We start from the raw sequence: 115343 nt of genomic DNA, 5'->3' as shown, positions 1-115343 counted from the left end.
TGGGCACATAGGACCGGTTCGAAAGCGAATTGATAAGCGCGCGGCGGTGCTCCTCATTCGCCTGCGCCTCTGCCGCGGTCAACCAGCCGGAGGCCGCGCAGCTTTCCTTCGCCTTGTGCTTCAGGGCCGGCACGCTCATGTCGGCGCACAGGCCGTCAGCGGCCGCCCATTCGATCCAGCTTTCGGCATAAATGGCGCCGCGCAAGTGGGTGTGAATGTCACCCCCTTTGGGGAACTCTTCCATGAATTGCCTGAGCCTGCCGTTTTCAGCTGCCCATGAAAGCGCCGTGCCCGCCATGCGGGCCTTCAGGGCGCGCTGGTCATCACCCTGCGCAGTCGCGGGTGTGGCCACCGCCAAAAGCATGCTGGCCAAAAGGCTGCCCTTCAAAAAGCGAACCACCTGCCCGGTCAGGGATTTTTTTCCATCACGCATTTTTTCCTCCCCAAAAGCTTGCCCAAAGTCGAACTACTCAATAGGCTCGCCAAAACTTTATCCCAATCAGGGATCAATGAACATAGGCACCCAGTGACAAGGTAGTCAGGCCATGGCCAAGCTGTATTTTTACTATTCCGCGATGAACGCAGGCAAATCCACAACCCTTTTGCAAAGCAGCTTCAACTACCGGGAACGCGGCATGAACACCATGCTGTTCACCGCCGCCATCGATAACCGTTTCGGCGAATGTGTCATTGCCTCGCGCATCGGCCTGGAAGCTGAAGCTCACATATTCGACACAAATCTTGACCTATTTGTCAAGATTACAAACCAGCTGAATGAAACCCCACTCCACTGTATTTTGGTGGACGAAGCCCAGTTCCTGACAAAGGACCAGGTGTTCCAACTGGCGAGCGTCGCCGACCGCCTGGGCATCCCTGTGCTTTGCTACGGTATTCGCACCGATTTTCAGGCCAATCTTTTTGAAGGCAGCCAATGGCTGCTGGCCATCGCGGACGAGCTTCATGAACTCAAGACCATTTGCAAGTGCGGCGCGAAAGCCACCATGAACATGCGGGTGGACGCAAAAGGCAATGCCGTGAAGGAAGGCGCTTCGATCGAGATTGGCGGCAACGACCGCTATATCGCGCTATGCCGCAAGCATTTTCACGAAAAACTGCGCGGCCCGCAACTTTGACATAACCCATAGTTGCAGCAATAACGCAGCATTCCTGCCATATTTTTTGCATCTGCAGTTAAACTTTTGTTCCAAAATATTGTAAAATACAGGATTCGAAAGCTAACAAAGTGTAATTGGCATACATTACTGACTAATATATCAATAAGGCTGCGGCTTTTCAGTCACACAACTGTAATATAGTTTTCAAAATTAACCTTATTTACGACTTTTCGTTACCCAGCAGCACCACCATCGGTTTTACTGCTGCTGTGGGGTCGAAATCACAAAAAAAATCGGCCCTATACCGGGGAGGATACACATATCTTCAGGCCTTAATCAGGCCTGCGTACGTTGCCGCCCCGGCCTTTGAGAGGAACAAATAAGGGAGATAAGGCAATGAAACAGTCAATTGCCCCTATGCGAAAGCTCCAGCTGCTTGCCGGCTGCGCTGCCGTCGCTGTAACTTTTTCTACACCAACCATCGCCCAAGACACGACAGTCGACGAATTTGAAGAAGTCGTGGTAACTGGTTCGCGCATTCGCCAGAACCCGCTTGAGGCACAAAACCCGGTTCAGATCCTGTCCGCTGCGGATATGGATGCATCCGGTCAGGTTTCCGTTGCAGATTTCCTGCAGCGCCTGCCGATTGCTGGTTCGGCCATCAACCGCACCAACAACTCGTCGGGTAACCTTGGCTTCCCGCCAGACGGTTCCGGCATCGGCGCCGGCGCCAGCCAGATTGACCTTCGCTACCTGACATCCAAGCGCGTTCTTGTGCTTGTTGATGGCAAGCGCTGGGTTCGCGGCTCCTCTGCCTCGGGTGTTTCGGGCGCAGTTGACCTGAACACCATTCCTGCAGGCATCATCAAGTCGATCGAAGTGCTGCAAGACGGTGCATCCACCATTTACGGTTCAGATGCCATCGCCGGCGTTGTCAACATCAAGACACGCGACGACTATGAAGGTATCAAGGGCTCGGCATATTACGGCCTTTATGATGAAGGTGACGGAAAGACACAGGAATATGACGTTTCCTGGGGGGCCCAGAATGACCGCGGGCGTGTCCTTATCGACGTAAGCTACACCAACCAGGGTGCGGTTGAAGCAGCAGACCGTGACATTTCGGCCTATGCTATTCCGTTTGAAAACCTGGGTGCATCTTCAGGCACGCCGCAAGCGCGCCTCGTGTTTGCCAACGACTGGGGCGATATTACCCTGAATGACGGCGTAACCGGCCTTCCAAACTTCGACCCGAACGATCCGACCGGTGCGGGCTCAGACTATCACGCCTTCACCCTGCAGGACCGTTTCAACTATTCGCCTTATAACAAGCTGTCCACGCCGAACGAGCGTGTGAACATCTTCGCCAAAGCCGAATACGACCTTACGGACACCATTACCCTGCGCACGACGGCGGCCTACAACAACCGTCAGTCCGTCAGCCAGGCAGCGCCAGAACCGCTGTTCTTCGGCCCTGGCGCAGGCGCGGGTTTCTGGATGGACAATATGGTTATCTCCGCAGATAACCCATACAACCCGTTCGGTGTTGATATTGACGAAACAAACTTTGTCTTTGGCGGCCGCCGTCCGATTGAGGCTGGCCCGCGTATCTTCCGCCAGAATGTTGATACTTGGTATGTGTCCTCCACGCTCGACGGTGACCTGAATGTCGGTGACCGGACCTGGTTCTGGGATATCAACGCCACCTGGTCGCAAAGCCAGGCAAACCAGCAGAAAACCGGTGCATTCAACGCCCGCAAACTGCAGGATGCCCTTGGTGATCCGGACGCATGCGCAGCCATTCCGGGCTGTGTGCCGTTCAACATCTTTGGCGGTCAGGGCGACGGCAGCGGCACGATCACACAAGCCATGCTTGACTATGTGACATTCGTCCAGAAGGACGAAAGCCGCCAGAAGCTGATCAACTATTCCGCCAACATCGGCGGTGATGTGGTTGACCTGCCTGCAGGCCCACTGGGTATGGCATTTGGTTGGGAATACCGCGAAGAAAAAGGCAGCTTCATTCCGGACAGCGTGGTTTCAAGCGGTGAAACCGCTGGTGTACCAGCAAGCCCGACTGAAGGCGAAATCCACGTGAAAGAATTCTACGGCGAGATCAACGTGCCGCTCCTTTCTGACGTGGCAATGGCCAAGAACCTGAGCCTAAACGGCGCTTTCCGCACCAGCGATTACAGCACCTCCGGCAGCAACACGGTGTTCAAAATCGGCACGGCATGGCAGGTGAATGACGACCTGACCGTCCGCGCCAACTGGTCTGAAGGTTTCCGCGCACCAAACATTGGTGAATTGTTCAACACCGGCTCACGGTTCGACAGCTCGATTACCGATCCATGTGACGTTGTTGCAAATGGCGGCACGCAGCACCCGAATTGTGCCGCACTTGGCGTTCCTGCAGACCACCAGCAGCCTAACGCGCAAATCAGCGTAACAACTGGCGGCAACCCGAACCTGACGCCTGAAACGGCTGAAACCTGGACCGCCGGCGTGACCTACAGCCCATCAGCGCTTGCTGACAGCATGGGCCTTGCGGGTATCACGTTTGAGGCCAACTATTACAACATCTCCATGGAAAATGTGATCCAGGCGCCAAACGCGGCTGACGTTCTCCAGGGCTGCGTTGAAACGCTGGCTGACGTGTTCTGTAACAATGTTCAGCGGACATCCACTGGTATCGTGACCCGGATCGATGGCATCCTGACGAACATTGCAGCCATCGACACCGACGGCTTCGACTGGTCGATCACCGCCGAAACCGAAGCTGCAGACTGGGGTCAGTTGCGCTTCAAATGGATGAACAGCCACCTGTTCAAGTTTGAAGAGTCTGTACCGAACGCGTCTGGCGGCATTGATGTCGTTGACCGCGCGGGCACCGAGCTGGGCTCGCCAGAGCGGGCTTACATCAAGTTCAAGTCTTCGCTGTTCATTGACTGGACCAAAGACCAGTGGACTGTGGGCACGACGTTCCGCTACCTCGGCAGCGTGGATGAAGGCTGTGGCGGTACTATCGGCGGCTTCGGCTTCACCCAGTACTGCACGAACGGCGCTGACGGTAACGAGCTCGGCAGCACCTTCTACACCGACCTGCAGGTTACTTACCGCCCAGAGTGGTTCGAAGGTGAAACTTCGATCACGCTTGGTGTTCAGAACCTCCTGGATCAGGACCCACCACTGTGTACAACATGTGACCTGAACAACTTCGACGGTACAGTGCATGCGCTGCCAGGCCGCTTCTTCTACGGCCGTGTAGCCTTCCAGTTCTAGGAACCGGAAAAGCCAAATAAAAAGGCGTCACCCTTCGGGGTGGCGCCTTTCTTTATTGTCTCACTGAAGCCGGTGTGTCAGACCTAGCCCTGTTCCCTTTGGTGTGTGGCTCAGTCCATCATCCTGCCTTTTAAGCGTTGTAGCCCAGGATCGATTTGACCTCGAGGAAGTCAGCAAAAGCATGATCACCCCACTCGCGCCCGTTGCCAGATTGCTTGTACCCGCCAAAGGGTGCCGAAATATCGCCGGCCGCACCGTTGATGTAAACCATGCCAGTGCGCATCCGCGCTGCCACTTTGCGGGCTCGCTCCACATCGGCGGAATAAACCGCGCCCGAAAGACCATAGATGCTGTCGTTCGCAATACGGATGGCGTCTTCTTCCGTGTCGTACCCAATGATCGAAAGCACAGGGCCGAACACTTCTTCGCGCGCGATCATCATGTCAGGTGTCACATCCGCGAACACGGTTGGCTTGACGAAGAAGCCTTCCTCACAGCCTTCCGGGCGGCCAGGGCCGCCAACTACAAGGCGCGCACCTTCATCAATCGCTTCCTGCATCATGACGCCAACCTTTTCGAACTGCTGGCCGTGGGCGATTGGGCCCATTGTGGTTTCTTCCTTGGTGGGGTCACCCGTAACCACGCTTGACGCAGCCTGATGCGCAATTGCAGCCGCTTCATCCATGCGGTCTTTCGGTACCAGCATGCGCGACAGCAGCGTGCAGGTCTGGCCGGTGTTGCGCATGGCCGAAAGCGTCTCGCGCGCCACTACCTCTTCAAGGTTTGCATCGTCCAGAATAATGTTCGCGGACTTGCCGCCCAGTTCTTGCGCAACCCGCTTGATGGTGGGCGCACTTGCCGCCTGCACAGCCGCCCCCATGCGGGTGGAACCGGTGACCGACATCATATCAATGCCCGGATGGGCCGACATGGCTTCGCCCACGCTTGGGCCTTCGCCGTATACAAGGTTATAGACACCCTTCGGTACGCCTGCGGCGTCCATGATTTCGGTAAACAGCTGTGCGCTATAAGGCGCCACTTCGCTTGGCTTCAGCACCATAGTGCAGCCGGTAGCGATAGCAGGCGCCACCTTGCAGGTAATCTGGTTGATCGGCCAGTTCCACGGCGTGATCATGCCCACCACGCCAATGGGTTCCTTGGCGATGCGGGTTGGGCCACGGTCTTCGTGAAATTCATAATTTTCCAGAACCCTGGCCGCCGTCATCAAATGGCCGAGGCCGCTTGGGGCATGCGCGCGTTCCGCAAGTGTCTTGGGCGCGCCCATCTCAAGCGTGATCACTTCGGCCATGTCGGCCATGCGTTTCTTATATTCCGCGATGATGGCGTTAAGGAGCTCCAGCCGCTCCTCACGGCTGGAGAATGCGAAGCTCTCGAATGCTTCACGCGCTGCGGCAACAGCCTTGTCCACGTCGGCGGCGTTCCCGAGGATCATCTCACCCGACTTTTTCGCTGTCGCCGGATTGATGAGGTCCCGTGTCCCAAATTCCGTGGGCTCTACCCACTGTCCACCGATATAATGTTTGTAAAGCTGGCGCATATCGCGTCTCCCTCATCTGAACTCTTGTTTGATCTGAAGGATAGATGGGCACGCGCCGAAGTCAAACAACCCTATGGGGGTATATTAAAATGGGCTTTTGCCGCTGCGGTCTGTCATCTTGTTCATGAACATCTTGCGCCAGCGGTTCGGCATCCAGCGCGACAGCCTGTCGGCCCAGCGCGCATCCTTACCAACAAGAATGCGGTACTCGCCGCGGTCTACACCGCCCAATATGATGGCCGCCGCCTGGTCCGGCGTGGTGATCGCCAGTTCCTGAAACCGCTCCTGCGTCTCACCCTCGGCGATATCCCCTTCGATATTATGAAGGTGCTTGCCCGAACGCACGATGTTGGTGTCCACCCCGCCGGGATGCACGGAATGTATCTGTACACCGGTGCCCTGAAGTTCATAAAAAAGGCTTTCATTGAAGCCCTTCACCGCGTGCTTGGCGGCACAATAGGCCGACTGGCTGGGGATGCCCACCAACCCAAACAGGCTTGAGATATTGACGATATGCCCGCGCCCGCGTTCCAGCATGCCGTCCAAAACCGCTTTGGTGCCATGCACAACGCCGTAGAAATTGATATTCATCACCCACTCAAGGTCGGCATATGTCATTTTTTCAACAGTATCGGAAAGGGATACGCCAGCGTTATTGAAGATAATGTCGATGCCGCCCATTTTGGCTTCGGCGTCCGCGACTGCGGCCTCGACCGCCCACCGGTCAGACACATCAACCTTGGCGGAATATACGTTCACCTGCGCGGCTTTCAGGCTAGCGGCTGCCTCCTCAAGAGCAGTCTCATTCACGTCTGTCAGATAAAGGGTTGCACCCCGTGCAGCGAGGGCGCGCGCAAGCGCCAGCCCGATCCCGGACGCGGCGCCAGTGATAAATGCCGTCTCAAGCTTGGCCATGATCTAATTCCCCCAATGATGTTCGAAGAAGGCGGCCATATCAGCGATGGCGCGCTTGCCTTCGGGCACAATCCCTGCCTGCATGTGCCAGACATGATGCATCTTCTGCCATACGTCCAGATGAACTGAAACACCAGCCGCCATAGCCTTTTCATGGAAGCGCGTGCTGTCTGACAGCAGGATTTCTTCCGAACCCACCTGCACTAGCGTGGGCGGCAGGCCTGCCTGATCGCCAAACAAGGGCGATGGACGCGGGTCTTCTGGGCCAAGCTCCCCGCTATAGACCTGCCCGGCGATTTTGATACCGTCAGCTTCCAGCATCACTTCCTTTTCGCGGTTGGCTTGGACACTTTCGCCCGAGCCGGTCACATCCAGCCACGGCGAAATCAGCGCCAGCGCGACTGGGTTTGTCCTATCGCTGTCCCGAATGGCATGGGTCGCCGCAAGCGTCAGCCCGCCGCCAGCGCTATCCCCCGCCATCGTGATGGGTACACCCGGATTGTTTTTCGAAATCCAGTCATAAGCTGCCAGCGCGTCATCGATGGCCGCCGGGCACTTGTGCTTGGGTGACAACCGATAATCCAGCAGGAACACGCGCGCCTTCATGGCACGTGACAGGCGCGCACCCAGGTCGCGATATTGTTTTGGCCCGCCCCAGACATACCCGCCACCATGATTGAACATCAGGATTCGATCTTCCCGTGCGCCCGGGACGCTGATCCATTCACCCTTGACCACGCCTTCATCCACGGTTTCAACAACAGCATCGGATGGTGCCCCCGGCATCTTGCTTTCCGAGGCCTTCAGCGCCACTTCAAAATGCTTGAGGCGCGCTTCCTGCGGCGCGTTCGCGAGTTCCCTGGGCCGGAATACAGCCCGTATTTTCCGGCGTACAAGCCAGGCTCTGATTGACATATGCTCTCCCCTTGCCTGCCCCGGTCAGCCCCCAATGGCGCTTTGAACAAGCCTCTTGCCAAGCATATTAATGATCTTCATTATGCAGTCAAACACTTCGGGACCCGCTCGGGGAATAGCCTGTGTCCATGAGAGTGCTCAAGATGCAGCTCACAGCTTTCCGTATGTTGCTGCCCACCGTGGACAGGCCACCAGAACAGTCGTTAAATCCAACAAGCGTTCAAATTATTCGCTTGCGTATATTAATGGTTTTCATTAATCAGAATGATTGGGGAAAGGTAACTGCGGGAGAACAGGGGTGAGCCGCCAGCAAGACGGTAAAGCAAAACGCGCCGATGCCACGAGGGCTGCGCTGATCAGCGCAGCTGAACGGCTGATTGCGGAAAAGGGCCTCGCGTCCGTTTCGACAAGAGAGATACTCCAAGAAGCCGGGCAACGCAACCAGTCTGCGCTGCAGTATCATTTTGGCTCCAAGGAAGGCCTGATGCGGGCCACCATCAGCGAGCGTACACGCCAGATCGACGAAAAGCGCCTGAACCTGATGAAAAGCTGGAAAGGCAAGCCCACCTTGGATGAGGTGTTGGAAGTGCTGATCCTGCCGCTGGCGGAGCTCGCGGAAGAGGAAATCGGCGGCAAGCACTATATCCTGTTCTTGTGCCAGGCCATCACCCAGCCCGACTGGGACCTGAGGCAAGCCATCAAGGACTTTGAACTGATCGGCCTCGGCAAGGCTTATGAATATTATGATGAATTGCTGGCTGACCTGCCAGAAGAAGCGCGCATCGTGCGCCAGGAAATCGCCTATGATGTGGCGATCCTGACGCTCAAGCGCTGGTGCATCCGCGAAATGGAACTGACGCCAAAGCAAATCACAAAGCTGGTGATCCATGCTAACAAGGCGATCCTGGAACCGCCAAAACGCTAGGCGCTAAACCGCCTTCACGGGGTCAACGAGGAAATTGGGGCTGGGTTTGCCGAAGAAATAGCCCTGGCCATAATCAACACCCATGTCGGTCAACAGCTTCGCATATTCCTGGGTTTCGACCCATTCACCCACCGTCACGATCCCAAGATCCCGGCAGAGCGAAACCATAGATCTAAGGTAGGCGCGGTCTTCACTGTTATTGATGGCGTCCCTGATATAGTCGCCGTCGATCTTGAGCGCATCGACCTTCAGCTTTTTCAGATACTGGAAGCCCGCAGCACCCGCGCCGAAGTCGTCCAGATAGACCTTGAAGCCGATGGTCCGCATTTCCTGAACGGCAGCCCCAAGCGCATCCAGGTCATGGATTTTAGCGGACTCGGTAATCTCCAGCGAAAGATACTGCTTCAGGTCCTTGTTGCCGCGCAGGAGCGAGATCAGTTCAAGCATGAATTCAGGGTTTGAAAGCGACCGGCCTGACAGGTTTACAGCAATGCCTGGCGCACCACCCTTTTTCAGCATTTCCCGGATCTTGCGCACAGCGCGCGTGACCACGGCATAGTCAAAATCGTCAATCAATCCGACATCCTCAGCGAAGCGGATCATTTCCCACTGACTTTTAATCATGGGCGGCAGCTCAAACCGCGTCAGCGCCTCAAAATGATGCACCGTGCTTTTCTTCAAATGCACGATCGGCTGGAACACCAGCGAGAAGGCCCCCTCTTCCAGCACCTTGCGGAAGGCTTTAACCCGCTCTGTGGTTTCACCGATCAGCGTTGCGCAATTCTTCTTGATATCCGCAATCGCCCCGCTGCCTGTGTCCCGCGCGAAATTCTGTAGGCTGAACACCAGCGCTTTCAGGTTATCCTCTTCGCTCAGGTTGGATTCTGAAGCATCAATGGTCGCCGAAGACAATTCCACCCCCGTGGCCTTCTGCAGCTGGGCTGCCAGATCCACTTTCTGGGTTTTCTTGTCCGTCTTGTCATGAACCAGCGCGAACTTGTCATCTGCCAGCATGGCTGCATGCGATCCGCCAACAGAGAATGATTTCAGGTATTCTTCAATCACCTTCTGTTTTTCCGGATCAATCGACTGGCCACCGCCAGCTTGCAGCACGGTCACCAGCATATTTTCCGCGGCGTCCGGGTTGCCTTCGAACAAGCCTTCAAGGCGCTCGAAGAACTGCTGTTTCTTGTCTTCCACTTTCTCGGGTGCCTGTTTGCCTTTTACGGCACCAATGCGATAAGGCTTGGACAGGACAGCATAGATGCGATCGTTCGCGGTGGGCAGTTTGGCGATGAAGACAGCATAGTCTTCCTTCTTTCCGTCTTCCTTGCCAATGGATACGGTGAAGGGCCCAAGCCGATTGGCGCCCGTCAGGGTTTTCGCTGCACTTTCAATAATGCCGCGGCCTTTTTCAGTCAGAAGGTTCAGGAAATTGGTCTTGCCACCGCTGGCCACAGCGCCCAGCGTGTTCTTAATCGCCCCGTCTGCGCTTTGGATATTGAACTCGAGATCCAGCTCAAGCAACAAATCGCCTACGCAAAACGCGTAACCCAGAAATCTACCCGGTACTTTGCTCATAAAAAGTCTTTAATACCCGTGACATACGTCACGCCAGTTACTTCCCCACCCCTTGTATCGCACAGATACGTTAGCAAAACGTAACGTAAATTCTTTTTAATTGCGACAATTAAAAAAGCAAAAAAGGAAGGTATTTTTCCCATATTTCAGGGACTTGGGCGTCATTAACAATATTGTCAAAATAGGAACACAAATGTATTGCTAAACCAAGGGCGAGAGGAAGACGGCCGTGTTACGCGGTTGTATTTTCGGCAAAGGAACCCGCTGTTCTCAGAGGGTGAAGGGGAGATTTTGATGAGCATTTTCGAAAAGGCCAGCGTTAACCGTCGCCATATACTCGGCGGCATTGGCGCGGGGCTTGGACTGGCCGCCGTGCGCAGCACCGGGGCAAGCGCCCAACCGGCGCACGGTTTCACCCACAATGTCGCAAGCGGCGATCCCCTTGAAGACCGGGTCATCCTCTGGACCCGTGTCCTGCCGAAAGGCGGCCCGGCAAGCAACGTGTCTGTCGACTATCAGGTGGCGACAGATGAAGGCTTTACCGACATTGTCAGCCAGGGCCAAACGCGCACCGGGCCGAAACAGGATTTTACGGTAAAGGTGGATGCACGCGGCCTTAAACCCGACACCCGCTATTATTACCGCTTTCTGGCGGAAGGACAGACGAGCCCGGTAGGCCGCACCCGCACCCTGCCCGGCCACGGCGCCCAACATGCCCGCATGGCCGTGATTTCCTGCTCCAACTACCCGCAGGGCTTCTTCAATGTTTATAGGGAACTCGCGGGCCGTGACGTAGACATGATCCTGCATCTTGGCGACTATATCTATGAATATGCCGATGGGGTCTATTCCAACGATGCGGCTGTCGCCCATGGCCGCGCCGTCAAGCCGAAGAATGAACTGGTAGCGATTGACGACTACCGCACCCGCTATGCGCTTTACCGGGCAGACCCTGACCTGCAGGCGGCCCATGCCGCCCACGCCTTCATCTGTGTGTGGGACGATCACGAGATCGCCAACAACACCTGGAAAGGCGGCGCGGAAAACCACAATGATGGTGAAGGTGCGTTTGAAGACCGCAAACAGGCCGCGGTACAGGCCTACCATGAATGGTTGCCGATCCGCGAGGGCGGCAAGGGCAAAGACCATATCAACCGCACGTTCGACATTGGCGGGCTCGCCAGCCTGATCATGCTTGATACCCGGCTTGTGGGGCGTGACAAGCAGCTGGACTATACCCAAGACCTGCCGATGACCACGATCCCGTTCGACTTTTCTGACAAAGCGAACCCGAAGGCAGTGCTGGATACTGATGCGCTGAAAGCGCTCCCGGAAGCCGCAGTCAAACATATCCCGGTGCCGTTCGATATGCGTGCTAAAAAGCCTGTGCCGATGACGGACTATGCCCAGATCAAGGCGCTTGACCCCAAAAAACTGCCGCAGGGCTTCAGCTACCTGCCAGACGTGGAAAAATTCCGGCGCGACATTCTGGGCGCTGAAGAGCGCACTATTTTGGGCACCAAACAGGAAGAATGGCTGACTGCCGAGTTCCAGAAATCCAGTGAAGCGGGCGTCCCCTGGCAGATCTTGGGCCAGCAATTGCTGATCGGCCGCGTAGGTATCCCCATGCTGACCGACGAGGATGTCGACTTTGAGAAGTCAAAGTTCATCAGCCGCGAACGCTTTGATGCCATCCGCATGCTGGGCAGCATGGGCATGCCGCTGAACCTGGATTTCTGGGATGGCTACCCGGCCTGCCGCGACAGGGTTTACGCATCGGTCAAGGCATATGCCAACAATGCCGTGTTCCTTTCTGGCGACACGCACAATGCCTGGTGCTTCGAGTTGACAGACAAAGACGGTGACAATGTCGCGGTTGAGTTTGCGACGCCAAGCGTCAGCTCGCCGGGCATGGAAGCCTATATCCCCGCCGACCCAGCGCGCGTGCGCGAGGAAACCATGAAGGCAAGCCCGGAACTGACATATTTCAACAGCAAGGACCGCGGCTGGCTTGAGCTGGACATCACGCCGGAGAGCATGTCTTCGACCTGGCATTATGTCTCAACGGTGCTAAGCCACGACTATAGCGTGAGAAAGGGGCCAACGCTGGTTACACGCGCGGGCAGCCACACGGTGACCATGGCAGCCTAATCGCTCACGTAAAGCAGGCATGAAAAAGGCGGGTTCTCCCCCGCCTTTTCTTTGTCTTATCCCTGGTGATCCTGATGTCTAATGGTCCTGGGCACCAGTTGCCCCGATGGGCACCCGGATGTCCTCCACCAGATGCTGGACTTCCTCAGGCGGCGCGGGCGTGAAGCGGTCCACGGTGAAAGCCACCGCGAAATTCAGCACCATGCCCACCATGCCAATGCCTTCAGGTGAAATGCCGAACAGCCAATGGTCAGCTGTGTTCATCTCAGGCGAAACAAATTTGAAGAACACGATATAGGCGGCCGTGAACAAAAGCCCCGCCAGCATGCCGGCGATGGCGCCTTCCTTGTTCATCTGTTTGGAGAAAATCCCCATCAGGATCGCCGGGAACAGGCTCGCGGCCGCCAGCCCGAAGGCAAAGGCCACCACCTGGGCCACAAAGGCCGGCGGGTTGATACCCAGGTATCCTGCAATCATGATCGCAACCGCCGCGGCAATGCGCGCCGCGCGCAGCTCCTGCATGTCGGAAATCTCCTTCATCCAGGTTTTCTTGAGAAGGTCGTGGCTGACAGCCGTGGATATCACCAAGAGGAGCCCGGCCGCGGTACTGAGAGCTGCCGCAAGCCCGCCTGCCGCCACCAGTGCGATCACCCAACCCGGCAACTTGGCGATTTCAGGGTTAGCGAGCACCATGATATCCCTATCCACATAGACCTCATTTGCGGTATCCGTGGTAGGGTTCACCAGCATACGCTCGCCGTGATCGCCGCGCTTGTCACCGTCGAACGCCGGTTTGCCGTCGAACGGCGCGCCCGGACGGTACTGTACCGCGCCGTCGCCATTCTTGTCCTGCCAGGCGATCAGGCCCAGATCTTCCCAGTTCTTGAACCACTGGGGCGTTTCGGCATACTCAGTCTCGTTGACCTCTAAAATGAAATTCAGCCGCGCAAACGCCCCCACCGCTGGCGCCGTGGTATAGAGAATGGCGATAAACACCAGCGCCCAGCCCGCAGAAATCCGCGCATCTGACGCTTTCGGGACGGTGAAGAAACGCACAAGAACGTGCGGAAGGCCTGCCGTGCCCACCATAAGCGCGGCTGTGATGGCGAACACATCGATCGTTGATTTGGTGCCGTCCGTATAGGCGGTGAAGCCAAGGTCGATGAGCGCGCTATCAAGCTTTTCCAGCACCGTGAGGCCGGAGCCGTCAGCAACCTCTGCACCCAACCCCAATTGCGGCACCGGGTTGCCTGTGATCAATAGCGAAATAAAGATGGCGGGCACGGTATAGGCGAAAATCATCACACAGTATTGCGCCACCTGCGTGTAGGTGATGCCCTTCATGCCGCCAAGCACCGCATACATGAACACAATCGCCATGCCGATGATCACACCCAGGTCCACCTCGACTTCCAGAAAGCGGGAAAACACGATGCCCACGCCGCGCATTTGCCCTGCCACATAGGTGAAGCTGATGAAAATCAGACACAGCACGGCCACAAGCCGCGCGGCATCGGAATAATAACGGTCGCCAATAAATTCGGGCACCGTGAACTTGCCGTATTTACGAAGATAGGGCGCGAGAAGAAGCGCCAGGAGCACATAGCCACCGGTCCAGCCCATCAGGTAAACCGACCCGTCATAGCCAAGGAAGGCAATCAATCCCGCCATGGAAATGAAAGACGCCGCGCTCATCCAGTCAGCTGCTGTCGCCATGCCGTTCAAGACCGGGTGCACGCCCGTGCCGGCGACATAAAATTCGCTGGTGTTGGCCACGCGCGACCACACGGCGATACCGATATAAAGCGCGAAGGACAGGCCCACGAACAAGTATGTCAGATTTTGTGCATCCATGGCCCTAGTCCCCCACGCCGAATTTTCGGTCCAGCGCACGCATGCGGAACGCATAAACGAATATCAGGACCACAAAGGTGAAGATGGACCCCTGCTGGGCGAACCAGAAACCAAGCTTGAAGCCGAACAATCGATATTGGTTGAGCCAGTCTTCCAGCAAGATGCCGAATCCGAAAGACACGACAAACCAGATCACCAACAGCATAGCGAGCAACTTCAAATTGGCCCGCCAATAGGCCTGGCGGTTCTGGCTTTCGCCACTGGGCATGTTTTCAGCCATATGCATTCCCTCCCCTGAATTGCCCGCACAGCTTGAAATATCGCATCCTCAAGGTCAATTTTTTGTTGGATTGTTAACCTATTGGCGTCAAGATCAGTGGGCGCTGAGGGGGCGACAATGTAGTTCGGTGTCGTGAACAGATTCAGACGTTTCAAAAGATCGCTGGCTTATTCCGCCCTTCTGGGGCTTGGCTGGCGCGTGGCCCTGGTTATCGGTTTCATCACCGTTGGCGGCTTCCTGATCATTAGCCGCGCGCTTGAGGACAACAAGCTTGAAGAGCTGGCCATCTTCATCCAGGAACGCGCTGAACGCGAAGGCGCAATTTTCCGAACCATCAGCAAGGCCCACACGCAGGCGGCCGCTTCCCTTCATCAGGCACTGGCCCAGGCCGACAATGAGGGACCGGACGAGACCGCATTCCTTGAGGCATTCGACCGCTATTTCCCGCTGCAGCCGGATGGTACGCGGCGTTCTGCCGATTTCCTGTTCGAAGGCGCACGCCAGGGCGTTACTGGCTGGATCAGCGGCATGGGCGCCTTCATCAAGAATGGCAAAGACCTGACAGTTGCAGACAAGCGGCTATTGATGACCGCGTTTGAAACCGCCTATCACGTAGGCCAGGCCCAATTCCAGGACTTGCCGAGCCTCTACTTCTTCACACCGAATAACGAGCTTCTCATTCATGCACCCTCGCGCGCCGACAGGCTGATGTTCTACCGCAAGGAAGCGCCCGCCTCTTTCGATTTCACGTCGCAGGAACTGGTGCAGATCACCTTGCCGGAGAATAACCCCGAAGGTGAAATGCGCTGCACTAGCCTGCGCCCCATTATTTACGACCAAACAGGCACAACCTGGACCACCGGCTGCCACACACCAGTTTACCTGAATGGCACCCATGTCGGCGCCTTTGGCAGCAGCATCCTTCTGGATAAACTGCTTGAAAATGCCATCGCCGATGTCCCCCTGGGCGCAACCAACATGATCATCACGGCTGACGGCAAGCTGATAGCCCACCCCAGCTTGACGAAACAGGGGGAAGCAAACGACCGCATGCTGGATATCCCCGCATCCGCCAACACCAACCTGAAGGCAATCTACAGCGCCATCCAGGAACACCCGGATGATGATGTTTTCGTCACTACCGTTGAGGCGACGGGTCACTATGTCGCCATTGGACGCATCAAGGGGCCTGATTGGTATTTCGTCACCGCTTACCCGCAGGACCTGATCCTGGCAAACGCGCGCGAGAACGCCACCATCCTCCTTTATGTCGGGTTCGTCGGCCTGCTGCTGGCGCTCGCAAGCCTGTTGGTTGCCATTCGGTCCGATATCGTCGCGCCGCTGAGGGCGCTGGTGCGCCATAATCAGAATATGGCCCGCGGCGATTTCAGCGCCACGCCGCCGACCATCGCAAAGGGCAGTGCTGGCAACGATGAGCTGGGGCAACTGGCCCGGTCTTCCGCCCGCATGGCCCGCCGCCTTTCTGAAGCCTTCAGCACGCTTGAGCAGCGCGTGGAAGAGCGCACGCACGACCTGGCCGCAGCCAAGACCCAGGCGGAGCGGGCCAACGCCGCCAAATCGGACTTCCTGGCAAATATGAGCCACGAGATACGGACCCCGCTGACAGGTATTGTCGGCATGCTGGATATCCTGTCTGGCGAACAGCTGCCGGAATCTGCACGCCCCTATGTCTCTATGGCCCGCCAATCAGCCGACATGATGCTGGAACTGGTCAACGACATTCTCGACTTGTCGCGCATTGAGGCAGGCAAGATGGTTCTCAAGCCAGAGCCCACGAACCTTGGCGGCCTATTGAACCGAACCGTCCTAAGCCTCGCACCCCTGGCTTCCCAGAAGGATCTTGAGCTCACCCTCAAGGATGACACGCCCAAAGACCTGTGGCTAAAGATAGACCAGAAGGCGCTCCGGCAAATCATGATCAACCTCATCGGTAACGCCATCAAGTTTACCGATAGCGGGTCTGTAATCATTTCCGCCAGCGCCCGGGCTGTCGAAGGCGGTCAGCAGTCAGTCACCCTGAATGTAAAGGATACGGGCAAAGGTATTCCGCGGGACGCCCAGGCCCGGCTGTTCGACCGGTTCGAAACTGTGAAGGAGAACCAGATCACCGGCAAATCCACCGGACTTGGCCTTGCGATCACTCGGGAGCTGGTGCAACTGATGAAAGGCTGGGTCGCCGTGGAAAGTGAGGTTGGCAAGGGATCGACCTTCGTTGTGAGCCTGCGCCTCGATGAAGCGGATGCACCTTTGGATGCTGGCCTGGATGCCGCCCCCGGTCAGGACCGTGACCTGACGGGCCTTAAGGTGGTCGCCGTGGACGACAACCCGGTGAACCGCGCGGTACTCAAGAAACTTTGCGAAAGCGAAGGCTTTGAGGTCAGTGTGCTGTCAAGCGGCGAGGAAATGATCAGCCGCATTGCCGCGCTCCAGAAAGAGGGTGCCCCACCGCCCGATATTTTCCTGATGGATATCAACATGCCCGGCAAGGACGGCATGGTAACCCTGCAGGAAATCCGCGCACTAGGCGGTTGGGCCCGGGATATACCGGCCATTGCCTTCACCGCCCACGCCGTGGTGGGCGTGGTTGATAACCTGAAGGCTGGCGGCATGCAGGGCTATGTGGGCAAACCCATCGACAGGAAAGCCTTCCTGGCGGAACTGCGCCGCTGCCTCAGCGAAGGCGTACGCTAGGCAGTCAGCTTGACGCCAACTCTGGAACTGAGGGCTTGCCATCTCTTGCCATTTTCCTGAAGCTAAGGCCCGACAGCAATTGACGAGCCGGACCATGGAAAGCCCCGAAGCCCTTGAAGCCTATCTCTATAAAAATATCCCAATCTCGCACGTCATGGGCGTTCGGGTGACCTTCGCCAGCGCAGAAAAGATATCGCTGACAGCACCGCTTGCGGCCAATATCAACCACAAGCGCACGGTCTTCGGTGGCAGCTTGCAGGCGGTTGCTACACTGGCCTGCTGGACGCTCTTGCACGTGAACCTGCGCGAGGACACAGACCCGTCGGAGATTGTAATCACGAACAGCAATATCGACTATGTTCGCCCCGTGACATCGGATTTCACAGCCACCGCCAGCCTGCCGGACGCCGCGCGCTGGCAGCAGTTCCTGAAGACATTCGACAGACACGGTCGCGCCCGTATCCAGATGACAGCCCATGTGATGCAGGATGAGGAAGTTGCGATTGATTACACAGGGACCTTCGCTGCACTCAAGACAGGCTGATCCACAGGCCATACCTCAAAAAAGTGAAGGCGGCAGCCGGGTTTGACCGGCTACCGCCATTCATAAGCACATGAAAGATGGGTTGGAAGGTCGGTCGTAAGCCCCAGACCGAAAGACATGTCCTGCCCGCTCTGCCGCCAAAGGAGGCGCCCACCACTGAATGGCAGCCAAACGAGCCCTTCACTTTCATGGCTTTGAGCCCGCCAGCCCCATTTGAGGCCGACATTCTCAACGCAACGCCAGCACGATATGCATTCCTGACTATTTGGTCAATAACCATTTTCGCATTTTTATTGCTTTTTTCGCGCCTTGCTATCGACGGGTACACACCATGCGGCATAAGGTGATATCGAGCACGCCATACGGGGGACTAATCATGAGCGGAAATCCACTTTCCGACGTTGACAGCTGGCTCTATCACCTGGGTGATACTGACACCGCGCGACTGCAGGAAATAGGCGACAGTACGGCCGGTATGGTGGTGATCGAATTCGCCAATTATGCTGATGTGGAAACGCCCTATACCGCCGCTGACCTAGACATCATGCGCGGGACGAATGACAAGCTGATCGTCTCTTACCTCAGCATTGGTGAAGCGGAAGATTACCGCTTTTATTGGGACGATCCCGATTTCATCGCCATCCGTGACAGTATCATCGAAAACGAAAACCCCGAATGGGTGGGCAACTTCAAAGCCCGCTATTGGTTGGATGACTGGCAACAGGTGATCTTCGACTATGTCGAACGCATCATCGACGGCGGCTTCAACGGCCTCTATCTGGATATCATAGACGGCTATGAATATTGGGAAGAGCTGGAGCCAGATGCAAACATTGATTACCGGCAGGAAATGGCAAACTTTGTCGCCGCCATCCGCGCCCACGCCGAAGCCTATCTGGCAGAAGTAGACCCCGACCGCACCTTTGTCGTCATCGGGCAGAATGGTGAAGAACTTCTGGAGAACAGCACCTATCTGAATGCCATCGATGGGGTCGGCAAGGAAGACCTGCAGTTCTACTATGAGAACACGAACCAGAGCGACTTCCACGTGCAGAGCGCCGAAAGCGTGGCCTACAGCCTGGCGCTGCTGACACTGGCGGAAAACGCAGGCAAGGAAGTCTTCCTGATCGAGTATCTGAACGGCACCCGCCAGCAGGCGTTCGAGGGTGTTCTTGAAGCGCTGGCCGAACAAATGGATGACCTTGGCATCCCGCTTTATGTGGCGGAAAGCCGGGCGCTGGATGAAGTGTTCCAACAGCCTGACTTTATCAGGATCGTCGATGATCTGGTTGGCAGTGAGGCGGGTGAGACGCTGCGCGGCGGCTTCGGTAAAGACGTCATCGACGCCCTTGGCGGCAATGACCAGATATGGGCTGGCCCTGCGGACGCAGGCGATGACCTTTTCATAGGCGGCGCGGGGTCTGACGTCATCGGCGGCGGCTCTGGCGACGATTTCCTGATCGGTGGCGGCGCGGATGACGGCAATGTTCTTGACTGGCTCACATCAAACGGCAATTCACTGGATGATGGCGCCGATATCCTGTTTGGCGGCAAGGGTAACGATACCCTTTTGGGCGGCGGCTGGGACGATGGCCTTGTAAACGACAACGGTATCTATGATGACGGCGAAGCCATCATTTCCGGCACGGCCGCCAACCAGATATGGGCAGGCCCCGGCCAGGATTTGCTGATTGGCGCAGCAGGCGATGACGAACTGGGCGGCGGCACAGGCGATGACACCATCTTTGGGCATGACGGCGATGACATGATCTATAGCGCGCTCGGGCTGGACCAATTGTTCGGCGGTGCGGGCGCGGACATATTGTTTGGCGGCGCGGGTGACTATGCGGACACGCTTTGGGGCGAAGCCGGCGATGACACACTGTTTGGCGGTGCGGGGGGCGACCGCCTTCAGGGCGGGCTGGGCGCGGACGAACTGTTCGGCGGCCCAGGCGACGATACGGTCCGGGGCGAAGGTGGTGCAGATGTCTTGTGGGCCGGTGCGGGCGATGACCTGCTGACCGGTGGTCTGGGCACCGACACCTTTGCGTTCGCAGCCAACAGTGGTGCTGACACAATCACGGATTTTGACCTGAGCAACGATGCGCTGGACCTGACGGCCATCACCACGCGCTTCGCAGACATCACAGCCCTTGAAACTGCAGCATCGGAGGTTTTGCAGGACAATCAAGAAGGCTTGTTGATCGACCTTGGCGCCAGCGGCAGTGTATTCCTTATCGGCCTCGTGCTTGATGATTTGGATACAATAAACGTGCTCTTGTGATCAGAAGCTGAAGCTGAGGCGCGCATACCAATAGCCGCCGTTAAAGCCAAATGGTGCAGCCCGGCGCGAATAGGTGAACACCCCTTCGGACGACAATATACCCGGCAGATCACCCGCCCCTGCCTGTCCGATCAGATTACGGTCCGGATACTGGCCCAGGATATTGTTGGCGCCGATGGTCGCAGTAACGCCGTGGCGTTCAAATTCATAGCTTACTTGCGCATCCAACACCCATTCCGCGCCGAAAGCCTGTACATTGCGCCCGTCGCCCGAAAGCTGGTCGCACGTCCCTTCGCAAATTCGGTAGCCACCAAAACGGTTGGCACGCAACAGTAGGCTGACAGGCCCGGTTTCATAAGTTGCTGCCAGCATCACACGGCTTTCCGGCTGCCAGTCCTGCAAAATGGAGATATCCTGCGGGGTGAACAAAGGTACCGCCAGCGTATCGCCAATGGTGGTGCGGATGCTGCCATCCTTGACCACCGTGCTGTTCCAGTTGGCCGCGAGCGAAAACTCAAGGCTGTCGTCCCCCGAAAGCGGCCAGTCATATACCGCCACTATATCCGCGCCCTTGGTGACCGTGTCAGCTGCATTGAAGAAGAACTGCCCGTTCGTAATGCCCATCCGGCTGCTGACATCCGGGAACAGGCGGGCAATATCCACGCTACCTGAAATGGCGATCCGGTCTTCGATATCGATATGATAATAGTCTGCCGTCAGCGTGAAGTTCGGCAGGGTCCAGACAAGCCCGGCGCTGACATTGATGGCTGTTTCTTCCTTCAACTGCGGCACACCGATGGCAACGGCAAGTGCGCTATCGTTCCGGAAGGTGCCCCGTTCCTGCGCAACGGTAAGGCCGCCGGCATCGACAAACTGTGTGGACACACTGTTGAAATATTTCTGCTGCACAGAAGGTGCCCGAAATCCCGTGGATAAAGCCCCGCGAAGCGCCAGCCCCTCTGTCAGCTTGACCCGGCTGGTCATCTTTCCAGTCAAGCGACTGCCGAAATCGTCATAGTGTTCGAACCGGGCAGCAGCTGACAGTCGCCAGACGGCAGTAACCGAAAGGTCCAGATCGCTATAGAGCGCGAAACTATCCCGTTTGCGGTCCACCGCATTATCGGGCGAAAAGCCACGGAACACCTGGAAACCCTGCTGGTAGCGAACGGGGGCCACGTCACAACCCGGGCAATTGGTATTATTAAGGCCGCCATCACTATAGGAAGCATGCTCCCCTGCCCTGATCTCATACCGGTCGCGCCGGTACTCCGCCCCCATTGCCAGCGTCACGTCCCTGCCCCCCAAGCTCCCTTCCCGAACAGCATCAAGCGACAGCACAGACTGGGAGAAAAGCAGGCTGCCTGCATCAGCTTCAAACGGGCTGTCAGCCCCCAGCGACGCATTCAGGCTGTTCTTGATGCGGTAGGCGAATTCGTTACGCCCATGGGCAAAACCCAAATCCACATGCCATCCTGCCAAGGACTTCAGCACCAACCCGCTTGCAGCGGATACATCAGTGATTTCGGTATTGATCAGGGGCAGGAAGCCGTCCGGATAAAGGCTTGCAACCGTGCGCTCTGGTTGGGTAACCCGCCTGTAAAACCCAGCCGACATGTTGTCGCGGTCGGAATAGGTCGCGAAGCCATACCAGTGGCCCACATCACCGAACGGGATTTCAGCATTGAAGACGGCGGCAAACTGTTCGCTTGCTGCGTCGCCAATGCGGAAATTCCGCCTGTCGAACGTATATTCGCGCGGGTCATAACAACTGGCTGGATCTGGCGTAGCAGCACAGTCGCTTTCGCCATTTGCGCCAAAATATTGCTGGTTCGCGCTCAACCCCGCCCGGTTCGTTGGCGCCCGGTCACGGTATTCAAGGCTCAGGTTCACGAAGCCACGGCTGCTGACCGGATAAGCGATGAAGCCGTTCACCGTCGTGGTATCACCGTCACCCGCATATGTTGCGCCCCTGCTGACGCTGATCCTGCCGCCTTCCCTGTCGCGCCTCAGGGCAAGGTTGATCACGCCGGCGATGGCGTCCGACCCATATTGTGCCGCCGCCCCGTCCCTGAGCACCTCAATGCGCCCCAGCGCTATGGCGGGTACAGCATTCATGTCGGTGCCTGCTGACCCACGCCCAACAGACGTGTTCACATGCACCAGTGCGCTGGCATGCCGCCGCCTGCCGTTCAGAAGCACCAATGTCTGGTCCGGGCTCATGCCCCGAAGCGTGGCCGGTCGGAGGGCGTCAGTGCCGTCCGACACGCTGGAACTGGAGAAATTGAAACTGGGCACAAGCATCTGCAGCATGCGTCCAGTCTCCGCCTGCCCTGTGGATGCAAGCGCTGTGGGTGAAAGAACATCAACAGGCACAGAGGTTGCCCCAACCGTACGCCCCCTGACGCGTGTCCCGATGCTGATGATCTCCTCAAACGAAGCCGGGGCAATGGATAGCTGGTCGATATCCTGTTGCCCCGCTGGTTTTTCTGGCCTCAAGGGAGGCTCCGGTTTCACTTTTTGCCGTCTGACGGTAACGGTATTGCCGCTTGAAAAATGATACTCGAGCCCGGTACCCAAAGTCAGCCGCACCAGGGCTTCTTCCGCTGTCATCGTGCCGGTTACGCCCCGGCTGGCCGGGATGTCCTCTGTATCTGCGGCAAGGATCAACTGAATCCGCGCCTGTTCTGAAAACTCAAGAAGCGCCTGCCGAAGCGGCTGAGGCGCAATATCAAACCGGATTTCCGGTGTATCATCCGCTGTTGCGGACACTGACATAACAAGCCCAAGTATCAGTATTACCATCAGCCGCAGCAGCCCATCCGAGCTACCAACCACGGCTGGTCTCAGGGTCATATGTGCCCTCCTTCCTTTATATGATTGCATAAATCTACCAATGGTTGAGACGAGTGCGCGATGGGATATGAGAATATTTTCACGTGCTCAGCCCACTTTCACGGTCAGAACTCAAACGCCATCCGCGCATAATAATAGCCACCCCGAATGCCCCAGGGCATAACCACCCACGGGTAGCGGAAGTTGCCAAAAGCACCGATCTGGCGCCCTTCAGATATCCAGCGCGACATATCATTGTTCACGAGCTCATCCGGGTAGGTATTGAATAGATTGTTGGCGCCAATGGCGAGCGTCAGGTTTTCCCCAACATCATAGGAAATCTCCAGATCCACGATGGCAGCTGTGCCCGCCTTCGTTGTGGGGCTGTAGTCAAGCCCCAGCACATCAACAGCAATGTCCTGCGGAATATTGTTGCCAAGCGGCGTATAGAAAGCCGATTCCGTATTGCCATAATAGTTCACCCGCAAAATTGCGCCGATCCGCCCTTTCCGATAATCCACCGTGCCTGCGGCGCGGAACCGGGGCTGACCACGTTCCACATTCACCCTTTCGGCAAAGGGAAAGAATTCGTCCTCCGACACACCTTCCGGGGCATTGATTTCCCGAATGGTTGTTTTGGTCAGGCTGAGCGAGCCTACAAAGTCAAGCGAAGCTCCGTCCTTCAGCGTCATCTCATAGCAGGCCACAAGATCGGCCCCCACTGTGCGGGTATCGATGCCGTTCGAGAAGAACGACCCCGCCTCTATGGGCCCCAGGTTAAGCCCTTCCGGGATCGGTAGGGTTGGCCCCAATACGATACGGTCGCGAATATCAATCCGGTAAGCGTCGATTGTTACATTCAGATCACTGTCTGGTTTCCACACAAGGCCAACAGACATGTTGGTGTTGGTCTCATGATCCAGCTTGTTCACCCCGTATGTGCGTGGGATGACATGGCCTTCGGGTGCCACCAGGGTCTGCGTAAGTCCTTCAGCACTGGTGTTGGTGATAACCGACGTAAAGGCCCGCTGCGCCAGCGCAGGCGCCCTGAAACCGGTGGATATTGCGCCCCTGAGCGCAAGCCCCTCTGCCGCCTGATACCGCGCGGACAATTTCCCGGTAATCTTGCTGCCGGTGCGACCGAAATTCTCATAGCGGGCCGCCGTGGTGAAAAACCAATTGTCGCCGGGCTCCCATTCCGTATCCACATAGAAAGCGTAGCTGGAGCGCCCAAGCTCCCCCGACACATCGGGGCTATAGCCCGGGAAGCCCTGGAACCCACATACCGCTGTCACCTCCGGGTCCAGAATAGACGGGGCAAATTCGCCATTTACCCTACCACAGCTGTAGGAGGCCTCGTCCCCCTGCTCAATCCCGTATAGCTCGTTCCTATATTCAAAGCCGTAGGCCAGGTTGAACGGAACATCACCGACCCAAGCCCGCCCTACCGCATCAAAGTTCGCTGTCAGCTGTTCGAACTCAAGCGCCCCTGAAAACCCTTCCGTGAAGCTATAATCCAACGGGTCCAGGCCGTTATAGAATGCCGCTGACGCCAGCGACACATTCACCGTATTTTCGGCCCCAAAGGCAAACCGCGTGCGGCCATAGGTGGCGCTCAGGTCATATTGCCAACCGTCGTCGGCATCGAAGCGGAAGCCCACGGCCTGACTGAAATCGCTGACATCCGTTCGCTGAAGCGGCAAAAAGCCTTCAGGGTAAAGCTGAGGCACAGACCGCGCAGCCTGATGGGCGTGGCGGTAAAATCCGCCGGACACGCCATTGCGGTCCATAAAGCCGCCAAAGGCATAAAGCTCGCCGCCACCGCGGCCCGGCAAGGCCATATTCCACATGACCGCCGTTGCATCCACATCGGTCTCACCAATGCGCATCACCACATCGCCCGTGATGGAGGATGGATCAGCCCGGTTGGTTGCCTTGCGGTCCTGATATTCTGCCGTCACATTGAAAAACCCACCAACCCCAAGCGGTAGTCCAGCAGTGCTGGACACGAAGAACGTGTCACCGTCGCCTTCGTAGGTCTGCCCCCAACTGGCGGCGCCCGAAAAGCCGTCGTCATAGTCCTTGAGGACGATATTCACAACGCCTGCAATGGCGTCGGACCCATATTGCGCTGCCGCCCCGTCACGCAGGATCTCAACCCGTTTGATCGCGCCCACCGGAATGGTGTTCATATCGGTGCCTACAGCTCCTTTGCCCACCGTATTCTGAACATTGACCCATGACTGGCTGTGGCGGCGCTTGCCATTGACCAGCACCAGAACCTGATCCGGCCCCAGCCCCCGCAGCGTGGCCGGGCGCACGATATCCGTTCCGTCTGAAATCGTGGTTTCCGTGAAATTAAAACTGGGCGCCAGCGCCTGTAACAGCCTCCCTGTCTGGGTATAGCCGTTCCGGTGCAGCGCCGCGGAGCCGATGACATCCACCGGCACGGCGGTTTCCGTAACAGTACGCGTGCGGTTTCGCGTGCCAACAGTTACCAGTTCTTCAAGATAGGGTTCTTCCGCCTCCTGGCGCTGGGACAGGGTCTGTTCTTCAGATTTGTCCTCACTCTTATTGGAATCAGCCGACACCGGAGCCACAGGAACCCCAAGGTGAACCTGCCGGCGCACGACAACCGTGTTTTCACCTGTGAAGCTGAAGCTGTACCCGGTTCCCGCCACAAGACTTTCCAGCGCCTCGGCCACGTCATGTAAACCCCGCAGGCTGCGACGCTGTGGGTCGGAAGCCATGTCACCGGGCAGAATGATCTGAATACCTGCCTGCTCTGAATAGGCGAGAAGGGCGTCCTGAAGGCGCTGGCTTCGAATATTGAATTCGACTGTGCGGGTGGCTTGGGGCTGGCCATCCTGATAAACCATAGCCAGGGAAGGTGCTGAAACGCCAAATGCTGCCGCGCCAAAGGCCGCAACAGCACTGATGGTCAGGACTTTACGCTGCCTGACCAAATTCGGCCCGGCGGTGCGCCCCCTAAACTTCATACGATCCTCCCGCTACTCTGGCAGCGCCAAAGCAACCTCGCCCGTATTCTCGGACGTCCCCACCTTGTTATCCTGATTTGTGCCAGCTGCCTACAGGATTATTGCAGCGGACTTATGTCCCGGCCTGTTCTTCATCAAACATCAAAATGGTGCTACCGCCCAAACGCACCACTTCAATGGGATAGCCCTGCTGCAGGCCTTCAAGCCAGGCGTCAACCTGGTCCGGATAGACTGTTCCGGTGAAACGCATCGTGCCAACAGCTTCATCCCCAATGGTGATTTCGTCCGTCAGATACCGGTTCAGCTCCTGAATAACGTCGGCGATCGGCCAGTCAACCATGGTCAACACACCCACGCGCCAGGACAGGCCCTCATGCACGTTGGCTTCAATGATTGGCATCATGCGGCCAGCAGGCGAATATGCCGTCTGGCGACCGGCGGTCACCAATGCCACTGGCTGCGTCACAGCGCTTGAGGCATCCCGGCCACGGCTGCGACCACGGTCAGCCGTATCGTCAATCGGGCGCACCGCAACCGTCCCTTCAAGCACCCGCACCTCGACATTAGTGTCAGACTTGCGAACATTGAAGACCGTACCAATAGCGGTCACACTGCCTTGGCCCGCGCGCACGATGAAAGGACGCTTCGGGTTCTTGGCAACCGTGAAGACAGCTTCGCCCTGATCCAGAGTGAGAGACCGATCTTCTTCAGAATAGGTTACCGACACAGAGCTACCTGCGCCCAATTCAACAATCGATCCGTCAGTCAGGTTGATAACGCGTTGCTGCCCGGCGGCAGTTTGATAGTGCAAGGTCCGCACAGCCTGCCCGCTTTCAGGCGAGCCCATGAGGAGGAAAGTGGCAACAAGAACCGCCGCGAAGGAAGCTGCAATAGCCCCCACCCAGGCGTACGCAGGCTTTTTGCGAACTGAAGGCTGTTCAGTCGCTGGCGCCACCATGGAAAGGATCGATCCACCCGCTGATGGATGAACCGCTACAGTTGCCTGCCCCTCCCCTGCTGCCATATCGGTTTCGGTCTGCGCCGCAAGATCCCGCCAGTCATCTGCCTGAGCTTCACCCAGAACACCCCAAAGGGTTTCCATGCGCGCGAACGCACGGCGATGGTCGCCATCTGCCGCCATCCAGCCTTGCCAGGCTTTCAGCTCCTCAGCTCCCATGGTGCCGTCCTGCAGGTCCAGATAATATTCTGCGGCCTGATCCAGCACTTTCTTCTCAATTTGGCGGCTCTTGGGCATCTACCAATATCCTTAACTCAAAGACTCCACGCATCCAGCTCGTCGCTCATCTTGTCTGAGCAGTGCACAAGCGCGCGTAACACATATTTTCTAATCATGCTCGATGTCAGGCCCATCTCCTGGGCGATGTCATCGTAGCTGCGGTTCTTGAACTTATACTCCACAAACGCGTGCCTGCATTTGGGCGGCAGCGTGGATACACACTCCAGAACCCTGGCAAGCGCCTGCTTGGCTGCGATCGAGCGCTCAGGCGTAAAGCCGAACATCTCATTGACCTGTTGCGGCGCTTCCTGATCCACATAGGACTGGGCAAGCCCCTTCCGCCGGATGCGGTCTATCGCAATATTCGTCGCCGTGCGGAACAAAAAGGCCCGCAGGAACCCGATGGTGCTGGTGTCGTCCAGCCGTAAAAGCCGGACATACGCTTCCTGCGCCACTTCCACCGCCTCCTCGTGCGACTTCAGGCGGCTGGTGAGATAGCGCACCAGTTCTTCATTATGGTTCTTGAAGAGCGCTTTGATTTCGTCCTGAGAGAGCGCGCGAGCGTCATCCGAAGGGCTTGCCCCTTCAGCTGTTTCCTGCTCGTCTTTCTGCCTCTCTGGCGACGTCATGAATGTCTCCTCAGATCAAGGACGCACAGCTTACCGAAATTGGGAATTTTTTTGACCCATTAATTTGATAGACGCCGAAAAACACAATCAAAACGTGTCCAAGAGCACATCTATAATAGAGCAACCCCCTCAATCTGTCATAAAAATGCAATATTTAACAATACCTTAACTTATCAAGATCAAGATTCTTGTCGTCCGGGTAACGCAATCTAACTTTGCGGCACACCAGTTTCGAGTGGGGAAACAGACCTTGGGGGATCGAGACAGGATACAGGCAAAATGTTTAATAAACTGGGATTCAAGACCGAAGTTAAAAGTACAAAAGCCAAATCAGAAGACAATGAAAACGCACTTGAGGAAGTGACTGAGACTAACGTCCTCGATTCACTGCCAAACAATATTATTGTGTGCGACCCTAAAACCGGGATCATCACCTATGCCAATCCGGCCAGCAGGGAAACCCTGCGCACGCTGGAGGACTATCTGCCCATCAAGGCAGATGATATTGTTGGCACCAGCATTGATGTCTTCCACAAACATCCAGAACACCAGCGAAACATCCTGGCTGACCCGAAAAACCTGCCCCACCGGGCGGTTATTTCGCTCGGCCCGGAAAAACTGGAACTTCGGGTCAATGCCATGCTGGACAACAATGGCAACTATCGCCGTGCTGTCCTGTCATGGAACAAGGTAACGGAGCGGGAGAAATTCCGGGCGGACGCTGACCGGCTCAAGCAGATGGTCGACAAGATGCCCATCAACGCCATGATGTGTGACCCGCATACGCTTGAGATGACCTATATGAACGAGGCCAGTCGCAAGACGCTTCAAGGGCTGCAGAAATATCTGCCGATCCAGGTAGACGACATCATCGGCCAAAGCATTGATGTGTTCCACAAGAACCCGGAGCACCAGCGCCGCATCCTGCGTGATCCGAAAAACCTGCCATTCAGCACCCACATCAAGCTGGGCCCTGAAACGCTGAACCTGCAGATTGCCGCCATCATGGGCGAAGACGGCAGTTATCTGGGCCCAATCGCGACATGGTCGGTCATCACAGCCCAGGTACAGGTTGAAGAAACAGTAGCCCAGTCAACCCAGGACGTTGCCGGCGAAACCGCATCGCTTGCGGACCAGGCCACGATGATGGCATCGATCGCTGAACAGAACATTGGCATCTCATCCAAAGTCGCGCACGCATCGAGTGAAGCGACAGACAATGTGCAAGCGGTTGCCGCAGCGACGGAAGAACTGGCAAATTCGATCGCCCAGATCGCAGACCAAGTTGCCCATGCCAGCAAGATTTCCGATAACGCAAGCGAAAAAGCCGAACAGGCCAATTCGGTCGGCCAGGAACTTTCCGAAGCGTCCGGCAAAATTTCCGATGTGGTTAAACTGATTAACGATATCGCTGACCAGACCAACCTCTTGGCGCTCAATGCCACCATCGAGGCAGCGCGTGCCGGCGAAGCAGGCAAAGGCTTTGCCGTTGTGGCAAGCGAAGTGAAAAGCCTCGCGACCCAGACCGCCAAGGCGACGGAAGATATCTCGCAGCAGGTGGAAGCCATCCAGGAACAGTCACGCCGCATGGTAGAAGCCATCAGTGAAATTTCCGGGATCATTGGCGAAGTATCTGCGATTGCCACCGAAATCGACGGCTCCACCAACCAGCAGGGCGCAGCCACGCAGGAAATTTCCCGAAGCGTGGACCAGGCGGCCCAGCGCACCCGCGAGGTGTCAGACAACATGGGTGAAGTGGAGCAGGCTTCCCGCAAAGCTGCTGATGTTGCCCAATCGGTTCAACAATCTGCGGACCGGCTGACCGAAGTTGCGCAAGGCCTGCAGAAAGAAGTGACCAACTGCCTGAAAAACATCAAATGATCACAGGCCTGATTATCTGAGAAAAGAAGCGGCGGGGCTTATGGCCCCGCCTTTTCTGCTATATGTCAGCATCATACGGATGGACGAAAAAGGGTGGCCATGAAACAGCTTGCATTGGCTTTAATGATTTTTTCATCAGGCGGCACCATAGCGGAATGCCCCACACTGCCCCCACTGCCGAAAGTGGATATTCAGGACCGCCACGAGGACATGATCTGCCGCGCGGCGGAAGTGGACTGGAGCGCGGTGACCCTGACAATTGCACAGCTAAAAAAAAGCCATCCAACATACAAAAGCATGTCCATCCGGGATTTCATTATCCAGACCTACTGCGCGGCTGAATATGATGAATATATCAGCCTCATCAAATACACCGCCACCCACAGCAAGTCTTATTCAAACGCGGCCAACACCATGCGCGCGGTCGCAGCTGCTCTGGGGCCGGACCTCCTTAGGGTCGATTACAACAATTGGACCCATATTGAATGGGCCATGGCAATGTTTGAAGAAAGCACGGATGACAGATATCTGGCCTTCTCCAACGTGGTGGAAAGTGAACTGAAACGACACGGTGTACAGCCTGACCGGATCAAGGCCTGCTCTGTAAGGTAAAATATGGGCGCGGAAAAGTGGGCGGAACAGCAAAGGCCAATACCGCCCAAGTCGTGGGTAAGCGAGAATTACCCTGAAAAATTCCGCGATTTAAAAATATCTGGTCAGGGCAGCTTCACGTGGCTGCCACGCCTGAAACCGTAAGGAAGATTGCCGTCATCCGTATTCATGAAAAATCGGCTTTCAACCTCACCATCCCAACTTTCACCAACCGGTGCGCCCTTAGCCTGCGTGGCGTCAAGGCGCTCGAGATCAAAACCCACGGCCAGCCCAAGCTGAAACCGTCTGAATAGCAGGCAATTCATATTCGTTTGGGCCCCAACCTTGCCCCGCCAATGACACGCCCAATATGATAGAAGGCAGGAGAAACGGGAGGACGCAGCAATGACGGAAAAAGGGACTGTAACCCAGGCACTGGCAAACAGGCGCAGTATTCGCGCCTTCAAGCCCGACCCCGTGCCGGAAGCCCTGTTGAATGAGGTTATTGAGGCAGCCCTTCAGGCCCCGTCATGGGGCAATGTGCAGCCCTACCGCGTGGCTGTGGCCTCTGGCGACACGGCGAAAGAGATCGCGGCTGAGCTGACAGCCCGCTTCAACACCGCTGCCAAGGTCCAGCGCGCGGGGCTATTTGCCAAGTTTGGCGCGCTTCTCAAAGGCGGCGTCAAGCCGGACGGCGACTATAACACCATCATGAAATACCCGGCTGAGCTGGGCGCGCGCTACCGCGACACCGGCCATGGCCTTTATGGCATGCTGGGCATCGAACGTCACGACAAGGCAGCGCGGCACGCCCAGATGGCCCGAAACTTCAGCTTCTTCGGCGCGCCCACGGCCCTGTTTGTTTTCTGTGAGGACAGCCTTGGGGCCTATGCCGCACTCGACACCGGCATTTTCATGCAGTCTCTGGCGCTGGCAGCCGAAGAACGCGGCCTTGGCACCTGCATGCAGGCAGCACTGGCCACCTGGGCCAGCCCGGTGAAAGCACGGTTCGAGATTCCGGAAAACTACAAGCTGATCTGCGGTATCTCGATCGGCTATAAGGCTGACGACAAGGTCAACAGCTTCGCACCCAAGCGCAGGCCGCTGGATGAAGTTCTCTTGAAGCCAAAGCGCTAAAAAGTAACGAGCCCGTCGCGAGACCAGTTGGCGAGCGTGAGGTTGGCCTCATGCGCCATGCGGATCGCAAAGGCCGTGGGCGCAGACAGGCACACAAGGGCCGGCACACCCACCGCCACGCATTTTTGCACCATCTCGTATGACGCGCGACTTGAGATCAGCACAAAACCTGCCTTCAGGTCTGCGCCATCCTTAAGGAGCGCACCTAGGAGCTTATCAAGCGCATTGTGCCGCCCGACATCCTCGCGAACAGCCGTGATATCGCCCGCTTCCGTCACCCATGCCGCACCATGGACAGACTTATTCAGTTCTCTCATTGGCTGCCGGGCGCGGAAGTCATCCACGGCCTTTCCGGCTACCTGCGGGTCAAGCTGTACGGGAGCGCTTGCGACAGGCCGAACCTTCTGGAACAGCTCTTCCATGCTATCAATACCGCATAAGCCACAGCCGGTGCGGCCGGTCATTGCCCGGCGGCCCTGCTTCAGCTTGAAGCGCTCAAGCGCGGCGTCATCCAGGGTGACCAGCAGGTCTATGCCCCGGTCTTTTTCCACCACTTCGATCTTGCGAATGTCCTCCGGGCTGCGGGCGATGCCCTCAGTTACAGTGAACCCAAGCGCAAAATCCTGAAGGTCTGCGGGCGACGCCAGCATCACCACATGATTGATGCCGCCGTATACCAACGCCACCGGCGCTTCTTCGGGCACATGCCAATGAACCGCAGCGTCCCCACACTGGCCGGTCACTTCAACGTCAACCGACCACCCGCGTTTGCTGGCATACGTCAGTGACACGCCCTACTCCGCCGCCGTGGGCGCTTTCACCCGCCGCATGGTCGGCGCTTCCGCCGCATAATGTTCCTGCCACGAAGACTTATGGTTCGCCAGCCCAACATCCACCGCCGTCACCTTATATTCGGGGCAACTGGTGGCCCAGTCACTGAGCTCGGTGGTCACCACATTGGTGCCGCTTTCCGGGTGGTGGAAGGTGGTGTAGACCACGCCCGGCGCCATACGTTCTGAGATTTCAGCCCGAAGCGTCGTCTCGCCTTTGCGTGATTTGACAGACACCCAGTCACCGGTCTGGATACCGCGCATTTCCGCGTCAGACGGGTGGATTTCCAGCACGTCTTCTTCCATCCAGCGGTTATTGTCGGTCCTGCGCGTCTGCGCGCCAACATTATACTGGCTGAGGATACGGCCGGTCGTCAGGATCAGCGGGAACTTGCGGTTCGTCTTTTCTTCCGTCGGCACATATTCCGTGACCACGAACAGGCCCTTGCCGCGCACGAAATGGTCCACATGCATCACCGGCGTGCCATCCGGGGCCTCGTCATTCACGGGCCACTGCAGGCTGCCGTCCCGGTCAAGACGGGCGAAGCTAACACCTGCAAACGTGGGGGTCAGCGCCGCGATCTCATCCATGATCTCAGCCGCACTCGAATATGGCATTGGGTACCCCATCGCTTCAGAAAGCTTCGCGGTCACCTGCCATTCTTCCATGCCGGTCTGGGTTTTCATCACTGGACGCACGCGGCCAAGGCGGCGTTCGGCGTTGATGAAAGTGCCGTCTTTTTCAAGGAAGCTGGTACCGGGCAGGAACACATGGGCGAAACGCGCGGTTTCATTCAGGAACAGGTCCTGCACCACTACGCAGTCCATGTTCCTCAGCGCTGCTTCCACATGAAGCGTGTTCGGGTCAGATTGCGCCACGTCTTCACCCTGAATGTAGATACCGCGATACTTGCCCGCATGGGCTTCATCAAACATACCGGGAATGCGAAGGCCGGGTTCGCCGTCCAGTCCCACACCCCAGTAATCTTCGAATGTTTTCCTGACCGCATCATCTGCCACAGGGCGATAGCCCGCAAATTCATGCGGGAAGGAACCCATATCGCACGAGCCCTGCACATTGTTCTGGCCGCGCATCGGGTTCACGCCTACGCCCGGGCGCCCGAAATTGCCGGTCGCCATCGCAAGGTTGGCCATGCCCATCACCATGGTGGACCCCTGGCTGTGTTCGGTTACGCCGAGGCCATAGTATATGGCCCCATTGCCGCCCGTGGCATAAAGCCGGGCCGCCGCACGGATATCGTCTGCGCTGATGCCCGCCACCTTGGCGACTTCCTCAGGCGAATTGACCGGATCAAGGATGAAGGCCTTCCATTCCTCGAATGCGTCCATTTCACAGCGCTCGCGCACGAAAACTTCATCATGCAGCCCTTCGGAGATAATCACATGCGCCAACGCGTTCACCACCGCCACATTGGTGCCGGGCTGCAGCGCCAGGTGATAGTCCGCCTTCACGTGCGGGGTTTCCACCAGGTCAATACGCCGGGGGTCGATCACGATGAGTTTCGCACCCTGGCGAAGCCGCCGTTTCATCTGGCTGCCGAACACTGGGTGGGCGTCCGTGGGGTTGGAGCCGATCACCATGATCACGTCGCAATGTTCGACGGAATCAAAGTTTTGCGTGCCTGCCGATGTGCCCAGCGTTTGCTTCAAGCCGTATCCGGTGGGCGAATGGCAAACCCGCGCGCAAGTATCCACATTGTTGTTGCCGAAGGCCGCGCGGACGATCTTCTGAACCAGCCAGACTTCCTCGTTGGTACAACGGCTGGAGGTGATCCCGCCGATAGCTTTCTTGCCGTACTTGGCCTGAATGTCCTTGAAGCGCTTCGCGGTGAATTCAAAGGCCTCATCCCACGGCACTTCGCGCCATTCGTCGGTGATATTTTCCCGGATCATCGGCTTGGTCACCCGGTCCTTGTGAGTGGCATAGCCCCAGGCGAACCGGCCCTTGACGCAGGAGTGGCCATGGTTGGCCTTGCCCGCTTTTTCCGGGATCATACGCACCACGCGGTCGCCCTTGATTTCCGCCTTGAAGCTGCAGCCAACGCCGCAGTAGGCGCAGGTGGTGATCACCGTGCGGTCAGGCACGCCGTGCTCGATCAGGTCATTTTCCGCGAGTGTGGCGGTTGGGCAGGCCTGCACGCAGGCCCCGCATGACACGCATTCCGAACTGAAGAAATCGTCTGTGCCGGTTGCCACGCGACTTTCGAACCCCCGTCCTTCGATGGTCAGCGCGAGCGTGCCCTGCACCTCATCACACGCCCGCACGCAGCGCGAGCAGACAATGCATTTGGATGGGTCATAGGTGAAGTAAGGCGTGCTTTCGTCTTTCGTCAGGTCCAGATGGTTCTCGCCTTCATAACCGTAGCGCACGTCCCTGAGCCCCACGGCACCCGCCATATCCTGCAGCTCACAGTCGCCGTTCGTGGGGCAGGTCAGACAGTCAAGCGGGTGGTCAGAGATATAGAGCTCCATCACCCCGCGCCTAAGGCGCGCCAGCCGGTCTGTCTGGGTATGCACCACCATGCCGTCTTCTGCATGCGTGGTGCAGCTTGAAGGCGTGCCCTTACGGCCGTCAATTTCCACAAGGCACAGGCGGCAACTGCCAAACTGCTTGACCATATCGGTCGCGCACAATTTGGGAATGGAAATCCCAGCCTCTGCCGCCGCGCGCATCACGCTGGTGCCCTTGGGCACAGTCACGTTGAAGCCGTCCACTTCCAGCGTCACAGTCTCGTCCGACTTGACCTCTGGGGTTCCGAAATCTGGTTCTTTCAGGAGCGCCATTTTATTCGCCTCCTTCCATGCTGATGTCTTTTTGGCCCCGGCCCACGGCCTCGGGGAAATATTCAAGGACACTTTTCACCGGCACGGGCGTCATGCCGCCCATCGCGCACAGGGAGCCGTCTTCCATGACCTCAAGAAGGTCTTCGATAAGCTCAAGATTGGTATCGACATCTTCGCCCGCAATCACCTTGGCCATGACTTCCGAGCCGCGGACCGCGCCAATCCGGCACGGCGTACATTTGCCGCAGCTTTCATGGGCGCAGAAATCGAAGGCATATTTGGCCTGTGCCGCCATATCGGCTGTGTCGTCAAACACCACTATACCACCATGGCCCACCCCAGCGCCAATTTTGCCGAAAGTTTCATAGTCCATCGGCATGTCGAACTTACCCACAGGGATATAGGCGCCCAAAGGCCCACCCACCTGCGCGGCCCTGACCGGACGGCCAGACCGGGTGCCGCCGCCGAAGTCATTCACCAGTTCCCCAAGCGTGACGCCGAAGGCTTTTTCCACAAGGCCGCCATGGGCCACATTGCCCGCAATCTGGAACGGCATGGTGCCGGTGGAGCGCCCCATTCCGAGGTCACGGTAATATGCCCCGCCTTTCGCCAGAATGGTCGGCACCGCACACAGGGAAATCACATTATGGACCAGCGTGGGCTTGCCGTTCAGGCCCTCAAGTGCCGGTATGGGCGGCTTGGCGCGCACCTGACCCCGCTTGCCTTCAAGGCTTTCCAGAAGCGATGTTTCCTCGCCGCAAATATAGGCGCCTGCGCCCATGAAAAGCTCCAGGTGGAAGGCCTTGCCAGACCCCAGCACGTCATCGCCCAAGAGCCCTTTCCAATAGGCCCGGTCGATGGCGGCAGCCAAAAGGCGTTTCGCCACCGGATACTCAGACCGCAAGTAGATATAGCCCTTGGTCGCGCCCACACCGAGGCCCGCGATCACCATGCCTTCAACGAGCAGAAGCGGGTCGCCTTCCATGATCATTCGGTCGGCGAAGGTGCCGCTGTCGCCCTCGTCCGCGTTGCAGACAATATATTTCTGGTCGGCGTCAGCGCCCCGCACAGTGTTCCATTTGATACCCGCCGGGAAAGCCGCACCGCCACGGCCACGAAGACCGGAGGTCATCACCTCTTCACAGATGGCCTCAGCAGACATGCCGATGGCTTTCTGAATGCCTTCAAGGCCGCCGTGGGCCGCGTAATCTTCCACCGAAAGCGGGTCCGTGATGCCGCAGCGCGCGAAAGTCAGGCGCTCCTGCAATTTCAGAAACGGAATCTCGTCGGTCAGGCCGTGGCACAGCGCATGCGCCCGGCCTTCCATCATGCCGTCGCGGATCAAGCCCTCAATGTCATCGGCTGTCACCGGGCCATAGGCCACGCGGCCCTCCGGCGTTTCGACTTCCACCAGCGGCTCAAGCCACGCCATGCCGCGGCTACCGTTACGGATGGGGGCAATACCGGTGATGGCTTCGATCTTTTCAGCGACAGCATCAGCGCCCATGGCCACCGCGGAACTGTCGAGCGGGACGTAAATCTTGCTCATGCCTCATCCTCCGCGAAAGCATCAAAGAGGCCCGCCGTCACCCTGCCCTTCAGCTCGCCGTCCACCATGGCGGCAGGGCCGGACGCGCACAGCCCCAGGCAATAGACAGCCTCAACCGTCACCCTACCGTCTGGCGTGGTCTCGCCCAGGCCGATACCCAGTTTTTCAAGCGCTGCAGCCGTCAGCGCGCGGCTGCCCACCGCCTGGCAGGCCTCAGCCTGGCAGATGCGGATCACATGCTTGCCCTTGGGTGCACGCGTGAAATCATCATAAAAGCTGATCACACCCTTCACCTCGGCCTTGGTGATATTGAAGGCCTTGGCAAGCTTTGGAACATTGGCGGCATCAATATAGCCGTCATGCTCCTGCAGCGCATTCAAGGCACGCATCAGGCCGCCGACCTCCCCCACATGGGCTGTGATCAGGTCATGGTTAACACGCTGTGACTGGCTCAAGTTTTCGGCCAATTCCGCCCCCTCTTGGTCTTCTTGATGCATTCTAGCATATCTTTTTTGGAAGGTGCGATTTGACGGAGGGCAAATCAATGAAAAAATTGTGCGGCCTCATTCCGCTATGGGAACCAACAGGACCGAATTGGAAGGAGGATCAGTCGGTTAAGAGGCGCGGGCTTCGGGCGCGTCCTCGACCGCGATGGTAATGCCCAGCTCCTGCGCCAGGGTTTTCATGTCATAGTCCGGCAGATCCGCCGAGACCACACGCACGTTCATGGCCTGCCACGTGGCGACAAGCTGGCTCATCATTTCCTTGCCGTCAAAATGCCCGGCGAGCTTTTTCATCATTGGTGGCGGCATCTCGATCATCCCGCCCTTCAGGCACTGAAGCGCTTCGGGCGCCACCACCGCGTCTCCGAAACGGTCGATCCAGATGGGGTGGCCGTTTGCCGCCAAACGGTTCAGCGCGTCCCAGTGCAGGCCACCGCGGCGCACGGGCGGCATACCCTTGATGCGGAAGCCGATGCGCGACGCGTCTTCGCCGTGACGCTCAAGCATGGCGGCAAGCTCTTCCTGAAAACGCTCCTGAATCATGGTGGACCGGCACAGCTCATAATAGTCCGGCTTTTCGCGTTCATCCGCTGGCTTCCTGACCCGCATGCGGATCAGGTCCTCCAGCTGTGCGAGGTCATGTTCGATCGATATATCAGGGTGGTCGGCCAGCACGATAATCTCATCCGGGCGCCTGATCTGGCCCTCAAGATTCACCTTGCCCTGTTGCAGCACTGCAATGGAAACCGACGCCACGTTGTCTGACACAGACCGCGGGCTGGTGCGATACTTGTAGCGCTTGATCGCTTCCTGAATCAGCTTCCTGTTATGCTCGATGCCGTCGATAACGCCGGTGAGCTTTTCAATGCCGTGCTCGTCTTCAATTTCGCCCACAAACACGCCGCGCGCCTGATGAAGCGCCTGGTGCAGTTTCTCGGGCGCCACATCACGGTCATCGATCGCCATGTTGGCTTTATTGAGCGCGAGCTTTTCCGGCGCGATATTCAGCCGCGCCGCCACATTCTGCATCTCAAGGTCGAAGGCTTCCTCGTCGAACCCACTGGCGGTCAGGAGGCCATAGGACGCTTCATCCAGCTTACCCACCTTGCCGCCAACCGCGTGCTTTTGCAGGTTGGCCTCAAATTCAGACCGTGCGCTGTCTTTCTCTTCGTCCGTCAGGCCCGCATCGCTGCCGTCCCTCAGGGCATCCATGCTGACCATCGTCAGGTCCAGGTCGCCTTCAAACGGGGACGCCAGCAGGTCCTCAACGAAATTGAAGAAGCTGTACATATCAGCGGCGGGTGCAGCGGCCTCTGCTGTCTGTGCTGCGTTCAGATCATCCGCGCGGCCAGGCTTGTAGAAGTCCAGGCGGCGCCCGCCTTCCGCCACAGTCACCAGCTTCATGTCGAAATTGATATAGCCGCCGGTCTTGAGCCGGAGCGGCACGCGCGGGAACACCACATTCTGGAAGATGGACACATCATCGCGGTCCAAGAGGCGCTCCACCCGGTCATGGGCGTCAGCAGGGAACAGGAAACTCAGCGGCTGCCTGAAAAGATCAACATCCTTCCACCGCATGATCGTCTTGAACTGATCATCCGCCTTGTCGATGTAGCTCTTTTTGACAAGGAATAAGCTGAATTCTGGCTCGCTCACAACGCCCTCGCCTACCTAAATACTTGATGTGCCTGATTTACTCTCTTTCCCTCATAACACACGGATTTTAAGGTCATGTAAAATATTGCTTCAAATTTGAATGAACTCAAAGCAACTCGATCAGGCATCAAAGCATCAGCTTGCCAGAAACTCAACGACGTCAGGGTCGGACAGAGCCGATTGGATCAGGCTATCGAGCGCAAGGCTCAACAGCTCCCTGTTCGTTGCCTGATCCGACGTGAATTTCAGCTTCCGGTCTTCCGTGGATTTGTATCGACGTTCGAAGGTCTTGCCGTCCTTGTCAAAACTTAGCTTCGCAACGGCGATGGCGTGTCCGTTCGTACCCAGCGTTGCGAATCTTTCCTTGGTAACTGGGTCGATCTGCTCTCGCTCGCCAATCAGATCGACACGCAACAGGTCGAATTTTATTTCCAGCGGCGTGCGGGAAGTGAAAAGCTTGTCTGCGATCAAAGCACTTCCCAGGCGATATTTTACATGGTCCATCACTGCCTGATTCAGCAGCAGTCGTTCATCGTAATTCTCATAAACTTTCTTGACGAAAGCACCGCGCTGAAACAGCGGATGCACGACAACCTCAATCACCGCATATTGGGCCGGTGCGGCAACATCAGCATCCGTATCTGCTGACCGCGCAGCCAAAGGGCTGGAAACTGCCACAAGCACAGCGGCAAACAAAAGTCCCAAAGATCTCATCTTGCATCCCCCACCTAATTGCAGTTGGCGACGCAAATAGCCACCAACCACCAGTGTTAAAGATACAACTATTAGATAGGGCTGTAAACGATGCGGAAAGGCAGCCTAATTGGCCGCCCGGGTCTTTTCCACATCTGCCCGGATGCGGGCTGAAATCTCCAGCACGCGGGCACGCAGGGCATCTTCATCGATGGTCAGCACCTTGCCGTCCTGCATCAGCACGTTACCGTCCACAATAGTGGTCACCACATCCTGCTGATCCGCCACATAGACAAGCTGCGACACCACATCATAAAGCGGCTGCATGCGAAGGCTGTCAATCGATACCTGGATCATGTCAGCCCGAAGGCCCGACTTCAGCACACCGGTCACACCTTCAAGCCCTGCGGCTTTGGCGCCCATGCGGGTTGCAAGGTCAAGCGCGGTCGCCGCCGGCAGCACCGTGGGGTCGGTTGCCACGCCCTTGTGAACAAGTGCCGCCAGATGGATTTCATCCCACATATTGAGGTTATTGTTGGATGCCGCGCCGTCTGTCGCCAACCCCACAGTCACACCCGCTTCCAGCAGCTTCGGCACGGGCGAAAAGCCGGCCCCGGTTTTCATGTTGGATGTGGGGTTGTGGATCGCGGCGAAGTTTTTGCCCGCCACAAGCTTCATGTCGCTGTCGGATGGCCAGACAACATGGGCCGCGATCACCTGTGCGTCCAGCATGCCAACATCCGACAGTTCTTCGATGGAGGTCTGCTGGTATTTGCCGCGGATTGTATCGAGCTCAGATTTATCTTCCGCAATATGGATCGAGATAGGCGCATCCAGCTCGATCGCCACTTTGGCAACGTCCGCCAGATGCTCTTTCGACACCGTATAGGGCGCGTGGGGCGCAAGCCCTGGGGTGATGCGGGCATTCTTGCCCTGCCAGTCGCGCACGAACTTGACACCAGCATTGAAGCTGTCATCCCAGCCCTTGAACCCAGGGCTCGGAAAGTCAATCATCGGCGCGGTGATCACAGCGCGCAGGCCGCATTTATCCACCACACCCGCGATCACTTCCGGGTAAAAATACATATCGACAAAGCTTGTCGTGCCACTCTGGATCATCTCCCAGCAGGCCAGTTCCGATCCCACCTTGATGAAGTCAGGGTCCACATAGCGGCCTTCCATGGGGAAGATATATTTGGTCAGCCATGTCATCAGCTCAAGGTCGTCTGCCATACCGCGGAACAGGGTCATGGCCGTATGCGTGTGCGCGTTCACAAGGCCCGGCATCAGCACCCGGCCCTCGCCCGCGATAACCTGATCGGATGTGTAAGCACCGGTGATTTCCGCGTCTGTGCCCACGGCCACTATCGCGCCGTCCTTGACCGCAACCGCACCTCCTTCGATCACGCCTTTTGCGTCATCCATGGTCACCAGATAGCTGCCATGAACGATCATATCTACGGGGGTCTTGTCCGAAGCTGCACTCATGAAAAGGCTTCCTTCAACTGTCATGAAAGCGGCGATCAAACCCGCCACTCTTGCCATTGTTTTCGCTATCATTCTCTGTCTCATCCTAGCCTGAAACCTGTGTCTCAATTGTTAACCCTAGCCCAGCGGTTAAGCCCCGCCAATCACTTGCGCGCCAATTTGCGCCACTGCGCCGGAGAGGCTTGGAACCAGCGCCGGAAAGCCCGCACAAAAGCCGCGGGTTCCGAATAGCCAAGCCTTATGGCGATATCCGAGACCGGCAATGCTGTTTCCTTCAGAAGGCGGCAGGCCTCGTTCCGCCGTACCTCTGTAAGCATATCCCGAAAGGCCGCCCCTTCCGCCGCCAGCGCCCGCTGCAGGCTGCGTTCAGACATGCCGACCGCCTTTGCCGCCGCTGTGATGCTGACGTCGGTGCCGTCAGAAAGCGCTTTCAGAAGGGTGGCCTTTACCTGCGCCAGCACGCCTTCCTTCTTTGGTATTTCCGCTTCCACATGGGCGCGCAGCATTTCATTGAGCGCAGGGTTGGCATCATTCATCGGCTGACTGAGGGCCGCCGCATCCCAGACAACTGCATGACGGCGACCGCCAAATGTAACCGGCGCGCCAAAAGCATCAACAAAGGCCTGGGGTTTGGGTGGGATTGGCCGGGTCAGGATCACTTGTTTGGGCTCCACACCCGGCGAAGCCCAGCGCGCAAACCTTACCATGGGCAGCAGAACGGCTTCTGACCGCACAAAGGGTGCGCGCCAGTCTGCCCGCAGCGGTTCATAGACAATGGCGCATTCGTCCGCCGCCTCTTCCATGTGAAGCTGTCCTGCCGCGCCCACATAAAAGGCCAGGTCACACGCAGCCTTGAGCGACTCGCCCACCGTTTTCGCGGTCACAAGAAGATGCCCAAGGGTGGAATAGCTGCTGTAGCGAACGCGCGCCCCAACCTTCAGGCCCAAAAGCCCGTCGCCCGATAGCTTTTCGGCGGCCACCCACAGGGCTTCAGCGGTCTCTTCGCCGACCCGCCCTTCCGCAAGGGGCGCGATCCCCGCGGCTTTATAAAGCGCGCCGGGTGCAACACCATATTCGGCGTGCATCACATCCACGAGCGTGGCCAGATAGCGGGTAAGGACGGTATCGTTCACTTGATCTTCTTGGCGTAAAATATCAATTTTTAGACGCCGACTGTCATTCACAAGGCAGCAATCGTCAAGTAGATTTACCGCGTCCTTTGGGAAGGGGACACTTTGGGAGGGATGGAAAAGCATGGACGCAAGCGCCATCAATGACGCCGTGATCACGCTGGAGCCGGGCACGCAGCTCGCGCTCGCCGTCTCTCTCGCCTTCACCATGTTCTCTGTGGCGCTGGGGCTCAAGACCGATGATTTCTCATTCCTCAGAACCCACAAGCGCAGCGTTTTCTATGGCCTGATGGCACAGATTATAGGCCTGCCGCTGGTCACACTCGCGATCCTCACGCTGTTCGAACCCATGGCGGGCATCGCCCTTGGTATGATCATCGTGGCCTGCTGCCCGGGTGGGAATGTATCCAACCTGTTCACGCGGCTCAGCCGGGGCGATGTGGCCTACAGCGTCTCGCTCACCACATGCTCCAGCCTGTTTTCAGCCGCCTTCCTGCCGCTTGCGATCCTTTTCTGGACCAGCCTTTATGGCCCCACGCGGGACCTTGTGGAAGCCATCCATCTGGACCGGCTGTCATTTGTGCTGAACACCAGCCTCACGCTTCTTGTGCCGCTCGGGTTCGGAATTGTGCTGTCACACTACCGGCCCAAGCTTGCCCACAAGCTGCAGCGCATGTGCCTGCCGCTCGCGGTCGCGGTGATTGTGGTGATTGTGGCCGTGGGGCTGGCGACCAACCTTGACCTTCTCAAGCATTTTGGCGACCAGATTTTGCCCTATGTGGCGCTTCACAACACGGCTGCTTTCATCCTTGGTGGGCTTGTTGGCATGTTTGGCCTCAGGACCCGTGCCGCCCGGCGCGCGCTGGTGTTCGAGATCGGCATCCAGAATTCAGGTCTCGGCCTTCTTATCATGCTCAGCCAGTTTGGCGGGCTTGGCTCCGGGGCGATGGTTCTCGCCACCTGGGGCATCTGGCATTTCATTGGCGGCTTTGCTGTTACCGGCCTGTTCCGGCTGGCGGACCGCATAACACACTATTCACCCCCTAAATTGCAGGAGGACACACATGGCATATGACCTGATCATCAAGGGCGGCACCATCTATGACGGCAACGGCGGCGAGCCCACCACGGGCGACGTGGCGGTCAAGGACGGCAAAATTGCCGCCATCGGTTTGGGCCTTGGAGAGGCCGAGCGCGTGATCGATGCCGCAGGCGCCATCGTCACCCCCGGTTTCCTTGACCTGCACACCCATTATGACGGCCAGGTTTCCTGGGACGCGGACCTCCAGCCCAGCGTCAACCACGGCGTGACCACCGCAGTGATGGGCAGCTGCGGCGTGGGCTTCGCGCCTGTCCTGCCAAAAGACCATGACCGCCTCGTGCGCCTGATGGAAGGGGTTGAGGACATCCCCGGCACCGCGCTGGCGGAAGGCCTCAGCTGGAACTGGGAAAGCTTCGCGGACTATATGGACGCCATCGATTTCCCGCACACCATCGACTATGCGGCCCAAGTGGTGCATGACCCGCTGCGCGTCTATGTGATGGGCGACCGCGCGGTATCAGGCGAGCCCGCGACCGATGAGGATATCGCCAGGATGCGCGAACTGACGCGCGCGGCTCTCGAGGCTGGCGCAGTTGGTTTCTCCACCGGGCGATCAGACGTACACCGCACAGCCGACGGCGACTGGACCCCTGCATCCGAAGCCACGAAGGAAGAGCTCGTGGGCATCGCCGAAGCCTTCAAAGGGCTGGACCACGGCGTGTTGCAGGCGGTGAATGATTTCGACCTTGAGCGCGGTGACCCGGCGGCCTTCGACCGCGAGTTCGACCTCCTTGAAGCCTTCGCGGGCGCATCCGGCGGGCGGCCTTTTTCGCTGTCTCTGATGCAGCGGGACTTCGCGCCCAAACAGTGGAAGAACATCATTGCCCGCGCCGAAGGCGCTAAAGACAAGGGCATCAACATGCGCCTGCAGACCGCGCCGCGCGGCATTGGCGTGATATTGGGGCTTCAGTGCACCTTCCACCCATTCATTGGCTTCCCAAGCTACAAACGCATCAGCCACCTGCCACTGGACGAGCGTGTGGAAGCCATGCGCGATCCTGAGTTCAAGGAACAGCTGCTGAGCGAGAAATCAGAGAAGGTCGCGGGCGACGGCACGGCCATTCCGCCCCTTGCAGACATCCTTTTGCAGCAGATTGATTTCATCAGCTGCAAGATGTTCAAGCTGGGGGAAAACCCGGATTATGAGCAGAGCGTGAATGCCAGCGTCTACAAGATGGCCCAGGAAGACGGCGTAACGCCGTTATCAAAGATCTACGACATCCTCTTGGAAAAAGACGGGCAGGAATTCCTCTATTTCCCGATCTATAATTATACCGACCTGAATTATACCGCCGTGCACGAGATGATGACCCACCCGCAGGCGATCATGGGCCTGTCGGACGGCGGGGCGCATGTTGGCACCGTGTGTGACGCCAGCTTCCCGACCTATCTGTTGTGCCACTGGGCGCGGGACCGCAAGCAGGGGCCACAGATCCCGCTCGCACGCGCTGTGCAGATGCTGACGTCCGAGATCGCAGATTATGTCGGCTTCAAGGATCGCGGTAGGCTGGAGGTGGGCAAGAAAGCCAACATCAATGTGATCGACCATGCGAGGTTGCGCCTGCACGCGCCGCATATGGTCAAGGACCTTCCGGCGGGCGGCCAGCGCTTGCTTCAGGAAGCCACGGGCTATATAGCCACGATTGTAGACGGCAAAGTGGTTCTTGAGAACGACAAGCTTACAGGCCTAAGGCCCGGCCGTCTGGTAAGGCTTGGCTCAAAGGCGGCATAACAAACGTGGCGGACATTCTTTCCGAAATTGGCCTCCTCACACTTGTGGGGCTGGCCGCAACCGTTCTTCTGGCAGCGATCCTTCGCGCCTTCACCGGCTTCGGCTTCGCGCTGGCGGCACTGCCGGTCTTCAGCCTTGTGATCGCGCCAACCACGGCGGCAAGCGTGATCGTGCTGCTGACCCTGACAGTATCGCTGCAGACCATCCGCACCTATTGGAAGGACGTACCGATAAGGGATATGGCAGGCATGATCGTCACGTCTGCCGTTGGAACATTGCTCGGCACCTATCTTCTGCTGCTGTTCAGCCCCGATGCTTTCCGGCTGCTGATCGGCGGCACGGTGATGCTGGCCTGTTTCCTCTTGGCCAAATACAAGCCCGCACCGCACCGGGCGGGTGGCATCTTCGGGCTTGGCTCTGGGCTGATGTCCGGCCTCCTGAATGGGGCACTGGCCATCCCAGGGCCGCCGGTGATCATCTATTCGATGGCGGTCTATGACCGGGCCCGCGTCGCGCGCGCCTTCCTTATGGGCTTTTTCCTTTTCTCTGCCGCCTTCGCTGCCACAAGCTACACCATTGAGGGCATCATCGGGCTGAAGGAGCTGACGCTGTTCGCCGTCTGTTATCCTGCCATGCTGATCGGCAACAGGACCGGCGACTGGCTATTCGAGAAATACGGCGACGCCAGCCACCGCCCCATCGCCATCTGGGCGCTGTTCGCTATCGGTCTCAGCGTCGCGGCGGCCGCGATCTTCTAGCTGGTCATTTTAGCTGGCTTCGGCCAGCGGGTTCTCGTCCGCCGGCAACACCGGGGCGGGCTTGGCGAAATAATAGCCCTGCAGGTAATCCGCGCCCATTTTCGTAAGGCACTGGGCTTCTTCTGCACATTCAATGCCCTCAGCAATCGTTTTGATGCCGTTGTCCTTGGCAATCTGCAGCAGGCGTTTCACGATCGTCTGCTTGAAAACATCTTCATGGACATCCCGCACCAGATCCATGTCCAGCTTGACATAGTCGGGCCGCATCTCGTGCAGCATATTAAGACCGGACCAGCCCGAGCCGATATCATCCAGCGCCACGCCAAAGCCTGCGCTCCGGTAAAACGCCAGAATACCCTTCAGGTGTGCCTTGTCCCGCGCCTGATGCGTTTCCGTCAGCTCGAAAACCACGTCGCGAGGCTTGAGCCCGGCGGCCTCAATGGCCGCGGCCGTTGCGCGCAGGCAATAGGCGGGATCATAGATGCTGGATGGGTTGAAGTTGATGAAAATCTTGCCTTTCAGCCGTCCCGCCGCAGCAGCCTCAACCGCGCTTTTACGCGCCAGAAGGTCTGCAGTGAACAGCAGGTCAGACTTGCTAGCCACATCAAAGACGTGACCGGGTGGAATGATGGTGCCCTCAGCATCGCGCAGCCTGAAAAGCCCTTCCTGGCCAAAGGCCTGGTCCGGCTGTTTGGCGTGGAAGATGGGCTGGAACCATGTCTCATAGCGTTTTGCCTCCAGGGATTCGATAATCCACTGGCTCTGGAAGCGATTGATAAACACATCAGCCTGGAACACACGCCCCATGTCTGACGGCGAAAGGGTTTCATCCTTTGTCGTGACGATCTTGGTGTTGGCAAGTTCCTGGCCGTTGAACTCCCCAAAGAGGGTGGTCAGAAACGCCCCCACATCAGCCCTGCCCATGACGATGCGGTAGGATGTCTGGTCAAAGGCCTCCCCCTCAAGCCCACGATGTCTGGCGATTTCCTTCAGCCGGTCGGCAGCCTTGCTCGTTGGAACGTAAATCCAGAAGAACGTCTTCTCGAAGATGTGGGCGTGGATGGTTTCACATTCCTTGCAGTCCATGGCGGCCTCCTGAAGTTTGTTTCGTCTGGCTTACGACAGCCCAAACGCATTGGATCAGCAAACCCATAAAGCAAAAGCCCCGACCAGCAGGCCGGGGCTTCGTATTTTCTGGCTGTGTGCGAGACCTAGTCGGTCAGGCCGCGGGCCTCAAGGATAGCGTCCAGCTTGTATTCGCGGCCTTTGAATTCCTCGAACATTTCCATCGGGTCGCGCGCGCCCCGTGGCTCAAGGATCGAATGCCTCAGACGCGCCGCCACATCCTGGTTGAAGATGCCCTCTTCCGCGAAGGTGGCGTAAGCATCAGCCGACAGCACTTCAGACCACAGGTAAGTATAGTAGCCCGCCGCATAGGCCGAACCACCAAAGGCGTGGTTGAAGTATGGCGTGCGGTAGCGCACAACGATCTCGTCGATCAGGCCGATCTCATCCAGCACCTGCTTCTCGAACGCCGCCACATCAACGTCGTCCGCAATACTGCGGGTGTGCCAGTGCATGTCCAGAAGGGCGGCAGACACATATTCAACTGTCGCGAAGCCTTGGTTGAACTTCGAAGCCGCTTCCAGGCGTTCGATCATGTTCTCCGGGATCACCTCACCAGTTTTATAGTGCTTGGCGTAAACGCGCAGCACCTCTGGCTCCCACGCCCAGCCTTCGAAAATCTGGCTCGGGAATTCGACAAAGTCCCAGGCCATGCTGTTCATGCGGTCATAGGTCACGTCAGACATCAGCGTGTGCATGGCGTGGCCGAACTCATGGAATAGCGTGCCCACATTATCAGCAGACAACAGAGGCGGCACGTCGCCAGAGCCCTTGGGGAAGCTCATCACGTTGACCACAATCGGCGTCGCGACACCGTCCACTTTCTTCTGGGACCGGAAGCTGTTGTTCCAGGCACCGCCGCGCTTGGACGCACGGGCATGATGGTCTGTCAGGTAAAGACCCAGGTAGCTGCCGTCTTTTTCATACACCTCGAAGGTGCGGACATCGGGGTGATAGGTGTCAATATCCGTGCGTTCCTTGAACGTCAGGCCCCACAGCTTGTTTGCTGTGTGGAACGCGCCCTTCAGCACGTTATCTAGCACGAAATATGGCTTCAGCGTCTGCTCATCCAGGTCATAGCGCGCCTTGCGGACTTTTTCGGCATAGTGCCACCAGTCCCACGCCGCCAGCTCGAAATCGCCGCCTTCGCTGTTCACCATTTCCTGAAGCGCTGCGCGCTCTTCTTTGGCTTTTTCCAGCGCAGGTTCCCAGATACGGTTCAAAAGCTCGAACGCCCGGTCAGGGTGCCCCATCATGCGGTCCGCCATCTGATATTCAGCGTGGTTCTTGTAGCCCAGAAGCTTGGCCCGCTTTTCGCGCGCCTGCAGGATGTCCTTTACGATCTCGGTATTATCGAACTCGGTGCCCTTGGCGCCGCGTGCCATATAGCCCTTATGCAGCTTCTCGCGCAGGTCCCGGCGGGTGGAGAAGGTCATGAACGGCGTGAAGCTGGAGCGCGTGGCGGTGAACATCCATTTGCCTTCATGCCCACGTTCCTTGGCCATCTCGGCCGCTGCCGCAACCACGAAATCAGGCAGGCCCGCCAGATCCGCCTCATTTTCCACGATCATCTCGAATGCGTTCGTGGCACCCAGCACGTTGCGCCCAAACTTTGTCGTCAGGCCCGAGATTTCCTCATTCAGCTTCGCCAGTTCCGCTTTCGCGTCCTCATCCAGATTTGCGCCAGCGCTGGTGAAATCCAGGTGCGTGCGCCACAGCATGCGCGCCTGTTCAGGCGTCAGATCCAGGCTGTCGCGTTTCTGGTAAAGCGCGTCCACACGGTCGAACAGCTTCTTGTTGAAAAGCGTCTCGTTGTTGTGGCGACTGAACATGCCGGAAACCGTGGCCTGGATTTCCTGCATCTCCGGGTTGGTATGCGAGCCGGTGAGGTTATAGAAAACACCAGCTACCTTGTTCAAAAGCTTGCCTGACTTATCCAGCGCGGCAATGGTGTTCTCAAAGGTTGGCGCGTCCGGGTTGTTCGCAATGGCATCAATATCCGCGCGGCTTTCTGCAAAGGCCTTCTCGAACGCGGGCATATAGTCTGCGTTTTCGATCTGGCTGAAAGGCGCCAGGCCATGCGGCGTGGTCCATTCCTCAAAGAACGGGTTGGTGTCTTCAGCTGTCGCGGATGGTGCAGCCATCGGCAGCGCCATGCCCATAAGCGCCGCTGCAAGCGCGGCTTTCTTGAATTTTTTCATGGTAACCCCTTAGGTCTGTTTTGGTGCGGCCCTACCCTTGTCGGGCCTTCTTCTTTTTCTAGGGGCACAGTTATAAACGGGGATATTGGCAAGACACAAGGAATGCGGCGAAATGCGGGGCGTTTGCGACGGATGGTTAGCCGTCACCCTGAACTTGTTTCAGGGTCCACCACTAAATCCCTGCCACTTGAGGCAGTCATGGATGCCGTTCCCTCGCGCCTTCTGGCGCTCGCCCGGCATGACAAGCCTGCTTTAGGACTGAAGGAAGGTAGTCAGCACCTCATCCGCCAGGGCCTTCAGGGTCATCTTGCCGTCTGGTTGGAACCAGTTCCGCGTCCAGGCAAGTGCGCCGCGGATCAGCTGACGTGTGATCTTGGGGTCGCCCTTGAGAAGCCCCTTGGCGGCACAGCCCTCGAGCGCGCTGTTCCAGCAGGCATCGTAGCTGCCGTCCCGGATGGCCAGCACAGCATCGCGGTACTGCGGTTCCAGGCTGCGCCATTCGTCCACCAGCACATAAGCCGCATGGCCGCTTTCCCGGTGAATGCTGTTAAGCTCATTCAAGACAAGCGCCCTGAGCTGCTCGACCGGATCGTCAAGACCCTCAACCGCCTTCTCGGCACTTTCACCCATGGAGCGAGTCGTCAGCGCCATGGCTGTATAAAGGATTTCCTGCTTGCTTTTGAAATGATGAAACAGGCTGCCGGACAGGATGCCGGCACGCGCCGCAATGTCCCGCACAGTCGTGCGCTCGAACCCTTTTTCATAAAATAGATCAATGGCTTCCTTCAAAATCCGCTCCTTCGCGCGGCTGATTTCAAAGGCATCCGGGACCTGATTTTCCAAAGCAACTGTCATGCGGGAAGGCTACTCCATCCGACAACGCTTGACAACCAAGCGCTTGCTTGTTTTTAATTAATGCCAACAATTAAATCAAGTGGAAGGATACCGATGTCTGGGGAGGCTCAATCGGGATACAGGTCTGTCTTCAAGGGCGGGCTTTTTACGGGGACACGTATTGTCGTCACCGGCGGCGGCAGCGGCATCGGGCGCTGCACCGCGCATGAGCTCGCAAGCCTTGGCGCAGAGGTCATCATCACCGGCCGCAACCAGGACAAACTGGACACAGTTCAGGCTGAAATCACTGAAGATGGCGGCACGTGCCAAACAAGCGCCTTCGATATCCGCGATGAAGAGGCCGTAAAGGCCGCCATTGCAGACATCCTCAAGGGTGGCCCCGTGACGGGCCTGGTGAATAACGCGGGCGGGCAATACCCTTCCCCTCTTGAGGCCATTTCCACCAAAGGGTTTGAAACTGTGCTGCGCACCAACGTGGTGGGCGCCTTTAACGTGACGCGTGAGTTGGTTACGCAAAGCATGAAGGACACCGGCGGCGCAGTGGTGAACATCACCGCCGATTTCTGGAACGGCATGCCTACCATGGGCCATTCAGGTGCAGCGCGCGCGGCGTGCGATAATTTCACCAAAACCGCGGCGGTCGAATGGGGCCGCTTCGGCGTGCGGGTAAACTCGGTGGCCCCCGGCTGGGTGGCCTCCTCGGGCTTCGACACCTATACCGACCCGCAGGTGAAGGCGATCCTGCCGCAGCTCAAGAATTTCGTGCCGCTTGGGCGCATCGCCACCGAAGCGGAAATCGCCAGCACCATTGTGTTCCTTCTGTCTCCCGGTGCGGCGTTTGTATCCGGCGCCAGCCTGCGCGTGGATGGCGGCGGCAGCCTGTTCAGCCCCATGTTCCCGCCCCAGGGTGCGAAGAACAGCGAAAGCTACCAAGGCTTCCACCGCTATCGTGTGCCCAAACTGCTGGGTGGGGAAGACTGATGCCCGAACTTGACAGCCAGATCGATACATCGTCCGACACGTTCAAAGCGAACGCCGCCTCCATGCAGGCCGCGCTGGATGAGATCGCAGCCATTGAGGACCTGAAAGCGCAGGCGCAGGAAAAGGCCCGTGCGCTGTTTGACAAGCGCGGCAAGCTTCTGCCCAAGGAGCGGCTCGCGCTACTCCTCGACCCCGGCACGCCGTTTCTGGAACTATCGGCTCTCGCGGGCTACAAGATGTATGATGACCGGGACGGGTCTGGCGCTGGCGGCTCCATCGCGGGGATCGGCTATGTCAGCGGCAAGCGCTGCATGGTGATTGTGTCAAACAGTGCGGTCAAAGGCGGCACAGTATCGCCCGCAGGCCTCAACAAAGGGCTGCGCCTTCAGAATATCGCCATGGAAAACAAGCTGCCCATTGTCGGCCTGATGGAAGGCGGCGGCGCGAACCTGCAGCATGTCTCCGACATGTTTGTTGAAGGCGCGCGCAGCTTCGCAAACCAGGCGCGCCTTTCCGCCGCTGGCATTCCGCAAATCACGGTGGTGCACGGAAGCAGCACGGCGGGCGGAGCGTACCAGCCCGGCCTATCGGATTATGTCGTGATGGTGCGCGGGCGCTCGAAAGTGTTCCTTGCGGGGCCACCACTTCTGAAGGCTGCCACCGGCGAGATCGCCGTAGATGAGGAACTTGGCGGCGCAGAACTACACGCGGAAGTCACCGGCACAGCCGAATATCTGGCCGAAGATGACGCTGACGGCATTCGTTACGCCTGCGAAATAATGAAGCGCCTACCATGGAAAGCGCCCGGTACGAAACAGGACGACTATCCAGCACCGCTCTTCTCACCCAATGAGCTGATCGGCGTGGTGCCCGCAGACGCCAAAACGCCTTATGACGTGCGCGAGGTGATCGCGCGGCTGGTGGACGGCTCAGATTTCCTTGATTTCAAGAATGACTATGACAGCCAGACGGTATGCGGCCACGCAAGCGTCGCAGGCCAGACCGTGGGCATCATCGGCAATAACGGCCCCATCACGCCCATCGGTGCCACAAAGGCCGCCCAGTTCGTGCAGCTCTGTGATCAGTCTGGCGTGCCCATCTTGTTCCTCCATAACACCACCGGCTTCATGGTGGGCAAGGATGCGGAAGCGGGCGGCGTGGTGAAGCACGGCTCAAAGCTTATTCAGGCGGTCACGAACGCGCGGGTGCCCAGAATTTCCATTCATATCGGCGGCAGCTACGGCGCTGGCAACTATGCCATGTGCGGTCGCGGTGTGGACCCGCGCTTTGTTTTCTCCTGGCCTAACGCCCGCACCGCCGTGATGGGCGGCGCGCAGGCGGGTATGGTGCTCCGGATCGTGGGCACAGAGAAAGCCAAACGCATGGGTGAAACGCCGGATGAAGACATGCTGGCGGCCATGGAAAAGGCGACAGCCGACCAGATGGACGCCTGCTCAACCGCGCTCTATGGCACCGCGCGGCTGTGGGATGACGGCATCATCGACCCGCGCGATACGCGTAACCTACTGATTTACCTATTGGATATCTGCCGGGACGCGGACAGCCGCGAAACCCGGCCCAACACTTTTGGCGTTGCACGCTTTTAGGGGGAACACGACATGCTTTTTACTGACCAACATAATGAACTCCGCCGCACCGTCGCCCGCTTCGTTGCGGAAGAAGTGAACCCCTATGTGGATGAATGGGAAGAGGCTGGCATTTTCCCGGCGCATGAGCTGTTCAAGAAAATGGGTGACCTTGGCCTTCTGGGCATCTCCAAGCCCGAAGAATTCGGCGGCCTGGGCCTGGATTATAGCTACGAGATGGTGCTGGCCGAAGAATTGGGCGGCATCAACTGCGGCGGCGTGCCCATGGGCATCAGCGTGCAGACCAACATGGCCACCCCTGCCCTCGCCCGTTTCGGGTCGGACGAGCTTAGGCACGAATTCCTCGCCCCCGCCATCGCGGGCGACATGGTGTGTTCCATCGCCGTATCCGAACCCCACGCGGGCTCTGACGTGGCGGCGATCAAGACCAACGCAGTCAGGGACGGTGACGACTATGTCATCAACGGCACCAAAATGTGGATCACCAACTCAACCCAGGCGGATTTCCTGTGCCTTTTGGCCAACACCGGCGACGCGCAGGAGCATGTGAACAAATCGCTGATCATTGTGCCGACGAACACGCCCGGCATCAGCTTTTCGGAAAAGCTGAACAAGCCGGGGATGCGGTCATCCGACACGGCGCAGATTTTCTTTGATGACGTGCGCGTGCCGCAGCGCTACCGGATCGGTCGCGAAGGTGACGGCTTCAGGATGCAGATGATGCAGTTCCAGGAGGAACGCCTGTGCGCCGCCATGCTGGGCCCCAAAGGCATGTCAGACACCATCCAGCGCACCATTGAATATACCAAGGACCGGCAGATTTTCGGCGGCAGCGTGCTGGATAACCAGGTGGTGCAGTACCGGCTGGCGGAACTGCAGACGGAAGTGGAGGCGCTGCGCGCGCTGATCTGGCACGCGACCGAGCAATATATCAACGGCATTGATGTAACCAAACTCGCGACCATGGCCAAGCTGAAGGCCGGGCGACTGGGCCGCGAAGTGCCGGATGCCTGCCTGCAGTATTGGGGCGGCATGGGCTTCATGTGGGACAACCTGGTGGCGCGGAGCTACCGCGACGGGCGCTTGTCCTCAATCGGTGGCGGGTCGGACGAGACCATGCTCCGTATCCTGACCAAACTGATGGGCATGTCCAATGGTTGATCCTGTGGCTGACACTGGGATTGATCCCGTCCTCATCAGCCAGGCCGGCGGCGTTTTCTACGTGACGCTCAATCGGCCTGAGGTGAAAAACGCCATGAACTTCAAAATGGTTGACGCGCTGATGGATGCGTTTGACACAGCCGAGGCAGACGACAGCGTGCGCATCATGGTAATCCGCGGTGCAAACGGCGTCTTCTGCGCGGGCGGCGACCTGAAAGACTTCAGCACTGGCCACAAGAACGCAGATGACATCGCCATCGGCAACCGCCGGTTCGGCACACTGCTGGAGCGCGCCCAGCGCTTTCCGAAACTGCTTGTCACTTTCGTTCGCGGCGCGGCCATGGGCGGCGGCTTCGGGCTTGTGTGCGTGTCGGACGTTGCCATCACGGAAGACAGCTGCCGCTTTGGCATGCCGGAAGTGACGCTGGGACTTATCCCGGCGCAAATCGCGCCGTTCGTGCGTGCCCGCATGGGGCTGACGGAAACCCGAAGGATGGCGCTCACAGGCGATATCATCACAGGCAAAAAGGCCCGGAAAGTGGGCCTTGTGCATTATTCCGAACCCACTGTCGAAGCCATGGACCGCAGGCTGACCGACACCATTGAAAAGGCCAGGAAAGCAGCCCCCGGCGCTGTGGCTGCCACCAAGAAGTTGCTGATGGACATGGGGGACACGGTCACGCCTGAAACGCTGGATGAGGCCGCCAACCTGTTTGCGCGGTCGCTTCAGGGCGAAGGGCTGGAGGGCACCAAAGCCTTCGTTGAAAAACGCCCAGCCAAATGGATGGAGGGCGACAAATGATAAGGCGCCTGTTGATTGCCAACCGGGGGGAGATTGCCTGCCGGATCATCGGCACCGCGCGCGCGATGGGCATTGAAACCGTCGCCGTCTATTCCGACGCAGACACATGCGCCCAGCATGTGAAAATGGCGGACCGCGCCGTTCACATCGGCCCCTCACCCGTGAAAGACAGCTATCTGAAGATCGACGCTATCATCGCAGCGGCCAGAGAAACAGAAGCGGATGCCATCCACCCGGGCTATGGATTCCTGTCCGAAAACGCGGCCTTCGCAAAAGCTGTCGCAGACGCCGGCATCACCTTTGTCGGGCCTTCCGCTGACGTCATCGCCCAAATGGGTGACAAGCGCACCGCGCGCGGCATCGCAGACAAAGCCGGTGTGCCCACCGTACCCGGCTATGACGGCGCTGATGCGGACGACGCCCTGCTGCTGAAGGAAGCAAAGCGCATCGGCACGCCCCTGATGATCAAGGCCACAGCCGGCGGCGGCGGGCGCGGCCTCAGGCGCGTGGATGACCTGAAGGGTTTCACCGAAGCGCTTGAAAGCGCCCGGCGCGAAGCGGGCTCCGCCTTCGGCGACAGCGGCATCATCCTGGAGCGGATGATCGCCGAGGCCCGGCACGTGGAAGTGCAAGTGCTGGGCGACACCCATGGCAATGTAATTCATCTGTTTGAGCGCGATTGTTCATCCCAGCGCCGACACCAGAAGGTGATTGAAGAAGCGCCCTGCGCCACCATCACAAGTGAGACCCGCACGGGCCTGACAGATGCTGCCGTGAAGCTCGCGAAAGCTGTGGGCTACACGGGTGCTGGCACGGTCGAGTTCCTGGTGGACGAAGACGGTGCCTTCTATTTCCTTGAAATGAACACCCGCCTTCAGGTGGAACATCCAGTAACGGAACTGGTGACCGGCATAGACCTTGTGGCCGAGCAACTCCGCGTGGCCTCAGGCGAGGCGCTGAGCGTCAGTCAGGATGACATCACGCTTTCGGGCCATGCGATCGAGGCGCGGCTTTATGCCGAAGACCCGGCCCAGAGCTTCATGCCGCAAACCGGCACGCTGGGTGCCTTAGACATCCCCATCGGGGAAGGCTGTCGGCTCGACAGCGGCGTGGTGGCGGGTGATACAGTCAGCCCCTATTATGACCCGATGCTGGCGAAGCTGATCGCGCATGGCAAAACCCGCGAGGAGGCAAGAAACCGCCTTTCCGTCATGCTATCTGAAAGCCGTATCGCAGGCATGGCAACCAACAAGGCGTGGCTGGCCTACCTCTTGAACGATGAACCCTTCCGGTCAGGCACCATGCGCACCCACACGCTGGATCATGCCACCCCTTTCATCCCGCTGCCACCGGAGACACAGGCGTTGACGCTTGCGCTTCTGTTGCAGGGTGCGGCCCTTAAGGCCAGCCCAATGGCCGCGCTGGCAGGATGGCGAACCCATGCAGGAAACTATACCCGGCGGGTGTTTGAAGTGGACGGCACGCGCGTGCCCGTTGAAGTGCGCCAGTCACGCACCGCCACCGGCTGGGAAATCACAGCCAGCACAACCGACAAAACGCGTAGCACGCTATTTGACGGCGAGACCTTCACCTACAAGGGCGAAAAACTGCGGGTGGCCCACGCCCGAAACGGCGATCAGCATTCAGCAGATTTCGGCCGCTGGCACATTGCCGGGCGGGACGTGACCCACGCCCCGGCTTCAAGGGCCACTGCTGGCGGCACCGGCAGGCTGACCGCCCCAATGGACGGGCAGATCGTGGCCGTACAGGTTGAAAAAGGCGCGCTGGTGAAATCCGGCGACCTGATCTGCGTGATCGAAGCCATGAAAATGGAACATCACATCCGGGCCGACATGGACGGCACCATTGAAGAGTTATCCGCAAGCATTGGCGCGCAAGTGAAAAGCCGCGCGCCCCTTGCCACTATTATTTCGGGGGATACCGCATGACAGACAAAGCCATTTTGACCTGTGCGCTGACGGGCGTACTGACGGACCCAACCCAGCACAATGTGCCGGTGACACCCGAGCAGATGGCGGCTGAGGCCAAGGCCGCCTATGACCAGGGCGCCACCATCATGCATTGCCATTACCGGCAGCAGGAGTCCGGCAAGGGCCATCTGCCTAGTTGGGACGGTGCGCTGGCGCTTGAGATCAACGACGCCATCCGCGCCGCCTGCCCGGGCGTGGTGATCAACATGACCACCGGCGTTGTGGGCCGGGACCAGACGGAAGTGCTGGACTATCTTGCACACTGCAAGCCAGAGATGGCGGCAATGAACGCGGGCACGCTGAATTACCTGAAGACCCGGAAGGACGGCAGCTGGGCCTGGCCGCCCATGACTTTCCAGAACCCGGTCGATAAGGTGGCCGAGATGCTGGACTGCATGCGCGAACACAATATCGTGCCAGAATTCGAATGTTTCGACATTGGCATCCTCCGCTCCGTCAGTCTCTATATCCAGAATGGTATGGTTGATCATGCGGACGTGAATTTTGTCATGGGCGTGGCCTCGGGCATGCCGTGCGACGCGGACCTGCTCCCCTTACTCGTGAAATACCGCCCGGAAGGCAGCCCCTGGCAGGCCACGCTGATCGGGCGGGCAGATGTCTGGGGCGTGCACCAGCGGGTGGCGGAGCTGGGCGGCAACCTGCGCACGGGCCTTGAGGACTGTTTCTATCTGCCATCGGGTGACAAGGCACGGTCAAACGGTGAGATGATCGAGGCGCTGGCGGCCTGCGCGCGAAATGCCGGGCGCGAGGTCACGACACCAGAGGAAACCCGCGCACACCTGGCCACCCAGGACTGGAGGCAGGCATGATCCCCGATCTTAAAAGCTTCGGCTTCACATCTGAACACCAGGCCCTTTACGACACAGCGTACAAGTACGCCGAGAAGGAATTGTGGCCGCTGTTGCCGAAGATGGATGACGAGGACTGGTTCCCGGATGCGGCCTACCGCGCCATGGCGGATGTGGGTTTCCTGGGCACCACAGTTCCGGAAGCACTTGGCGGTGCCAACCTTGACTTCACCAGCCAGGCATTGGTTGCGGAAGCCTTCGGATATTGGAACCACTGCTTCGGCGCCAGCTGGGGCGCCAGCGAAAACCTGTGCGTGAACAATATTGTCAGGAACGCAAACGATGCGCAGAAAGAAAAATATCTGCCGCGCTTTGTGAAAGGCGCCATCGGTGCGCTGGGGCTCACGGAACCCGGCGCCGGGTCTGACGCGCTGGGGTCCATGGCTACCACGGCGACGCGCGACGGTGATCATTATGTGCTCAATGGCCGCAAGATGTTCATCACCAACGGCCCGGTGGCGGATATTCTGCTGGTGTATGCAAAAACCAACCCGGCTGCTGGCCCGCACGGTATTTCCGCCTTCATTGTTGAAAAAGAATTCGAAGGCTTCAGTGTCGCCCAAAAGCTTGACAAGATGGGCTGGCGCGGCAGCCCAACGGGCGAACTGGTGTTCGACAATTGCCGCGTGCCAGCTGAAAATCTTGTGGGCGCGGAAAACCATGGTGTCGCCGTGGTCATGAGCGGCCTCAATATCGAGCGTGCTTTCCTGTGCACATCCACCGTGGGCGTGGCGCAGCGGGCACTTGACCTCAGCGTCGCCTACGCCAAGGAACGCCAGCAGTTCGGCAAACCAATCGCGCATTTCCAGCTGATCAAGGGCTTACTAGCCGACATGTACACGGACGTGGAGACCATGCGCGCCACCGCCTACCAGTTGATGAAAGAGATCAACGATCTGGAAAAAGGCGGCGGCGGTCGCGGCACCATTCATATGCGGACGGCCATGAACGCGCTGCACACGGGCCGGGCACTGATGCGCGTGCTGGATAGCGCGGTGCAAATTCACGGCGGCATGGGCTTCATGCGCGAAACGGAAGTGAACCGGCTCTATAGAAGCGGCAAGGTGATCGAGATCGGCGCCGGCACCAACCAGATACGGCAGACGATCATCGCGCAGGAGCTGCTGAAATAGACACAATAATCGTGGGGGAGACGATCATGTGGGAAGGCAATGAAATAGGAATCGGCTGCAAGACGGTGATGGAAGACCTGGCCTTCTGGGCCAAGGAAAAACCAGACGTGTCTTTCCTTGTGGACCTGAAGGCAGGCGAGCAAATCCCGGTCAGTTGGGCGGAAACAGCCGAGACCGTGGACCGCGCCGCCCGCGCCATACACACCCACTTTGGCAAAAGTGGCCACAAGACGGCGATCCTATCAAAGAACCGGGCGCACTGGATACTGGCGGACCTCGCCATCCTTGCGTCCGGCAGCGTGGCCGTCCCTGTGTTCACCACCATGCGGCCAGAGACCTTCCATTATGTGCTGGATTTCGCCGATGTGGAATTGTTGTTCCTGGGCGAAAGCGCCAACTGGGCGGAGGTGAAAGCCCATGTGCCTGCAGGCATCACCATTGTCACCCTGCCGGGCGTGGATGCAGCCGAAGGCGACATGACATGGGACGAGTTTCTGGCGCTTGGGGACGGGAAACCCACCCCTCAAGGTCACGGACCAGAAGATGTCGCGACACTGATTTTCACTTCAGGCACCACTGGAAAACCAAAGGGCGTGATGCATTCCATGGGCAGCCTGGGGCGCGCCACCCACACGCTGGTAGAGCAAACGGAATCCGGTACTGGTTGGAATTTCATTTCCTACCTGCCGCTGGCGCATCTGGCGGAACGGCTGATTATTGAACTGCATGCGCTTCGGATCGGCGGCACCATATTCTTCAACGAAAGTCTTGAAACATTCGGGCAAGACCTGGCGCTCGCCAAGCCCAACTATTTCTTCGGCGTACCCCGCATCTGGGACAAGCTTTCATCCGCCGTGATCGCAGGCACTGAAGGCGGGACTGAGGCCTTGAGGGCCGCGCTTACCGGGCCGCATGCCGATATGGCGGCCGCTGCCGTACGTGACAAGCTTGGCCTCGCGAGCGTGGAGAAGCTAGTGTCCACCACGGCCCCCGTGCCGCCCCACATCAAGGAATGGTTCAAGCTTTTCGGCCTGCCGCTGATGGACGGCTACGGCCAGACGGAAATCCTGCCGCTGGCCACCACGCCCATGGGGTCCAACAAGCCCCATACGGTAGGCCGCCCCGCCCCCGGTGTTGAAGTGCGCATCACGGAAGAAGGCGAACTGATCGCCCGCGGCCCCGGCTGCAGCCTTGGCTACTATAAGATGCCGGAAAAAACGGCGGAAACATTCCGTGACGGCTGGGTCTATACTGGCGACCGCGCGGAACTGGACGAAGATGGCTTCGTGATCCTGAAAGGCCGGGTGAAGGAAACCTTCAAGACCGCCAAGGGCAAATATGTCGCGCCCATGCCGATTGAGGCCAAATTCCTTGAAAGCGACTATCTCGATCAGGCCTGCCTTGTGGGCCACGGCATGCCGCAGACGGTGCTGTTGCTGGTGATCGCTGAGCTGGCAGAAGGCTTGGCACGGGACGCGATTGAAGCCCATGTGCGCGAACGAGTGGCTGAGATCAACCCGACCCTTGAGCGCCACGCGCAGGTGGGCGCAGTGCTGGTGGCGCCGGAGGCCTGGACCATCGAGAACGGCATCCTGACCCACACCATGAAAGTGCGGCGCGAACGGGTGTTGGACCAGTTCGGCGATGCCATTGATAAGGCCGCTGGGGCCATGGGAAGCGGCGCGGCCTTAAGGGTCGAATTTCTGTAACTCTGTGGCTATGGACCCTGTTTGCGAAGCTAGCGGCACGCCAAACAAGTTCAGGGTGACAACTGGTTTTATCTCAACCGTCATGCTGAACTTGGTTCAGCATCCATCAGCCCGCCATCAGGCCTTCAAGCTCGACCCCTTGGGCGTTTCACCCGCGGCCAGTTGGTCGGCGAACAAATGGTTGCGGTCGCGGTGCCCGGCTTCATCCTCACGCACGACAATCACCACATCACGGAGCGTAGCGCCTGCGCCCAGGCCCCAATAATCAATGGCGATCTGCGGCGCGGGTACATTTTCGTGCCGCCCGGCGTCAATCTCCGCCAGATAGCTGGTGTAGCTCGTTACCGCCTCTTCCTCGAAGTATCCCACCACGCGGTGCGCGGTCTTGGGCGCGAACAGATAGAGGAAGAAATAGAGATTATAGAAAATGGCTTGCGTCACCATGATCACGGCGCGCTCGAACAGCGTTGGCTGTGCCACATGGATGAAGGTCATCAGGTGCATGCGCTCATTATCAGCTTCTTCGAGTAATTCCTTCACCCAGCCTTCATCGTCACGGATCTGGCGAAGCGCCTTCAGGTGCTGCAACAGGCCGCCAACCATACCGGGCACGGCCGCGACGGTCTCCAGCACCACCGCCCGGTGGCCATAGCGTTTGGCAAAGAATGTATCGGCAAAGAAGCGCAGAAGCTTAACAAAGCCGAACGCGATACGGTCCGACGCGCCTTTGGGCACATGGTGGGGGTTCTGATAGCCATGATCTGGCTTCGTCGTGGTTTGCATCTCATCTCTCCCATACTCAATGGTCACCGGGCGGCGGCGTGTTCCAAGCGTCGTGCCCGTGACCTGAATATAGGAGAGAGGAGATCAGATTACCCTGCGACAACCCGCCCCTGCGACAGTTTGGCAGGCCTACATCTTGCGATCGAGCCTAAAGCTTGCAATCGAGAATAAAGGGGTCGAACACGCTGCCGATCAGCATGCGTCCCGCATAGGGTGCTGCAACACTTGAGCCCGAAATGGGATCACCGTCATTCAGATACACTTCCTGCAGATCAAAGCCGCCGTCCGCAAGCGTCGCCTTTAACACCTGGCTGGGTGACCGATTGGCGGCATCCTTGGCATGCTCGACAAACTTGAGCGTCTGGGGATGCGCGCCAATCCACAGATTGCCGTCGGCGTCCCACTCCAGGTTATCGAGCGCGGTATTCAGGTTATCTTCCGCCACCAGGGTCAGCTCCATCGGGGTTTCGCTCGGCTTGAATTTCAGGAGCCGCCGACCGGTGGTTTCCGCGACATACAGATGCACGCCGTCCCACTGGATGCCGTTCGGGTACACAAGGCCGCCTTCTACCCGCCGCATGCCGTGTTCATCCCCATAGGCGATACCGCCGCGCGACAGGCGAAGATAGCTTTCAAGGCTGCGGCCCAGCTTTGTCTCGCTGCCCTTGTCGATCGATGCATAGAAGGTTTCAGGCCCCGTGGCCACCACGTCATTGAGGCTGTAGGGCCCGTCCGTTTTGACCGTGCGAATGTGAGTGAGCCGCGCGGGGCCGACCTCAAAAATTTCAACCTGGCTAAGGGGCATGCCGCCCGCATCCGCGCTGTTCGGGTGATTAACCACCATCAGGCGGTCCGGGCCCGTGGCGTCGAGCCACAGGGAAATGCCGTGCGGGTGAAAAGACCCTTCATAGTCATGCGGCATGGCAAGCGGGGTCGCCAGGCTGCCAGGGCGGTAAAGGAAGATATCGCCTTCTGCCTCGCCGGTTTTGGCCCAGGTGCGCCGGTCATGGGAGGACAGGTAGGCGAAGCCAGAATCCGGGTCGATCGTGATGTCCTCAACGCCCACTACGCCGGTCACCGCGTCACATTTCCCGTGATAGTGCGGGTTGATCTTGCGGAACGTGCCCGCCGCCATGAGGGTGTTGAGAACAAAACCAACCACCGCCACAACAAGCACACCGCTACCAATCAGGATTTTCTTCTTCACCAGTCATTCTCCCCATCCGTTCGACAGGTAGAACAACCGATTTCAGCATCGAATGCAAAGGGAAATTCCCGCGTGCCTAGGCCTTCGGCTTCAGGTGGATGCCCGCCAGCATGCAGCGTGCGCTGCCGCCGGCTTTCTCAATCGTCGGCACATGAAGCGGCACGAGCGGCATCTCAGCCTCGATCATTTCGATCTGGTCGGGTGTCAGGCTGGCAAGTGCAGTGTCGGAAAGCACCAGCACAAGGCCCTTGGCCGTCCGTACTTCAAGGGCGTTACCGGCAAACTGCGCGATCTGGTCTGCGCCCAAGTCAATGATGGTGCGCCCCGTGGCGGCCAGCCGGTCTTCAATTTCCTGCCGTTTGTCCGCGCCAACAATGGTTGACAGGCCAACAAGCGCAAGCTTGGTGCCCACATTCATCATCACATTGGTATGATAGATAGGGTTGCCGTCAGGTCCGCGCGTCTCGAAGGTGACGGGGTCATATCCAAAATCGCTGCAAAAGCGTTGCACCAGATCTTCATCGGCGCGATGCGACAGCGTCACATAAGCCGCCATGTTCGCATGATCCAGCACCATGGCGCCCGTACCCTCGAGGAATTTTTCAGCATATTCAAAAGACGAATAATCGATCACGCCCGCGACATCATAGCTCTCGCGCAGGAAATCGATGATGTCATCGCGGCGCTCCGCCCGGCGGGACGGCGCATACATCGGGTACAGCACCACGCGGCCATCCGGGTGGGTGGAAAACCAGTTGTTGGGGAACACGCTGTCTGGCGTGTCCACGCCCTTGTCTTCAAACAAATGAACCGTCACACCAACTGCACGCAGGGCGTCCACCGCACCCTGCACCTCATCAAAGGCGCGCTTTTCGGTTCGTTCCCGGTTGCCGCCCTCCACCTGGAAGGCGTTGTCTTCCGCCGTTTCTTCATTGGGATAAAAATGGTGGGGTAGCACCATCACTACAGCGTGCGGCGCCTGGCCTTTGCGTGGGCTGTTCGTCTCTGTCGTCATCCCTTGTCCCTTGGGCTTGGTTAATGGCTGCATATGAGCACAAAAGATGCCGAAAGAATGGCGGAAAATTATTCGTCAACCGCATCTTTTGCGGTCAGGCAGCCCATCTTCCGGCAAAAAATCAGGCGACCACATGCTACCACTGTATCAAGGGAAGGAACGCCAATGATTATTCGACCTGCAAAAGATACTGACACCGAAAAGCTGATGACGCTGGCCGCCAAGGCCGGACAGGGCCTGACCACGCTGCCGAAAAATGAGGCCGGCTGGCAGGAGCGGATCGAGGACTCGCTCACTTCCTTTGCCCGGCCCGCAGACAGCCTGAGCGCGGAGACATATCTTCTGGTGCTTGAAGAGACCGACGGCACGCTATCCGGCGTCAGCGCCATCTATACCAACCTGGGCCAGGGCCAACCCTTTTATAGCTACCGGCTTTCCAAACACGCAGCGCGCGCGCCAGAGATTGGCGTTTCGTGTGAAGCCACTGTGCTGTCGCTGGTGAATGATTTTCATGGCTACGCCGAGATCGGCACCCTGTTTCTGGATCCTGCCATGCGCGGCGGCGGGCGCGGCACGCTCCTGTCCTTCAGCCGTTTCATGCTGATGGCGTCCATGCGCGAGCGTTTCGGCCCACAGGTCATGGCGGAGATGCGCGGCTGGACAGATGCGGATGGGCGCTCGCCCTTCTGGGAAGCCGTGGGCCGCAAATTCTTCAAGCTGGATTTCGCAGAAGCCGATATGCGCTCGGGCGTATCCAACCGCTTTATCGCTGACCTGATGCCCAAGGTACCGATATACACCGAGCTGCTGCCCGATGAGGCGCAGCGGGTGATCGGCCTGACCCACGACAAAACGCGGCCTGCCCGCGCGCTTCTTGAAAAGCAGGGTTTCCGTTTCAGAAACCAGGTGGATGTATTCGATGCAGGCCCCTGCCTTGAGGCAGATCTTGAAAATATCCCGCTCATCCGCGGTGCGCGCGCCTGCACGGCTGGCGACCTTTCAGACGAAGACCTTGCGGCAAGCGCCTTGATCGCCCGCGCAGATGATGATCTCCGCGTGGTGCAAGCCGCCATCGGCCGCGAAGACCTGACTGCTGCGCTGGGCGCCGCCCCCGATACGCCGCTTATCTATTCCCCGCTCTAGGCCCTAAGCCGCCTTCGCGGGCAGGAACCAGTCCTTGAGGTGCCCGATGATATCCGCCGTGAGCTTTTCCGCCACGGCCTGTTCGCGCCAGAAGGGGTTCATGAACACGCACCGGATCAGCACCAGCCGGTCATCATCCAAGACGCCGCCATAGGCGCCCACATGGCGCTCGATCACCTTGGCGTGTGCCTTGCCCGACAGCGTGGTTTTGGAAACGGAAAATTCCGGGCAGGCAACGAAACGGTCAAACACGGCTTCCGTGGCGGCGTTTGAGGTCTTCAGGCTCATGCCCTCATGCGCCAGCGAATAACAGAGGATGTTGGTCTCTGATGGGTCCAAGGGGCGCACGAATGGCAGCTCAGCAACCAGCCTTTCCCGGAACGCCCGGCAGGCGACAATCGTTTCCGCGATCACGCCGCCAAGGCCGGACGTGTCGAACCCCATGGTCTTGCCCGTGAGCCATGTGGCAGCCGCTCCGGCGGCAGAGCGCGAGCCTTCAAGCGTGGTCGACCATTTGTCGGGCACTTCCAATTGACGCTCAAGATACGGTGCCTTGAAACTTGAGACCGCATAAGCCTGTTCGTCCTTCGTGATGATCGCCCCGCAGCTATAGGGCACATAGCCCAGCTTATGGGGGTCGATGGTGACGGAATGCGCCTGCCCGATGGCCGCCAGCGCCGCGGTGTTCGCGTCACTCAGCACGCTTGAGGGCTCACCGCGCAACAGGCTGCACAGGAAACCGCCATAGGCCGCATCCACATGGTGCCAGATGTCCCAGCCCTCGCGCTCTCGCACTGCATTCAGTACGGCCTGCACCTGATCCACGGGGTCGATCTCGCCGGTTTCCGTCGTGCCCGCGACCGACACCACCATGCTGATGGGGCGCGTCTCCTGCTTAGCTTTCTGGATCAGCCCCGCAAGCGCTGTCACGTCCATTTTGCCGCGCGCGTCCAGTGCCACAGGCCAGAAGGCATGCTCGCCATAGCCGAAAATGTTGGTCGCCTTGGTCCAGGAAAAATGCTTGTTCTCCGGCACCAGCAGGATTGGTCCGCGATAGGGCTGGTCAAACGCCCGTGTCATGCGCTCGCCGAATTCATAAGGGTTGGTGGCCACGCCGCTATAGCCGCGCAGGTCGTCAAGCGGAACATTATGTTCGGCCAGCAGCTCTGCGAAGCGGTTCCAGCCCATATGAGCAGCGGAAAAGAGGTCCAGCTTAACGCCGCGCTCTTCTGCAAGATAGAGCGCCAGGCTCAGCCAATGATCCTGCCGGAAACGGGCGCGCCAGACGGCCTCGAAGTTCGCGACCGTGCCGCCCCCGGTGATGTGTCCTGTGGCGCGGGTTGGGTCAAACCCCATCATTTCTGCCAGCATGGCGATGACCTCGGCCTCCACCTTCTGGCCCACTTTGGAGGCGTCGCGGCTGGTGTTGTTGGGGTTATGCAACAGCATGGCGAAATGGCCCATCAGCGCCGGCAGCGTCAAGTCAGACACCATATGGCCGATATAGCGCGGCGTGAACTTGGGAAGCTCATCCTCAAGAAGCTCAGTCAGGTCTTCAAGCCCCGCGATCATGCGCTCCCGCGCCTCAAGATAGGCGGGTGTGCGGCGCTCGGTTTTCACAGACACCGGCGCGTCGCCGGGGAACAGGTCTTTCCGCCACTGGAACCAATGCTCAAGGATCGCCTGGAATTCGGAACGCACCCAGGCTTCGTTTTCCGCCTTGGGGCCAAGAAAAAAGGCCTTGTAGGCCCCGCTTGCTTGATTGGTCGTCATGCTTGTCACCATATAGTTTCACTTGTAACTATGTGGTTTTCTACTTCACTTCTCCTCAGCGAGTGTTGACCGAGGTCAAGTCGCTACCAAATTTCCCGCTGGATCGGGCACCAAAATTCAATATAGTGAACAAAAGCCCGATAAGGACAGAAGCATGACACGCAATTCGCCGCCCGACGTGGGCCAGAAAATCAAGGCCCTGAGAACGGCCGAAAAGCTGACGCTGGACGGTCTGGCCAGAATGTCCGGCGTGTCGAAATCCATGCTGTCGCAGATCGAGCGGGGGCTCACGAACCCGACGCTTGGTACGCTCTGGAGCCTGACCCAGTCGCTGGGGATCGATATCGCGTCGCTTCTCGATGACGGCGCAGGCGAAACACCGGGCGGGCCTGAAATCAAGCTTACCAAAGCCTATGAAACGCCAGAGATACAAAGCGCCGACGGCCGCTGTACGCTGCGCATTCTGGGCCCGATTGATCTGGTGAGCAAAACAGAATGGTATGATATGCGCCTGGAGGCTGGCGGCATCCTCGAATCAGAGGGGCACGCCAGCGGCACAATGGAGCATCTGACGGTGCTTGATGGCGCGCTCAGCGTGCGCGTCGGTACCAGCGTACAGGAAATTGAAGCCGGCGACTCGGCGCGCTATCAGGCGGACGTGCCGCACTTTATTGAAAATAAAGGGCAAAATCCCGCCCGCGCCCTGATGCTGGTTCTGGCGCCATAAAAGCACAGTATCACGGATTATATTGGCTATTGACCAATATATTGAACAATGTATTTAACATATCGAACTCAGCCGTCACCCTGAACTCGTTTCAGGGTCCATTGGCAAACCCCACTGGATACGGCAATAATCTTGGGCATGGATGCTGAAACAAGTTCAGCATGACAAGTGGTATTTCAGGAGGACTTTGGGCATGACCGATCGCTACACAGCGTATCTTCAGGAACAGTTGGCAGAGGTGAAAGAAGCGGGGCTCTATAAGAAAGAGCGCGTCATCACCACGCCGCAGTCATCTGCCGTGCATGTGGAAGGCAGTGGCGACACTGATTTCATCAACTTCTGCGCCAACAACTATCTGGGCCTGTCAAACGACCATATCCTGGTCGAAACCGCCAAAAAGGCGTTGGATGAGCATGGCTACGGCATGTCGTCCGTACGTTTCATCTGCGGCACACAGGATGTGCACAAGGAGCTTGAGGGCAAGCTGGCGAAATTCCTGAAAATGGAAGATGTGATCCTTTACCCAAGCTGTTTTGACGCCAACGCTGGCCTGTTTGAAACGCTGCTGGGCCCTGAGGACGCGATCATCTCAGACGCGCTGAACCACGCCTCCATCATTGATGGCGTGCGGCTTTGCAAGGCCAAGCGCTTCCGCTATGCCAACAACGACATGGCCGAGCTGGAACAGTGCCTGAAGGACGCGCAGGATGCTCGTTTCCGCCTGATCGCCACCGACGGCGTCTTCTCCATGGACGGCATTCTGGCGAACCTGCCCGCCATCTGTGACCTGGCGGAAAAATACGACGCCATGGTGATGGTGGACGACAGCCACGCCGTGGGCTTCATCGGCGAAAGTGGCGCGGGCACGCCCGAGCATTTCGGCGTGCAGGACCGGGTTCATATCATCACCGGCACGCTTGGCAAGGCGCTGGGTGGTGCATCCGGCGGCTACACCGCTGCAAGCGCAGAGATTGTGGACTGGCTGCGCCAACGCTCCCGCCCTTATCTGTTCTCGAACACGCTGGCGCCTGTGATTGCGGCGACAAGCGTGAAGGTGCTGGAGCTTCTGGAAGAAGGCTCTGAGCTGCGTGACCGCGTGCATGCGAACTCAAAGCGCTTCCGCGAGGGCATGGAAAAGCTTGGGTTCACGCTGGCGGGTGCTAACCACCCGATCATCCCTGTGATGCTGGGCGACGCCAAGCTGGCCGCCGACATGGCAGACAAGCTGTTGGGTGAAGGCATTTTTGTCATCGGCTTCTCCTTCCCGGTCGTACCGAAAGGACAGGCGCGCATCCGTACACAGATGTCCGCCGGACACACGCCGGAACAGATCGACCGTGCGGTCGAGGCATTCGGCAAGGTAGGCCGCGAACTGGGTATTATCAGCTAAAGCCCAAAAGGGCACAAGTGAGGGACAAAGGCCATGAAAGCACTGGTCAAAGCAAAAGCCGAAACCGGCATCTGGATGGAAGACGTGCCGATGCCGGAAGTCGGTCACAACGACGTTCTGGTGAAGGTTAAGAAAACCGCCATCTGCGGCACGGACGTGCATATCTACAAATGGGACCAGTGGGCATCCCAGACCATTCCGGTGGGCATGCATGTGGGCCACGAGTTCGCGGGCGAGATCGTGGAACTGGGCTCTGAGGTCAAAGGCCTTGAGATCGGCCAGCGCGTGTCTGCCGAAGGCCATATCACCTGCGGCCACTGCCGCAACTGCCGCGCGGGCCAACGCCACCTGTGCCGCAATACCGAAGGCATTGGGGTGAACCGCCCGGGCGCATTTGCGGAATATATCTCTGTCCCTGCGGTGAACATCTGCCCGCTGCCGGATGGGGTTTCAGACGAACTTGGTGCGATCCTTGACCCGCTCGGGAACGCAACCCACACGGCGCTGTCGTTCGACCTTGTCGGCGAAGACGTGCTCATCACCGGCGCAGGCCCCATCGGCATCATGGCGGTTGCCATCGCCCGCAAGGTGGGCGCACGCAATATCGTGATCACGGATGTGAACGACTTTCGCCTTGATCTGGCGCGCAAGATGGGTGCCACCAAGGCCGTGAATGTGACGACAGACAGCCTAAAGGACACCATGGCGGACCTGCATATGACCGAAGGTTTCGACGTGGGGCTTGAAATGTCTGGCGTACCGCAGGCGTTTGGCAACATGCTGGAAACCATCAACCACGGCGGCAAGGTTGCGCTGCTGGGCATCCTGCCTGAAGGCTCCGGCATCAACTGGAACCATGTAATCTTCAAGGGCCTTGAAATTCACGGCATCTATGGCCGCCGGATGTTCGAGACCTGGTACAAGATGATCGCCATGCTTGAAAGCGGCCTCGACATGAGCCCGATCCTGACCCACCGGTACGGCGTGGATGATTTCCAGAAGGGCTTCGACGTGATGTGCTCAGGCCAATCCGGCAAGGTGATCCTGGACTGGGCAGCTTAAGCTTCAGTGAATTCAGAGCGGGGCGGCCTGCGGGCCGCCACCAGCCACCTGGGCAAGTAGAATAAATCCAGCTTCTCTGCTTATGGGGCTATTTCCCCTATTCCCAAGATGGTCGCGCTATGCCACAAGAGCCTGCTTCCATCGAAGGACAATAGTCATGCAGTCCCAGTCCCCAAACGCCTTTCTGACCGGCCTTATCCTGGTATGCAACACCGTGCTTTTCTGGGGCATCCTGCCCATCGCACTGGTGTTCGCGCTTGAACTGCAGGACGGGGTGACGATCACATGGTTCCGCTTTCTGGTGGCCGCCATTGTGGTTACAGGCATTCAGGCGTGGCGCGGCAAATTGCGCCAGTTCCTGAGCCTGACAGGGCGGGAATGGCTGATGCTGTTGTTCGCGGCCATCTTCCTGATCGCAGACTATGTGCTGTTCATCTATGGCCTGACCTACCTTGAGCCCTCTGCCATGGCGGTCTTCTCCCAGACCACGCCGGTGTTTCTGGCACTGACGGGCGTGGTGTTCTTCCATGAACGCCTGAACCGGTTCCAGACAGCCTGTTTCCTGACACTGTTTGTTGGGCTGGGCCTCTTTTTCAATGCCTCGATCGCTGAACTGGATTTCGGACAGGAAGGTTTTTTGGTCGGCGTGTTGATTGCTGTCTCAGCCTCCTTCATCTGGGCGCTATACGCGGCGCTGCAGAAAAAGCTGATCGGCAGGCTGTCATCAGCCAATATCCTGTTGTTCATTTATCTTGCCGCCGTTGTCAGCCTTTTACCGATGTCTGACCTTACAAGCTTTGGCGCGCTTGAGAGCGCAGACTGGATGATCATCACCTTCTGCGCGTTTAACACGCTTATTGCCTACAGCACCTTTTCGGAAAGCATGAAATATTGGCCATCCACCCACATCTCCAGCGTCGTGGCCACGACACCGGTCGCAACCATCATTGCGAGCTACGTAGGGCACCTGCTGTGGCCGGACGTGATCCGCTTTACCAACGTCAACATGCTTGGCTGGATTGGTGTTCTGGTGGTTCTGACGTCAGCTGTTGCTTTCAATGCCCGTCCACGGCGTAAAACGGAAGTCGCGGCCCTGGGCCAGGACTGCATAGAGTAAGCACCTACATCAGCGGAAGCGGCTACTGGTCCTGCTGCCAATAGCGGGCAAGCACGTTGTTCCTCACCGTCTCAAGGCTGTCGTTAGCCGCTATCAGCCGGTCGATCAATTCGTCACTTGTTTTCAGCGAACAGCCAATGGCAACGGATGCTTCCTGCAGCACATAGGCCACGCGAAACTCTTCCTCGCGTCCGGTTCGCGCCAGCAAGGTTTTCGACATCAGCAGGCCTGACATGAGAAGATCGCCCCGCCCACGCGCGAGCAGGTTGAAGCCGTCCATATCACTGTCCACCTTGACAATGGTGATGTTGGGGAAATCTTCCAGGCGCTTGCTTGTTGCCTCTGCCGTGCGCGACAGAAGCACATTGCCTTTTATGTCTGCGTCCGTCTCATACTGGCGCGGATCGTCCGCGCGGGCATAGAAGGCTAGTCCGCCACCGCCATAAAGTGGCTTGACCCATTTAAAAAGCGGGGCGCGCTCTTCGGTATAATTCATGGAAAAGAGACAAACATTGGCGTCGCCCTGCGCCTGAGCGAACGCGCGGCGCCACGGCATGATCCGAATGTCATATGCGAACCCCGCGCGGCGCATCATCTCATGAACCAGTTCAACACTGGCGCCTACAATGGCCCCGGTTTCATGGTTGCTATAGTTGAAGGGCGGATTCTGTTCTGTCAGCATCAGGAATTTCGGCGGGTCGCCAGCTTCATCCGACTGACCGGCATCCGGCAAGATACCATTCCCAAACGCCGGGAAAGCCGCCAGTTGGCCTACTGCCAAGCATAAAAATACACCGAGAACGCGCACAAACATGCATACATCCAATGTCTGGGCGGCCTGTGCCGCCAACAATACTCTCGCCCCGATAAGCGCCACCATAGGCAGCGAGCATTACAAAAAGGTTAAACTGCCCAACTCGCCTTTCTGGCAGAGCGCATCAACAGACCAATGTGGTCATCAACCATGGACATAAACTTAATCCGTGCCATCTTATGATCAAAGAAACCATGGGAGGGACACATCATGCTTCGACACATTTTGAAAGCCGCACTCGCGAGCGCGCTTCTGGCCTTCAGCGCCCAGGCGGAACAGACCGCCCTTGTGGGCGGCAGGCTCATTGACGGCTTCGGCCACCGGCCCATCGCCAACAGCGTAATCCTGATCAAGGACGGCGTGATCGAAAAGGTCGGCACCAAAGAGACGCTCAAGGTGCCCGAAGGCTATAATGTTGTGTCCACCGAAGGCATGGACCTGCTGCCTGGCCTGTGGGAAAGCCATGCCCACCTGATGCTGAACGGACACGCGGATTATGAGCATTGGGACAAGGCCTACATTAACCGCCTGGCGGACGAGATCATGCCCGCAAGCGCAGCACAGCTGCTGCTGGCCGGTGTGACCTCTGCGCGGGATCTGGGCGCGCCCCTAGAGGCTTCCGTATCCGTCAAGGCACGCATCGCATCAGGCGAAACGCCGGGGCCGCGGCTCTTTATCTCCGGCCCTTTCCTGCAGGATGAACCCTACCCCGGCACGGAAGCCTTCCGCTGGGGCGTGAAATCGGTCTCTGAGGCTCGGGAAAAGGTGAAGATACTCCATGAAGCAGGCGTCGATATCGTCAAGCTGATCGACCAGGACAAGATGGACTATGAAGTGGCGAAAACCATCGTTCACCACGCCCACAAATACGGCATGAAGGTGGTAGCCCACTCCCACCGCCCTGATGAAATCCGCCGCGGGCTGCAGATTGGTGTCGATAATTTCGAGCATACGGGCCTCACGACCGCGCCTGAATATCCAGCTGATGTCATGGAAAAGCTGAAGGAACGCACAGCCACCGGCCGCGTGGCGGGCGGGCCTTTATATTGGACACCCACGGTCGAGGGCCTGTGGAACTTCCAATATACGGTCGACAACCCCGAAAAGCTGGACAGCAATTGCTGGCACCGCGGCCTGAAGGATGACACCATCGCGGATATCAAGCAGTCCATCCAGAACCCCGGCCAGCTTGGCTATACGCAGCTGACACCGCTTAGGCGACCTACGCTCAAGCGCAAGATCGCACAGCTTCGGGAAGCGGGCCTTGTGTTCCTTGTGGGTACCGACAGCGGCATTCCGATGAAATTCCACTGCCAGAGCACCTGGAACGAAATGGACGTGTGGGTGAATGTGATGGACATCCCGGTGATGGATACCATCCGCGCCGCCACATACTGGCCCGCCGTTATGATGGGTGTGGCTGACAAACAGGGCACCGTATCGGCGGGCAAATATGCCGACATCATCGGTGTGAAGGGCGATGTGCTTCGCCACATCAACCTCCTGTCCCGCGTCGACTTCGTGATGAAAGACGGTACGGTCTATAAATATGATGGCCAGGTGAATGAGGCCGCCATGGGGCCATTGGCCCTGACCAATTAAGACAACTAACCCAGATCAGCGGTCAGTCTGTATAGGGGCTGGCCGCTATCACGGTACTTGCGCTCGAAGGCCGTCAGCGGATCGGCAGCCTCGAACTCTGCCACATCGGCCTTGTGCCCGACCACATCAAGCGCCGCAGCAAACTCGTCCAGATACAGCTTCCAGTTCGAGCGCATCTCAAACACGCCGCCCAGCTTCACCATATGGGGGAACACCGGTGAGGCGTGCCAACGCCGTTTCAGGTGAACCGATTTCGGATAAGGGTTGGGGTACAGCACATAATGACGCGCCAGGCGCCAGCCCGCCGCCACAGCAAGGCGGTAGAAATCATTCAGGTCCGCCCGCATCAGCACCAGATTATCCCGGAACAACGTGGGGCGCTCGCGCATGATCCGGCTTTCCGACTTGTCGATACCGATGACCCAGTGGTCTTCATGCTGTTCAGCGATCGTCCGGCTGCTATCCCCCACGCCGCAGCAGGCATCCAGGATAAGGGGGCGCTTCGGCGCGTCATCCAGCCGCCTGCACACTGCATCAAACGCCCGCTTGGTGTGGTCTGCCACCGGTTTCCTGAATTCTGATTCGAGGTGTTTTTTTACAACCGATTCCAGATTTTCATGGATGCCCGACTGGTTGCTGATAATTTTTTTTGAGGCCGAAATCATGCCATTTCCAACGCCTGTGCCACTCAAAACCGGCGCACATTAGCAAAATGCGCCCCAGAGTTCCAACTGCCAATTACCCGATAAGCCACATTAAATACACGAGATTTCATGCCATCGAAAAATTTATCGATATTTTAGGTTTATTCAAAACAGAACCAGTCAAAGGTCAATAAAGTCATCCATTTTTTATTATATTTTTCGCAAAAATCGGACGAAATATTGCGACGACGATATGTTTCGTAGATTTTTGGCGTCGAATTATTTTGCGATTCTTTCAGGCAAAGCTCGCTCGAGCACAAAGAAATCGCAAACCGGCACGGGAAAAACCGGCCGGATTTCCATCAGGCAAAAGAGAATACACGCCGGTTTGACCGGCAAGGGACGAACCTGTTGTTTGATAGGATGAAGTAATCGTGTTCAAAAAATTGCTAATTCTGAGTTTGGCGCTTTTCCTCCCGGCCTGCATGGGCACCGGCGAAGGCATGGGCCCTGTTGCATCCCTGAGCACCCTTGCGCCCAAATCCGCCATGCCTGCCGGCACAAAAACAGCCGCGCCACAGGCCTTTTCAGAGTTTTGTGCGCGCAACCCTGGTGAATGCAAATTGCCTAGCACAGATGCGGTGCTTGGCGAAGTTGCCTCAGCCCACGCGGAAACCAAAGCGCTGGTCATTCCTGAAGATGAAAACGGCACAGATGTTTGGAAAAGCCTGAGCGATGTCGGCCCGGGCGACTGCGAAGATTTCGCCCTGACCATGCGCCGCATCCTGCGCGGCCGCTACCCCGCATATAGTGGCTCGTTCCTTATCGCCACGGCCTATACGGAAGAAAGCCAGTATCACGCGGTCCTGACGGTTGAGACCTCAGACGGCACGCTTGTCTGTGATATCCGCTTCCCTGAATGTGCGCCATGGGAGCAGTTCCCCTATCAGTGGCGCATGCGCGAAGTAGCGGGCGCGGATCATTGGCAGGAACTCGGCCCCGTCCGCTACCTGCCACAAACGGCAACGGCGTCTTCCGGCCGCTAACATCAATTACCCAAAAAAATTACCCTCAGGCAAACGGGTGGCGTTCGGCATAACGCCACCCGTTCTTCATTCATCACCCTTCGGGCGGCCCTGATACCTCTTCTCTGGCACATCAATGCGGACGCGAAATCCGGGCGTGTTCTGCATCGGCCGTCATTTTGGCAAAGGCCATCCGGTCAATATGCAGCAGGCTTCGGTGATCCCCCGCTTCCAGATAAAGGTCATCCTGGTCATCAAGGCAACTGTCGATAATCATGGGCATGCCGTAGGCACTACCACAGGCCGGTACGGCGCCAGCGTCACAGTCATCGAAGATACTGCAGGCTTCCTCTTCGGTGGCCAGCCCGAGCCGCGCATGCGCCCGGTGGCTCAGCTCCTGCAGGTCCACATGATGCGATGCAGGCACAACGGCCATCATAAATCCGTGGTCCGACTTCAGGAGCACGCCTTTCGCCATGGCGTTTCCGGAAATATGGGCAGCCTGGGCGATCTTGGTCGCAACAACTTCCCTGTCATGGGGCATGATTTCATAATCAATGCCGTTTTGCTCCATATAGCGTTGGAGCCGCGGGGCAATAGTCATGATGGTCCTCCAAAATGTGGGTCTGAAAAGTCCCCATATGGGCATGGAGGTATGGGGGAGCGGTGCATTATAGCACAAGCACGCTTGCTTGGCTGTCGGATTCAACCGGCTTTGCCAACCCTAATCTCTTTATAGTTTTGCATATAAACTTTTTGCGATACTATCTCGCCTAAGGGGAGAAAATCATGGCAATTCATGATTGGCTATACTGGGGTCTCCAGGTCTGGCTGGCGCTTATGGTTGCGACGGTTGTCGTCAAGATGCTGCAGGGTGACATCGCCTTGACAGAAGCCATGGCTCACGAACACCAGGGCACATTGGCCCCTGAACGCGCCCAACTGTTTCTCATGTCTATCGGGGCCGTCGCCTATTACGCCTTCCAGGGGTTTTCGCTGCTGGGCACAGGGGCAACCAGCCTGCCTGACGTGGACGACACAGTGGTCACACTTTTTGCCGGCAGTAATGGCATCTATCTTTTCGGAAAACATACTTTTGCCAACAGGCGTTTACCATAGAAGGGGAGAATTTTCATGGACAGCGCACTCAAGGGGCCGGAACTTATCAGCCTTGTCACATTTGGGGTCTTAAGCCTCATCCTGCTGGGGTTTGCCGGCACCGTTCTTTATAAAATATGGGTCGGCAAGATCGACATCACGCAGCTTCTGGTGGGCAAAACCAAAGCCAGCCTGTCGCGCTTCCAGTTCCTGATTTTCACTTTTGTCATCGCCGGTCTTTTCCTGGCGCTGAGCATCGAAGCCGGTACCTTTGTGGAAATTCCAGGCAACGTGCTGGTGCTTCTGGGCATCTCTGGCGCGGGCTATGCCATGGGCAAATCCATGTCAAAGCCGCCAGCCCCCTCGAACCCGCCGGCCACCGACGGAGACGGCAAGTGAGGATCGCGCGGTTCTTAAAGGGCGGCGCACCCCTTCTGGCGGCAGCCTTGATCGGTGGGGCCTCTTGGGCACAGGATAGCGAAGTCCCTGCTGCCAGCGCCGCTGCCACGCCTGAAAGAACGGCAGCCGCGCCTGCCGCCGCCCCGGATGCCGAGGCCGCGGTCTCAAGCGTCGACTGTGACAAATCGCCCTTCATGGCCTGGAAGCCTGAAGACATGGGAGACCTGACGGGCATGATAACCCTGTGCCGCGTGGCCTATGCCGCGCGCTTCAACCCGCAAACCCGCAACCCGGACTGGGTGGTGGAAGTTTTGAACCCGCAGAACCTGAAGGGCACAGCAGATCGGGACGACGCCAAGTTCCAGGCAGACCCGGACCTTACGCGCATGAATGTGGAGACCCGCGCCACCCTGCCCGACTATAAAGGCAGCGGTTTTGACCGCGGCCACCAGGCCCCGGCGGGCGACATGAAGCGCAGCGACGAAGTGATGATGGAAAGCTTCTATCTCACCAACATGGCGCCACAGGTGGGCATCGGTTTCAACCGGGGCGCCTGGCGCAAGCTTGAAAGCGTTGTGCGCGGATGGGCGGAAAGCCGACCGGGCACCAGCCTGATCGTGATCACGGGGCCCATCTATAAGACCGACGCGGAAAAGCGCTTCATGGATAGCTCCTCGGGTGAAACCAAGGTCCGCATTCCGGATGCCTTCTACAAGATCGTATTCGACACCACGCGGCGGCGGTCCATTGCCTTTGTGCTGGATAACAAGAAGCTGGATTATAACGCCTACAGGGACTCGCTGGTGACGATCCGTAGCATCGAGGACCAGACGGGCTATAATTTCTTCCCGCACTGGTCAGAGCGTGAATCCACCATTCAGGAAACAAATGTCGCCAACCTATGGCGCTAGCTGGCGGTGGGATTTCATTAAAAAGAAAGGGCGCTCCATCCGGGCGCCCTTTTTACTTTCAGCGTCAGTCTTCTGCTTGGTAGCGGTCTATCCCGCCAATAACGGTGCGCAGAACCTTGGTGTCCTTGATGGTCACTGGGTCCACATCAAACAGGTTGGCATCCAGCACCACAAAATCCGCCAGATAACCGGGCTTGATCAGCCCCAACCTGTCTTCCTGATAGCTGGCGTAAGCGTTATTCACCGTATAGGCCCGAAGGGCATCCAAGACACTGATCTTCTCGTCTGGTATCCAGCCGTCCGGGTTGGCGCCGTCTGTTGTGCGGCGGGTCACGGCGGCATAAATGCCCATGATGGGATCAAGCGGCGCCACCGGCCAGTCTGACCCGAAGCTCACGCGCCCGCCCGCGCGCATCACAGACCCGATGGCATAGGTGCCCTTTAGCCGGTCCTTGCCCAAACGCTTTTCCGCCCAGCGGCCATCGTCGATCAGGTGGAAGGGATGCATCGAGGCCGTCACATCCAGTTCAGCAAAGCGCTTGATGGCGCTTTCCGTCAGATGCTGCGCGTGTTCGATACTGAAGCGGAGATCCTTTCGGTCCACCCGCTCGGCGACATTTTCAAAGATATCCAGAAGCATGTCGTTGGCCTTGAAGCCGATACCGTGCACCGCCACATGCAGGCCCACCTGCGTGCCGCCAAGCACGCTTTCCTGCAATTCATCCATCGGCAAAAGCGGAAAACCAGATGTCTCAGGCGCGTCGGCATAGGGTTGATACATCCAGGCCGTGGTGGACCCAAGCGCCCCATCGACAAATCCTTTCAGGCCGCCCCAGCGCAGCATGTCGTCGCCGCGGCCGTTTTCATCCACATAAGCTGCCATGCGCTGCCACTGGTCAAGCGGGGTGTAAGCATAAATCCTGAGCGCCAGCTCATCCTTCGATTTCAAACGGCGGTACGCTTCCAATGACCGGTAATTATAGGCCATGTCACGCACCTGCGTGACGCCCATTTTAGCGGCATAGGCCATGCCCATACGGTAAACTTCATCCATCCGGTCATCGGATGGCGCAGGCACCGCCTTATCCATCATGAACATGGCAGCATCCTTCAACACACCTGTGGGGCGACCATCTGCGTCACGCACGATCACGCCGCCTTCCGGATCTGGCGTTGTCTCGTCAATGCCCGCCAACTCCAGCGCTTTTGAGTTCGCAAGCACCATATGGCCGTCCAGCCGATTAACGGAAACAGGCACATCGCCTGTTAACTCGTCAATCCAGGTGCGGTCCGGCAGTTCCCCGCCCCACAGTTCATGATCCCAGTTGCCGCCCAGTACCCAGGCCCCTTCGGGTGCCTTGGCCGCGGCCTCCGCGATGCGCCGGGTGAACTCCTCTGGCGTTGCAGCGTCGCGAAGCTGTACCTGCGTCAGCGTGAAAGAGCCTTCAAAGAAATGAACATGGTTGTCGATCAGGCCGGGCACGACAAACGCGCCCTCAAGGTCGATCACGTCTGTATCCGCGCCAATATGGGCCGCCATGTCAGCTGACGATCCCACAGCCAAAACCTTGCCGTCCTTGACCGCAAAAGCTTCGGCGTCCACGCCCTTTGCCGCGCCACCGGTCCATATCTGGCCGTGGGTGAACACGCGGTCAGCGGTCTCGGCGTTCTGGCCCTCTTGTCCGCAGGCGCCCAGAAGCAAAAGGCAAAATGCCGCGAATACAGTTTTGAATGTCATAATGAAACCCTCCCCTGGCCGGTTACCCGTCACATCAGCAAGCGTGCCGGAAAACGGCCGAAATTGACCCCGAAACTCAAAACAGCAACCGGATTTTAGCGTGCGCAAATACGCCTAGATCACATACAGGTAAATCGCCACAAAATGGCAGGCCGCGCCTGCCACCACAAAGACGTGCCAGACCGCGTGGGTATAGGGCACTTTCTTGAGCGCATAGAATATGGCCCCCAGCGTGTAGGCCAAACCACCCGCGATGATCCAGTTGATGGCTACGCCCGGCAGGCGTTCTGCCAGTTCGCCCATCATCAGGACAGCCGCCCACCCCATGGCCAGATACAGACCGAGTGAAAGCGGGCTGAACTTCTTGGCTGACTTGCGGACATAGGCCCGTGCCTTCAGCACTGTGCCCAGAAGCGCGGCGCCCCAGGCGCCTGCGGCCACCCACGCCCCCAATGAGACAGGCAGCGTGACAAGTGCGAAAGGCGTGTAAGTGCCGGCGATCTTGAAATAGATGGCCGAATGATCAAGCATCTTGAAAAAGTCGCGCGCCTTGGTCTTGAACAGGCTGTGATAGAGCGTCGAAGCCGTGAACATGAAAACCATACAGCCCGCGTAAAGCGCGGCCGCTGTAATTTCCAGCGCGCCACCAACCTCCGCTGCCTTGATCACCAGGAACACAAGGCCGACAATCGCAGCCACTGCCGCCACACCGTGGCTGATCGCGTGCGCGATTTCTTCACCCAGTGAATAATCCCTGCTCATGGTAGCAGTGCTCATGGTTCAGCTCCTTGCTTGCGTATGATCAGACTGTAATGGCTTTTGTCGCCCGAGTACAGTGGGCAGCCTAAGGTGGCCAACAGCTTACCAATATTTGGCGATGACCTTTTCGCGCAGCCCGTCAAGCACCGGCATAGCCGAGCGGAGCTTGGCAAGCGTCGCAGCATCAGTGCCTTTGGCGCATCCCATATAGACCACCGACCTGCGCCACATCAGCTTGAGTTCCGGCACCGGCAGGCCTTCGAGCTCCGCGCTTTTGCCGACATGCACAATGCCCGTCAGCCACAGATCGGCGCGGCCACGTTCCAGGAGCCGCACCCCTACCCTGTCGGTTTCCACGGTCAGCACCCGGGCGTCGGGTCGGGCGGCAGCAAATGCGTTTGCGACCGCGTCGCCGGATTTCACCACAACGATCTGGTCCTCGATGTCTGTCAGGCTATGGAGCTTGATAGTCTTGTCATAGCTATAAAAGGCCCAGCCACTTTCGAATAGCGGCCCGATCCACTCAAACAGCTCTTCCCGGTCATGGGTCCGGTTGATGCCGTAGATGCAGCTGTTCGGGTTTTCAAGTGCCCGGCGGTAGCCACGGTGCCAGGGCAGCAGGGTGGTGGTGAACGGCACCTCTGCCTCAGCCATCAGGGCAACTACCAGTTCATGAGCAGCACCCTTGAGCACCCCGGTCGAGCCTTCGGTATAATTGAAGGGCGGATTGTCCTCCGTGATCAGCTGCAGCGTCTGCGCATCAGCGGGCTGGCCGACAATCGCCAGCAAAATCAAAACAATGGTCGTCCGAACAGACATATAGTCCCCCATACCTTCCTGCTCCCATACCATGGGACCGGGTAGTTCAAAATTGGTCAAGCCCGGTCAGTTCCCCGGCTCCATAATGAGGTGACGGCCACAGTCCGCCACGCTGGCACAGCCCGAAAGCGCCATGGACCGCTGAATTTCACTGGTCATCAGGCCAAGCATCCTGTCCACGCCGGCTTCACCCGCTGTCGCCAGCGCATAAAGATACGGCCTACCAAAGGAAACAGCATTCGCTCCAAGCGCCAGGGCCTTCACCACATGGCTGCCGCGCCGGACACCGCCGTCAACGATCAGTTCCATCTTGTCACCGACCGCATCACGCATGGGCGCCACACAGTCAATCGGAGCCGCGGCACCATCAAGCTGCCGCCCGCCGTGGTTCGATATCATCACAGCAGTTGCCCCCGCGTCATGGGCGCGCACAGCATCCGCCGGCGACAGGATGCCCTTGATGGCAAAAGGACCGCCCCAGGCCTCGATCACCTTTGCTGCATCACCCCAGGTCACGCTATGGTCGAACTGGCTGTTCACATAGCCGATCACCCCCATGGCCCCACCCGCCAGCGCGTCCTGACGGTGCGCCACATTGGCCAGGCGAAAATCACTGTTACGCAGTAAATTGAATGTCCATTTTGGATGCGTAATAAAGCTGCCAAGGCTGGATAGCGTCAACCTCGGCGGCATGGTAAACCCGGTGCGCATATCACGCTCGCGGTTGCCACCTGCCACCATGTCCACAGTCAAGCACAGGGCGTCATAGCCTGACGCCTTGGCGCGTTCGACAAACTCCATGGTCAGGCCGCGGTCCTTGTGGACATAAATCTGATACATCTTGGGCCCGGTGCTGGTCGCCGCTACATCTTCCATGCTGGTGGTTCCAAGGGTGGAAAGGCTGTACATCAGCCCATGCTTCGCCGCAGCCCGTGCCACAGCCGGTTCGCGCTCATGGTGGAACAGCCGGTTCATACCGGTGGGCGACAGGATCAATGGGGATTTCAGTTCAGCGCCCAGCACCCGGGTGCTGGTGTCCACCACGCTCAGGTCCTTCAGATACTCAGGCAACAGGCGGTAGCGCGCGAAGGCGTCCGTGCTTTCCGCCAACGTCCATTCGTCATCCGCCCCGCCGTCCAGATAATGGAACATGGGCGCGGGCAGCGCACGCTTGGCTGCCTTGCGAAAGTCCTTTGTGTTCAGAAGTTTATCCAGCCGCACCAAGTGCTTGCCCCCTCATCCATCCTCGCAGGCATTCTACGCAGGGAAAGCGATAACCGGCAAGCCTGAAGAGGGTATAAAAAATCGGGCTGGCCGGGGGTTCCATCGGGCAGCCCGAGGCTGTGAAGGAGCGAGAGCTACTCTGTTATCCTTCACACTGGGATTGAAAGACTCCGCTGACGTGCTTCGGGCTCAACTCGCGTGCTTCGCAGTAATCGGCAAGCGCGCCGCTCATGTCACCCAGCGCCTTGCGCGCATGCCCGCGGTTAACAAAGGCTTTCCAGTAGCGACCGTCTTCGGTAATGGCATCCGTGCAGGCAGTGGCTGCTTCTTCATAGGCCCCCTGGAAATAAAGGGATGCGCACAGGCTGTTCTGGACAATCGCGCGGTGTTCACTTGAAAGACCACGGCGCGCTGCTTTCTTCAGATATCGGACCGCGCGCTCATAATCGCCATCACGCATGGCATCCTGGCCCTTTTCAATATTGCGGTCGGCATTCACATAGATGACTTGGTCTTGGGCATTCGACGGCACGCTCAGGAGGAACAGCGCCGCCAGGAAAATCACCACACCAAAGGCCAATAGTCTCGACATATACTCATGGCTTATAGACATTATATTTACTCCTTATCCTCGTCTGAGTAATAATATCTGTGGCCTTCAGCGTTTTTATAGGATAGTTTTTTCTCTTAAAATTATGAGATATATTCATGAATAGCAGATTGGTAAAACTGGTTCAGGCAAGCCCTTTCCTGGCGGCCCTGCACCAGGAACAGAATTTCACAAAGGCCGCAGAAGCCCTGGGCGTGCACCAGACAGCCGTGAGCCACCGGGTGCGCGCCATCGAAGACATGCTGGGCATGCAGCTGTTTGAGCGCACAACCCGGTCCCTGAAGTTCACTCATGCCGGTGAAATCCTGTGCCGGGCAGCTTTTTCCAGTGTTCATGACCTTGAAGACGCGCTTGACCGCATCCTGCAGGCGCGCCATTCAAGCGCGATCCGCGTGTCCGTTCCACCCTCGCTTGCGATGAAATGGATGGTGCCGCGATTGATGCAGGCACGCGCCGCCGGGCTGACCCTTTCGGTGCAGGCGCAAACGCGGCTGGTGGATTTCACGCGTGGCGAGGCAGATGTGGCCATCCGCTACGGCATCGGCCCCTACCCTGGCCTCAGGTGCGTGAAACTGGGCACATCCATGATGCAGGCAGTGGCCAGCCCATCCTATATCAAGGAAAAAGGCATCAACCCTTCCCGCCCCTGGACGGTGGATCATGACATCCTGATGGATCATGTGACTGAGGTGGATCCCATCCCGTTCGGCTGGCGCGAATTCGATGAAGCCGAGCCCGACTTCTCACAGAAGATAGACCCGGTCAGCCGTTTCGACCGCACTGACCTTGCGCTGCAGGCCGCCATGAGCGGACTTGGTGTCGCGCTTGGCCGGTCGCTGCTCTATGAGCATGATGTTGAAAACGGCTTCCTTGTGCCGCTCGGACGCCCCTATCCGGTACAGCCGTCAGACTGGCTTGTGTGCTCCTACGAGTTCGCGGAAACCGACAAATACAAGGAATTCGCTGCCTGGCTCAAGGGCGAAGTGGACAAGACACAGGCCATCATGGACGGCCTCTTCCCGGCAGATCAGGGCGCGCCATAATGGTAGCGGGCCATCAGGTGCAGGTCATTGAGGCCCGCATTGATCTGCCTGAGCCGCTCCATAAGCTGAGGGTCCGTCCCCTTGCTGCACGCCAGCGCGATCACGCTGGGGCGCCAGATAAAGGCGACTTCCGGCATCGGAAGACCCGCTGTTTTGGCAGAATGGGGTGCTGCAAACACGCCCGACAACCAAAGGTCTGCCCGGCCATGATATAGAAGCGCAAGTGCTGTATCATCGCGCTGGGCGGTCACGACCTCGGCATTGGTGGCGCTTTTAAGTTTGGCCAGCGCGGCGGTCCCGGCCATGGCGGCCACAACATGACCTTCGAGCTTATCGATCGCTGTTACATCCAGCGCACTGCCGGGCCGCTTATAGAGCGCCCAGCCGCCGACAAAAAGCGGCGACACCCATTCGAACCTATCTTCCCGCTCTTCAGACCGTACGGTAGCAAAAACGCAGTGGTTGGCAGTATCCCTGGCTTGCCGGAACGCCCGCGCCCACGGCAGGCTGCGAATGGTGAAATCGACATCGGCTGCATCCAGAATAGCCGTAACAAGTTCGGTGGCTGCCCCGGTGATTTCGCCTGTCTCGGCGTCCGTGTAATTCAGTGGCGGGTTTTCTTCGGTCAAAAGCGTCAAGGTCTGCGCGGCTGACGCCTGCGTCAGAAAAAGCAATATGATCACACCCACAATCAAGCGCATTGCAGTATTCCCCTTATCCCTAAGAAGAGCCTAGCAAACAAGTGGTTAACAGCTTGCAAACGCCCATAAAAAAGGGAGGCCGAAGCCTCCCCAAATTCCGGTATCCGGCGCTTTTTACCGAATGCTGCTTTCAGGTCGGTCGGCCCAATAGAACGGCTTGGGCGTAAAGTCGCCCGTCGCCTCTTCCGCCAGCGTATCAGCCCGGTAAAGCCGGCCGTTGAGCATCACATGGGTCAGCTTGTCGCTGTCCTTGATGTCCGCAAGCGGGTCACCGTCGATGATGATGAGGTCCGCAAGCTTGCCCGCCTTCAGGCTGCCGATGTCGGCGTCCATGCCCATATAGCGGGCCGGGTTGATTGTGGCAGTCTGAAGCGCCTGGTGGGGCGTCATGCCGCCGCGCACAAAGGACCACAGCTCCCAGTGAGTGCCCAGGCCTTCACGCTGGCCGTGTGCGCCCGTGTGCACACTGACACCGCGCTCCATCAGGTCTTTGGCGAAGGCAGCGTTCATCGCATCGCCATAGTCTTCCTCTGGCGCGATTTCCCGCCGCACAGACCGCGGCTGAAGGACGGTTGGCGGTACGAAGTGGCTGAGGCGCGGGTGCTTCCACACATCCATATGCTTGTACCAGTAATCTTCGCCGCCGATACCACCAAAGGCCACCACCAGCGTCGGCGTGAAGCCCACGTCCGTCTGCGGCCAGAACTGCAGCACATCATCGTAGATATGCTGGTTGGGCAGCGTGTGCTCAACGCCCGTATTGCCGTCCACGATCAGGTTCATGTCCTGATGGAACAGAGAGCCGCCTTCGGCCACCACATTGAGGCCCAACTGGCGACCGGCTTCCACTACCTGCTGGCGCTGATCGCGCCGCGGCTGGTTATAGTTCTTGATGCTGATTGCACCTTGCGCCTTCAGGCGGCGGGCGTGCGCAAGCGCATCGTTGATTTCATCGACAGGTGCCCAGTAGCTGGACTTGGCACCATAAACGATTTCAGCGGTCGAGAAAGTGCGCGGCGCCAGGATCTTGCCCGCCTGCTGATATTCAGCCGCCGAGAAAACAAGCGTCGCGCGGCTGGATGGGTCATGCGTCGTGGTTACACCGAACGCCAGATGGCCCATCTGCGACCAGTTCTGCTGCGGCACAATCTCGCCGCTGCCGTAGGGGCCGTGGGCGTGGATATCGATAAAGCCTGGCAATACAGTTTTGCCCGCAGCATCAATCACCGTCGCACCTTCGGGCACCTGAACATCCACGCCCAGCGCCTGGATGCGGTTGCCGTCGATGACGATGGTGCCGCTTTCAATCACCTCATCGCCTTCCATGGTGACAATGCGGGCGTTCATAATGGCAGTGATGCCCTCAGGCTTCGCGGTCGCGACTTCCTGCGACAGGTCAAGCCCGCCTTCAGGCGCCTTGAAATCCGCCCCGAAAGCATCAGCCACATCCACCTGCTTCATCACCGGGCCGATGGACCAAAAGGCCGTATCGTCATCCGCCCAGCCAATATAGGTGCCGCCGTCGCGCGTGAGCTTAGCTACCGGTACGCTACCGCCAGAGGTAGAGAGCGTAACCGCCTGCCCGGTCGCGGGCACAGGCGCCATGTAAACATGATAATTTTCACGCCAGATGATATGGCTGCCGGTTTTGTTCAGGCGCAGGTCAGACGCATATTGCGCACTGGCAATCGTGCGGGCGTCATAGCCGTTCGCAGACAGGCTGACGAGCGCATTGCCGCGCTGCACCAGGATGCGGCCATCCGGGCCGAACGCCGGGTCGCTGCCTTCCTTGGTGACCAGCTCAGGCGTGCCACCTTTTACGCCCAAACGGTAGATGCCCTGGGCTTCATCATGGGTGTCATCCAGCAAATAGCCACCACCGCGCTTCTGAAACAGAAGCGTGTCGCCAGCGTCATCAATCGCCAGATCGGCATAATGTCCTGGCGCGCCAAGCACCGCCTTCGGCTTGCCGCCCCGGGCGCTGACGCGCTGGATGCTGCCCAGCTTTTCGTCGTCCCAGGTAATGAAATAGATGGTCTTGCCGTCAGGCGACCAGATGGGCGACAGCTCAAAGCCATAGTCACCACTGCGTGTCAGCTTCTTGGGCTCAGCGTCCCCTGATTTCACATAAAGGCTGCCCAGGCTTTCAAACACGACAGACTTGCCGTCCGGTGACGGGGTGGCGAACCGCACCATCTTGGTGCGGAACACGTCGGGCGCCACATCCACCTTGAAGCGCGGCGGGGCGTAAACCGTGCGCGTATCCTGAACATGGAAAGGGATCTCCGCCTTTTCACCGCTCGCGGCATCAATGCGCCAGATTTTCCCGCGCGACCAATAAACGATTTCCTTGCCGTCCGGCGTCCAGTCCATGTTCGGATACAGGCCATGCACAGCCCAGCCTTCCTGCATGTCATAGTCCAGATCGTCATCCAGCATGGTCAGCTCACCCGTTGCCATATCCTTGACAAACAGGCGGGACTTGGCGCGCACGCGCTTGACAAACGCCAGCTTCGATCCGTCTGGCGAGGGTGCAGGGCGCACGGCCCCACCCGGGCCGCCAACAGCGGTTTCCACGCTGCCGTCCTCAAGCGATACTTTCTTGATCTGGAACACTTCCGTGTTGCTGTCCTGCGCGTAAAGGAAGGTATTACCGGGCGTCACATTCATTGTGTAGTAGATGGATTTGCCGTCCGGGCTGAACATGGGCTCGCCCAGTTCTTTCTGGAAGGCGTCGTTCGGGCGCTTCACCACCTGCAGCCCACCAGACGCCTTGCCCGACGCGTGATAGAGCCAGATTTCACCTGTCCCGAGCGAGCGCCGCGTGGTGAAATGCTTGCGCGCCGCGATGAATTCGCCGTCCGGGCTCCAGGCCGGGTTGTTCATCAGGCGGAAGCTTTCCTTGGTGATCTGCCGCGCGTCAGTGCCATCAGCCTTCATCACCCAGATATTGTCGCCGCCCGCACGGTCGCTGGTGAAGGCGATTTCGCTGCCGTCAGGCGAAAAGCGCGGCTGCATGTCCCACGCCACACCGCTGGCGATCGGGGTAGCCTTGCCGCCCGCGATCGGCATCACATAAATATCGCCGAGCAGGTCGAACGCGATCATCCGACCGTCCGGGCTGACATCCAGGCTCATCCATGTGCCTTCAGCCGTATCAACCAGAACTTCTCTGGCCTCGCCGGACACCGGCGGGTTGTTGACATCCCATTTTTCCTTGGCTTCCATGGCAGTGGCGCTGGTGCTGATCGCAAGCGCGGCACCAAAGGCGGCGGCCCATCCAAGCTCCCTGAATTGCATATTGTATCCCCTCATGATGTTTCGAAACACCGTAGGGTCAACCTTGAGGCCGCGCAAGCCCACAAATGCGTGATACGGCAGGCGATAAACCAAAGATATATTCGAAGAAATAAGCGGAGATATGGAGGAGGCTGAAAACTAGTCTGGCTGCAGTGCCGGGTGCCGTTCGCGGGTGTAATAATAGTGGCGCGCCTTCAGTTGCTGCCGCAAGGCATCAAGGGACACATTGGCCGTATTCAGCCGGGCGATAGCCTCGTCGCTGGTTGCCTTATTGCAGGCCAGCGACAGCTCAATCGGGCGCCATAGGAAAGCCAGTTCCGGCACCACACCGGCCTTGTCGCCACCGATAAAGGCGGTGAACACGCCGGATACCCACAAATCCGCGCGGCCTTCGTTCAGTAGCACCAGTGCCCGGTGGTCTGTCGGGACTTCAAGCAGCTTTATGCCCGGAATTTCCTTGATGCCCGAGATATTGATGGTGCCTGTTGTGGCGGTAACCACCTTGCCCGCCATGTCTTCGAGGCTGTCGACCACGATCCCTGCCCCGGCGGGGCGGTAGAAGGCCCAGCCACTGGTGTAAAGCGGGCCAACCCATTTGAACTGCCCTTCGCGTTCGGGCGTGCGAACCGTGGTGAAAATGCAGGTATTGGCGTCCCTGAGGGCATAGCGGTACGCACGGTTCCACGGCAGCAGCGACAGCTCATACTCAAAGCCCGCCTTGGTCATGATGGCTTCGACAAGTTCAGTGGTAATGCCCACCACCCGGCCAGTTTCCGGGTCGCGAAAGTTCATTGGGGGTTGTTCTTCGGTCACGAGCTTGAAGGTCTGCGCCGACGCGGGTGCAGACAACATCAAGAGCAGCAAACCTATCCAAACCAAACGCATCCAAACTCCAGACCGACCCCATGCGCCTCTTCATCATATGCAGCAAATTGTTAACAGGCTACAAATGATCGCAGGCCAGCGGACGCTGGACCTCTTCCAGCCGCCTGGCACTGAGATACATGATCGCCTTATGAAATGGCATAATGGTATAAAGGTAAAGCCAGCCATACCAGGCATGGGGGTGCACCCATGTGGCCACATACCAGGCCACCGGCGTGCGAAACACGCTCACCCGGAAATCCAGATGGCGATCATCCTCGCCCAAGATGATCTCATTTTCATAGCGCTCGCGTACTGTGAAGACGATTCTTTCGCTCGGCGCTGACATCTCCAGCGGGGCGTCCTCGCCAGCCTCCCCTTTCCGGCTGTGCTTCCCGGCCTTTAGCCCCAGGGGCCCGACTATGCGGTTGCGAATATCCATCAACCACCGGACCCAGCCCGGCATGTGATTGAGCGCGGTCCGCACAGCCTCTTCCATGCCCAGCTCAATGGGCACTGCAGTTGCGCGGTAACAATCCAGAAAGTCGCCCGCCTGAACATGGGCCCAAAGGGCACTTGATTTCGGCAAATCTACAGCTGACACGCTCATGGCATTCTCCCAGTTTCGGAAGTCCATTGTGTCTGGTTACGGGCTTGCCCCCAACTGGCAATTTGTCGCAGCGTCAGAGGCTGTCACTCGTCCAATGCGAACGTGAGCCCCGCATGCTTTTCAAGCCTGCCGATCAGCTTGTCGCCCATGGCTGTGGCCGGGGTCCAGAAATTGCCAGCCAGATCTTCTTTCGCGACATCCTGCGCCATGCAGATACCCGCCTGCGCCAGCATCTTGGCGGTTGAGCCATACCCTGGGTCACGGTCACCTTTCACCTTGGCGCGAAGCACATCGCCCGCGTCGGCCTTGCCATGGAAACGCAGATCATAAAAGCCGGTGCGCTGCGCCTCCGGACTTGGGCCTTCGCCGGGTTTCGGCACCACGAACCGCTCCAGCAGATACCGGGTGGGCGCAAGTGAGGCCAGCACCATGAAAACCCCCATGCCCAACGCGGCCATGGTGGCCTGCATCCGGCTTTTCATGAACATGGCTTCGTCATACCGGAACTGGGGCCCGTATGCCTTGTTCTTTAGTGCGTTGGTCCGGTGCACGACCCGCGTGTTGATCGCCGCCATAATGAAGGGCGCGAGCCAGCGACCGAAATCCTTGTCGAATTTTGCACCGGTGATATTGCGCTGTTTCGCACGGAAGCCATGTTCGCGCGGGCAGATGCTGTAGGGGTCTGCCAGCTCTTTCTTCAGTTCAGGCTCTTTGGCAACTTCTTTCAGCACATTCATCAGGCTGGCAACCGTGCCGCCGGACATACCGCCCTTTATCGCCTTAACACCCATCTTGACCCGCGTTACCGGCGCGCCGAACTTGGCCAGCGCCTCGCGCTCCAGAAAGTGCACGCCCAGGTCGCTTGGTATGCTGTCGAACCCGCAGCAGTGAACGATACGCGCGCCCGACTGCCGGGCCATATCCTCGTAGCGGCGAACCATGCGCCTGATCCACTGAGTTTCGCCTGTCAGGTCGACATAATCGGTGCCGGTCTCAGCACACACTTTCACCAGCGGCTCGCCATAGAGCGCATATGGACCAACGGTTGAAATCATCACTTTCGCGCGCGCCACCATGGTGTTCAGTGCCACCTCATCCGCCGCGTCGGCCACGATCAGCTCCAGCCCGTCAGCACCCTTGCCAAGGCTTTCCCTGAGCGCTTCCAGCTTGGTCGGCGACCGACCGGCCACAGCCCAGCGCACGCTGCCATCCAGGCCGTAATGTTTCATCATATAGTCGCACAAAATCTTGCCCACGAAGCTCGTTGCCCCGAAGACGACAATGTCGAATGGTTCTTCTGTCATATTGGCTCCCGGCCCCAAAATAAGCATGCCCCCATGCGTGGCGCTACTGTAGCGCAAGAAGGGGGTAGCTCAAAATGGATTAGATACAGGTTCGGTGACCCACTGCCCTCAAGGACGGTCGGCAATCTGTACGGCCTGCGCCTCCGGGTCTTCCTCGAAACCCAGATCGTCTTCTTCCTCAGCCCGTGGGTCCAGCTCATAGGCCATAGCCGTGGTGCTGGTGACAGGCACGAAGCTTTCTGTATCTTCCGCGTCCACGCCAGCGCGCTGGGTCATGCGGTAAGCCGTGAAGGTGGCAAGCACGACGCCGGCAATCGCCAGACAAAGGAACAAACCGCCCGGCCCCACAAGGCGCATGGCAACCGTACCCAGAAGTGGCCCTGTTACCGCACCGATGCCGTATAGCATCAGCAGCGAAGCCCCCGCTGGCACGAAATCCTCAGCCTCAAGGTGGTCGTTGGTATGGGCAAGCACCAGGCCATACAGCGGCAGCACGAGCCCGCCCATCACCGCGCCCATCACATAAAGCCATGGATCGTCCGGTAATACATCTGTCGCCACAAGGATGCCCACAGCGGAAATGGCGATGGCCACAAAGCCGATCACGATCCGGCGGTCCATCCGGTCGGACAGGCGCCCGAATGGCCACTGTGTCACCACGCCGCCCAGCACCAGAAGCGTCATGAAGATGGCGATATCATCAGACACAAGCCCCTTGGCCTGCGCGAACACGGCACCAAGCCCCCAATATCCCCCGGTGATCACCCCCGCAGCCAAGGTGCCCACCACCCCAACGGGCGAGACGTTGTAAAGCCTTTTGAAGCTCATGCGGTCGGGTTCTGAAATTTCGGGGCTCGGTGTCGATGTCAGCGCGATCGGCACCAGCGCGAGCGACAGAATCACAGACACGAAAACAAACAGGTCATAGCCAGATGGCGGCGCCATCATCAGGAAGGCCTGGCCCGCCGCCGTCATCGCAAGCATCACGACAAAATAAATCGACACCACAGTGCCGCGGTTTAGGTTGCTGGCCCGGGCGTTGAGCCAGCTTTCCGCCACAAGGCAGAGGGCCGCAAAACAAAAGCCCGTCAGCGCCCGGAAGATGATCCAGCTGATGGGATCAACAAACACCGCATGGCAGATAGCCGCTGCCGACACCATGGACGCGAAGGCCGAAAAGGTGCGGATATGCCCCACCCGCGCCACCACCTTGGGCGCATAGAGGCTGCCCGCGACAAAGCCAGCATAATAGGCCGACATGATCACACCGATCAGCAGAGTCGGGAAATTTTCCATGCCCGCGCGAACACCCAGAAGCGAGGCTTGCAACCCCATTCCCAGATTGAGGGCGCCAGCCCCCAGAAGCAGGGCGGCAATGCCCAATAGTGTCGCGCGTAAGGTCACACATCCTCCTAAACTGAAACAGTCGATTCCTTTTTTCGGCATAAAGGCCTATCAGGCAAAACCGGATAAGGCAACGCCTGCCGATCCTAGCTTGAAACATCGCCCATTCACCATAGCTCACAAGTCTAAAGCATGATTTAATCATGACCATGTCAAGCGGGAGGGGAAGGCTGTGACAGACGTAAGGAAAACCCATTACCGGTCCTGCCATTTGTGCGAGGCCATCTGCGGTATCGCGATTGAGACGGAAGGCGACAGGATCGTCTCCATCAAGGGAGACAAACAAGACCCATTCAGCCGCGGTCACATCTGCCCCAAGGCCACGGCGCTGCAGGATCTGCACACAGACCCGGACCGCCTGACCAAGCCCATCAAGCGCGTGGGCGACGACTGGCATGAGATCAGCTGGGATGAGGCGTTCGAGCTGGTCGCGGACAAGATCACGGCGATCCAGGAAGCGCACGGCGAAAACAGCATCGGCTTTTTCGCGGGCAACCCCAGCGTTCACAATTATGGCACGCTGACCCACGGCGGGGAGCTCAGGCGCACGGTAGGCACGGAAAATCATTTTTCCGCCACGTCGCTTGACCAGTTGCCGCACATGCTGGTTGGCCACCTGATGTATGGCCACCAGTATCTGGTGCCGGTGGCGGATATCGACCACACCAATTTCCTGCTGATCATCGGCGGCAACCCGTTGGCGTCAAACGGCAGCATGATGACCGTGCCGGATGTGAAGAACCGGCTGAAGGACATCCAGAACCGCGGCGGCAAATTTGTGGTGATCGACCCGCGGCGCACCGAAACCGCCATGATCGCGGACGAGCATCATTTCATCCGCCCCGGCAGCGATGCGTTCCTTTTGCTGGCCATGATCCGGACTGTGTTCGAAGACGGCCTTGTGGACCTTGGCCCAATGGCTGACCATGTTGCGGGGCTTGAGGAAGTGCGCGAGGCCGTTAGGCCGTTTACGCCCGAGCTGGCGGCCGGGCAAACAGGCATCGATGCCGATGTGATCCGGGGCCTGGCGCGCACCATGGCTGAAACCGACGGCGCCGCAGCATACGGGCGCATGGGGGTTTCCACCCAGGCCTTCGGCACCCTCTGCCAGTGGGCAATCCAGGTCCTGAATATCATCACCGGCAATATGGATGTGCCCGGCGGCATCATGGTGCCGACGCCTGCGTTCGGCAATGTCACGCCCGGCGCGCGCGGTGCCGGCTATTTCGCCACCAAGCACAGCCGTGTCAGCGGCCTGCCGATCTTCTCGGGTGAATATCCTGCTGTGGCCATGGCAGAGGAGATCATGACCCCGGGCGAAGGCCAGATCAAAGGCCTGGTTACCATTGCGGCCAACCCCGCGCTTTCCGCGCCCAACGCGCAGGACCTGAACGAGGCGTTCGAGGGGCTGGATTTCATGGTGTCGATCGACATCTACCTGAATGAAACTACGCGGCACGCCGATGTGATCCTGCCGCCGACTTCGGCGCTGGAGCATGACCATTATGACATCAGCTTCAACCGGCTGGCGGTTCGGAACATCACCCGCTACAACGCGCCGGTGTTCGACCCACCTGAAGGCACAAAGCATGACTGGGAGATCATGATCGGTCTCGCCAGCGCCATCGCCAGACGCAAAGGGCAGGACTATAAGCCCCTGCCCGCACCCCATATCCTGCTGGATCAGGGGCTACAATATGGCCCCTACGGCAAGGCTGTAGGCGCAGAAATGGGCCTGACGCTTGAGAAACTGATGGAACATCCGCACGGGCTGGACCTTGGCCCGCTTCAGCCCAGCATGCCAGAGCGTCTCTCCGGCCCCGCAAAGCTTGATCTTGAGCTGATGCTTGATGACCTGAAGCGCCTGATGGACAGCCGCCACAGGGTGGCCGAAGGCGAACTGCTCTTGATCGGGCGGCGGCATGTCCGCTCCAACAACAGCTGGATGCACAACAGCACCCGGCTGACCAAGGGCCCGGCGCGCTGGCAACTGATGATGCACCCGGATGACATGGCGGCCCGCGGCATTGAAAATGAGGCGCGCGTGCGCATTGCCTCCCGCGTGGGCGCGGTGGAGACAGTGGTAATTGCCAGCGAAGACATGATGCCCGGCGTTGTCAGCCTGCCCCACGGCTGGGGCCACAGGGAAAAAGGCGTGAAGCTTTCGGTGGCCAGTGAACAGGCGGGCGTCAACTGCAACATCCTGACGGACGATAAGTTTTTTGACACCGTCAGCGGCAACGCGGCACTCAACGGTGTACCTGTATCGGTTGAACCAGCCAAGCCGCAAGCGGTCTAAAGAGCCATATAATGGTTCAGCACCACCGACTTGACCAGCTTTCCGCCATGTGCTTACGTAGAGCGCCATATGAAGGAGAGGTAACTTGGATAAATTTCAGGTGCTTTATCAGTTGGTGCAGCAGCTCCCCGAGCAAGATGGCGAGATAAATGCTCAACTCAAAGAAGCAATCGCCAGAAACCCGAGCAGAAACCTGATGACTACGATGAATTTTCCCCCGAAAGTTGGGGGAACTTTTCTGCGGACCGCACTTACGATATTGCTTAGAAAAAATTATACCGCCACCTTCAAGAGAGGGTCTTACGCATCCACCAACCAGGCCCGTGACCTCTATTTCCCCAGCTTGCTGCATTTCCACTTTGCCTCTGCACAGAAGCCCTTTGCCGTGATAACCCACAATCACATGATCGCCACACGGCCGGTCACTGCCTTGTGTGAACTTTTCAACATACGGCTGGTGATCAATACGCGGAACATATTTGATACGCTGGTCAGCCTCTATAACCACCAGCAAAAGCTTGAGGCTGAAGGCAAATATATTGACGACGCACTTTTCCTGCAAAGCGATCAGGACTATTCCGCCATGACGGAAGAGGAAAGGCGCTGGAACCTGATCAATGTTGGGACTGTCTGGTATTCTCGCTTTTACGCCAGCTGGATAAAGTACGACAATGACAGCAAAAACACTGAAAAACAGCCCATTCTCTGGTCGCGGTACGCGGAATTGGTTGAAGAGCCTCGCGAGCTCTTGCGGAAGATCGTCACGCATGTTGATCCCAAACACGAATATTCAGATGAAGAGATACAGGCCGCTCTTGATGAGAGCATGAAGCACAAGGCATCCCTCCGGTTCAACAAGGGCATAACCGGACGGGGAGATGCCTTCTTCTCTGACGACGAGAAGGAACAAATCCGCACCATCATGGCGCGGCGTGATGAGCATCGCAAAGTGCTGGAAAAACTGGAAATTCTCTGACCCCCCACGACACGTGCTGTTTTCGCCCCTTCCCCGAGAAAGATGGGCACCACGGATAAACCGTGTACCGGTGCGCGTGATCGCTGCATAGGCCGAAAAAGCCCTTCACACATTGCGGCCTGCCCCGTCGTCAGTGCGATAAAGGTATCGTGCTGGCGCGCAAACTCGCGCCGATACAACCTAATGTTTGTAATTAAAAGTAACTGGCGCTTTCCTGCCTGAATTTTTCGCGCAATGATTGCACCTTGGCAATCATTAGCAGGAGGACTTAATGGCCGCTCTGGACTTCACTTTCACCAACAACAGCAGCCTGCCGGAAGGCGACGTGTATATCGGTTTTATCCCAGGTGCCGGCGCACCGCTCGATATCACCAACACAAAGACAGGGGACGCGATCGCGTCCGTCTATTCCGTGACCGACGGCAACTGGTACACGCTTGAGGAGCTTTCAGACGGCATCAGCATCAGCCATTTCAGCGGCCGCATCTATGTGTGCTATGGCACGCCCTGGACGCCGCAATATGAAGGCTATGAACCCGGCCAGGCGGTCACAGACCCCAATTTCTACCTGCGCTACGACAAGATGGAAATCACCTTCAACGGCAGTCCATATGACGCCGCCAACCTGACCAGCATCGACTATTGGGCCATCCCCATGTCGCTCACCAGCTACAATTCAGGCGGCACAGTGGTTCAACAGGACAGCGGCCTCAAGGGAAGCACGACGTCTGAGCAGGTTTACACCGAGCTTAAAGCTCTGACGACACCGCCAGTCTCAGGGCTGCCGGGCCCCGGCGGGACTGACGGTGCGCCGCTTCCCGCTGTGGTGCCCGGCGATTTCAAGCAGTATGGCAAAGGCCCCAAACCAGGCACCAATTTTGCCCGCGTGATCGGCCCTTCGTCTTACCCTTCGGTCTATCCCACAATCGGTATTCCGGTGATGCCCTATAACCTGATGGAAGACTATCTTGGTTTCCTGAAGGAGACATACGGCCCCGGAACATCGGTGGGTGGCGTGGTGCCCAACCTTGGGGACGGCGTGATCGCCATCATCAAGGGCGAGTTCGCGGGCGTTGGCCCGAATGTGCCGCCATCAGGCCCGCAATCGAAACAAAACTACCAATATCTGGCCACGATCGACGCAGGCCTCAATATCCTGCTGACGCAGGCCGACCTGGTCGTTCAAGGCCCCGTAGAGAAATTTGTGCCCGTGAAAGACGGCACCACCATGCTGTTCAAGAAGGATGATCTTCTGAACCCAAGCGGTATCTATGGCGGCAATGCGCCCTATTATTTTGACGGCGCCAGCACGTCCACCGCGCCAGGCAACGATGTGTATGGCTGGATCAGCGGGGACCTGTTCTCCGGCATCAATATCGGTGCCGTTGGCAGCCAGACCAAAACCGATGGCGGCGTTGTCGGCTCCTTCTTCAGCCAGAAGTGGTTCACGCTGGACAGCAGCCTGTTCTTCGAAGGCATGCAGAAAGACAAGCCTTACTTCAACCAGTGGGCGGCCACGTTGGCGCCGCTGTCGGAGGCCTATAACTTCGCCTATTCCGACCGCTTCGCCCATGTGCTGGTGAACCTCAACCCGGCGAATGTGGCAAAGCTTGAACTGACGCTGGAGCCAACAAAGCTGACATACAGCTGACACTCCTGAAGCATGTGGGGCGATGGCGGCGCCCCATGTGCTCCGCCCCGGGGACGGCCTATTGCGGCCACCACCCCCGGGGCATTATTTTAGCGCCCGCAAAGCCCACTGCTGCCGAAAACCATTGCGCGCCCGCGCGGCTTTCGCTTTACTGGTCTAATGATCAGGGTGGAAAACAAGCGTGCCTTGGCGGCTGGAACGGCAGTGATCCTGGTGGGGTTGCACCTGTCCATCATCATGGGGAATTATTTCCTGCCCTGGACCGGCCAGCAAGACCTTATCGGCACGCGCTGGTTCTGGGATTTCTCCTTTTACCTGCAGGCCTTCTGCATCTGCCTGATGATCCCTTTTCATACCGGCCGTATCAGCCTGCTTGAAGGCTGGCGCAAGGCGCGCGCCGTCTGGCGCTTCTTTGTGGCGCTTGTGGGCGTATCGGCCCCGCTGTTCGTAATCATAACCGCCGCCTTGAACAACTGGCTCACCGTCACCCCACCCCTGGAGGCCATGATCCTTTTTGGCAACACGCTTTTCATCGTGTGGGTGTTTATCGATTATGCATTGCCGCTTGTGCTGCGCTGGCTGGCGGGGAAGAAAGCGCCAAGCGCCAGCCGCTACAGCCGCCGCGCGGAATATCTGATTCTGACGCCGCTTGTGATACTGGTGGTGATAACCTTGGGGAACCTGGTTTTCGGTGGGAACCTGTATCTGGCTGTATGGCCTTTTCTTCTGTATCTGCACAGAAGCCTTGGCTATTTCCTCGTGGCCATCACACCAGACCGGGAAACGGCAGCCGGATGATATTCATCAGAGGTCCATATAAGGCGGACTATTCTTCTTGCGGGAGGTACCAAAAACCATGAAACGCACAGTCACCACAGCCTTTCTCGCTGCCATACTCATAGGCCCTCAGGCCGCAGCCTTTTCGGGCGAACGCGAGCTTGAGATAACAGCATCGAGCATCGAAACCTTCCCAACCTTCAGCTTGGGCGACCTTGCAAGGCTGGGTACGTCAGCCCGCTATATCGGGTCTGTGGGGGAATGGCATATTTTCGGCGAACATCTGGTGTCGGATGAAGGCGGCATGCCCTTCAGTTCTGTCTATGGATATAAGGTGCCCGCATCCCTCCTCTCGGCTCAAGGCGGACGCACGATTGACCTGACAAAATCCTATTATGCCTTCGTGCAGGACTGCAGCAGCTTCACTGTTCGGCCTGTTGAGTGTGGCCGTGCACGCATGACGGTCGACAAAGGGGCCAAGTGCCTTTACCCCAAAGATGGCGACTAGCTTGCAACGGACCAGACATTGATGGTGGTTGCCAAGAAAAACGGCGGCGCATGATGCACCGCCGTTCCTGTTTTCTAACCTCTTGGGCGCTTAGAAGCGGTCCAGGTTCATCACTTTGGTCCAGGCTGAGATGAAGTCGTTTACGAACTTCTCTTCAGACCCGTCGAGGGCATAGACCTCAGACACAGCGCGAAGCTCGGTGTTGGAGCCGAAGATCAGGTCAGCCGGTGTTGCAGACCATTTCTTGTCGCCGGACGTGCGGTCGAAGCCTTCATAGATACCGGCGGTATCAGACTTCTTCCACTCGGTGCCCATGTCCAGGAGGTTGACGAAGAAATCGTTCGTCAGTTGGCCTGGCGTATCGGTGAAGACACCGTGCTTGGCACCGCCTGTGTTGGCATCCAGTGCGCGCATGCCGCCCACCAGCACCGTCATTTCAGGCACCGAAAGCTTCAGAAGTGCGGCTTTTTCAACCAGCATTTCTGCAGGCGACCGGTCGTTGCCTTCCGCGAAATAGTTGCGGAAGCCGTCTGCTTTTGGCTCCAGCACGCTGAAGGAAGCAGCGTCCGTCATCTCAGCCGTCGCGTCACCGCGACCTGGAGTGAACGGCACCGTCACCTTGTGGCCTGCCTTCGCAGCTGCATCTTCAATCGCTGCCGCACCGCCAAGGACGATCAGGTCAGCCATGGAGATTTTCTTGCCGCCACGAGCCTTCTTGTTGAAGTCAGCCTGGATACCTTCCAGCACGTCCAGCACGCGGGAAAGCTCAGCCGGATCGTTTGCAGCCCAGTCTTTCTGAGGCGCAAGACGCACGCGGGCACCGTTTGCACCGCCACGCATGTCCGTGCCGCGGAACGTGGAAGCAGACGCCCATGCTGTGCGCACCAGCTCGGCGTGGCTCAGGCCACTGTCGAGGATGGTTTTCTTCAGCTTGGATACGTCGCGGCTGGTCACCAGCTTGTGGTCAACTTCCGGAACCGGGTCCTGCCACACGTAAGTTTCGTCCGGCACCCAGGCACCCAGATAACGGGAAGTTGGGCCCATGTCGCGGTGCGTCAGCTTGAACCAGGCACGGGCGAAGGCTTTTTCGAACTCTTCCGGGTTATTCAGGAAGCGTTCGGAAACCTTGCGGTACGCCGGGTCTTCCTTCAGCGCCAGGTCGGTCGTAAACATGATCGGCTTGTGGCGCTTGTCCGGGTCGTGCGCGTCAGGCACCATTTCGCTGGTGGCGTCATCAGCAGGAACCCACTGGGTTGCGCCGGCCGGGCTCTTGGTTTGTACCCAGTCAAAGGCAAACAGGTTCTGCAGATAGTTGTGCGTCCACTCAGCCGGGCTGATCGTCCAGGCGCCCTCCAGGCCACTGGTGATGGTGTCTGCACCTTTGCCGGAACCATATTTGTTCTTCCAGCCCAGGCCCTGCTCTTCAAGGCTTGCAGCTTCAGGCTCCGCACCCAGGTTCGACCCTTTCGACGCACCGTGTGCCTTACCGAAGGTGTGACCACCGGCGATCAGCGCCACAGTCTCTTCATCGTTCATGGCCATGCGGCCGAACGTGTCGCGGATTTCCTGCGCGGCCAGAAGTGGATCCGGCACGCCGTTCGGGCCTTCCGGGTTCACGTAAATCAGGCCCATGCGCGCTGCGGAAAGCGCACCTGTGAGCTTGCCCATACGGTGGCGGCTTTCAGCGCGGCCAAGCCATTCGCCTTCGGGGCCCCAGTTTACTTCTTCAGGCATCCAGGCGTCTTCACGGCCAAAGGCAAAGCCCGCAGTCTTGAAGCCCATATGCTCCATACCGATGGTACCGGCGAGCACGATCAGGTCAGACCAGCTAACCTTGTTGCCGTATTTCTGCTTGATCGGCCACAAGAGACGCTGGGCTTTATCAAGGTTGGTGTTGTCCGGCCAGCTGTTGAGCGGCGCGAAACGCTGCATGCCGCCATCAGCACCACCGCGACCATCGATCATGCGGTAGGTACCGGCGCTGTGCCAGGACATACGAATGAAGAACGGACCATAATGGCCATAGTCAGCTGGCCACCAGTCTTGCGACGTGGTCATCAGCTCTTCCATGTCTGCGCGAAGCTCATCCAGGTTCACATCCTTGAAGGCTTCTGCATAGTCGAAATCAGCCCCCAGCGGATTGGCATCCGGCAGGTTGAGCCGGAGCGGATCCAGGTTCAGGCGGTTCGGCCACCAGTAATCATTGGTTGGCGCTGTTTTCATCTCCGCGCTCATGCCGCCATGGTTGTCCATGGATGCGGCTGCAGGCGCAGTGGCAAGGGCAGTGCCCATAGCCAGAACAGCAATCATTGGTAGAGTTCTCTTCAGCATTACCTACCTCCTTCAAGTTGGGCAAAAGGCTGCCAGCCAGCCTTTGCAGCTGAAACATACTTGTTGGAGAGTGTGGACCTGTCCCGTCTGCTCGCTTCTTCTTGTTGGTGGCGATGAAGACGTTCCTCACGCAGGCCTGCGCTCCCTTCATGGTAGAACAGATCATACACCTGTTTCATGACACTTGGGAAATTGGAAGACCAGATTCCTGCAATCGCCTAAATCGATTATTAAGCCTTTTAGAAATCGCCTTGAGCATTTTCGGCAGACTTAACCCAGATCCGCGTGATCCAGATAATAGCGCACGCTGTCCTGCACGTGGCGGAAGCGGTCGCCGCCCAGATGCTTGCCGCCGTACCAGCGGGTGACCACCACGATATGGTGCATCAGCCCCTCGCGCTCCAGCATCTGCGCCATCAGCATGCCGGCGCCGGTTTCGCCGTCGTCATTCTTCACCGGCCCCTCGGGCGTCATATAGGCCCAGGTATTGTGCGTGGCCTTGGCGAACTTCTTCTTGCGGCACAGCTGCTTGATGAAGGCCTTGGCCTCGTCCGGGCTGGCGCACGGCCCGCCCGACACGGCGTATTTGGACCCACGGTCCGATATGATTCCGTCAAAAATCTGCATGCAGCTGGGTATAGGCGGCATCGCCCCCAGGATCAAGAAGCCATAAGGATCAAGGGCGCGCCATAGGCGCTGCCCACATATCTTTACTTTTCATAAATATATTCATTTATTATATATCATTATAAATATTTCATACTGCTATATAGATACCTGAACAGGAAGCTTTCATGATCACATCCGGGCAAATGCGGGCCGCCCGCGCGCTTCTGGGCATAGACCAGAAAAAACTGGCCGAACTGGCAGGGGTGTCCGTGCCCACGATCCAGCGCATGGAAGCCAGCGACGGCAATGTCCGCGGCGTGGTTTCCACGCTCACCAAGGTGGTGGAAGCGCTGGATGCTGCCGGCGTCGACCTGATCGGCGACGGACAGCAAAGCACAGGCGGCGGGCGCGGTGTGCGGCTCAAGGCCGCCCCATAGCAGTATCGCGACACCACATTCAGCACGCGACGGCGCGCGCCGACAAGCATTCGACGACACCGCCGCCTTAACTCTAAGGCTTAATGGCACCATGACGACCACCACCCGCCCCTCATCAGCCCCGGCAAGCACCCGGCCAAGCTTCGCAGACCTCTTCACGCCCAAGCTTGTCACCATCTTCCGCGAAGGATACGGCCTCGGCCACCTGCGGGCCGACATGATCGCGGGCCTCACGGTCGCCATCGTCGCCATTCCGCTGTCGATGGCCATCGCCATCGCGTCCGGCGCCACGCCTGCGCAGGGGCTTTATACCGCCATCATCGGCGGCTTCATCATCTCGCTCCTGGGCGGCAGCCGCTTCCAGATCGGCGGCCCGGCGGGTGCCTTCATCGTGCTGGTCGCCGCTACCGTGCAGGCGCACGGCATGGACGGGCTGATCATCGCCACCATGCTCGCGGGGCTGATGCTGGTGGCCGCCGGATACCTGCGGCTTGGCACCTATATCAAGTTCATCCCCTACCCCGTCACCGTGGGCTTCACCGCCGGGATTGCGGTGATTATTTTCGCGAGCCAACTGAAGGAATTGCTGGGCCTCAGCCTCACGGGGGCAGAGCCCGGCCCGCTCGTGGACAAACTCATGGCGCTATGGCACGCGGCCCCGAGCGCATCGACACCCGCGATTATCCTGTCGCTCGCGACCGTCCTTGTCATCATCGTGCTGAAGCGGCTCAGGCCCAACCTGCCGGTGATGCTGATCGCCGTTGCGGGGTCTGCCGTCGCGGTCACGCTTCTGGGCCTGTCGGTGGAGACCATCGGCACCAAATTCGGCGGCATCCCGCAAAGCCTGCCAACGCCCGCGCTGCCGACCCTCACGTTTGAGAAGGTCATCACCATGCTGCCAAGCGCCGGGGCCTTCGCGCTTCTGGGCGCGATCGAAAGCCTGCTGTCTGCTGTGGTGGCAGACGGCATGACCGGCCGCAGCCACCGCTCCAACTGCGAACTGGTGGCCCAGGGTTGCGCCAATGTGGCGTCAGGCCTGTTTGGCGGCATCTGCGTGACCGGCACAATCGCCCGTACCGCCACCAATATCCGCGCCGGTGCGCACGGGCCGGTGGCGGGCATGATGCACGCGCTGTTCCTGCTGCTGTTCATCCTGATCGCCGCGCCGCTCGCCAGCTTTATCCCGCTTGCGGGGCTGGCCGCCGTGCTGGCCATTGTGGCGTGGGACATGGTTGAAAAACAGGCCTTCGCCACGCTTGTGCGCGCGTCAAAGGGCGACGCTGCGGTGCTTTTGGTGACCTTCCTTCTGACCATCTTCCGGGACCTGACGGAAGCCATCATCGTGGGCTTCGCGCTCGGCTCGCTCGTGTTTATCTACCGCATGTCGAAAACCACCATGATCGAACAGCACATGCCGCTCGTGGCCGAAGACACAGCCGACGCCAGTGCCGAGGACCGCGTGCCTTATGACAGCGCCAGCGCCACAGACCCCGATATGGTGATCTACCGCATTTCGGGCGCTTTCTTCTTCGGGGCTGCGGCCTCTATCGCGTCTGTGCTTGACCGCATCGCAGACCATCACCGCGCGCTGGTGATTGATTTCTCGGCCGTGCCGTTTGTGGATTCAACCGCTGTCAGCACCATCGAAGGCCTGGCGCGCAAAGCCGCGCGAGGCGGCATCACCGTGTATCTGACCGGCGCGTCACCAGACGTAGCCCAAACCCTCCGCCGCTTCGGGCATATCACAGAGGCCGTGCAGTTCGAGCCCAGCATCAATGCGGCGACGGAGAAATGGCGGCAGCGAGGGGAATAGGGACCAAAAAGCAAAAAACCGCTGGCCCAACTGGACCAACGGGTCTTTTGATTGGCAGCCGAGGACAGTTAAATATGAGGCGGTTGCCGGCGCACTTAATAAGACGCACACGACTACCCATTTCCGCCTTTCAGCGCGAATATTCTGGCTGATCCGTTTATTCGTTTTTTGCGTCCACCATCTGATCAAACCAAGCCTCAAACATGGGGGCGACGCTTGGAGCATAGAACAGCACTTCGGCTATATCTTTCCTGAGCGCAGTATGGGCGTGGGTGAAGGCTGTGGCCGAGCCTGCCTTGTGACTGGGAGTGCCAAACAGTTTGGTCATTCGGGCTTCAATCGCCTGTTCCTCTACCTTGTCTGTAAGCACCCAGACAAGCGCAAGCTCGTCATCCCGAAACACAAATTCCGCCAACCGGAGCTTTCCGCCGAAGGAAAGGCCCGTGCAATCAATCTGGGTTTGGGCGCGGCGGGTACCTGGAATCTCGATCGGGTCGATGTTGCGTTCGGTCGTGCTGCTGCACACGGCTGACAACACCGTCCGCATGGACGGAAGAGACTGGTCAAAATCAATAGCCTCAGGCTTGAAATCGTCTGCATGGGCAGTGGCTGTGGTGGCAATGGCTATCACGCCTGCGGTGATTATGTGTTTCAGGGTTTTCCTCATCGTCGAATCCTTTTTTCTGGTTATTGGATGAGGGATATATGCCGCTGGCGTGCGCCTATTGCGTCCAGAAACAGGAATTTGGACGCTATTCTTCACGCTGGCGCACGCGGTACTCGGTTGGCGTGATTCCCGAAACCTGTTTGAAAGCCAGATTGAAAGCGGATTTTGAATTGAACCCTGCATCATAGGCAATCCTGAGGAAATTACATTTTTCAGGGGCGGCCTCTTCAATCAGCTTCTGGGCGTGAGCAACCCGCAGGCGGCTCACGATCTGTGGGAACCGTTCGCCTGTGTGTCCGCGGATCAACGACGACAGGCGTCGAGGTTCGATGCCACTGGCATCTGAAAATTGCTCGAGCCGAAGCTGGGGCGTAAGGTAAAGTTTCGATGTTTCCAGAAGGCGCAGCGCCGCCTCGGCCTCCTTCACCTCCTCAGCACTAAGGGGCGCGGTTTCCTTCGCGGGTGGGACCGCCAGAAATTCACTTGTCCGCAGACCGTCAAACATCAGGTGATACCGGAAGCTTTGCAGGATCAGCCAGTTCATCACCATAAAGGCGCCCATCAGCGTGATGATGTAGAATATATCGCTGTTGGCGGCGGCGAAAACATAGCCCATGAAAATGCGCCCGGCGTCATAGAGGCCAACGATGATCAGCGCGATGAAGCCTTGGGCAAGCCAATCCAACCGCGCCTGACGCTCATTGGCCTGATTTTCGGACACGCTCCTGTGGTAGGCCCGGATATAACGGTAGGTGGCATAAAAATAGGCCGCGATGCTTGTGAAACCGAGCACGTCGAACAATAGGTTCGAGGGCGAAAAGGGCATGGCAGCCAGAAAGGGAATGCCGTGCACCAGGTCCCGCCTGCCCAGAAGCGGTGTCTCGTGCGTGATATCCCGCACATAGAGATACACAAGCGGCCCATAGGCGAAACCGAAGGCAGACGTGATGTTCGGAAAGGCGCCGAGGTTACCGGTTTCAGCCAGCAGGTTGAGGGCCATATGCAGCGCGAAGGCAAACAACAGGAGGGCAAAGGCCCTCAGCCGCGCGCGGGGCATGGCAAGCACGCCAAAAAAAGCGGTTTGGAAAACAAACAGAAGCTGGATGATATTTGCGGTGTCCAGTGTCATGTCGGATGGTCATGCCGGTTATATGGCGTCAGAACATGTGAGACACTTTGCCTCCATTGATCACCAAGGGTGCTATGCCGTCAGCGTGCCAAATAACAGATCAGGGGTCCACAAAAGATTGCACCAGCGCAAATACAAAAAGCCAGCCCCGCAAGGGACTGGCTTTTGAATTGGTAGCCGAGGAGGGACTTGAACCCCCGACACGCGGATTATGATTCCGCTGCTCTAACCAGCTGAGCTACTCGGCCAAAATATACAGGCTTCCGACGCGTCTGTAACAACTCAAGACTACTCAAAACGGCTACACTGCCGCCGAAAGCTGCGCCGGTATAAAATGCGCGCGGGCGAAGGTCAAGCCGATTTTTGACTGATTTTTGACAGGCATCGATTTTTTGGCGGAAAATGCCACTGGCCCCACGCCCATCTTGTAAATTGGCACTGGTGCGCAGGGCCGCGGGCGCGTAGTTTCGCCCTACCGAACCGCGAGGAGGCGAAACATGGCACAGCACACCTACAACACCCGCACCACTTGGACCGGCGCGCTTGAGCACGGCACAAAAAATTACAAAAGCTACAGCCGCGACTATACCATCAGCATGGACGGCAAGGCCGACATCCTCGGCTCATCAGACCCCGCCTTCAGGGGTGACCCGGCCCGCCACAACCCGGAAGACATGCTGGTGGCCTCCGTCAGCGCCTGCCACATGCTGTGGTACCTGCATCTGTGCGCGGTCAATAATGTGGTGGTGACAAGCTACACAGATGACGCCGAAGGCGTGATGGTGGAAGGCAAGGATGTGATCGCGAAGTTTGAGAAAATCACCCTCCGCCCGCGCATCACCATCTCAGGCCAAAGCGACATGGAAACGGCCATGAGCCTGCACGCGGTGGCCAACAAGGAATGCTTCATCGCCAACAGCCTGAATTGCCCGGTGGCGCATGAACCCGTGATCGAGCGGGGCTGACACGCGCCGCTCCCGGTTTTCTAACGTATGGCGGTTTCCAGCATCAGTTTGGCGGCGCACAGCTTGTAGCAATGCTCGAACTCCTCGCACGCCACGCAGTCGTCCCATTGTTCCATCTTCACGCTGACCGCCCGGTCTGCCGTCCCCAGCCCCATGGAGCTCAGCTTGAAATCGAAGGCCTTGCCCTTCATGTCTTCATTGTCATGGACATGCAAACTGTCGTGAAACATGGTGCCGTAACAGTCTTTGTGTTTTTGCATCTCGTCATCTTTCCTGGAATTCAGCCCTAAGGATACAGGTCAGTCGCCCTTCGGGAAATGACCCTGCGTTCGGTTCGCGAATGCCACCAGCGACAGCATCACAGGCACCTCCACCAGCACCCCGACCACAGTTGCCAGCGCAGCACCGGAATTCAGGCCGAACAGGCTGATGGCCACAGCCACGGCCAGCTCAAAAAAGTTGGACGTGCCGATCATGGCGCAGGGCGCCGCAATCCGGAACGGCACCCGCATGGCCCAGGCCGCCCCATATGCCACCGCGAAAATGCCATACGACTGGATCAGAAGCGGGACGGCGATCAGCGCAATCAAGAGCGGCTGCGCCAGGATCACCTGCCCCTGGAAGCCGAACAGCAGCACAACGGTGACCAAGAGCCCCAAAATCGAGAAGGGCTTGAGCCGGGCCGTGAAATCGGACACCGCCTCCTCGCTGGCGTTCCCGCGCAAAAGCCTGCGCCGGGTGAACCAGCCCGCCAGCAGCGGAACAACCACATAGAGAAGCACTGAAAGAACCAGTGTGTCCCACGGCACGGGAATGTCCGTCACGCCAAGCAGCAGCACAACAATGGGCGCATAGGCGAACACCATGATCAGGTCATTCACGCTGACCTGCACCAGCGTATAGTTCGGGTCGCCCTTCGTCAGGTGGGACCAGACAAACACCATCGCTGTGCAGGGCGCCGCGCCCAGAAGGATCAACCCCGCGATATAGGAAGACGCATCATCCGCCGTCATGAAATCGGCAAAAACATAGCCAAAGAACAGCACACCCAGCGCCGCCATGGTGAAAGGCTTGATCAACCAGTTGACCACCAGCGTGATCAGAAGGCCCTTCGGCTGGTCCGCCACATGGGTGATGCTGGAAAAATCGACAGACACCATCATCGGGTAAACCATCGCCCAGATCAGAACGGCGACCGGCAGATTGACATTGGCATATTCAAGCTTGGCCAGAAGGGCGAACACATCCGGCAACAGCTGCCCCAGAAGGATGCCAACACCGATGGCGAGCGCCACCCACAGGGACAGCCATTTTTCGAAAATGCCGATGCCCGCCCCTTCGGATTCGGATACGGATTTAGTCTCTTCGGTCATAAAGCCCCCTGACATTTCACGTTTCGCAGCCTGCGCGTGCGCCCCAAAGCAAGGTAAGCAGCCGCCCCGAAAAAATCAAAGCCAGAAATGGCCCGACACATTAATTTCAAAAACCGTTCCGGCGTGAAAGCCATTGCCCTTCGCGGCGTCTTTTGGCAGGGTCTTGGCGTCCAACCAGAAGGAGCCACCATGCGCGCACCCTGCCTTGCCCTCATCGCCACCCTTTTCTTTGCCGCCCCTGCCCTGCAGGCAGATGACGCAGCCGAGAATGCCATCCTGAGCGCGATTGACGCGAACCTGCCGAAAGCCGAGGTGCTTCTGGAGAAGGCCGTGGGTATCAACAGCGGCACACTGAACTTTGAAGGCGTAAAACGCGTGGGGGACCTGTTCAGCGCGGAACTTGACGCCATCGGGTTCACGACCGAATGGGTGGACGGCACGGAATTTGGCCGGGCCGGACATCTGGTGGCCTCACACGGCACGCGCGGCCCGAAGATCCTGATGATCGGGCACCTGGACACGGTGTTCGCCAAGGACGACGATTTCCAGAATTTCACCCCGCTTGCGGATGGCCGCATCAAAGGCCCCGGCATCACCGACATGAAGGGCGGCGACGTGATCATCATCGAGGTAGTCCGCGCCCTGAAGGCCGCAGGCGTACTGGATGACGTCAGCATCCGCATTGTCATGACCGGGGACGAGGAATCCAGCGGCAAGCCGCTTTCGGCCTCCAAGAAAGCCATCGTGGACGCCGCCATCTGGGCGGATATCGCGCTCGGCTTCGAGGACGGCGACGGCAATATCAAGACCGCCGTCACAGCACGGCGCGGCAGCGTAAACTGGACGCTTGAGGTCACAGGCCGCCCCGCGCACAGCTCCCAGATTTTCACAGAAAACGTGGGCTACGGCGCGGTGTTAGAGGCCGCGCGCATCCTGAATTCCTGGCGCGTTGAACTTGAAGGCATGGAGAACCTGACCTTCAACCCCGGCCGCATTGTGGGCGGCACGCGGGTGAAGGATGACAAATCCACCGATACAGCCTCCGGCTTCGGCAAAACCAACGTGGTCGCCAAGGAACTGTTTGTCACCGGCGGCATCCGTGCGCTCTCGCCCGAACAGCTCGCGGAAGCCAAAGCCAAAATGCAGGCGATTGTGGCCGCGAACCTTCTGCACACCTCAGCCACGCTGACGTTCGAGCCCGGCTACCCGCCCATGGCACCAACGGCAGGCAACGCCAAGCTTCTGGCGCTCTATAGCCAGATCAGCGAAAAGCTGGGATACGGCGCCATTGAAGCCGTGAACCCCAGGAAGGCGGGCGCGGCGGATATCTCCTTCGCGGCAGACCATGTGGACATGGCGCTGGACGGCATGGGGCTGATGGGCAAGGGCGGCCACACCAAGGACGAGACCGCCGACATGACCAGCTTCAGGAAGAACATCCAGAAAGCCGCGCTCCTGATCCACGCGCTTGCGGGCCAACAATGAGATTTAGATAAAGGCGGGTTAACTCGCCGCGTCGATCAACCGTTTTAGCTGGGCGAGGTCTTGCTCTGTCAGGGGAGTAAGGGCTGAAAAGCGCGCCTTAGGCAGCGCCGCCACAGCCTTTGCATGCTCCGACAGGGCCGCACCCACTTCCCCGCGTGCGAGGGCTGCGATGGAACGCACTTGATGCCTGCTGTGTTTATCCTGCAGTGCTGTGGGTTTGGTTTTTGCGAGCGCAGGGGCTACCTCCTCCAAGCCTCCCTCATAGAGGGCCTGAAAAACCAGCTTTTCCTGCACATAGCCATCACGCGCAAAGGCTGTGAGCCCTTCAATATCGCTGGTCATATGCTCAAGATGCTGCCGGGCGGCCCCATGATCATCCGCATCTCTGGCCTGATAATATCTGAAACAGTGCCCGGCGCGCCATTCGGGGCTGCCCTTGGGCGCCTGTATCAGCGTTTTCACGGATTCATCCGGCCAACTTGAAATCGCGGTCTTCCCAATCACCAGTGCAGACATATGAAACTGGGCAACCGCAACACGGTACCCTGCCGTTTCCCGTAGTGCCTCAAGAAACCGTTTGCCATCGGTATGGAGCCCCGCAATGGTGATGGGCATAAGATTATACACGCCAATGAAGGCTGTGATCAGCAAGGTACACATCAGCGGAAAGAAATACAGCGCAGGTAGCGCCCCAAGCCCCAAAGCGCACAAAACCAACAAAAGAAGCGACGCAATGGGGCCTCCTGCAACAAAAACCATATATTGCCGCCTTGAAACCTGCTCTCCGTGCTCAGGCAGGCAATAGGCAAAACCGCCGGGAAAAAAGCCCCGCACCTCAAAGGAGGGAAGCTGCCGCCCTTTGTCAAAGGACCAGACAAAAGGCCCCACAACGAAAGCCAGTGGCCGCATGCCGACAAGGCGCCCAGCAAGCATATGCCCCAGTTCATGAACGAGGATTGACAAGAAATATCCAATGAGCAGGGAAATGATCACCAGTGGAATGATCGTCGCCTTATTGAGCCCCATTTCCGACAGGCTCGGCAGAAAATCATCACCGTATCTGGCCACCATCGCACCAAACACCGCCCCCACCAAAGCGCAGAGCATCAAGGACAAAACTGTTTTCCAGGTGATTTTCATATGCTCTCCCCCATCAAGCCAGAACCCTGTGCCCCAACCATACACATGCACCATCAGGCACACAATCCGGGTGTTCGCAGAGCTCCGCCCGTTCAGTGGTTGCTCTGTCGCGCAATAGGGCTTTGCACTATGGGGCGTTTCACTTATGTAAGGGCTATGACCAAGGCACCCTCCCCGCTTCCCATTGACGCCGTGCTGCCGCAGCTGCAGGAAACGCTGCGCGAGAGTGCCTTTGCCGTTCTGGTGGCAGCACCGGGCGCGGGGAAGACCACACGTGTGCCGCTCCATCTCCTGAGTGCGAATTGGCGCGCAGGTGGCCGCATCATCATGCTGGAGCCCCGGCGCATCGCGGCGCGGGCCGCCGCGCACTTTATGGCGCGAACGCTGGGGGAAGAAGTCGGCGAAACGGTGGGCTACCGGGTGCGGCTGGACACCCGCGTGAGCGCGAGGACACAGATTGAAGTGGTCACGGAAGGCGTTTTCACCCGCATGATCCTGGATGACCCGGAGCTTACTGGCGTCGCGGCGGTCATTTTCGATGAGTTTCACGAACGCAGCCTGGACGGCGACCTCGGGCTGGCGCTTGCGCTCGACAGCGCCGTCCTAAGGGATGACCTGCGCATCCTGATCATGTCGGCCACGCTGGATGCTACGCGCATGTCCAAGCTGCTCTCAGATGCGCCCTTGATTGAAAGCGAAGGCCGCGCCTTCCCCGTCGAGACCCGCTATGTGCCCATGAGGCCGGATGTCCGCATGGAAGACCATGTCGTCTCCACGGTAATGAAGGCGCTTCGGGAGGAGCATGGCTCCATCCTTGTATTCCTGCCGGGGGAAGCCGAAATCCGCCGGGTTGCCGAGCGCCTCATGGGCCAAGTGGCGGACACTACAGACATCGCCCCGCTTTATGGCCGCCTAACGCCCAAGGAGCAGGACCGGGCCATCGCGCCCGCGCGCGCAGGCCGGCGCAAAGTGGTGCTGGCAACCACCATTGCGCAGACATCCTTGACCATAGAGGGCATCCGCGTGGTGATCGACAGTGGGCTGGCCCGCGTGCCGGTCTATGAGCCCGCAACGGCGCTGACGCGGCTGGAGACCAGGCGCATTTCACAGGCCGCCGCCACACAGCGGCAGGGCCGCGCAGGCCGCACCGAAGACGGCGTCTGCTACCGCTTGTGGGCTAGGGGCCAAACAGCAGCCCTCCCCGCCTTCGACACGCCTGAAATCCTGGCGGCTGATCTGGCGCCGCTGGCGCTGAGCCTAGCGTCATGGGGTGTCACGGACCCCGCGCAAATGCAGTTTGTGGACCAGCCGCCCGCGCCTGCGTGGGCAGAGGCCACTGCGCTTCTTTCAAGCCTGGATGCCACCGATGGCAGTGGGCAGATCACCGATGAGGGCCGTGCGCTGGCGGCCTTCCCGCTCCACCCACGGCTGGCGCATATGATCCACCGCGCGGGCACGGGCAGCAATGCGCAACAGGCGGCAGAACTGGCGGCGCTGGTGTCAGAACACGGGCTGGGTGGTGACGCCATCGACCTTGAAGAAAGATTGCACCGTTTCCTTAATGACGGTAGCCCGCGGACCAAGGACGCCAAGGCGCTCGCCCGTCGCTGGGCCAAGCTGGCGGGGTGCGGACAGGGGCCGCGCGAGACTATGAGCATCGGGCAGATGCTCGCAAACGCCTACCCCGACCGGCTGGCACAGGCCGCAGGGTCGCGAGGCCGTTACAGGCTGGTGAATGGCCGCGCCGCAAGCCTGCCTGAGACGCACGCGCTGGCGAAGCACAAGTATCTGGTGGTGACAGACATCACAGGCCAGGCGGCGAACGGCCGCATCCGCGCAGCCGCACCGATTGATATCCAGGAAATCGAAGAGACCTTCGCCGGGCATATCACGGAGGAAACGCGGCTTGAGTTTGACGCCGGATCAAGGAGCGTGCGCGCGCGCCGCGTGCGCGCCATCGGCCAGGTAATCCTCGCGGACGCCACTGCCCGGGTTGAGGACACCGAAGCCGCCGCAGACATCCTGTGCCAAGGCATCCAGGACCTGGGTGCCGGTGCTTTGCCGTGGAGCAAGGGACAGCAGGCATTGCGGGCGCGGGTGACCTATTTGCATGAGAAGCTTGGCGCGCCCTGGCCGGACCTGAGCGACAAGGCCCTTGGGGAGGACGTCGCAAGCTGGCTCGCGCCTTATCTTTCCGGCGTCACCGCCATCTCGAAAATCACGCCGGATATGCTTGAAGGGACGCTGTCTGCCCTCTTGCCGTGGGAGCTGAGGTCACAGATCGATACGCTGCTGCCGTCCCATTTCCAGGCGCCGACCGGGTCGCGCATTCCCATCAATTACGCCCATGAAACCGCGCCCGCGATTGAGGTGCGCGTGCAGGAGCTGTTCGGGCTGACCACCCACCCGGCGATCATGGGCGGCAAGGTGCCGCTTCTCCTTATCCTGCTGTCGCCCGCGCATAGGCCGATACAAATGACGCAGGACCTGCCGGGCTTCTGGCAGGGCTCGTGGGCTGCGGTCGCCAAAGATATGAAGGGCCGCTACCCGCGACACTTCTGGCCCGATGACCCGGCAGGCGCTGAGGCCACCGCCCGCGCCAAGCCACGCGGCACATAGCCAAGACAATTGAGGGGCGACCACCGGGATGGTCGCTCTCGCTCTTTGTGTCTGTGTCTGTGTTTGTGTTTGTGACTGGGCTGCGCCTATGACCAGGGCGTTACCAGATATTTCTCGCCGGTTCGCATCGCGCGGTAATCCGTCACTGCTTCCTTGGTCAGCATTTCTTCCAGATTGACGCGCTTCTTGTAGCTGCTCGCGAATGTCGTGGTCAGGCTTTCAAGCACGCGCTTGCGCATGCGGCCAACCGTTTCCATGCCCACCGACTGGAGGAACGGGAACAACAGCCAGCCAGACAGCGTCCAGCCGAAGCCATAGCTTGGCGACAGGATTGTCGGCCCAACATCCAGCCGCCCATAAATGAACATGCGCTTTGGCTGGTTGGAGCCATAGCGCGAATATTCTGTCATTCTGCCCACAGCCACCTGTTCCATCGCCTTGAAGGCAGTGTCGACCGACTGCCCACCACCGATCGGGTCAAAGCCATAGAAAGCGCCCGTATCATCAATCGCAGCCCGCAGGTTGCCCATGAAACCGTCCGCCGCGGAATTGACAACGTGGGTTGAGCCCAGCTTCTCAAGAAGCTCGACCTGTTCATCCTTGCGCACGATATTGACAAGCCCAAGGCCGTCTTCCTTACAGATGCGGGTCAGCATCTGGCCCAGGTTGGATGCGCCCACCGTGTGCAGGATGGCGTCCTGGCCGTCCATCTTGGCGTTTTCAGCAAAGCCAAGGGCCGTCATCGGATTCACAAAAGCGCTCGCGCCGTCTTCCGCCGAATGGTCGCCAAGCGGAAGGCACATGCCCGCATCCGCGATTGCATATTGGCTGTAGGCATTGCCCGGCACACAGGCGACGCGCTGGCCCACAAGGGCCTTGGCCATGTCGCTGTCACCCGCGGCAACCACTGTCCCCGCGCCCTCGTTCCCCGCGGGCAGCTTGAGGCCGTGCCGCGCTTTCGAGCCCGTATTGAAGGGCTCAGGCATTTGGGCGACATATTTGCCGGGTGAATAATCGGCATTCTCAAGATCAGCCGCGCTGGTCAAGATGGCCAGGTCAGACGGGTTGATGGGTGCTGCTTCCATTTTTACCAGCACCTGATTGCCGGTGGGATCAGGGAAGGTCACATCCTCGATCGCCACGGTCAGCGTGCCGTTGCTTTCAAGCGTGGTGAAAAGTTGCTTACCCGTTGTGCTCATGCTGGTGTCTCCCTTTTGCGATGGCGGCTAGTGGCACGCCCGCCGGATATCGGCCCGGCGCACACCGTGTTCCTTAATGGTCATGTAGGACGGCTGCGATAAAGGCAAGCTGGCCTATCACATTAAGGCCAGGCAGCTTTCAGCCAAAGGGGACGATCGCAAAGCCACCCGCTATCGCCGAGTTATTTGCGCTTTAACTTCGCATTTGCACCAGCTTCATTAGCCTTTTTAGCTTCGTCCCGCGCGCGTTTCTGCGCCGCAGTCCATTTGGGCTTTTTCTTGGCCCCTTTAGCTTTCTTGGCCTTCGGCTTGCTCTCCGCTTTTTTCACCGCACTTGTTTTTGTCTCAGTGTCCCGTGCAGCCGTGGCGTTTTTCGCCTTTTCCTCAGCGGGCTTGTCCTCGCTGTACCTCGGCTTTGAACGGGCCTTGCCGTCCCCCTCCGGCATGCTGCGCCGCTCCTTCCGGTCATCACGCCTGCCTTCAGGTGCCCTTGCCGGGCCGCGCTTGTCGAAGGCTCTTTTTTCCCGGACAGGTTTTCTGCTGCGGCTGCTTTCGGCTTCAGGCACAGGACCGCGGAGTTTGTCGACAGTGATCGTCTTCTCCAGTTTGCGGCTGGGGCCAAGGGCCTCAAAAAACTTGTCAACGATATCGGGCGCGAGCTCGACATGCGTTTCATTTTCATGAATGCGGATCGACCCAATTTCCTGTTTCGTGATATGGCCATGACGACAAAGGGTTGGCAAAATCCAGCGTGGTTCGGCGTTATGCTTGCGCCCAACCGACAAAGACACCCACGTCCCATCACTAAAGTCCTGACGGTTCTTTTGGGGGCGCTCTCCCCTGTCTCTGCCTTTCGATCTGTCGCGGGCATTGTCCCTGTCCCGGCCATAATCACCTATCGGGCCGGTGTCCGACAGCTCTTCCGCCACTGGCCTGCCTGTTTGCTGCAAGCGAACCAGGGCTGCGGCGATCTGTTCCGCGCTATGATGGTCAAGAAGTTCCTGGACATGAGGGCGTTCCTCATCGGTCACAGCTTCAGTCAGCACGGGATCATTCAGGAAACGCTCGCGGTCGCGGGCGGCGATTTCCTCCATCGTTGGCGGCTTGGCCCACGCCGCATCAATCTGGGCGTTGCTGAGCAGCCGTTCTGTGCGCCTGCGTGCTGGATAGGGGACCATCAGGATACAGACACCTTTTCGCCCGGCCCGGCCCGTACGCCCGCTTCGGTGGAGCAAAATTTCCTTGTTCTTCGGGATATCCGCATGGATCACCAGCTCAAGTCCTGGCAGGTCAATCCCGCGGGCAGCAACATCAGTGGCAACACAGACGCGCGCGCGCCCATCCCGCATCGCCTGCAGGGCGTGGCTGCGTTCGTTCTGACTCAGTTCACCCGACAAGGCCACAACCGAAAAGCCACGGTTATTGAGGCGGCTCGTCATATGGTTCACTTCAGCACGCGTGCTGCAAAAGATGATGGTGTTCGGCGCTTCGAAATAACGGATCACATTGATGATGCCGTTTTCTTTGTCATTGGGTGCCAGCATCAGGGCGCGATATTCGATGTCCTGGTGCTGCTTCGTATCGCTTTTGGTTTCAATGCGGATGGCATCGCGCTGATAGCGTTTGGCAAGCCCCATAATCGATTTCGGCACGGTCGCAGAGAACAAAAGCGTCCGGCGGTGATCCGGCGCTGTATCCAGCATATATTCCAGATCATCCCGAAAACCGAGATCAAGCATTTCGTCAGCTTCATCAAGAACAACAGCACGCAGCGCTGTCATATCAAGCGAGCCCCGTTCAATATGGTCGCGCAACCGGCCGGGTGTGCCAACCACAATGTGCGCGCCCCGGTCCAGACTGCGGCGCTCCGTGCGCATATCCATCCCGCCAACACAGGTGGCAATGGTTGCCCCAGCCAGTTCATAGAGCCATTCAAGCTCGCGCTTCACTTGAAGGGCAAGCTCACGCGTGGGCGCGATCACGAGCGCCAGTGGCGCGTGTGCCTGGGTGAGCTTTTCAGCCCCCTCAAGAATATCGGGCGCAAGGGCAAGGCCGAAAGCAACTGTTTTGCCAGACCCCGTTTGTGCAGAAACGAGAGCGTCAGCGCCAACAAGGCCCGGGGCCAGCATTTCTTTCTGCACGGGTGTGAGAGAAGTATAGCCGCGTTTTGTTAACGC

At 58.5% G+C, this 115343-nt stretch carries 92 protein-coding genes and 1 tRNA gene (1 of these 93 running past the window's edge); 43 read left to right on the top strand and 50 right to left on the bottom strand.

Annotated features, from left to right (window positions below; all coding sequences use genetic code 11):
* Positions 1–433 carry the start of an amidohydrolase family protein gene (locus KORM41_RS20250; protein ID WP_068152851.1) on the bottom strand. Its footprint begins 1160 nt before the window's first position, so the window shows 433 of its 1593 coding nt (coding positions 1–433); its start codon is at positions 431–433; its stop codon lies beyond the left edge, outside the window.
* 112 nt (positions 434–545) lie between these two features.
* Between KORM41_RS20250 and KORM41_RS20245 the strand changes: the two genes are divergently transcribed.
* Together KORM41_RS20245 and KORM41_RS20240 are read left to right on the top strand one after the other, a co-directional pair.
* The gene (locus KORM41_RS20245) at positions 546–1133 is read left to right on the top strand and encodes a thymidine kinase (RefSeq protein WP_068152849.1); all 588 of its coding nucleotides are present in this window, start codon (positions 546–548) and stop codon (positions 1131–1133) included.
* Positions 1134–1511: 378 nt separating this feature from the next.
* Positions 1512–4397 (top strand): TonB-dependent receptor domain-containing protein, encoded by a 2886-nt coding sequence (locus tag KORM41_RS20240; RefSeq protein WP_068152846.1) that lies wholly within the window; start codon positions 1512–1514, stop codon positions 4395–4397.
* 130 nt (positions 4398–4527) lie between these two features.
* Here the strand turns inward: KORM41_RS20240 and KORM41_RS20235 are convergent, their stop codons facing one another.
* From KORM41_RS20235 to KORM41_RS20225, 3 genes are all read right to left on the bottom strand, one after another.
* Positions 4528–5955 (bottom strand): aldehyde dehydrogenase family protein, encoded by a 1428-nt coding sequence (locus tag KORM41_RS20235; protein WP_068152842.1) that lies wholly within the window; start codon positions 5953–5955, stop codon positions 4528–4530.
* A gap of 84 nt (positions 5956–6039) precedes the next feature.
* Positions 6040–6870, bottom strand: a complete 831-nt coding sequence (locus tag KORM41_RS20230; protein ID WP_068152840.1) for an SDR family NAD(P)-dependent oxidoreductase — start codon at positions 6868–6870, stop codon at positions 6040–6042.
* A 3-nt stretch (positions 6871–6873) separates the two neighbouring features.
* The gene (locus tag KORM41_RS20225) at positions 6874–7785 is read right to left on the bottom strand and encodes an alpha/beta hydrolase (protein WP_068152837.1); all 912 of its coding nucleotides are present in this window, start codon (positions 7783–7785) and stop codon (positions 6874–6876) included.
* A gap of 298 nt (positions 7786–8083) precedes the next feature.
* Here KORM41_RS20225 and KORM41_RS20220 point away from each other — a divergent pair, with 298 nt between their 5' ends.
* Positions 8084–8710, top strand: a complete 627-nt coding sequence (locus KORM41_RS20220; RefSeq protein ID WP_068152834.1) for a TetR/AcrR family transcriptional regulator — start codon at positions 8084–8086, stop codon at positions 8708–8710.
* Between the two features lie 3 nt (positions 8711–8713).
* On the opposite strand, the gene KORM41_RS20215 is transcribed toward KORM41_RS20220, so the two are convergent.
* Entirely contained in the window at positions 8714–10291 is a 1578-nt protein-coding gene (locus tag KORM41_RS20215; RefSeq protein WP_082720099.1) for an EAL domain-containing protein, read from the bottom strand.
* A 294-nt stretch (positions 10292–10585) separates the two neighbouring features.
* On the opposite strand from KORM41_RS20215, the gene KORM41_RS20210 reads away from it, so the two are divergent.
* Positions 10586–12442, top strand: coding sequence for an alkaline phosphatase D family protein (locus tag KORM41_RS20210; protein WP_156432076.1), 1857 nt, complete (start codon positions 10586–10588; stop codon positions 12440–12442).
* Positions 12443–12520: 78 nt separating this feature from the next.
* Here KORM41_RS20210 and KORM41_RS20205 read toward each other — a convergent pair whose 3' ends face one another.
* Positions 12521–14296, bottom strand: coding sequence for a sodium:solute symporter family protein (locus KORM41_RS20205; RefSeq protein ID WP_068152827.1), 1776 nt, complete (start codon positions 14294–14296; stop codon positions 12521–12523).
* Between the two features lie 4 nt (positions 14297–14300).
* The gene (locus tag KORM41_RS20200; RefSeq protein WP_231727358.1) at positions 14301–14576 is read right to left on the bottom strand and encodes a DUF4212 domain-containing protein; all 276 of its coding nucleotides are present in this window, start codon (positions 14574–14576) and stop codon (positions 14301–14303) included.
* A 132-nt stretch (positions 14577–14708) separates the two neighbouring features.
* Here KORM41_RS20200 and KORM41_RS20195 point away from each other — a divergent pair, with 132 nt between their 5' ends.
* The 3 genes from KORM41_RS20195 to KORM41_RS20185 all read left to right on the top strand — a co-directional run bounded on the left by KORM41_RS20195 (position 14709) and on the right by KORM41_RS20185 (position 20116).
* Positions 14709–17288, top strand: coding sequence for an ATP-binding protein (locus KORM41_RS20195; protein WP_068152823.1), 2580 nt, complete (start codon positions 14709–14711; stop codon positions 17286–17288).
* 94 nt (positions 17289–17382) lie between these two features.
* The gene (locus KORM41_RS20190) at positions 17383–17832 is read left to right on the top strand and encodes a YiiD C-terminal domain-containing protein (RefSeq protein ID WP_068152822.1); all 450 of its coding nucleotides are present in this window, start codon (positions 17383–17385) and stop codon (positions 17830–17832) included.
* Positions 17833–18208: 376 nt separating this feature from the next.
* Positions 18209–20116, top strand: coding sequence for an endo alpha-1,4 polygalactosaminidase (locus tag KORM41_RS20185; RefSeq protein WP_068152819.1), 1908 nt, complete (start codon positions 18209–18211; stop codon positions 20114–20116).
* On the opposite strand, the gene KORM41_RS20180 is transcribed toward KORM41_RS20185, so the two are convergent.
* From KORM41_RS20180 to KORM41_RS20165, 4 genes are all read right to left on the bottom strand, one after another.
* Positions 20117–22969 (bottom strand): TonB-dependent receptor, encoded by a 2853-nt coding sequence (locus KORM41_RS20180; protein ID WP_068152815.1) that lies wholly within the window; start codon positions 22967–22969, stop codon positions 20117–20119.
* A gap of 104 nt (positions 22970–23073) precedes the next feature.
* A complete protein-coding gene (locus tag KORM41_RS20175) occupies positions 23074–25947 on the bottom strand; it encodes a TonB-dependent receptor (RefSeq protein WP_068152811.1) in 2874 nt (957 codons plus the stop codon).
* A 112-nt stretch (positions 25948–26059) separates the two neighbouring features.
* Positions 26060–27202, bottom strand: a complete 1143-nt coding sequence (locus KORM41_RS20170; RefSeq protein ID WP_068152808.1) for a FecR family protein — start codon at positions 27200–27202, stop codon at positions 26060–26062.
* Between the two features lie 17 nt (positions 27203–27219).
* Complete coding sequence (locus tag KORM41_RS20165; protein ID WP_068152805.1) at positions 27220–27813, bottom strand: RNA polymerase sigma factor; 594 nt, start codon at positions 27811–27813, stop codon at positions 27220–27222.
* A 279-nt stretch (positions 27814–28092) separates the two neighbouring features.
* On the opposite strand from KORM41_RS20165, the gene KORM41_RS20160 reads away from it, so the two are divergent.
* The 4 genes from KORM41_RS20160 to KORM41_RS20145 all read left to right on the top strand — a co-directional run bounded on the left by KORM41_RS20160 (position 28093) and on the right by KORM41_RS20145 (position 31422).
* The gene (locus KORM41_RS20160; RefSeq protein WP_068152804.1) at positions 28093–29694 is read left to right on the top strand and encodes a methyl-accepting chemotaxis protein; all 1602 of its coding nucleotides are present in this window, start codon (positions 28093–28095) and stop codon (positions 29692–29694) included.
* Between the two features lie 99 nt (positions 29695–29793).
* The gene (locus tag KORM41_RS20155) at positions 29794–30306 is read left to right on the top strand and encodes a hypothetical protein (protein WP_156432075.1); all 513 of its coding nucleotides are present in this window, start codon (positions 29794–29796) and stop codon (positions 30304–30306) included.
* Between the two features lie 119 nt (positions 30307–30425).
* The gene (locus KORM41_RS21955) at positions 30426–30599 is read left to right on the top strand and encodes a hypothetical protein (RefSeq protein ID WP_156432074.1); all 174 of its coding nucleotides are present in this window, start codon (positions 30426–30428) and stop codon (positions 30597–30599) included.
* 91 nt (positions 30600–30690) lie between these two features.
* Positions 30691–31422 (top strand): nitroreductase, encoded by a 732-nt coding sequence (locus KORM41_RS20145; protein WP_068152794.1) that lies wholly within the window; start codon positions 30691–30693, stop codon positions 31420–31422.
* On the opposite strand, the gene fdhD is transcribed toward KORM41_RS20145, so the two are convergent.
* From fdhD to KORM41_RS20105, 8 genes are all read right to left on the bottom strand, one after another.
* The gene (gene fdhD, locus KORM41_RS20140; protein WP_068152785.1) at positions 31419–32213 is read right to left on the bottom strand and encodes a formate dehydrogenase accessory sulfurtransferase FdhD; all 795 of its coding nucleotides are present in this window, start codon (positions 32211–32213) and stop codon (positions 31419–31421) included. The two genes, KORM41_RS20145 and fdhD, sit on opposite strands and share 4 nt — an antisense overlap.
* 3 nt (positions 32214–32216) lie before the next feature.
* Positions 32217–35057, bottom strand: a complete 2841-nt coding sequence (gene fdhF / locus KORM41_RS20135) for a formate dehydrogenase subunit alpha (RefSeq protein WP_068152782.1) — start codon at positions 35055–35057, stop codon at positions 32217–32219.
* A 1-nt stretch (position 35058) separates the two neighbouring features.
* On the bottom strand, positions 35059–36606 hold the full coding sequence (locus KORM41_RS20130) for a formate dehydrogenase beta subunit (protein WP_068152779.1): 1548 nt from the start codon (positions 36604–36606) through the stop codon (positions 35059–35061).
* Positions 36603–37103 (bottom strand): NAD(P)H-dependent oxidoreductase subunit E, encoded by a 501-nt coding sequence (locus KORM41_RS20125; protein ID WP_068152777.1) that lies wholly within the window; start codon positions 37101–37103, stop codon positions 36603–36605. Before KORM41_RS20125 ends, KORM41_RS20130 begins: the two co-directional genes overlap by 4 nt.
* Positions 37104–37220: 117 nt before the next feature.
* Complete coding sequence (locus KORM41_RS20120) at positions 37221–38765, bottom strand: EAL domain-containing protein (protein WP_068152774.1); 1545 nt, start codon at positions 38763–38765, stop codon at positions 37221–37223.
* Positions 38766–38900: 135 nt separating this feature from the next.
* Positions 38901–39479, bottom strand: a complete 579-nt coding sequence (locus KORM41_RS20115) for a hypothetical protein (RefSeq protein WP_068152772.1) — start codon at positions 39477–39479, stop codon at positions 38901–38903.
* A gap of 105 nt (positions 39480–39584) precedes the next feature.
* Complete coding sequence (locus KORM41_RS20110; RefSeq protein WP_231727357.1) at positions 39585–40946, bottom strand: amidohydrolase family protein; 1362 nt, start codon at positions 40944–40946, stop codon at positions 39585–39587.
* Positions 40947–41089: 143 nt separating this feature from the next.
* A complete protein-coding gene (locus KORM41_RS20105) occupies positions 41090–42079 on the bottom strand; it encodes an AraC family transcriptional regulator (protein ID WP_068152766.1) in 990 nt (329 codons plus the stop codon).
* A gap of 121 nt (positions 42080–42200) precedes the next feature.
* Here KORM41_RS20105 and KORM41_RS20100 point away from each other — a divergent pair, with 121 nt between their 5' ends.
* The 3 genes from KORM41_RS20100 to KORM41_RS20090 are packed head-to-tail and all read left to right on the top strand — an operon-like array spanning position 42201 to position 45668.
* Positions 42201–43151, top strand: coding sequence for a bile acid:sodium symporter family protein (locus KORM41_RS20100; protein WP_068152765.1), 951 nt, complete (start codon positions 42201–42203; stop codon positions 43149–43151).
* Positions 43141–44910 (top strand): N-acyl-D-amino-acid deacylase family protein, encoded by a 1770-nt coding sequence (locus KORM41_RS20095; RefSeq protein ID WP_068152762.1) that lies wholly within the window; start codon positions 43141–43143, stop codon positions 44908–44910. The genes KORM41_RS20100 and KORM41_RS20095 overlap by 11 nt, the downstream gene beginning before the upstream one ends.
* A gap of 5 nt (positions 44911–44915) precedes the next feature.
* The gene (locus KORM41_RS20090) at positions 44916–45668 is read left to right on the top strand and encodes a sulfite exporter TauE/SafE family protein (protein ID WP_068152760.1); all 753 of its coding nucleotides are present in this window, start codon (positions 44916–44918) and stop codon (positions 45666–45668) included.
* 9 nt (positions 45669–45677) lie between these two features.
* Here the strand turns inward: KORM41_RS20090 and KORM41_RS20085 are convergent, their stop codons facing one another.
* From KORM41_RS20085 to KORM41_RS20075, 3 genes are all read right to left on the bottom strand, one after another.
* Positions 45678–46754 carry an EAL domain-containing protein gene (locus tag KORM41_RS20085; RefSeq protein WP_068152757.1) on the bottom strand — a complete coding sequence of 359 codons (1077 nt, stop codon included), beginning with the start codon at positions 46752–46754 and terminating at the stop codon, positions 45678–45680.
* Positions 46755–46879: 125 nt separating this feature from the next.
* Positions 46880–48994, bottom strand: a complete 2115-nt coding sequence (locus tag KORM41_RS20080; RefSeq protein ID WP_068152754.1) for a M3 family metallopeptidase — start codon at positions 48992–48994, stop codon at positions 46880–46882.
* A 252-nt stretch (positions 48995–49246) separates the two neighbouring features.
* Complete coding sequence (locus KORM41_RS20075; protein ID WP_068152751.1) at positions 49247–49849, bottom strand: TetR/AcrR family transcriptional regulator; 603 nt, start codon at positions 49847–49849, stop codon at positions 49247–49249.
* Between the two features lie 93 nt (positions 49850–49942).
* Between KORM41_RS20075 and KORM41_RS20070 the strand changes: the two genes are divergently transcribed.
* Genes KORM41_RS20070 through KORM41_RS20035 form a run of 8 tightly spaced genes read left to right on the top strand, consistent with a single transcriptional unit; the run spans position 49943 to position 60102 of the window.
* Complete coding sequence (locus tag KORM41_RS20070; RefSeq protein WP_068152746.1) at positions 49943–50830, top strand: SDR family oxidoreductase; 888 nt, start codon at positions 49943–49945, stop codon at positions 50828–50830.
* Complete coding sequence (locus KORM41_RS20065) at positions 50830–52437, top strand: acyl-CoA carboxylase subunit beta (protein ID WP_068152743.1); 1608 nt, start codon at positions 50830–50832, stop codon at positions 52435–52437. Before KORM41_RS20070 ends, KORM41_RS20065 begins: the two co-directional genes overlap by 1 nt.
* Before the next feature lie 12 nt (positions 52438–52449).
* Complete coding sequence (locus KORM41_RS20060) at positions 52450–53598, top strand: acyl-CoA dehydrogenase family protein (protein ID WP_068152740.1); 1149 nt, start codon at positions 52450–52452, stop codon at positions 53596–53598.
* Positions 53591–54400, top strand: a complete 810-nt coding sequence (locus KORM41_RS20055; RefSeq protein ID WP_197421327.1) for an enoyl-CoA hydratase/isomerase family protein — start codon at positions 53591–53593, stop codon at positions 54398–54400. Before KORM41_RS20060 ends, KORM41_RS20055 begins: the two co-directional genes overlap by 8 nt.
* Complete coding sequence (locus KORM41_RS20050; RefSeq protein WP_156432073.1) at positions 54397–56349, top strand: acetyl/propionyl/methylcrotonyl-CoA carboxylase subunit alpha; 1953 nt, start codon at positions 54397–54399, stop codon at positions 56347–56349. The genes KORM41_RS20055 and KORM41_RS20050 overlap by 4 nt, the downstream gene beginning before the upstream one ends.
* Positions 56346–57221 carry a BKACE family enzyme gene (locus KORM41_RS20045; protein WP_068152735.1) on the top strand — a complete coding sequence of 292 codons (876 nt, stop codon included), beginning with the start codon at positions 56346–56348 and terminating at the stop codon, positions 57219–57221. The genes KORM41_RS20050 and KORM41_RS20045 overlap by 4 nt, the downstream gene beginning before the upstream one ends.
* Positions 57218–58393 (top strand): acyl-CoA dehydrogenase family protein, encoded by a 1176-nt coding sequence (locus tag KORM41_RS20040; RefSeq protein WP_068152731.1) that lies wholly within the window; start codon positions 57218–57220, stop codon positions 58391–58393. The genes KORM41_RS20045 and KORM41_RS20040 overlap by 4 nt, the downstream gene beginning before the upstream one ends.
* A gap of 11 nt (positions 58394–58404) precedes the next feature.
* Entirely contained in the window at positions 58405–60102 is a 1698-nt protein-coding gene (locus KORM41_RS20035) for an AMP-dependent synthetase/ligase (protein ID WP_231727356.1), read from the top strand.
* 117 nt (positions 60103–60219) lie between these two features.
* On the opposite strand, the gene KORM41_RS20030 is transcribed toward KORM41_RS20035, so the two are convergent.
* From KORM41_RS20030 to ctlX, 3 genes are all read right to left on the bottom strand, one after another.
* Entirely contained in the window at positions 60220–60885 is a 666-nt protein-coding gene (locus KORM41_RS20030; protein ID WP_068152727.1) for an alternative oxidase, read from the bottom strand.
* Between the two features lie 148 nt (positions 60886–61033).
* Positions 61034–62092 (bottom strand): SMP-30/gluconolactonase/LRE family protein, encoded by a 1059-nt coding sequence (locus KORM41_RS20025; protein ID WP_068152724.1) that lies wholly within the window; start codon positions 62090–62092, stop codon positions 61034–61036.
* Between the two features lie 76 nt (positions 62093–62168).
* Positions 62169–63107 carry a citrulline utilization hydrolase CtlX gene (ctlX, locus tag KORM41_RS20020; RefSeq protein WP_068152722.1) on the bottom strand — a complete coding sequence of 313 codons (939 nt, stop codon included), beginning with the start codon at positions 63105–63107 and terminating at the stop codon, positions 62169–62171.
* A 165-nt stretch (positions 63108–63272) separates the two neighbouring features.
* Here ctlX and KORM41_RS20015 point away from each other — a divergent pair, with 165 nt between their 5' ends.
* Positions 63273–64250: an arginine N-succinyltransferase gene (locus tag KORM41_RS20015; RefSeq protein WP_068152720.1), complete on the top strand. Its 978-nt coding sequence runs from the start codon at positions 63273–63275 to the stop codon at positions 64248–64250.
* 3 nt (positions 64251–64253) lie between these two features.
* Here the strand turns inward: KORM41_RS20015 and KORM41_RS20010 are convergent, their stop codons facing one another.
* Complete coding sequence (locus KORM41_RS20010) at positions 64254–66023, bottom strand: pyridoxal phosphate-dependent decarboxylase family protein (protein ID WP_197421325.1); 1770 nt, start codon at positions 66021–66023, stop codon at positions 64254–64256.
* Positions 66024–66177: 154 nt separating this feature from the next.
* On the opposite strand from KORM41_RS20010, the gene KORM41_RS20005 reads away from it, so the two are divergent.
* The 4 genes from KORM41_RS20005 to KORM41_RS19990 all read left to right on the top strand — a co-directional run bounded on the left by KORM41_RS20005 (position 66178) and on the right by KORM41_RS19990 (position 70319).
* Positions 66178–66750, top strand: coding sequence for a helix-turn-helix domain-containing protein (locus KORM41_RS20005; protein WP_068152714.1), 573 nt, complete (start codon positions 66178–66180; stop codon positions 66748–66750).
* Between the two features lie 193 nt (positions 66751–66943).
* Positions 66944–68140 (top strand): glycine C-acetyltransferase, encoded by a 1197-nt coding sequence (locus KORM41_RS20000; protein ID WP_068152711.1) that lies wholly within the window; start codon positions 66944–66946, stop codon positions 68138–68140.
* Between the two features lie 33 nt (positions 68141–68173).
* Entirely contained in the window at positions 68174–69202 is a 1029-nt protein-coding gene (tdh, locus tag KORM41_RS19995) for an L-threonine 3-dehydrogenase (RefSeq protein WP_068152707.1), read from the top strand.
* 157 nt (positions 69203–69359) lie between these two features.
* Positions 69360–70319, top strand: coding sequence for a DMT family transporter (locus tag KORM41_RS19990; protein WP_068152704.1), 960 nt, complete (start codon positions 69360–69362; stop codon positions 70317–70319).
* Between the two features lie 22 nt (positions 70320–70341).
* On the opposite strand, the gene KORM41_RS19985 is transcribed toward KORM41_RS19990, so the two are convergent.
* Positions 70342–71133, bottom strand: coding sequence for a substrate-binding periplasmic protein (locus KORM41_RS19985; protein WP_068152699.1), 792 nt, complete (start codon positions 71131–71133; stop codon positions 70342–70344).
* A gap of 210 nt (positions 71134–71343) precedes the next feature.
* Here KORM41_RS19985 and KORM41_RS19980 point away from each other — a divergent pair, with 210 nt between their 5' ends.
* Positions 71344–72735, top strand: coding sequence for an amidohydrolase family protein (locus tag KORM41_RS19980; RefSeq protein ID WP_068152695.1), 1392 nt, complete (start codon positions 71344–71346; stop codon positions 72733–72735).
* A 5-nt stretch (positions 72736–72740) separates the two neighbouring features.
* Here the strand turns inward: KORM41_RS19980 and trmB are convergent, their stop codons facing one another.
* On the bottom strand, positions 72741–73400 hold the full coding sequence (gene trmB, locus KORM41_RS19975) for a tRNA (guanine(46)-N(7))-methyltransferase TrmB (RefSeq protein ID WP_068152692.1): 660 nt from the start codon (positions 73398–73400) through the stop codon (positions 72741–72743).
* A gap of 413 nt (positions 73401–73813) precedes the next feature.
* On the opposite strand from trmB, the gene KORM41_RS19970 reads away from it, so the two are divergent.
* On the top strand, positions 73814–74425 hold the full coding sequence (locus KORM41_RS19970; RefSeq protein ID WP_068152689.1) for a transglutaminase-like cysteine peptidase: 612 nt from the start codon (positions 73814–73816) through the stop codon (positions 74423–74425).
* A 112-nt stretch (positions 74426–74537) separates the two neighbouring features.
* Here the strand turns inward: KORM41_RS19970 and KORM41_RS19965 are convergent, their stop codons facing one another.
* Positions 74538–75008, bottom strand: coding sequence for an aminoacyl-tRNA deacylase (locus KORM41_RS19965; protein ID WP_068152686.1), 471 nt, complete (start codon positions 75006–75008; stop codon positions 74538–74540).
* Between the two features lie 185 nt (positions 75009–75193).
* Here KORM41_RS19965 and KORM41_RS19960 point away from each other — a divergent pair, with 185 nt between their 5' ends.
* From KORM41_RS19960 to KORM41_RS19950, 3 genes are read left to right on the top strand one after another with little or no spacing between them, the layout of a single operon-like run.
* Positions 75194–75523, top strand: coding sequence for a hypothetical protein (locus KORM41_RS19960; RefSeq protein ID WP_068152683.1), 330 nt, complete (start codon positions 75194–75196; stop codon positions 75521–75523).
* Between the two features lie 15 nt (positions 75524–75538).
* On the top strand, positions 75539–75901 hold the full coding sequence (locus KORM41_RS22085) for a hypothetical protein (protein WP_068152681.1): 363 nt from the start codon (positions 75539–75541) through the stop codon (positions 75899–75901).
* Positions 75898–76812 (top strand): DNA/RNA non-specific endonuclease, encoded by a 915-nt coding sequence (locus tag KORM41_RS19950; protein ID WP_068152678.1) that lies wholly within the window; start codon positions 75898–75900, stop codon positions 76810–76812. The genes KORM41_RS22085 and KORM41_RS19950 overlap by 4 nt, the downstream gene beginning before the upstream one ends.
* A 64-nt stretch (positions 76813–76876) precedes the next feature.
* On the opposite strand, the gene KORM41_RS19945 is transcribed toward KORM41_RS19950, so the two are convergent.
* From KORM41_RS19945 to KORM41_RS19925, 5 genes are all read right to left on the bottom strand, one after another.
* Positions 76877–78550 carry an amidohydrolase gene (locus KORM41_RS19945; protein ID WP_068152675.1) on the bottom strand — a complete coding sequence of 558 codons (1674 nt, stop codon included), beginning with the start codon at positions 78548–78550 and terminating at the stop codon, positions 76877–76879.
* Between the two features lie 114 nt (positions 78551–78664).
* Positions 78665–79327, bottom strand: coding sequence for a PAQR family membrane homeostasis protein TrhA (gene trhA, locus KORM41_RS19940; RefSeq protein WP_068152672.1), 663 nt, complete (start codon positions 79325–79327; stop codon positions 78665–78667).
* Positions 79328–79411: 84 nt separating this feature from the next.
* The gene (locus KORM41_RS19935; RefSeq protein ID WP_197421324.1) at positions 79412–80128 is read right to left on the bottom strand and encodes a substrate-binding periplasmic protein; all 717 of its coding nucleotides are present in this window, start codon (positions 80126–80128) and stop codon (positions 79412–79414) included.
* Between the two features lie 66 nt (positions 80129–80194).
* Positions 80195–81349: an alpha-hydroxy acid oxidase gene (locus KORM41_RS19930; RefSeq protein ID WP_068153468.1), complete on the bottom strand. Its 1155-nt coding sequence runs from the start codon at positions 81347–81349 to the stop codon at positions 80195–80197.
* Positions 81350–81494: 145 nt separating this feature from the next.
* On the bottom strand, positions 81495–81965 hold the full coding sequence (locus KORM41_RS19925; RefSeq protein ID WP_068152667.1) for a hypothetical protein: 471 nt from the start codon (positions 81963–81965) through the stop codon (positions 81495–81497).
* Between the two features lie 95 nt (positions 81966–82060).
* Between KORM41_RS19925 and KORM41_RS19920 the strand changes: the two genes are divergently transcribed.
* Positions 82061–83005 (top strand): LysR substrate-binding domain-containing protein, encoded by a 945-nt coding sequence (locus tag KORM41_RS19920; RefSeq protein WP_068152664.1) that lies wholly within the window; start codon positions 82061–82063, stop codon positions 83003–83005.
* On the opposite strand, the gene KORM41_RS19915 is transcribed toward KORM41_RS19920, so the two are convergent.
* From KORM41_RS19915 to KORM41_RS19890, 6 genes are all read right to left on the bottom strand, one after another.
* Positions 82990–83706, bottom strand: coding sequence for a substrate-binding periplasmic protein (locus KORM41_RS19915; RefSeq protein ID WP_068152661.1), 717 nt, complete (start codon positions 83704–83706; stop codon positions 82990–82992). The two genes, KORM41_RS19920 and KORM41_RS19915, sit on opposite strands and share 16 nt — an antisense overlap.
* 114 nt (positions 83707–83820) lie before the next feature.
* The gene (locus tag KORM41_RS19910; RefSeq protein ID WP_068152657.1) at positions 83821–87006 is read right to left on the bottom strand and encodes an amidohydrolase family protein; all 3186 of its coding nucleotides are present in this window, start codon (positions 87004–87006) and stop codon (positions 83821–83823) included.
* Positions 87007–87144: 138 nt separating this feature from the next.
* Positions 87145–87891 (bottom strand): substrate-binding periplasmic protein, encoded by a 747-nt coding sequence (locus KORM41_RS19905; RefSeq protein ID WP_068152654.1) that lies wholly within the window; start codon positions 87889–87891, stop codon positions 87145–87147.
* 58 nt (positions 87892–87949) lie between these two features.
* Positions 87950–88480 carry a DUF2867 domain-containing protein gene (locus KORM41_RS19900; protein WP_068152651.1) on the bottom strand — a complete coding sequence of 177 codons (531 nt, stop codon included), beginning with the start codon at positions 88478–88480 and terminating at the stop codon, positions 87950–87952.
* A gap of 83 nt (positions 88481–88563) precedes the next feature.
* The gene (locus KORM41_RS19895) at positions 88564–89784 is read right to left on the bottom strand and encodes a saccharopine dehydrogenase family protein (protein ID WP_068153467.1); all 1221 of its coding nucleotides are present in this window, start codon (positions 89782–89784) and stop codon (positions 88564–88566) included.
* A gap of 108 nt (positions 89785–89892) precedes the next feature.
* Positions 89893–91188, bottom strand: a complete 1296-nt coding sequence (locus KORM41_RS19890; RefSeq protein ID WP_197421323.1) for an MFS transporter — start codon at positions 91186–91188, stop codon at positions 89893–89895.
* A 172-nt stretch (positions 91189–91360) separates the two neighbouring features.
* On the opposite strand from KORM41_RS19890, the gene KORM41_RS19885 reads away from it, so the two are divergent.
* The 5 genes from KORM41_RS19885 to KORM41_RS19865 all read left to right on the top strand — a co-directional run bounded on the left by KORM41_RS19885 (position 91361) and on the right by KORM41_RS19865 (position 97399).
* Positions 91361–93487 (top strand): molybdopterin-dependent oxidoreductase, encoded by a 2127-nt coding sequence (locus KORM41_RS19885; protein WP_068152645.1) that lies wholly within the window; start codon positions 91361–91363, stop codon positions 93485–93487.
* A 196-nt stretch (positions 93488–93683) separates the two neighbouring features.
* A complete protein-coding gene (locus KORM41_RS19880) occupies positions 93684–94463 on the top strand; it encodes a sulfotransferase domain-containing protein (RefSeq protein WP_197421321.1) in 780 nt (259 codons plus the stop codon).
* A gap of 271 nt (positions 94464–94734) precedes the next feature.
* Complete coding sequence (locus tag KORM41_RS19875; RefSeq protein ID WP_068152639.1) at positions 94735–96114, top strand: beta-1,3-glucanase family protein; 1380 nt, start codon at positions 94735–94737, stop codon at positions 96112–96114.
* A gap of 159 nt (positions 96115–96273) precedes the next feature.
* Positions 96274–96912 carry a hypothetical protein gene (locus tag KORM41_RS19870; protein WP_068152637.1) on the top strand — a complete coding sequence of 213 codons (639 nt, stop codon included), beginning with the start codon at positions 96274–96276 and terminating at the stop codon, positions 96910–96912.
* Positions 96913–96970: 58 nt separating this feature from the next.
* Positions 96971–97399, top strand: a complete 429-nt coding sequence (locus KORM41_RS19865; protein WP_068152635.1) for a hypothetical protein — start codon at positions 96971–96973, stop codon at positions 97397–97399.
* A 90-nt stretch (positions 97400–97489) separates the two neighbouring features.
* On the opposite strand, the gene katG is transcribed toward KORM41_RS19865, so the two are convergent.
* Positions 97490–99730: a catalase/peroxidase HPI gene (gene katG, locus KORM41_RS19860; protein ID WP_068152632.1), complete on the bottom strand. Its 2241-nt coding sequence runs from the start codon at positions 99728–99730 to the stop codon at positions 97490–97492.
* A 270-nt stretch (positions 99731–100000) separates the two neighbouring features.
* Positions 100001–100357 (bottom strand): YigZ family protein, encoded by a 357-nt coding sequence (locus tag KORM41_RS19855; RefSeq protein WP_068152628.1) that lies wholly within the window; start codon positions 100355–100357, stop codon positions 100001–100003.
* A 167-nt stretch (positions 100358–100524) separates the two neighbouring features.
* On the opposite strand from KORM41_RS19855, the gene KORM41_RS19850 reads away from it, so the two are divergent.
* Both KORM41_RS19850 and KORM41_RS19845 read left to right on the top strand, forming a co-directional pair.
* Positions 100525–100776: a helix-turn-helix domain-containing protein gene (locus tag KORM41_RS19850; protein ID WP_068152626.1), complete on the top strand. Its 252-nt coding sequence runs from the start codon at positions 100525–100527 to the stop codon at positions 100774–100776.
* Positions 100777–100867: 91 nt separating this feature from the next.
* Positions 100868–102589 (top strand): SulP family inorganic anion transporter, encoded by a 1722-nt coding sequence (locus KORM41_RS19845; RefSeq protein ID WP_068152623.1) that lies wholly within the window; start codon positions 100868–100870, stop codon positions 102587–102589.
* Positions 102590–102746: 157 nt separating this feature from the next.
* Here the strand turns inward: KORM41_RS19845 and KORM41_RS19840 are convergent, their stop codons facing one another.
* From KORM41_RS19840 to KORM41_RS19830, 3 genes are all read right to left on the bottom strand, one after another.
* Complete coding sequence (locus tag KORM41_RS19840) at positions 102747–103256, bottom strand: hypothetical protein (protein ID WP_068152620.1); 510 nt, start codon at positions 103254–103256, stop codon at positions 102747–102749.
* An 85-nt stretch (positions 103257–103341) separates the two neighbouring features.
* The gene (locus tag KORM41_RS19835; protein ID WP_068152617.1) at positions 103342–104385 is read right to left on the bottom strand and encodes a helix-turn-helix transcriptional regulator; all 1044 of its coding nucleotides are present in this window, start codon (positions 104383–104385) and stop codon (positions 103342–103344) included.
* A 171-nt stretch (positions 104386–104556) separates the two neighbouring features.
* A tRNA-Met gene (locus KORM41_RS19830) sits at positions 104557–104633 on the bottom strand.
* Positions 104634–104882: 249 nt separating this feature from the next.
* Here KORM41_RS19830 and KORM41_RS19825 point away from each other — a divergent pair.
* Positions 104883–105350 (top strand): OsmC family protein, encoded by a 468-nt coding sequence (locus tag KORM41_RS19825; protein WP_068152615.1) that lies wholly within the window; start codon positions 104883–104885, stop codon positions 105348–105350.
* Between the two features lie 20 nt (positions 105351–105370).
* On the opposite strand, the gene KORM41_RS19820 is transcribed toward KORM41_RS19825, so the two are convergent.
* Together KORM41_RS19820 and arsB are read right to left on the bottom strand one after the other, a co-directional pair.
* The gene (locus KORM41_RS19820) at positions 105371–105610 is read right to left on the bottom strand and encodes a hypothetical protein (protein ID WP_068152611.1); all 240 of its coding nucleotides are present in this window, start codon (positions 105608–105610) and stop codon (positions 105371–105373) included.
* 39 nt (positions 105611–105649) lie between these two features.
* Positions 105650–106723, bottom strand: a complete 1074-nt coding sequence (gene arsB, locus KORM41_RS19815; RefSeq protein ID WP_068152608.1) for an ACR3 family arsenite efflux transporter — start codon at positions 106721–106723, stop codon at positions 105650–105652.
* 189 nt (positions 106724–106912) lie between these two features.
* Between arsB and KORM41_RS19810 the strand changes: the two genes are divergently transcribed.
* A complete protein-coding gene (locus KORM41_RS19810) occupies positions 106913–108208 on the top strand; it encodes a M20/M25/M40 family metallo-hydrolase (protein WP_068153463.1) in 1296 nt (431 codons plus the stop codon).
* A gap of 18 nt (positions 108209–108226) precedes the next feature.
* Here KORM41_RS19810 and KORM41_RS19805 read toward each other — a convergent pair whose 3' ends face one another.
* Positions 108227–109348 carry a site-2 protease family protein gene (locus KORM41_RS19805; RefSeq protein ID WP_068152603.1) on the bottom strand — a complete coding sequence of 374 codons (1122 nt, stop codon included), beginning with the start codon at positions 109346–109348 and terminating at the stop codon, positions 108227–108229.
* A gap of 156 nt (positions 109349–109504) precedes the next feature.
* Here KORM41_RS19805 and hrpB point away from each other — a divergent pair, with 156 nt between their 5' ends.
* Complete coding sequence (hrpB, locus tag KORM41_RS19800; RefSeq protein WP_068152601.1) at positions 109505–111967, top strand: ATP-dependent helicase HrpB; 2463 nt, start codon at positions 109505–109507, stop codon at positions 111965–111967.
* A gap of 86 nt (positions 111968–112053) precedes the next feature.
* Here the strand turns inward: hrpB and KORM41_RS19795 are convergent, their stop codons facing one another.
* Positions 112054–113166 (bottom strand): zinc-binding dehydrogenase, encoded by a 1113-nt coding sequence (locus tag KORM41_RS19795; protein WP_068152598.1) that lies wholly within the window; start codon positions 113164–113166, stop codon positions 112054–112056.
* Positions 113167–113348: 182 nt separating this feature from the next.
* A partial coding sequence (locus KORM41_RS19790) for a DEAD/DEAH box helicase (RefSeq protein ID WP_156432069.1) occupies positions 113349–115343 on the bottom strand: 1995 nt, incomplete at its 5' end.

Source organism: Kordiimonas lipolytica, from assembly GCF_001550065.1.
The sequence above is the reverse complement of the archived record's forward strand: the minus strand, read 5'-3'. Positions and strand labels throughout refer to the sequence as shown.

Excerpts from the sequence above, each read along its gene's own strand:
- KORM41_RS20115 (WP_068152772.1), bottom strand. The coding sequence starts at position 39,479 with ATGAGATCTTTGGGACTTTTGTTTGCCGCTGTGCTTGTGGCAGTTTCC.
- KORM41_RS20030 (WP_068152727.1), bottom strand. The coding sequence starts at position 60,885 with ATGCAAACCACGACGAAGCCAGATCATGGCTATCAGAACCCCCACCAT.
- hrpB (WP_068152601.1), top strand. The coding sequence starts at position 109,505 with ATGACCAAGGCACCCTCCCCGCTTCCCATTGACGCCGTGCTGCCGCAG.
- KORM41_RS19820 (WP_068152611.1), bottom strand. The coding sequence starts at position 105,610 with ATGCAAAAACACAAAGACTGTTACGGCACCATGTTTCACGACAGTTTG.
- trmB (WP_068152692.1), bottom strand. The coding sequence starts at position 73,400 with ATGATTTCGGCCTCAAAAAAAATTATCAGCAACCAGTCGGGCATCCAT.
- katG (WP_068152632.1), bottom strand. The coding sequence starts at position 99,730 with ATGCTGAAGAGAACTCTACCAATGATTGCTGTTCTGGCTATGGGCACT.
- KORM41_RS20130 (WP_068152779.1), bottom strand. The coding sequence starts at position 36,606 with ATGAGCAAGATTTACGTCCCGCTCGACAGTTCCGCGGTGGCCATGGGC.
- KORM41_RS20110 (WP_231727357.1), bottom strand. The coding sequence starts at position 40,946 with ATGAGTGCAGCTTCGGACAAGACCCCCGTAGATATGATCGTTCATGGC.
- KORM41_RS19875 (WP_068152639.1), top strand. The coding sequence starts at position 94,735 with ATGGCCGCTCTGGACTTCACTTTCACCAACAACAGCAGCCTGCCGGAA.
- KORM41_RS19910 (WP_068152657.1), bottom strand. The coding sequence starts at position 87,006 with ATGCAATTCAGGGAGCTTGGATGGGCCGCCGCCTTTGGTGCCGCGCTT.
- KORM41_RS19980 (WP_068152695.1), top strand. The coding sequence starts at position 71,344 with ATGCTTCGACACATTTTGAAAGCCGCACTCGCGAGCGCGCTTCTGGCC.
- KORM41_RS19825 (WP_068152615.1), top strand. The coding sequence starts at position 104,883 with ATGGCACAGCACACCTACAACACCCGCACCACTTGGACCGGCGCGCTT.
- KORM41_RS20100 (WP_068152765.1), top strand. The coding sequence starts at position 42,201 with ATGGACGCAAGCGCCATCAATGACGCCGTGATCACGCTGGAGCCGGGC.
- KORM41_RS20045 (WP_068152735.1), top strand. The coding sequence starts at position 56,346 with ATGACAGACAAAGCCATTTTGACCTGTGCGCTGACGGGCGTACTGACG.
- KORM41_RS20050 (WP_156432073.1), top strand. The coding sequence starts at position 54,397 with ATGATAAGGCGCCTGTTGATTGCCAACCGGGGGGAGATTGCCTGCCGG.
- KORM41_RS20065 (WP_068152743.1), top strand. The coding sequence starts at position 50,830 with ATGCCCGAACTTGACAGCCAGATCGATACATCGTCCGACACGTTCAAA.
- KORM41_RS20230 (WP_068152840.1), bottom strand. The coding sequence starts at position 6,870 with ATGGCCAAGCTTGAGACGGCATTTATCACTGGCGCCGCGTCCGGGATC.
- KORM41_RS19880 (WP_197421321.1), top strand. The coding sequence starts at position 93,684 with ATGACTACGATGAATTTTCCCCCGAAAGTTGGGGGAACTTTTCTGCGG.
- KORM41_RS20185 (WP_068152819.1), top strand. The coding sequence starts at position 18,209 with ATGAGCGGAAATCCACTTTCCGACGTTGACAGCTGGCTCTATCACCTG.
- KORM41_RS20000 (WP_068152711.1), top strand. The coding sequence starts at position 66,944 with ATGACCGATCGCTACACAGCGTATCTTCAGGAACAGTTGGCAGAGGTG.
- KORM41_RS20175 (WP_068152811.1), bottom strand. The coding sequence starts at position 25,947 with ATGAAGTTTAGGGGGCGCACCGCCGGGCCGAATTTGGTCAGGCAGCGT.
- KORM41_RS19985 (WP_068152699.1), bottom strand. The coding sequence starts at position 71,133 with ATGTTTGTGCGCGTTCTCGGTGTATTTTTATGCTTGGCAGTAGGCCAA.
- KORM41_RS20055 (WP_197421327.1), top strand. The coding sequence starts at position 53,591 with ATGGTTGATCCTGTGGCTGACACTGGGATTGATCCCGTCCTCATCAGC.
- KORM41_RS20070 (WP_068152746.1), top strand. The coding sequence starts at position 49,943 with ATGTCTGGGGAGGCTCAATCGGGATACAGGTCTGTCTTCAAGGGCGGG.
- KORM41_RS20075 (WP_068152751.1), bottom strand. The coding sequence starts at position 49,849 with ATGACAGTTGCTTTGGAAAATCAGGTCCCGGATGCCTTTGAAATCAGC.
- KORM41_RS19810 (WP_068153463.1), top strand. The coding sequence starts at position 106,913 with ATGCGCGCACCCTGCCTTGCCCTCATCGCCACCCTTTTCTTTGCCGCC.
- KORM41_RS20165 (WP_068152805.1), bottom strand. The coding sequence starts at position 27,813 with ATGACGTCGCCAGAGAGGCAGAAAGACGAGCAGGAAACAGCTGAAGGG.
- KORM41_RS19920 (WP_068152664.1), top strand. The coding sequence starts at position 82,061 with ATGAATAGCAGATTGGTAAAACTGGTTCAGGCAAGCCCTTTCCTGGCG.
- tdh (WP_068152707.1), top strand. The coding sequence starts at position 68,174 with ATGAAAGCACTGGTCAAAGCAAAAGCCGAAACCGGCATCTGGATGGAA.
- KORM41_RS20085 (WP_068152757.1), bottom strand. The coding sequence starts at position 46,754 with ATGGACTGCAAGGAATGTGAAACCATCCACGCCCACATCTTCGAGAAG.
- KORM41_RS19900 (WP_068152651.1), bottom strand. The coding sequence starts at position 88,480 with ATGAGCGTGTCAGCTGTAGATTTGCCGAAATCAAGTGCCCTTTGGGCC.
- KORM41_RS22085 (WP_068152681.1), top strand. The coding sequence starts at position 75,539 with ATGGACAGCGCACTCAAGGGGCCGGAACTTATCAGCCTTGTCACATTT.
- KORM41_RS20200 (WP_231727358.1), bottom strand. The coding sequence starts at position 14,576 with ATGGCTGAAAACATGCCCAGTGGCGAAAGCCAGAACCGCCAGGCCTAT.
- KORM41_RS19865 (WP_068152635.1), top strand. The coding sequence starts at position 96,971 with ATGAAACGCACAGTCACCACAGCCTTTCTCGCTGCCATACTCATAGGC.
- KORM41_RS19805 (WP_068152603.1), bottom strand. The coding sequence starts at position 109,348 with ATGAAAATCACCTGGAAAACAGTTTTGTCCTTGATGCTCTGCGCTTTG.
- KORM41_RS20215 (WP_082720099.1), bottom strand. The coding sequence starts at position 10,291 with ATGAGCAAAGTACCGGGTAGATTTCTGGGTTACGCGTTTTGCGTAGGC.
- KORM41_RS20005 (WP_068152714.1), top strand. The coding sequence starts at position 66,178 with ATGACACGCAATTCGCCGCCCGACGTGGGCCAGAAAATCAAGGCCCTG.
- KORM41_RS20060 (WP_068152740.1), top strand. The coding sequence starts at position 52,450 with ATGCTTTTTACTGACCAACATAATGAACTCCGCCGCACCGTCGCCCGC.
- KORM41_RS20205 (WP_068152827.1), bottom strand. The coding sequence starts at position 14,296 with ATGGATGCACAAAATCTGACATACTTGTTCGTGGGCCTGTCCTTCGCG.
- KORM41_RS19935 (WP_197421324.1), bottom strand. The coding sequence starts at position 80,128 with ATGTCTGTTCGGACGACCATTGTTTTGATTTTGCTGGCGATTGTCGGC.
- KORM41_RS19870 (WP_068152637.1), top strand. The coding sequence starts at position 96,274 with ATGATCAGGGTGGAAAACAAGCGTGCCTTGGCGGCTGGAACGGCAGTG.
- KORM41_RS20015 (WP_068152720.1), top strand. The coding sequence starts at position 63,273 with ATGATTATTCGACCTGCAAAAGATACTGACACCGAAAAGCTGATGACG.
- KORM41_RS19925 (WP_068152667.1), bottom strand. The coding sequence starts at position 81,965 with ATGTCTATAAGCCATGAGTATATGTCGAGACTATTGGCCTTTGGTGTG.
- KORM41_RS20125 (WP_068152777.1), bottom strand. The coding sequence starts at position 37,103 with ATGCATCAAGAAGACCAAGAGGGGGCGGAATTGGCCGAAAACTTGAGC.
- KORM41_RS20010 (WP_197421325.1), bottom strand. The coding sequence starts at position 66,023 with ATGACGACCAATCAAGCAAGCGGGGCCTACAAGGCCTTTTTTCTTGGC.
- KORM41_RS19795 (WP_068152598.1), bottom strand. The coding sequence starts at position 113,166 with ATGAGCACAACGGGTAAGCAACTTTTCACCACGCTTGAAAGCAACGGC.
- KORM41_RS19945 (WP_068152675.1), bottom strand. The coding sequence starts at position 78,550 with ATGACATTCAAAACTGTATTCGCGGCATTTTGCCTTTTGCTTCTGGGC.
- KORM41_RS20225 (WP_068152837.1), bottom strand. The coding sequence starts at position 7,785 with ATGTCAATCAGAGCCTGGCTTGTACGCCGGAAAATACGGGCTGTATTC.
- KORM41_RS19850 (WP_068152626.1), top strand. The coding sequence starts at position 100,525 with ATGATCACATCCGGGCAAATGCGGGCCGCCCGCGCGCTTCTGGGCATA.
- KORM41_RS20155 (WP_156432075.1), top strand. The coding sequence starts at position 29,794 with ATGAAACAGCTTGCATTGGCTTTAATGATTTTTTCATCAGGCGGCACC.
- KORM41_RS20160 (WP_068152804.1), top strand. The coding sequence starts at position 28,093 with ATGTTTAATAAACTGGGATTCAAGACCGAAGTTAAAAGTACAAAAGCC.
- KORM41_RS19845 (WP_068152623.1), top strand. The coding sequence starts at position 100,868 with ATGACGACCACCACCCGCCCCTCATCAGCCCCGGCAAGCACCCGGCCA.
- KORM41_RS20080 (WP_068152754.1), bottom strand. The coding sequence starts at position 48,994 with ATGAAAAAATTCAAGAAAGCCGCGCTTGCAGCGGCGCTTATGGGCATG.
- KORM41_RS19990 (WP_068152704.1), top strand. The coding sequence starts at position 69,360 with ATGCAGTCCCAGTCCCCAAACGCCTTTCTGACCGGCCTTATCCTGGTA.
- KORM41_RS20095 (WP_068152762.1), top strand. The coding sequence starts at position 43,141 with ATGGCATATGACCTGATCATCAAGGGCGGCACCATCTATGACGGCAAC.
- KORM41_RS20040 (WP_068152731.1), top strand. The coding sequence starts at position 57,218 with ATGATCCCCGATCTTAAAAGCTTCGGCTTCACATCTGAACACCAGGCC.
- KORM41_RS20190 (WP_068152822.1), top strand. The coding sequence starts at position 17,383 with ATGGAAAGCCCCGAAGCCCTTGAAGCCTATCTCTATAAAAATATCCCA.
- KORM41_RS19840 (WP_068152620.1), bottom strand. The coding sequence starts at position 103,256 with ATGAGGAAAACCCTGAAACACATAATCACCGCAGGCGTGATAGCCATT.
- KORM41_RS19835 (WP_068152617.1), bottom strand. The coding sequence starts at position 104,385 with ATGACACTGGACACCGCAAATATCATCCAGCTTCTGTTTGTTTTCCAA.
- KORM41_RS20240 (WP_068152846.1), top strand. The coding sequence starts at position 1,512 with ATGAAACAGTCAATTGCCCCTATGCGAAAGCTCCAGCTGCTTGCCGGC.
- arsB (WP_068152608.1), bottom strand. The coding sequence starts at position 106,723 with ATGACCGAAGAGACTAAATCCGTATCCGAATCCGAAGGGGCGGGCATC.
- KORM41_RS20245 (WP_068152849.1), top strand. The coding sequence starts at position 546 with ATGGCCAAGCTGTATTTTTACTATTCCGCGATGAACGCAGGCAAATCC.
- fdhF (WP_068152782.1), bottom strand. The coding sequence starts at position 35,057 with ATGGCGCTCCTGAAAGAACCAGATTTCGGAACCCCAGAGGTCAAGTCG.
- KORM41_RS19960 (WP_068152683.1), top strand. The coding sequence starts at position 75,194 with ATGGCAATTCATGATTGGCTATACTGGGGTCTCCAGGTCTGGCTGGCG.
- KORM41_RS19855 (WP_068152628.1), bottom strand. The coding sequence starts at position 100,357 with ATGCAGATTTTTGACGGAATCATATCGGACCGTGGGTCCAAATACGCC.
- KORM41_RS19915 (WP_068152661.1), bottom strand. The coding sequence starts at position 83,706 with ATGCGCTTGATTGTGGGTGTGATCATATTGCTTTTTCTGACGCAGGCG.
- KORM41_RS20170 (WP_068152808.1), bottom strand. The coding sequence starts at position 27,202 with ATGCCCAAGAGCCGCCAAATTGAGAAGAAAGTGCTGGATCAGGCCGCA.
- KORM41_RS20180 (WP_068152815.1), bottom strand. The coding sequence starts at position 22,969 with ATGACCCTGAGACCAGCCGTGGTTGGTAGCTCGGATGGGCTGCTGCGG.
- KORM41_RS19905 (WP_068152654.1), bottom strand. The coding sequence starts at position 87,891 with ATGCGTTTGGTTTGGATAGGTTTGCTGCTCTTGATGTTGTCTGCACCC.
- KORM41_RS20145 (WP_068152794.1), top strand. The coding sequence starts at position 30,691 with ATGACGGAAAAAGGGACTGTAACCCAGGCACTGGCAAACAGGCGCAGT.
- trhA (WP_068152672.1), bottom strand. The coding sequence starts at position 79,327 with ATGAGCACTGCTACCATGAGCAGGGATTATTCACTGGGTGAAGAAATC.
- KORM41_RS19965 (WP_068152686.1), bottom strand. The coding sequence starts at position 75,008 with ATGACTATTGCCCCGCGGCTCCAACGCTATATGGAGCAAAACGGCATT.
- KORM41_RS20210 (WP_156432076.1), top strand. The coding sequence starts at position 10,586 with ATGAGCATTTTCGAAAAGGCCAGCGTTAACCGTCGCCATATACTCGGC.
- KORM41_RS19895 (WP_068153467.1), bottom strand. The coding sequence starts at position 89,784 with ATGACAGAAGAACCATTCGACATTGTCGTCTTCGGGGCAACGAGCTTC.
- ctlX (WP_068152722.1), bottom strand. The coding sequence starts at position 63,107 with ATGACGACAGAGACGAACAGCCCACGCAAAGGCCAGGCGCCGCACGCT.
- KORM41_RS20235 (WP_068152842.1), bottom strand. The coding sequence starts at position 5,955 with ATGCGCCAGCTTTACAAACATTATATCGGTGGACAGTGGGTAGAGCCC.